Source organism: Pelagicoccus albus, from assembly GCF_014230145.1.
Lineage (GTDB): Bacteria > Verrucomicrobiota > Verrucomicrobiia > Opitutales > Opitutaceae > Pelagicoccus > Pelagicoccus albus.
This window is the reverse complement of the sequence record NZ_JACHVC010000005.1, coordinates 238,040-353,382: the sequence shown is the minus strand read 5'-3', so window position 1 is coordinate 353,382 and position 115,343 is coordinate 238,040. Positions and strand designations below refer to the sequence as shown.

The window sequence follows — 115,343 nt, the reverse complement described above, 5'->3', positions numbered from 1 at the left end:
TGTAACAGCCGACGTGGAAGAACTGGTCAACAAGATGAAAACGGAAGGCGTAGAGGGCATCGTGCTGGACCTCCGTCGCAATGGTGGTGGTTTGCTTGATGAAGCTATCAGAATGACAGGCCTTTTCATACGCAGAGGTCCAGTAGTTCAAGTGCGAGAAAAGAGCGGTTACGTCCAATCCCATATGGATCGCGACCCCAAAGTCGCCTACAGCGGCCCCCTCGCAGTTCTGACATCTCGCTACAGCGCTTCCGCTTCCGAGATTCTAGCCGGAGCGTTACAGAATTACGGACGCTCCATCACGATCGGCAATTCTTCCACGCACGGGAAGGGCACCGTGCAACAGGTATTCTCCCTCGACCAATACGTCTTAAGAAAAGATATCGCTAACGACAGGGCTGGAGCAGCCAAACTAACAATCCGCAAGTTCTATCTGCCCAACGGATTTTCTACGCAACGCAAAGGGGTCGTACCAGATATCCAACTCCACTCGATCGAGGAGATCACTGCCGTGGGAGAGGCCGATCTGCCAAATGCTCTCTCTTGGGACTACATCAAGCCGGTTACTCGCTTCGTGGAGATGACCCTCAAGAGCAATCTTCTTGAGCAACTCACCTCCAGCAGCGAAGAGAGAATGAGCTCCTTGGAGGAATTTGAATTTCTGCAGAAGCGTTTGGATTGGTACTCCGAGAGGGAAGAAAAGAAAAAGATTTCCCTCAACCTCGAGCAACGCAAAGTCATGATGGAGGAGGACGAAGCCTTTCTCGATTCCATAAAGGACGAACAGCGCTCGCTAGCGGAAAAGAACTACGAGTTCACGGAAGTGAAACTCGACAGCGTCATCCGTGAGGAAGCGCAACGAGAGAAAGAGGAAGCCGAATTCGAAAACACTTTGGCAGCGGAGGAAGAAACGGCACCAACCGCAGAAGAAACCGAGGAGGAAACCTCTACTGAGCTAGCGTCAGACGAATCCGAAAACTCCGCATCAGAAGAAGAGGAGGAGGAAGAAGATCTCCCAGATTTCGACATCCAGCTGAGAGAAACCCTCCGCATTATGACTGAAGCGATTGAAATCTCCCCTAACCCCACAGACTGGAGTCAGCCAGCTCTTCCGATCGCCTCAAAGTCTAGGTTCGAACGCTTGATGAACTAGATTAAACACATCTAACGAACTAATAATTTAAATAGAAACAAAGCCGCCCGTCTCAAAAAGACGGGCGGCTTTTGCGTTAAACGAATGAACCTACGGACTTCGAACTCCGCGGGTGAAGACTTCAAAACGAAGGCTATTCCGGCTTAAGCTCCCAATTGCTGGTAAGAGCAAAAACGATCGCAGCATAGCGATTCTCGATGCCCAACTTCCGGAAAATGCTTTCGCAATGCTTCTCGACCGTGCGTGGGCTGATTTCAAGAATTCTGCCGATATCGCCGTTGGTTTTTCCCTCAACGATCCAGAAAAGCACCTGCTTCTCACGCTTGGTCAGCCGTTCGAGCTGTTCTTTGCCAGGTGCGGATTTCGATCCGTTCTCGGTTGTTTGGTTTGGTTTCACTAGGTTGGATTCCGATTTGAGGCCTCATCTGACTCTCAAACAAATGCATGTCAACGGCTTGCAGGTTAAGACAACCCTACTTGCTCGGATGAACCTCTGAATGAAGGCAGTAGTGAAGCCCAAAGCAGGAAGAGATTTCCCTCTGTAGGCACGCTTCAAGCTCTGGATTAATATGGATTAGCTAGGATCTTACTACTAACTTACAGTCACCCCTTAGTCAATAGCGGAAAATTTACACTGAAAACCCATAGGGTTTTCTTGATTTTTTCCCTACAGGAAACCTGCATACCAATCAACCCTGAGTTAAGTATCCTCGTCTGTAACTGGCTTTACGCAGTCCGAACAGACAGCCTCGCCTTCCCTATTGTATCGGAACTCGCGTTCTGGATGCGAAATGTCAGTGGCTCCACAGAGAGTACAGGTGTGAAAAGGTTCCGCCGCAAACTTCTCCTTTTCGACTTTGAGCGAACGTAACTTCTTCTTTGAACGGAGACTCGAGATGATATCGCGACCGAAGAAGATTGGGAAGTTGATCAACGAACCAGCGATCAAAGCCTTCTCGAAAAGGCCTACCTGGAAAAAGCGAGCAAGCGTAACTGCTGCGATAAATACCGCGATCCACTTAACTTTCACCGGCAATATGAAATAAATCCGCAACTCGTAGTTTGGATTGAGATAGGCGAAGCCAAAGGTGATCGAAAGTCCGATGTAAAAGTTAGAAACCGGATAATACGGGGCAACCAGACCTGCAAGCAACGCTCCCACAGCAGCGGTCAATACGAACAGGTTGTAGCGAAAAGCTCCCCAGTGCGACTCCAAGAAGGTGCCCATCATGTAGAAAACCATCCAAGCAAAAACCAGCCATATCCAATGGCTTTGCCCAGGTATGAGCATGAAAGTCGCGATTCGCCAAAACTCTCCAGAGAGAAAGCGATCCCAGGTGAAAACAAGGGAGGAGAGTACGCCAATCCGGTTGGGACTTAGCGAAGACAGGCCAAACATGGCCACCTGCCCAATGATCAGGTACAATGTCAGGTTATTGAAGGCGAGAAAACCAAGTTTTCTCTCTAGCTTATCAAGCAAGGACATTATGGTCGGACCTAGGCTCTAGGATACTCGGCAACAGACTCGATGGTGATTCCTCCCCTCGCCTTTTGAACGGTTGTTACTACACAACGCTTTGGCGAGATATCTTGAACTACTCGGTCGCAAATTACAGCGGCTATCTTCTCAGAGAACATAGCCTTCTTCTGAAACCCCCAAAGGTAGAGTTTTAGACTCTTACTCTCGATGCACAACTGGTTGGGCACGTATTCGATCGAAACAGTGTAGTAGTCTGGCTGCCCAGTGATAGGGCAAGAGCTCGTGAGCTCGTCAGATGTCATTTTTACGATCGATACTCCATCTGGAGCTTCGAATGTGTCGAGATCGTCAATGGGTTGGCGGACTGTTTTTCCTAGATATTTGGAATCCATAGGTGAATTGGCGTTGGCGAAACTATCGAAGCGACCAACAGTGACATCAAGCTTTGCGTTTAACTCTCTGCCTGCCCCACAATAGAAGAATCTCGCCCCAGAAGGGCTTGCGACTCGGTTGCAGCTTATTTGTTCTAACGATTATGCACTCAAAATTGCTGACGAAGTGTACCCCCATTTTCTTTTTTCTATTTTTGGCAAATCTTGGTTTCTCGGCCTCTAGCCTCCAAGAAGCTCACCAAGACGACAATGTCGAATGGAGAGAATGGACCCCTGGGATCGCCGAGCATGCGAAAAGCGAAGGCAAACCAATCTTCTTTTTCGTTTCCCAATCCGGAGAGAGTCTGGGCCGGGCGATGCTAAACGAAACATTCAAAAACAACACGATCGCTCATCTACTAAACGAGGCCTTTGTCCCAGTCTTGGTTGACGCCAACGAATCACCAGAGCTTGCGGCTTTCATCGGGAAATTAGCGGTGGATCATTTCGAGGCTGCCGAGTTGCCTCATTGCCTCTGGACCGATGAAGAATTAGCGCCGTTGAACGGTGGGGGGTACTTCCCGCCAACTGATGATTGGGGAGGACAAGGGTTTCTCACTGTCGCAAGAAACGTAAGTGAACAGTGGAATTCCGCACCGGACGACTATCGATCAATGGCCAGAGAGAAACTCGCCGAATCAACCAAAACGGAATCCTACGCGTCAAAAGATCGGACTGCAAAACTGCAAATTCTTAGCACCTCCACACTTCCAGAGGAGCAAACTTCGCCTCAACTGAGACCATTGTATTTTCTGAATCTAGCCAAATCGTCCAAAATTCTACCGGTACCGCAGGCTCAAAAAAGTTTAAAAGAGTTCGAAAGTGGTTTGGAAAAAATCGTCATCTCTGCCGGATTCGACAGTTTGGAGGGTGGTTTTTTCCGCGGTGCGAACGATGAATCATGGAGACTGCCCTTCTTCCAAAAGGCCACCCGAGACCAAGCTCTTATGCTCTCTGCTCTTGCAAAACGGATCTCGGACGACCCCAAGCAAGGATACATCGACCTGATTAGATTAACAGTCGGATTCATAGAATCAGCACTGGCGAAACCCAACGGACTAAAGGTCCATTTTCTGGACGGATTTTCTGAGAATGATGATCCAGATGGAGCAGAAGGACTACACTATGTGGTGGTGAAATCAGAGCTAGAGAAGCTTTCCGGAAAGTCCATTAAAACTTGGAATTTGAGCCAAAACGGCAACCTAGATCCAGAAATCGACTTCCTAGGATTCTATGTCGAGAGCAACATCCCCTTTATCGAAAGCTACGATATTCTCACCGCTGCTTACGACTCGCTTCGAGCGGAATTGGCCTCAATCAGATCTTCGAAAAGTCCCCTCCTGTCCGAGCCCATTGGATACACGAAGGACAACGCCCTTCTAATCAAAGCTCTCGCTCAATCCGCCGTAGCCACTGGCCTCGATCAGTACATGGACTTAGCCCAATCAATTGAAACAGCCCTGCTGAAAGAAAATTTCGAGCTAGAATCGCACACGCTTTACCAAAGCGATTCGAAAACCAAAACCGCATCCAGCTTGGACTATGCACTGATGATAGCGGCCGAGCTAGAGCTCTTTACACAAACAAACGACATCACATATTTGAATAAAGCAGAATCCTTGCAAAACGCATGGAATAACGACTCGCGTTTCAACCCCTCAGATCCAACGAGATTAGAGTCGGGGGTAGAAAATTTGGATTTCAGATCCGTTCGCGACAGAAGCTACCCTTCGGTCGTATCCACTTTCCTAGAGAATGCACAAACATTCAGCGAAAATGGATCCGAGTGCATTTCCTCGGAAATAGTCGAAAATGTCCTTACGAACCTTCCTGCAGATTTGGAAACTCGCCCTGAACTATATCAATCCCTCATCCTGACACTCCAAAATGGAGACTAGACAGGATTCCCGATCATCGACCTCAGAATTACCCCAATCATAGAGAAGGGAACTCACGACTCCCTTGGAGAACTTTGTTTTTAAAGGCTGAGGAATGTCTGGCCGTAAGCTTGTGAGCAATTAACTCACATGAAAAAAGCACATTCCACCTCTACTCTTAAGCTAATCGGCCTTTTCGCCGCGATCGCCTTCCCGTTCGCAGCGAATGCAGCATCGGTTCCGACTCCTAAGAAGACAGTCGCGCCGAAAATCGAAGATGCCTCTGGGCTCGTTCGCGTGTTGGTTGACATCAACCAATACGGTTTCGTAACGGATGCCGCAATCGAGGAGTCTTCCAATGCCGAACTTAACGATGCCACTTTGGCTGCGATTCGCCAGTGGACATTCAATCCTGCAGAGGAAGACGGAATAGCAGTCTCCTCGAAGGCCGTTCAACCTTTCTCCTTCAATCACGGAGCTATTGTATACAAGGAAAAGAAGCTAGCCGAGGACAGCCTTCCCTCCGCGAAGAAGCGAGTCGCACCCACTCTATCCAATGAACTCCGCAGCATCACTGGACAAGTCGTCCTCCAAGCTGAGTTGAACGAAGAGGGACGCGTCATTGACGTAGCAGTTAAGAGCTCTACCCACGAGGAACTGGAAAGTACTGCAAGCGACGCCTTAAAGAAATGGACGTTCAAGCCCGCCATCGAATCAGGTAAGTCGATCGCCTCCAGCGTAATCATTCCGTTCCATTTCAAAGGAATAGAGGCCGCAGCAGCAGTCGAGCTCGCTTCTCACAACCAAAACGTGGACAAGGCTCCAAAAGCAATCCGCAAGACCATCCCCGAACTTCCGAGCTCCGTGAGCGACCAACGCGGCGAAGCAAAGCTGAAGCTCACCGTCGATCAACATGGTTTCGTCGCAGCGGCAGACATACTTGAATCAAGCAACCCCGCCCTCTCGGCCGCAGCTCAAGAAGCCGCCCTAGAGTGGAAATTCAAGCCGGCGATCAAGAATGGAGAAGCAGTGGCGGCCACAGTTATTCAACCTTTTAGCTTCAACGGCGGCCTCATCACCGACGAAGTTCCAGTTGATAGCATGCCTTCGATCAAGCGATCGGTTCAACCAGAGCTTCCGGCGGCTCTCGCCCAAGTTCAAGGCTTCGTAAAAGTCCGTCTCGAAATCGATGCTCACGGAAATGTACAAAGCGCATCCTGCACAAAAAGCTCCCACGACGAACTCGTTGCTCCGACCGTTGAAGCCGCCAAAAGCTGGTCCTTCAAACCAGCAACGAGAGCTGGGGAAAAGGTACCTTCATCTGTGGTTGTTCCCTTCGTATTCAACGAGCGCAGCTAGAGCCCAAATAAACTTTAAGACCAAAGACGTGCCTTCCTAACGAGGGCACGTTTTTTTTGCTTCTAACGAGTGGTTGTAACCACCTTTACTGTTGCCAGAGCAAAGCCCACTTTTCAAACCCCCTGCATGAAGCCAACTTTGCTTGTACTCGCCGCAGGAATGGGAAGCCGCTTCGGTGGACTGAAACAAATGGAGCCGGTTGGCCCCAAGGGAGAGTGGATCCTAGACTACTCTGTTTCGGACGCCAGCAAAGCGGGGTTTGGAAAAGTCGTCTTTGTCATTCGCCGTGAAATGGAAGCCGAGTTCAAGAGTTTGACCGAGGCGAAATACAAAGACCAGGTCGACTTGGCATTCGCATTCCAGGAAAAATTGGACCTCCCTATCGACGTTCCTAATATGGAGTTGCGTGAGAAACCATGGGGTACCGGTCACGCCGTTTACGCAGCCAGAAAACACCTCGAAGCTCCATTTGCTGTCATTAATGCAGACGACTTCTACGGAGCCGAAGCGTTCCAAGCTCTCGCAAAGTTTTTGACGGACACATCCCATCAGAAGGAAACTGAGACCTACGCATTGGTGGGATATCGCCTAGCAAACACACTTTCCGATCATGGATCCGTTTCCCGCGGCGTTTGCCAAATTGAATCAAGCGGACAACTCGTATCAATAGAGGAACACAGCGAAATACGCTACCAAAGCTCCAAAATACGTGCCAAAGACTCCGCCGGTAATGAGGTTGAGCTGAGCCCCAAAACCATCGTATCGCTGAATTGTTGGGGATTCCCCAATGGCTGGGCCCAAAAGCTGGGGACCCTTTTCGCTGATTTCCTGAAAGATAAAGGTTCCGAAGCGAAATCGGAATTCTACCTTCCCTCAGCGGTTGATGAAATGATCAAATCCGGACAAGCTCGGGCGATCGCCCTTCCCTGCGATTCGAAATGGCTAGGAGTGACTTACCGAGACGATCTGCCATCGGTACGCGCAGCCATCAAAGAACTTTATCAAAGAACTTAATTGGCGGCTTTCGAGATTCTGACCTGATCCCCTTCTTTGTAGAGGTCGAGATCTTCTACAATCACCAAATCCCCTTCCTCCAGACCACTGACAATCTCAACGTTTGTCATGCTGCCGTAGCCCTTTTCGATCTTCTTCATCTTCACAAGCCCATCTTCAACGGCGAAAACTCGGTCACCGATGATGGCGGTCCCCGGAATGATGAGAGCATTTTCACGCTCGTCCAAAGTAATGGTAGCTTCTCCAGTGAGGCCCGGGAATAGTTTTTCCATGGGTATGTCCACTACAAGATGAACTGTGTAGCGTTGCGTCAAAGGGTCCGCAACTGGAAGCGTTTTACTAACCTCCGCATCGAAAGTAGCATCTCCGTAGCCTAGGAATTTTACACGTGCGATCTGGCCAACTTCCACACCCGCGAAATTTTCCTCGCTGACCTTCACCTCTACAATCCGATCCGCCGACATCATGTAGGCGATCTCTTTACCGCTTCCGATCAAATCTCCCCGGTAGACTAAAACGTCCGTAATAACACCGTCCATAGGAGCGCGAATCGTCATCTTCTCGCGATTTCGCTCTAAAATCTTCAGCTCATTCTCGGTCTGACGCAGACGAACCTGCTTCACATTCAGCTCTGCTTCGATCGCTTGCTCCAATTCGGTCACGTCACGTTGTCTGGCATCCAGATCACTTTGGCTGATCATGCCCGCATCCAAACGTCTGCGCGCATCCTCTAACCGTTCTCTCAAAGTAACTAAATCGAACTGGCGAGTGGAGCCTTGCTCCAAGCTTAAAGTTGCTGCCTCGATCTCTGTCTTCACCTTTTCGATCATCAGCTCGAGATCACCTAGATCGAGCTGCACAAGGACATCCCCCTCCTTCACGTCCGCTCCGAGTTCTAGCATCGACTCTTTAACGCGGCCCTGCAGATCACTCCTGATAGCCATTTCCTTCTCGGCCACTACCTGCAAAGTACCAGGGACCGAACGCACCGCGATGCTGCGTTTCGCTTCAGCGACTGCGGCTACCGGCTGCATGGAGTTTATGAAATAAAATCCTCCCGCCGCTAAAAGGGCGACAACGAGGAAGAATTTAACAAAGAAACTTAGCTTCATGGAAATTTGTCTGGGGAACCGCTATTCTACTGGGAAAGCGGATCAATACCGAGTTCAGTCATGAGTTCGGAAAGAGCGAGGAGGTAAGAGCTTCGAGAGCTCTGGGCTTTGGTGGAAGCGTTCTGAAATTCTCGAGAAGCCTTATCCAAATCAGATTTTGGCACTCTCCCCGCCTCATATTCGCCCTCGAACCACTCGACTCGTCCAGTGGCCACCAAGAGAGCTCGTTCCTCTATGGCGAGGGCACGTCGTTGAATATCCAGCTTGGAGATCAAGAGCTTCCAGGAACGCAAAAGTTTTTCTTCGTACAGCTTTTTGGAATGCTCTTTCCGGTTGAGACGATTTAGACTTTCGATGACAGACCCCTTCTTGCTAAAGCCGTCAAAAATACTCCAACTAACGCTCAAACCAAAATAAGAGTAAGCCTGCTCCCTCCGAGTTCCGTCCACGTCTAGGGCGTTTGAGCTCATTCCCACTCGAGCGTCAATTTTCGGACGCAGGCTTACTTCCTCCATTCTGAGACGTTTCTGCTCTATCTCCAAATCCAACTCAAGTTTTTGCAGGCCTTCGTCATTCTGCAAACTCGAGTCAAAATACGTTTCAAGGGCCGCCACTGTTTCTTCAGAGATCACTTCAAATTGTGGAATCTCCGAAACAATCAATCCCGCCAGTGTAACCACATCTAAACCGCTCAATTGAGCTAGATCATCGAGTTTGCTTTCCCAATCGTTGAGCCGAGTCAGTTCGCTAAGTTCGCTTCTAGCCAAGGACAACTCCTGAGATTGTAATGATGACTCTCCGGCTCTTCCAGACTCGACTTGAGAAAGCATAAAGTCGTATTTCGCCTGCTGCTCTTCTCGCATTTTCTCGCTAGCCTCCAAGTTCTGTTTTACTATGACCAGATTCAGATAGGCCGACCTTATTCGACTGGCCAAGGATTCCAAAGCAATGGCAGTATTGAGCTTTTCGATACCGTAGCCCAACTCTCCTATTTGTTTCTGCGATCGTTTAGATCCCCAATGGTAGAGAGGTTGACTCAAGGTAACATTGTAAATGACCCGATCTTCAAACCCGGCTTCACCATCAGTATCGTCGTCTTTTTCCTGCCGTACCGCCACATTCGTACCTAGCGAGGGCAAGACAGCGGAGCGGGCTGACATGCGCTTACCGTAGGCCTCCCTCTCAGCAAGTTGCCTGTCGAGAACCGTGTCAGAATTTTGCAAAGCCGAATCGATCACGGTCTTCAATTCCGGGATCAAGGCTTCTGGGAGCTTTTCGTCTAATTCGTTTTGGCCAAAGCTTAAGGAGCTGGCCAAGCTCGCCACGAACAGCAGAAACGACCGCATAAGGTATTCTGTAAACTTGGAATTCTTCAAATGTAGCAACGGTGGGATGAATAACAGCATGTCCTAGAAGGACCAGAACCGAGGTGGACACCGACTAGGAGCCTCGGTTCTGAGTTAAGGGTAAAATCGTATCAACAATAAATATGGAAACAGTGCTTTCGAAGTATGGCCTCAGAAAATCTCTTAAATATAGGGTTGATTTCCCGCAAGTTGTGCTTCTTCTTCTCCGACTTTCCGAAGCTTGCCCAGGTGGCGGAATTGGCAGACGCGCTAGATTTAGGCTCTAGTACCGAGAGGTGTGGGGGTTCGACTCCCCCCCTGGGCACCACTTCGATTATCGAAGTGACGAGCATTAATCGCTGGCCAATGCGATTTCACAGACCAAGGTCACAACGCGTAACCCAAGATGTCTCCCACTCTGGCGTAAACCTCGCGCTGCTTGGGACCGAATTCGAGCAAATCATCCGTCAAACGCACGCGATCCCTCTCAAATAGCGTTATGACACAGGATCCGCCGAAAGCGAAATAGCCGAGTTCATCCCCCATCCTGATCTCTTGCCCTTCTCCGGCAGTCATGAAGATCGACCCCACACAGGTCGCACCGATCGCAAGGAAACAAACATGCCCTAAATTCGAAGTTTCAATCACCGTCAAAACTCGTTTGTTTTCCCATAGGTAACCCATCGACTTGCGAAGAGCGATCGGACTAACGCTGTAGAGCGGGCCATTGATCAAGCGCTGCTCCACGATTCTTCCGCTCACCGGAGAATGGAAACGGTGATAGTCGACTGGACACAGCCTGGAAATAACAGCCGTTCCTCGTCGGTAGTTGTCAGCCAAAGACACGCTACCCAGCAAGGCTTGGATATCGAAAAACTGCCCTTTTGCAAAAAGACCTTCGACTGCCCCGAGGTTGGGAACCCCCAGGTGGCGGGCGTCCGCCGGCAAGGCTATGGTCCCTTCTCCTTCAACCAAGGGTCTGGCTGAGTTTTGGAGCTTTCGGTAAAAGAAGTCGTTGAAACTCGAATACGCCTCAATCCCTTCTAAAAACTCCCCTTCGTCTAAGCCATATTTCTCGATAAAAGGCCTTATTTTCGCGGCTGAATCTGGCTTGCTCATACGCCAGCCATACCAATGCGAAAAGATAGCACGCTTGGCCAAAAGCCAAAGCCCTATCTTGCCCATGGTGGTTTCGTAGGTCCAACGAAGAAACTTCTCTCCGTAAACCACCTCAACCTCCTCTTCGCCAGTGTAGCGATTGTAGAATCGAATCTCGGACATGCCTAGAATTCCGCGTGTCCTGGCACTCGAGGGTATGGGATGACGTCCCGAATATTTGCGACGCCGGTGATGAACATGAGCAAACGCTCAAACCCAAGGCCAAAGCCTGCGTGCGGCACTGTTCCGTAGCGACGCAAGTCGACATACCACCAATAGTCTTTCTCGGAAATTCCATGAGCGGCCATGTTCGCCTTGAGTAGCTCGAGGCGTTCTTCTCTCTGGCTGCCGCCTACTATTTCTCCGATACCTGGTACCAATACGTCCATGGCGGCAACCGTCTTACCATCGTCGTTGGCCCGCATGTAGAAGGGCTTGAGCTCCTTAGGGTAGTCGTAGACCGTGACTGGGCACTTGAAATGCTCCTCTGTTAGATAGCGCTCGTGCTCAGACTGGAGATTGACACCCCACTCCACCTTGTTGTCGAAATCTTTGCCGCTCGCTAGCAGGATATCAACTGCCTCGGTGTAGCTTACGCGCTTGAAAGGACGCGAAATCACAAACTCCAGGCGTTCCTTGAGCTCCTTGTCTACGAAGTTGAAAAACAAAGCCAAATCGTCGGAGCAACTTTCCATCACTTGGCTGATAACTGATTTCACGAATTCTTCCGCCAAATCCATATCGGCTGCCAAGTCGCAGAACGCCATCTCAGGCTCTACCATCCAGAACTCGCTAGCATGCCGAGACGTGTGCGAATTTTCAGCACGGAAGGTGGGACCAAAAGTATAAATATTTCCCAAGGCGGTAGCGTATGTTTCGCCTTCGAGCTGACCGCTTACGGTCAAATAGGTAGATCGTCCAAAGAAATCCTCCTTGTAGTCGATGTTGCCTTCCTCATCCAAGGGCGGATTTTTAGGGTCCAAAGTTGAGACACGAAACAATTCCCCTGCTCCTTCGCAGTCGCTCGCCGTAACGATTGGCGTGTGGACGTAGAAAAATTGTTTCTCCTGAAAGAAGCTGTGGATGGCGTAAGCCAACTTGCTGCGAATCCGAAAGATCGCGCCGAACAAATTGGTGCGAGGGCGTAAATGAGCGATCTCCCGTAAATATTCGTTGGAGTGGCGTTTCTTTTGCAGCGGAAAACTCTCGTCCGCCTCGCCTACCAATTCGACAGAGTCGGCTTGGATTTCCCACATCTGCCCTTTGCCTTGGGAAGGAACGAGCCGTCCTTTGACAGATACGGAAGCTCCGGTCGTAATCGACTTCGAAGTGCCGTAACCTTCCGCCTTTTCCGTAACCACGACTTGCATGGATTTCAGGCAAGAACCGTCATTCACTTCGAGGAAGAAGAAGGTTTTTGAATCACGTCGGGTCCTCACCCAACCTTGTATCAGAACCGAGTCTAGCTCGCCCTGACTTCTCATTAGATCCGCAATCAGAAGTCGCTTCATAAAGATTCAAAAGAATCGAAACTCACCCCAGATGCAAGACTGAGCAGCAGCAGCTATCTCTTTGCAAATCGGTTGGTAACGATCTACCGCACGCGTCTGAGCAGAACGTAAGCGAGGACGATCATCAATACCATTGGGGTCCAAGCGGCGACCTCCGGAGACAATGCACCTTCTCGTCCGAGAGCGTTGAGGATGCTGGTCAAGATGTAGAACGCGAAAAAGAGACCAATCGATTTGGTAACGCCCACCGCGGGGTTAGTGCGCACGCCTGAAACCGCAAAAGGAATCGCAATTCCCGCGACAATGAGGCAACTCGCGGCACTCGCCATTAGAGCATGCAGTCTCGCTTCATAAGCTAAGACGCTGGGATTATCCTCTTGCGTGAAGTTGTCGGTGATACGTTTGAGCTGCAGAAATGAAAGGTCCTTCGGGCGCTTGCCAAAGAGAAGCATCAAGGTCGGGTCATCGGTCAGATTCTTTGCCTCCAACCTCTCGAATGGCGGCCACTGTTCCCTACCCGTATCTGGATCGTAGATACGCTCGCGACCGTCGAAAAGGGACCAATACTGCTCTTCTTCATTATACCAGCCGTATCGCGCCATCACCCTGCGGACTTCGCGGCGTTGGTCGTCCATGATGTAGACCGTTATACCGTAAGCCTCGTTCTTGTATTCGCTGTAGCGGTTGATGAACCACATCCGGCTCTCTGTCCGGTTATCGAAGGCCAAAGCTTCAATGATTCCCACTTCTTCCGTGTTTTTCGTTTTAGCCTCACTGCTGAGTCGGATATTTTTTATCAATGTATCCGACTGCTCAACCGACCAAGGGATCAGGCTGGAATTGAGATACCAAAGGCCTGCGCTAATCATCAGACTAGCGAGCCAAATAGTGCGGGTAACCCTGAATACGCTCAGCCCCGCTGCCCGCAGCGCGACGAACTCGTTGGAGCGATGCAACTGCCCCAGAGAGTACAAAATGGATACAAGCACCGAAGCCGGCAACGTTACAGTCAGGAAGCTGGGGACAAGGATCGCATAGTAGTAGAAAATCTGCCCCGTCGAGGCTCCGTAACCCACGAGCTCGGTGAAACTGTCCTGAATCTCAAACAGTATCAAAAGCCCGAACATCGAACCCAAAACGAGTACGAAGGCCTTGGCCCATTCGATGAAAACATATCTGTCGGCGACGCTGAACATTGGGAATAGACCTGTGACACTGCGAGCGGCGCGGTCGAAGTCGAGCGGCTTTTGACAACAGCTTTTGACTGGCGTTTCACAAGCGTGACTTTACAACTCGCGTGTTAATGACGTCGAAAGTCCCTAAAGAGTCTTGGAACTCCCGAATCGGAATAATCTTAGCGGTCGCTGGTAGTGCCGTCGGTATTGGAAACTTCCTCCGCTTTCCCGGTCAAGCTGCCCTCTACGGAGGTGGAGCATTCATGATCGCCTATTTCGTTGCTTTGTTAATTATCGGCCTTCCCATCTGTTGGGCGGAGTGGGCGATCGGACGACGCGGAGGACAAGCAGGACTAAACTCCAGCCCTGGCATCCTCGGGTTTATAACGGGCCAGCGTCGCTACCGCTATCTGGGCGTCATCGGGGTTACCATCCCCATCATGATCTATATGTACTATGTGTACATCGAGGCATGGTGTCTTGGATACGCAGTCAACTTCGCTCGAGGTACTATGGACTTCCATACAGTGAAGGATGCGAGCGACTTTTGGGGAGGTTTTATTGGGATCGGTGAAGACGGATCCGCCCTCGGTTTCGGTTTAACAGAGGTCGGCGGATTTCTCTTCGTGGTCTTTCTTCTGAACTTTTACCTGATCTATCGCGGTCTTTCGAAAGGCATCGAGTTTTTCTGCAAGTACGCGATGCCGGCGTTGATCATTCTGGCAATAGTCATTCTTGTTCGGGTGCTTACCCTCGGAGCTCCAAATCCTGACCATCCGGAACGGAGCATCAGCAATGGCCTCGGATTCATGTGGAATCCTTCTAAAACCATCCTGTACGAGCGTAGCGTCGACGAAGGAACAGGAGCTGAGAGTTGGGCTCCCCTCGCCGATGGCGAAGTGGTGGGTCCCCGCATGATCGCGGAGGCGGAAGCCAGAGCCGCAGCTGATCCCGATCTCGAGTTGCGTTCGATCGGCATGCTGACCCAGCTGCTCAACCCGCAGCTCTGGCTCGCGGCCGCCGGACAGATCTTTTTCACCCTGTCAGTCGGGTTCGGGGTCATCATCACCTATTCGTCCTATTTGAGCAAAAAGGATGATGTAGTGCTTTCCGGACTCGCGGCTACCAGCACGAACGAATTTTGTGAAGTCGGGATCGGGGGCCTTACTACCCTGCCCGCCGGCTACGCCTTCCTCGGAATATCTGGGGTCGCCGGCATGGGTACTTTCGGGCTCGGTTTTAACGTCCTACCAATGGTCTTTTCCGAAATGCCGGGAGGCCACTTCTTCGGCTTCGCTTTCTTCTTCCTACTATTTCTCGCAGCGGTGACGAGTTCGCTTTCGATGCTTCAACCCGGCATCGCCTTCCTCGAAGAAGCGATGAATATAAATCGTAAACAATCGGTGGCCATTCTGGGCGTGATTACCGCCTTCGGAGCTGCATTCGTTGTTTACTTCAGCGAGGGCGTCAAAGCTCTCGATACGATTGATTTCTGGGTGACGAACTTGTTGATGGTGTTACTCGCCCTCATTCAGATCATCATTTTTGGCTGGGTTATCGGCATCGACAAAGGCTTCGACATGGCCCACCAAGGCGCGTCCATCAAGATACCGAAGCTCTTCAAGTTCGTAATGAAATATCTGAGCCCAATATTCCTAATCGTAGTTTTCGTGTCTTGGTTTTACACGAGCGTCTTGGGCTTCCAATTCGGTAGTGATGAAAAGCAATACAGTTCCTATATAGTAGACCTCTTCATCGAACCAAACAGGAGCGCTTGGTTGAGCGTCGCCATGATCGTTCTGACGGGAGCCTTCCTCACCTTGCTAACTGCAGGCGGAACATTTAAGGGCAAAATAGAAAAGGAGCAGGTAAAATGACATTCGGAGGCTGGATCATAATGCTAATATCAACCCTCACTGTGACCGGAACTTTCGTCTGGTGTATCTGGAAGGTGCTCACGACCGATGGCGAAGACGAGAAGGTGCACGGTTTCGAGATGGAAACACCGGACAACAAGTAGAACGGATTTCTTACCCACCGACTTATTTCAGCCCCGCTCTATTAAGGAGCGGGGTTTTTCTATTTCTGCAGGCCCAACCTAGGCATGAGGAGTCGTACTCAAGTGTCACTTAAGCCTTTTTTACTAAAAAATGGAGGTCTCATTCTCAAGGCGGTTCTCTTTTCCTCCGATACTTTGAAAGGAGCAGATTTCCCCACACTGGAGAACCGAGTGCCCCAAACCGAAAACGTAAGACCCAAAATGTCTCTGAAAACCACAACAAACCAAGTTTCCACCAAAACGGACATTCTACTCGAAGTCGGTACAAACGAAGTCGAAGTCTTCGAGTTCAATATAGCCGGGCAGCACTACGGAGTAAACGTTGCCAAGGTAAACCAGATCATCCAACGCGACCAGCTCAAGATCACCCGTGCCGACTGTCCCCCCAATGGCGTACTCGGCAGCATCACTTTCCGTGGCAAACCCACCATGACCATCGACCTCCGGTCTATCCTTGGAATCTATGAGGAGGAACCAGATTCTAGCCGAGCCCTCATGCTCGTGACCCAGTTCAACGATCAGACCGTCGCATTCGCAATCGATGGAGCAGAGCGTATCCATCGCGTTTCTTGGGAACGGTTCGAACCAATCAGCAGCAGCTTTGCTCAAGAGAACCCATACGTTAACGGCATTATCCGCTTAGAAGACCGTTTGGTTCTCATCCTCGACCTCGAGTACATCCTAACCCTTATCAATCCTAAGTTGGGGATGGTCGTCGACAGCCAGAAGATCAACAAGATCGAGCAAGAGTTTAAGCCTCGCGACCATATCAAGATCCTCTTCGCGGAAGACTCCGCCATGATTCGCAAAATGGTCTTCAACCAGCTTAACGAAGTTGGGTTCACCAACATCGAATTGGCTACCAACGGCAAGGAAGCGCTGGACAAGGTTCGCGCAGCTCACGAGGACTCCAAAGCGACCGGAAAACCTTTCAACGAATATTACGACCTGATCCTGACCGACATCGAAATGCCTGTCATGGACGGCTTGACCTTCTGCAAAAACGTGAAGCAAGACCTCAAAGTCGACACTCCGCTTATCGTTTTCTCCTCCTTGATCAACGACCAGATGATCGCGAAATGTAAGGCAGTTGGGGCGAACGGATGGGGCACGAAGCCAAAGGTAAACCTGATCGTCGATATCATCGATCGTTTAATCGTAAACGGAGAAGAGGATATCGCGGATCTCTTGAACTGACGTTCACAAAATCACTCTAAAACGAAATCGCCCGCTCTCCTCAGCATGGAAAGCGGGCGTTTTTGTTTAACGCTAACAGGTCTCAGCGATAAAATTTAATGTCTTAGGTTTCGTCTGGCGCGAAACCGGCCAAGCTCAAACGCAACTCTACTACGTCGGAGACCTTATCCTCCATTTCGCCTTCGTTGATGCCGAAGTCGCTACGCTTTACGTCGAAGGAAGAACGTACGACCAAGATATCCCCTGGCGTACGCTGGCGATCGGCTAGCTTACCCTCGAGGTAGGAAAAAGTGATTGGCGCTTCCATCTCCTTGCTAACGCCTTTGATGGTCATGACGCCGTGAGCAGTTCCCTTCACCATGGTCCCATCCTTCTCCACATCGCTCAAGCCGGTGAGTTCGTAGCTGATCTCTGGGTATTCTTCGGCAGCGAGCCATTTGGCGCCCATCATGTGCTCGACCATCTTAGGGTTGGCAACCGAGAGAGAATCAACCGCGACCACGAGCTTACCCGAGGTGCTTTCAGGCTCTGCCAAGTCGAATGACACACTGCCGGTGATACCGGTCGCAGTGCCGTTGATAGACTCGAGCGGAGCATCGAGCAGAAATACGATGTTGTTGACGCCCTTAGGATCTTCGAGGTCAAATTCTTTGGCTTGGGTCAGGGATCCAAATCCCATCGCGGCGACGGTTAGCAATGCTAGCGTTGTTTTTTTCATAGGTTTTCTTGGTGTTGGTTTAAAGTTGTCGAGCTCCCTTTGCCTTCAGCTCCATCCACTCGCTCACAGCGAGCAGGAGCACAAATACGCCAAACCCTAGCGCCAAAGTCTCCACACCGGGCAATAGTGCGGGGACTTCTTCCGAATAGCTCAGTCCCGTAATTTCGTCTACCTTCTTTATCTGGTAGAATGTCTTGTAGAAGCCGGCCTGAGCGCCGCCATAAATCCAGGCGCCAAACGCCGCAACAAAAGCGGCAATCGCAGTGATCTTGAGTATCTGAGCGTTCATACTGAGTTGGCTAGAAGCCGAGTCACTGAAGGAACGTGGCTCGTAATAAACCGCATGCGCCCTGCTCTGCAAAAATTACTGCTTGAAGCCTTGGACTCACTCCTTAACGCATTTAGCCCCAAATTTCTTAAGCACTGATAATAAAAGAATCATGAGCGCACAAAACACCGAAAAGCACGAATTCAAAGCTGAGATCAAACAACTGTTGGATATCGTAATCCACAGCCTCTACACCGAAAAGGAGATCTTCGTTCGGGAACTCATTTCAAACGCATCCGACGCGCTTGAAAAACTGCGGCACCTCAAGATCACCGAAAAGGATGTGCACCAGGATGACCTCGAACTTGAGATCAACATCAAGACCGACGAGGAAGCCAATACCATTACGATCCAAGACTATGGTATCGGACTTACCCGCGACGAACTCGTCGAAAACCTCGGCACCATCGCCCACTCCGGCTCCAAGCAATTCCTCGAAGCCCTCAAGGCGGGCGGCGACAACAACGCCGATCTCATCGGTCAATTCGGAGTGGGTTTCTACTCCGCCTTCATGGTAGCCAAGAGCGTCAAAGTCTACACTCACTCCTGGAAAAAGGACGAGTCTGGACACATCTGGACCTCGGACGGTGTGGGATCTTACGAAATCGAAGAGTCAGACGACACGCAACGTGGAGCCCGTATCGTCATCGAACTTGGCGACGACTACAAGCAGTACGCCAAGGCCGATTCCGTTAAGGAAATCATCAAACGCTACTCTTCTTTCGTTCAGTTCCCAATCAAGCTGAACGACGAGAAAGTGAACACAGTGGAAGCTCTCTGGCTCCGTTCCAAGTCCGAGATCACCGACGAAGAATACACGGAATTCTATAAATTCCAGGCCAACGCCTTCGACGAGCCTCACTACCGCCTCCATTTCTCTGCAGATGCGCCTCTGGACATCAAGGCCCTCCTCTTCACGCCAAAAACGAACAACGAGCGTTTCGGCTACGGACGCATCGATCCAGGTGTGGCGCTGCACTGTCGCAAGGTCCTCATCGACGCAAAGCCCACGGAACTCCTTCCAGAATGGCTCCGCTTCCTGAAGGGTGTCATCGACTCCGCGGATCTTCCTTTGAACATCTCGCGTGAGACCATGCAGGACAACGGCCTCACCCAGAAATTGAGCCGCGTCATCACTAAGCGCTACCTCAAGTTCCTGAAGGAAGAAGCGAAGAAGCGCCCCGAACAGTACGCGGAGTTCTTCCAAAACTTCGGAGTATTCCTCAAGGAAGGCGTGGCCACCGATTTCACCTATCGCGACGACCTCGCCAAACTCCTCTACTTCGAGTCCTCCGTAACCGAAAAGGGCAAGACCACTAGCCTCGCCGACTACGTTTCCCGCATGAAGGACGAGCAAAAGGAGATCTACTACATTCTCGGTCAAAACCGCGAATCTATCGAATCCGGCCCTTACCTCGAAGGGCTCAAAGCTCGCGGTTTGGAAGTTCTTTTCCTCTACGAGCCGATCGACGAGTACGTCATGTCAAACCTCGGCCAGTTCGAGGAAAAGCAACTCGTCTCCGCGGACCAAGGCGACATCAATCTTGACGATGCCCCGAATCCGGAAGGTGAAGCCCTGTCAGACGACGATGCCAAGTCTCTCTGCGAGTGGCTCAAAGAGACCATCGGCGAACGCGTGAAAGAGGTCAAAGTTTCGAGCCGTTTGGTGGGCAGCCCCGTCGTTGCGCTATCGCCTGACGCCATGTCTAGCCAGATGCGACGCATGATGAAGCAGATGGGACAGAACAGCCCGATGCCGCTAGAGGTTCTTTTCGAGATCAATCCACGACACGACCTGATCAAGAACTTGAATACGCAGCGTGCGTCCAACGAAGACCTCGCTAAGCTCATCGCCCAACAAACCTTCGACAACGCTCTGGTCGCCGCCGGCCTTCTCGAAGACCCGAAGGAAATGATCACTCGCATGTATCAAATCCTCGAACAAGCCGCTACCAAGTAACGCTTAGCGAATAGAATTATATCACACATAAAGCCCGGCCCGGAGATAGCGGCCGGGCTTTTTTTGTCCTCATGCTTCACGAGTCGTGAAGCGGATCAGCTTGGGTCGTCGCCGGGCCAGCGTGTCCACCTGCAAACTGCAATTGAAAATGGGCAGTCTGCACGTGATCGCCACCTATCGAGCCGCTAAAAGATCCAAAAAATAATTACAAGAGCGAGCAGAGCTACTCCAACCGCCACCTTGTTTTTCTCGTAAATCTCCTCCGCTTGATTTCCGAAAAAGTAAACGAGAATGGCCAAACCGAAATAGCGGATGCCTCTGGACAAGGCCGAAGCGGCAAGGAAGGTAAGCAAAGAGAACTTCGTTGCACCCGCAGCAAGCATTGCGATTTGAAACGGCACAGGCGTCACTCCTACGCTGAATACAAAACCGAAGCCACCGTTGTTCATTCGATCCCTAAGAGACTCGAACTCTTCCGCCGATGAAAACAAGTTAACCACTTGCGTCCCAATGGATTCGTACAGGTAGTACCCGATCGCGTATCCAAATATCGCCCCTAACAAACAGCCTATTAGAACAGCAAGGGCGATCCAGAGGAGCTTCTCCCTACGAGACTGCATCAGGGGTATGAGAATCGTCTCCAGCGGGATAGGCACGAGAGTTGACTCTAAAAATGAAGCCAAACCAATTCCCCAAAACATATGTTTCGAGTCGACCAACTTGGAGACTTTGGCTGCCAAGCCCCTTTTTTCGCTTTCCTCCTCATCTGCCCCCGATGGGCTTAGACTATTGCATAACTCTGGCATCTCGATCCAGACCTACATTGCAGGATCGATGCCGCCAGCCGCTGCAGCTGGGCTGGGCGAATCTAGAGAAGCACTAAAAAAGGCACCCAAACAATGGGTGCCTCGTTTTGAAATATCAGCTCCGAACCTAGTCGAAGATCTTTTTAGCCTTTTCGAAAAAACCCTTCGGCTCGTCGTCGTCGCCTGCGTCACCGCAAGCCAAAGCAAACTCTTCGAGCTTCTGCTTTTGTTCCGAAGTTAAAGACTTGGGCACTTCGATTTTCACGCGAACCATCTGGTCCCCATAATAGCCGCCTCGCAAGCTCGGCATCCCCTTGCCCTTGAGACGGAAGGTAGTCCCGCTCTGTGTACCGGCTGGAATCTTCAAACTCGCCTTCCCCGTCAGAGTCGGCACTTCGATCATGCCGCCCAAAGTCGCGAGAGTAAACTTGATCGGGATCTCGCAGTAAAGGTTCTCGTCTTGGCGTTCGAAAACCTCGTGGTCTCGAACATGCAAAACGATATAGAGATCTCCCGCAGGTCCGCCATGCATACCAGCTTCACCGTTGCCGGCGGAACGTAGCTTCGAACCAGTGTCGACGCCAGGAGGTACCTTAACCTTAATCTTTGTGGTTTCGTTTACGCGACCCTCTCCACCACAACTGGAGCACGGCTTTTCCACCTTTTGTCCGCTGCCATTACAGGTCGGACAGGTTTGGCGGACGGAGAAAAACCCTTTCGAAGCGGTTACTTGACCGTGACCACCACAGGTGGGACAGGTCTTTACGCCGCTGCCGGGCTCTGCTCCGGAGCCAGAACACTTTCCGCAAGTAGTGGGCTTTCGAAAGGAAATCTCCTTTTCGACGCCTTTGGCCGCTTCTTCGAGGTCGATCTCGAGATCGTAGCGAAGGTCGGAGCCGCGAGAAGCTCCACCGCGTCCGCGACTTGCGCCGCCTCCACCGCCAAAAAATTCTTCGAAGATGCTGCCACCTCCGCCGCCGCCACCGAAAACTTCGCTGAAGATATCAAACGGATCGTGGAAAGGACCACCGGCACCGCCGCCGCCTCCACCGCCGCCCATGCCACCGTTGCTGAAGGCGGCATGACCGTAGCGATCGTAAGCGGCACGCTTCTGCTCGTCCTTCAGAACTTCATAAGCCTCGGATACCTTTTTAAAGTTCTCCTCAGCTTCGTGGTTACCCGGGTTTTTGTCCGGGTGGTACTTTACCGCCATCTTGCGGTAAGCCTTCTTCAGTTCGTCTTGGGTAGCTTGTTTGCTAACTCCGAGTAGTTCGTAGTAATCTTCTTTCACGTATTCGATTCCTCCCTAGGGCTCTTTTACGTCTAAGCCTCTTCGGATCCTGCAGGTCCTCCGCTTACCACTACGGAAGCTGGACGCAAGAGACGTCCGTTGAGTTTGAAGCCTTTACGCATCAGCGAAAGGACCTTTCCTTCCTCAATCTCGTCACTGGGTTGCGTCTGAAACGCTTCCGCAAGATTGGGGTCAAACTCGTCCCCTGCCGCGGGAGCGACTTCGGAGATGCCATTGTCTTCAAGCAGAGACTTGAACTGAGTCATTACCATTTGGATCCCTTGCACCACAACCTTGGGGTCCGAAGTCTGTTCTGCAGACATGAGTCCCAGTCCGAGGTTATCGTAAACAGGCAAGAAATCCTCGAGCAGACCCGCGATTGCGTACTGCTTGAGTTCGTCCTTTTCACGCATGACTCGGCGGCGATAGGTGTCGAGATCCGCAACGGCTCTCAGGTAATTATTGTAGTTTTCGGAAGCTTCAGCTTTGGCAGCTTCGAGTTTCTCCTCCAACGTCAGCTCCTTGGGTTCAGCCGTTTCTTCGACCGCTTCCTCTTCAGAAGCCTCCGCTGCGTCGGCGCTCGCTTCTGCCGTTTGCGCTTCTTCGTTTTCTTCTACTTCTGGTGTTTCCTTAGCGTTTTCCATAGCCAAACAGTGATTCTCTAGATCAGTTCCCCTCGGAATCAAAGAGATTTTCGACGAGGTCGAGCCCCTTTTTAGCCCAAACCACGCATTCCGAGGTTTCCGATCAGCTAAAAATAGGGGTTGGCGCCTATCGCACCGGCAAAGATCCCACTCGACGCGCTAGGTCAACGAGCGGCGAGAAGAGTTCCTGCGGATCTTCCAAATCGGTCAATTCCTGATCCAAGCGGACCGCGATGGAACTGCTCTTCGGCAACGGTAGACTGTTATCGACAAATACCAGCTCCTCGACGATCAAGCGAACTTCCTCAGCGAAAAACGGCATTGGTTCGGAGCTCCCCTTTTTCGCGAAGAGCGAATTGGCAAAGCCGTCCAAGTTAAAACGTCCTCGCTCATCTACTACAAGAGTCGCTCGGCGAACTCGCAGCTCCATGTCTTCGATCCAAATTTCGCCTCGCCCCAGGGCGGACAGGCTGGCGTGGGCAGTGAGGCTTTCAATCTCCATGAAAGGCTTGCCCCCGCCGAACTCGGCTGGATTTCCTATGATGACCTCGCGACCTTCCAATGCGAGGCCGACCGGATTCAAAGTCAGACGCTCCGCCTGAACTGGAAAACCGGTTCGCGCTTCAATTTCCTGACGCACCGCGTCAGGCATGAGAAGCATCCACCCTAGCATTCCGGCCGCGCTGCAAAATGCGAGCAGTCCAATAGCGGGCTTCACTATCCCGCCCCTTCGGGAGAAACGAGATTTGGAAAGGCGACCTGTGGCGAACATCCGAGTTCGGAGCTTATACGAAACGCTCAGTCACCAGAAATGCTGCTCCCGGTTCACCCGTGATCTCCCAAGCAGTGTCCGCAGCGAGCAACACGTTGTCTCCGCGAGAAACGGTGACTCCGTTAGCCAGAACCTTACCCTCTACCGGGCTAAGCAGGCGACCTTCGCCCGCAGGGATGCTGACAACCGCATTTTCCGCGGTCAGTTCATATTTGACTAGACGAAACTCTTTGCAGTCCGCCAATACCACTTCTGCCCCTTCGGAGCTCATGGCACTCGGTTCGAAGTCGTTCCATTCAATACTGGCAAGAGATTCCTCGATATGCAATTGGCGAGGAGATCCGTCCAAACCAACGCGGCCCCAGTCGTAAACCCGGTAGGTCGTGTCCGAGTTTTGCTGGATTTCCAAAATCAAGTTTCCGGCATCGATGGCGTGCAAACGGCCACTTTCCACCAGAATGGAATCTCCCGGTTTAACCGGAAAACGGTGGATGCACTCTTCGAGCGAGCTGTCCTTCAAACGGCGTTCGAACTCCTCGCGAGTCGCTCCATTTTTAAGTCCGACAATGAGAGAGGCGTCGTCTTTGCAGTCTGCGATATACCAGTTCTCTGTCTTGGGCTCGCCATTAAGCTGAGGCGCGACCTCCGCGGGCGGGTGAACCTGTAGGCTAAGGCGATCCGCGCAGTCTAGCCATTTTACCAAAATCGGGAAAGGTCGCTCAGGATCGTAACCTTCTCCCATTACTGCTGTCGCATTGCCCGAAATGAGCTCCCTTATCGTCAATCCGTCGAAATCGCCTCCTACTACGACCGATTGGGCCTCTGGGCGGTCGACCACTTCCCAGGCCTCGCCAATTACCTTGCCCTCTGGCAAGTCCCTTCCCAGCGCTTCGCTTAGGTTCCGGGCGCCCCAGACGCGCTCTTGATAGATCGGTTTGAAAAAAATCGGTGCTGTCATAGTAGGTTCTCTCCGCACAAGACCAAAGCCCTCCCCCTGAGTTGAAACAAGCCGTAAATTTCGATCCGCCGGACAAACGCAAGTCATCGGACGCTGGATCTCAATTCCTGAAACGCGTTTCTAATGCACGTCTAAAATTCCGAGGCTTCCAGCCGGCCCAAGCCCCAAATAGCGGCAAGGCAGGGCTCCAGCCACTCGGGACAGCCAGCGAGTTTAATAATTGCAAACCGTCCCCAAAGCCATCTTCTCACCTATCACAAAAAGGCTAGCGGAGGCCGCTCGCCCTATTTTAGATTCCCTTACCACATGGCGAAAAAGCGTAATTCGACCAAAACACCTGAATCCGACATCAAGGCCGCCAGCATGCGCAGCCGCTTTCTTTGGGCCGCCTTGTGCTTCCTAATCGCTGTCTTGCTGGGCCTGGCCCTCAGTGACTACACGCCTTACCAAGTCTCCATAGGCAGTTCGGTCGGTTCGACCAATCCGAAGGAAAACAACATGATCGGCATTCTCGGGGCCGAGTCCGCGGAATTGTTGATAGCCGCCTTCGGATACATGTCATGGTTCGTGCCACTATTCGTCGGCTGGCTGGGCGGAGCGTTTTTGGCTCGAGATCGACGCAACAAGCTAATCCTGAGCCTGGTAATTGTTGTCGCCTTAATCGCTGGCTCAGGTCTGGCGACTTCCACAGGCTGGGCGGAAGGCTCCCAACGCTATGTAACCGGAACTGGTGGAGCAGTGGGCAACCTGCTATATAACAAGTTGCTATTCGTATACCTCGGCACCGTAGGCTCAGCCGTTATTCTGGGTGCAATTTACCTGACCTGCCTCGCCTTGATCGTTTTCCCAAGCCTCCCAGAATCGACAGAGCACTTTAAGGAATCCTTTACCCGCTGGAGAGAGCGACGCGCCGCAGCTGCTGAGGAAAAACGCGAAGCGAAGCGATTGGCGAAAATTGCCGCCAAGGAGGAGAAAGAAGCTCAGAAAGCGGAACGCGAAGAGGCGAAGCGTCTGCTGAAAGAAGAGCGCGAAGCTACCAAAGCTCTGATGCGAGAAGGTCGCGGAAAAAAATCGCCCGAGCCCGAGGAAAAATCGGAACCTGTCATCAAAGTTAACTTACCGGCTAGGAAACCAGCTCGAGCGGTCGAGGAGCCAGAGGAAGAGCCCAAGAAAAAGACTTTGGGCGAAGTCCTGAAAATCGTAGCTCCCGAGAAAACCAAAAAAGCGCGGGCCAAACTCCCCGTTTCCGTGGGCGACTACACATTCCCGACATTAGACCTGCTGGCCGAGCTGGAAGCCCCCGAAGGAGCAAACTCCGAAGAGGAGCACACAGAAAACGCGGAAAGGCTCCGTCAGACATTGAAGGAGTTTGGCGTCGAAGTCACTATGGGCGAAATCCACATCGGCCCAGTCATCACGCGTTACGAAGTTTACCCGGCACCTGGTGTACGAGTGGAGAAAATTTCGAATCTGGACAAGAACATCGCCCTCGGCATGCGGGCCGTTTCAGTTCGTATCCTAGCTCCGGTTCCGGGAAAAGGCTGCGTTGGCATCGAGGTGCCAAACCAAGTCTCCATGCCAGTCGGCATTCGCGAGATCCTCGAATCGGAGGATTGGGTAAAATCGAAAGCTGAAATTCCGATCGCTCTGGGACGCGATGTGTCAGGCAAGCCAATCATTTCGGACCTAACCAAGATGCCTCACCTCCTGATCGCGGGAGCCACCGGCGCAGGTAAGACGGTTTGTATCAATTCGATTATTACTTCCCTGCTCTTCCACTCCGGACCTGATAATCTGAGATTCATCATGGTCGACCCGAAGATAGTGGAAATGAAGGTTTTCAACTCCCTCCCGCACATGCTTATCCCAGTGGTCACCGACCCGAAGAAAGTGCCGGGAGCCCTCAAGTGGCTGCTGAACGAGATGGAATCTCGCTACGAAATGTTCGCCAAGGTAGGCGTGCGAAACATAGCGGGCTTCAACGGCCGCAAAAAGCCTGAGAAAGAGAAGACCGAGGAGGAAAAGTTCGAGGAGCAGATTCAGGAAGAGCTGGAAATCAAAGTACCTCGAGACGAGGGAGTATTGGAAGAGACTCCGGAAAAGCTTCCATATATCGTTTGTATCGTGGACGAGTTGGCCGACTTGATGATGGTCGCTCCGGCAGACATCGAAACCGGTATCGCCCGTCTCGCCCAGCTAGCTCGTGCCGCAGGCATCCACTTGGTATTGGCGACACAACGTCCGTCGGTCAACGTCATCACTGGCGTGATCAAGGCCAACTTGCCGTGCCGCATCTCCTTCCAAGTCTCTTCAAAAATCGACTCGCGCACCATTCTGGACGGCGGCGGAGCTGAGCAGCTCATCGGCCGAGGCGACATGCTATTCTCCCCACCTGGCTCCTCTCGACTCATCCGATCGCAAGGCGCTTTTGTTTCCGACGAAGAGATCGCGGATATCGTCGAATACCTCAAAGCCAATGGTCCTCCAAAGTTCGCCGAAGATGTGCAGAAGCAGATCGAAGCGGGCGAGGAACTGGACCTCACAGGCGGTGGAGACGACGGCGACGGTGGCGACGAGCTATTCTCCAAAGCGATCGATGTACTCCGTTCCACAAAGCGAGCATCGACGTCGATGCTGCAGCGTAGATTGCGAATCGGCTACAATCGAGCCGCGAACCTAATGGATCAACTCGAAGACCGCGGTATCGTCGGCCCCGAAAATGGTTCTAGCCCGCGCGAGATCTTGGTAGATCTGGATTCAATGTAAGGATTAGCCGAAGGGCCAAATTGAGTCCGAGCCTTCTCCAGCCCGAAGCTTGATTCGCCAGCAAATCGCTTTCGAGTGATGTAGGTCCTAAGCTAAACTGGTCCGAGAAAGGACGAATTCTGGGCTCTCCTCACTTTGGAGGCTTGTTTTACAAAAAATTCCGTTTAAACACGACAATCGATGCAGAGTATTGGCGAAAAACTGGAAGAAGCACGCAAACGCAAGGGAGTCACTATCCGCGAAGCGGCCGAAGCGACAAAAATCCGCGGCGACTACCTGAACAGTTTCGAGAACAACAACTTCACCATCAACGTGCCGGAAATCTACGTGCGCGGATTCCTTCGCTCGTACTGCAATTTCCTGAAGGTAAATAGCGAAAAGGTCATAACCGACTACAACGCTGCCCTACTGGGTGAAGCCAAAGCAGCCAAGCGTGAGCATCGGGAATTTTTCGGACGTATGGAGCTGCAGCAGACTCCTCTCGTCAACGAGGAGTCCAACTCCAAGCCACAAACGATCGACGACGAGAAGCTTCGAAGAGAAGAAGAAGTGGTCGAAAAGGTCGGTTTGCTGGAAAAAGTCCGGGAGAAGATCGATTCTATCGATAAGGAAACCGCCATCAAAGTAGGCATCGTAGCAGGGATCGCCCTGCTTATCTTACTGGTTATCATTTGGATTTTCCGGGCTCTAACGAGCGGTGGCATTGACGACGCAAATCAAGGCCAAGCAAACCCAACTGGCCTGGTCCCCGCTCAATCTCAGCAAGCGAGCCCTCAGCCAGCCGCCTCAACCGCTGAACAGGAAACGATCATCCTAATCGCCGTAGGCGACGTCCGCGTCTCTGTAACGGAACGCAATTCAGGACGAGTGCTACTGGACGCCCATCCCATGGTGGCAGGTCAGAGAGAAGCCATTTCCAAAGTAGGTCCGGTAAAGATTGATTACACCGCAGGTGAAAACCTACAGGTCGAAATCAAAGGGACTGCCTACGGAACCGGAAAGACCGGGGTCGGCTATTCGACTATTCCTTGATCTCGAAACTGATCGGCAATTGCAGCATCTGCACCGCGGGATAACCATCCACGATCGCCGGCAGGAACTGCCAATTTGTGACAGCTTCCTTTGCTACGGTTGCCTCGGGGGAATCGTCGTCCTTAGCGAGTCGGACTTGATCCACGCGTCCTAATTCATCGACACGAACCTCCAGTACGACCTTGCGCTTTTTGGACGAAACTGCAGCAGGCACGGGGGCATAGACTACCATCGCGTCCCTGTCCTCTATTCTTGGATACGGAATAGTTTCTAGAGCTTCGGAAAAAGGAGCAAACTCGTTGAAGAAATAGGAGCGTCTTACGGTTGCCACGATAGGCTTTCCTCGAAACAAGCCAGGGCGGTAAATGGTGCCCAAGACGGATTTCATAACCTCTGGAGCATAGGCCGGATGATCCACTTTAAGATCCAAAAGCTCAAAAACCCTCCCCTTTTCATCCAAAGAGAATACAGCCGTCGCGTATCCACCATTCCCAGTACCTAGTAAAGACTTGGGATAATCCAGCAGCTCTTCGTCCACGACCTCGACCGGCTCACCTACCCCGCGGTTTCGCTCAACTGGAGCAGCTCGAGATTCGGCTCTCTCAGACGAGGGAGCATCACGTTGTCCGATTTCGGTCAACATGACCGGGTCCTCAGGCTCTCGCCGAAAAACCTCTTCCCCTCGCGAAAAAATCTTATAGCCGAAAGTGCCTCCTCCGAAGCCCGGATTAACCGGCAAGGTCATTGCGATCTGTTGCGTTCCCCGCGAATCAATGTCGCGGATCTCATGCACGACGTAAGTCGGATCGCCATCCGCCGGAGCAATCACGAAAACGATAAAGCAATCTTCAAAATCCCGTTCCGCCTGCACGAGAGCTCGGAATTGGAAAAAGAAAAGACCGCTGGCTGAACCGTAGTCCTGACCGAGAACGGCATCCCTCTTGAGCACATCAAGAGCGCCATCAGTGAAGCGCTCAGCATCCTCGAACTTGAGTTCTCCTGCCTCTACCCTTTGAGGTCCTGCAGACGTCTGGATCATGGGAACGTTTCCATCCATGGACACTACAGTATGGGTTTCACCATTCGCAGTGATTACCAACCTGGACTGCCCCCACGCCCCAGAGCGAGTCGCAAGCAAAACGAGCAATGCAATTCCAAGCCCAAGCCAATTTATACGACCACCGTTCGACACCTTCATGAGAAATCCAATCGCTAGAACCCTATCACTCGCAGTCCATGCGAGCAAGCAATCGAAAGATAAAGTACGCAGCATTCCACATGCCCTAACAAAGCTACGAATCCTCGGCCTTTTTGTGTTTGAACAGTTCCTCGCCGCTGCCTAAACAGCGCTCAACATGAGCAAACTCACCGTCGCAATCGGCTCCGACCACGCGGGCTACGTCTACAAGCAGGCCATCATTGCCCACCTCGAGGGCCAAGGTTACTCGGTCAAGGACTACGGAACTGATTCCGCCGAATCCTGCGACTATCCAGACTTTATCCGTCCAGTGGCGGAAGCCGTAGCGGCAGGCAAATACGACCGCGGTATCGTATTGGGTGGTTCGGGCAACGGCGAAGCGATCGTAGCCAATCGCGTGAAAGGTATCCGCTGCGGCCTTTGCTGGAACAAGCAAGTCGCCATCTGGAATCGCTCCCACAACGACGGCAACGTGCTCTCCATCGGCGAGCGCACCGTAAGCGAAACAGAAGCTCTCGAAATCGTCGACACTTGGCTGACCACCGATTTCGAGGGAGGACGCCACCAGCCTCGCATCGACAAGATCGACAATCCATCCCTCTAGCGCTTCGAACGCTAATCGGAATTTCGCTTAGGCGTTCAAAAGCCCTAGTTTCCCCTTGCTTCCTCGCGGGTGGGAAGCGTCGCTTAGTGGAACAAAAAGCCTGTAGATCAGGACTCCTCAGCTAGTACCATGATCCATAAACGCCAAAGGTTCGACGCAGTTACGGGATCCTCGCTGAGGAGAAAAACAAGAGTTGCCGCGTTGTCGGCAATTCTGGTCTGCGTTCAAGTCCTGTTGGCCTCGTGTTACGTGCCTCCTGGTCAAACCAACCTCCCTTTTCGAGACGAAGCCGTGCCGATCAGAGAAACCATAAAAGTCCAAACGCCCAACCCGACTTGGTCCATAAAAACCGAGTCGGTTTACAGGGTCGGAGAAAACGAATACATCTGCCTGCACCGACTTAGCCGCCCGAAGGATGCTATGGCCGCCCAAGTCATATCGGAGGCGGCCGCCCCTGTGAGCTTTGTTCACCTTGGAAAGGGAGAAGCCCAAACTCGCCACTATGTGGTCGGCAAGACTTGGAACTGGGACAACAACCCCGAAATCAATTTCATCGAATCCGCCGAGGAGTTAAAAGATGCCCTTGCCGAGGCCCAAAGCGTAGCTTTCACTACCGCAACTGAAGTCGAAGCAAACTCCGCAGAATAGCAAATGACTCAATCTTCATCCGAAACCCTTTCCAAGGAAGCCCACTACCCAGAGACGCCTGAGATATTGCTGCAGCGTGATATACGTCTCGGATCCGACCAAATTCCCACGGACGAAGACTTGCTGCTTACCTACCGCTGGATGGCCTACTCCCGTTTCGCGGATATGCGGATACTGGAACTCTTTCGACAGGGCCGCATGAAAGGCACCGTCACTTGCTCAGACGGAAACGAAGGACTTGTTGCTCCCATGGCTCTGATGATGGACAAGTCCATCGACTGCGTTTCCTGGACGCATCGTGGATTGCCCGGTCATTTGATTTGGTCCGGACATCTCGGAGAGCACATTAGCCAATATCTAGGTAATTCCGGCTCTCCCACCAAAGGTCGCGAGGGGAACGCCCACCACGGCGACCCAGCAAATCGGAGCTACCCGATGATCAGCCACCTCGGTAAAATGTCTTCCAACGTGATGGGCGGTACCGATTCGCAGCGACGAAAAGGTCTCAAATCCGTGGGTGTCACCTTCTTTGGCGACGGTGGTTCTTCCACAGGCGAAATCCACGAGGCCATGAACATGGCCAGCGTGCTCAACATGCCTATCATCTTCGTGGTCGAAAACAACAAGTACGCCTACTCCACTCCCGTGAGTGAACAATACTCGGGAAAATTGGTGGATCGGGCTATCGGCTACGGCATGAAGGGAATCGCCCTCGATGTGGCCAACATCGAAGACAACATGAAAGTATTCTGGCAGGCCATCGAAGAAACCCGCCAGAGCTCACGCCCCATGCTAATTGAAATGCATAGCCTCCGCCTGAGAGGACATGCTGGCTACGACACTTGCGACTACATCGATCCTGCCCAAACCGAAGAGTGGATTAAACAGGACGCCCTGCCCCACCTCAGAAATCGATTGGTCGAGAAAGGCTACCAAGCGAGACTTGATGAAGAGGACGCGACTCTGAAGGAATTCGTCAATGCGACCGTCGCGAAAGCATTCGAAAACCCTCCTTGCAATCCAGAAGGCTTGATCAAAGACGTCTACTCTCCCACCGAAACAAAAGTGGAGTGGAAAACGGAGGACCGCGAAAAGGCTCCTACCTTGACCTATGCCCAAGCGATTAACGCCGCCTTGGACAAGATCATGGCTGAGTCACCCGAGTCTCTGGTAATGGGCCAAGACATTGCCGACTATGGTGGCCCATTCAAGGTAACCGAAGGTCTATTGGAAAAGTATGGCCGTAACCGGATCGTCAATACACCGATCTGCGAATCTGCAACAGTGGGATACGCGACCGGGTTGGCCGTAAACGGGCACCGTCCCATCGTCGAATTCCAATTCGCGGATTTCGCGACCGATGCTACGACGCAAATCACGCTCAACGCAGCGACTTACCACTTCCGCTCCGGAGCGAAAGTTCCTCTCGTATTGCGCTTTCCTTGCGGAGGCGGCCTGACTTTTGGGTCCTTCCATTCCCAGGACCTCGAAGTACTTTATACACACATTCCGGGGCTGAAGCTCATCTATCCAAGCACTCCACAAGATGCCTACAACGCCCTGCTCGCAGCTTACGAAGACGACAATCCAGTCTGCTTGTTTGAGCACAAGAATCTCTACCGTCTGCTCAAGAGCCCCGTATCCTTTGACCCGAACTACAAATCAGTCTGGCAACCGGCTTTAAGACGATCTGGGGACTATGCTACGGTAGTGACCTATGGTGAGATGACCTTACACGCCAGTGAGGCGTGCAAGTACTTGGAAAGCGAATACGACCTGAGTTTCGACCTTTTCGACCTACGTTGCTTGGCTCCGCTGAAGCTGGACGCCATACAAGCCTCCGTGGCTAAAACCGGCCGCCTCGTGGTCATAACCGAAAGTCGCGGCAATGTCGGTTTCTCGGCTGAGCTCGTGAGCAGCATCACGGAAAAGAATTTCTTCAATATGGAAGCGCCGCCACTTCGTATCACTTCGAAAAACATGCCCGTGCCGTTCGCAACCGAACTGGAGGCGGACTACCGCCCCGGCAAAGATACCATCCTAAACCAGATGATCGATTGGATCGAAGCCGAGTAGTCTCTCGTTTTTGCTAAACCCGAATCATAAGATGTCCGCACAAGCCCACACACTTGATTGGTCCGCCGTAAAAGTTTTCGCCATGGACGTTGATGGTATCCTCACGGACGGTACCATCTACACGCATTCGGATGGCACTGAAGCCAAGCGCTTTTCCGTACTCGACGGCCTCGGGCTCGCCCGTCTAAGAGACTCGGGCATCGTACTGGCTTGGATATCGGGACGTCATTCCGATTCCACCACCGTTCGAGCCAAGGAGCTAAAAATCCCGCACTTGGTTCAGGGAAAAATCGATAAGATTAGCGGTCTGAAAGAGCTGCTGGCTGAGTTGAAAGTCGACCCAGCGCATGCAGTCTACATGGGTGACGACGTCATCGATGTAGACGCGATAAAATACGCTGGCATCGGTGTTAGCGTTCCCGACGCTCAAGAAGAGGCCCTCGAAGCTGCCGACTACATCACCACTCGAAGAGGCGGAGACGGAGCAGTGAGGGAAGTTTGCAATCATATCTACAAAGCCATTACCTCCTGAAACATGCTAAGCGTATCCAAATTCCGAATAGCCGCGGCGGGCTCAATAATCTCGGCTATTGCAGTCTACGGTCAGCTTCGGCCGGATACGGCTATCGAAGGATTCCGCCTGCCCTTATTCGACGACTCCGGATATCGAATTTGGCAATTGAGGGGCGATCTCGCCACCTACCGTAGCGAAACGCAAATCCAGATCGATGGCATGAAAGTCAGCCAGTTTATCGGCGACGACGAAAACCGAGAGATCGCGGAGCTAACCAGTCCAGAGGCTGTATTCCACTTCGACACCACCACAGCCTACGGCCCCGGCGAACTTCATGTGAAAACCGGAGCCTTCGAAGTGACTGGTTATGATTGGCTTTGGCTGGGCGAACAGAAGCAGATAAACTTCAATCGCGACGTGAAGGTCACACTGTATGAGCAAATCGGAGACATTTTGAAATGAAAACAAACAAGCCCCTATCCTTCATCGCTGCCGCTCTACTGCTGACGGCCTGGTCTTTCGGACAAAAAGCGGAAAAGCCTCAAGTAGCGACCCAGATCGAATCCGTTAAGCTCCAAGTCCAAAACGACGGTGACAAGGCATACTTTCACTTTAGCGAAGGCGTAAAGTTGACCGCTACCAATATGCTTGTGGAGTGTGATAGCTTGGAAGTTTTCGCCACCCGCGAAGCCGAAGAGCAAAGCCAGATCGGCAAGTTCAGCGCCATCAAAGAAATCATAGCTTCTGGTAATGTCCGCATTATCCAAGAAGAGCGAACCGCGACCTGTCAAAAGGCTGTCGTTCAACCAAACGAAGAACGCATCGTACTAACCGGAAACCCCGTAGTCGTGCAGCCAAGCGGACGTCTAGTCACCTACAATCCAGACGACAAGATCTTGCTCGACCGTGGAAACGGACGCATCTCCATTATCACAGATGGGCCTCGCAAATTGAAGCTGACTGGTTCCGCCATCAGCGACCTCGGCTTCGAAAACCAGGGTCCGATCCCAACTTCCGGCGAGGACACTGTCGAACAGGAAGACGGCGAGGCCACAGAAGCAACGGCAGAGGAGACGTCTGAAAATTCAGAAGAGAATGACTCTGTAGAAGAGCAAACGAGCCCAGATGCGGATTCTGCAGCAGACGCAGAAACCGCGGAGCCAGAAACGCCCAAAACAAAAAAGAAGTGATGAGTGATTCCGTAGCTCCAGTAGAACCCGAAGAAAAGACCGAGGAGAAACCAAGCCGCGCCCCAAAGAGCATTAAGGCGATCGGACTGGTCAAATCTTACGGAACCAAGACCGTAGTCAAAGGCATCGACCTCGAGGTCCAAACCGGTGAAGTAGTCGGACTGCTCGGGCCCAATGGAGCTGGTAAGACCACGACTTTCTACATGATCGCTGGCTTGGTTGAGGCGACCAAGGGGCAAGTATTGTTAGACGGTCGCGACATAGCGTATTTAAAGATCCACCGCCGTGCCCGTCTGGGAATAGGCTACCTCTCTCAGGAGCCCAGCGTATTCAAAAAGTTAACCGTCTGGCAAAACGTTCAAGCGGTCGCCGAAACCATCCCCTTCAACCGCAAAGAGCGCAAAGAGGTCATCGAACGCCAGCTCAACGACCTCGGTTTGCTTTCACTCGCCAAGCAAAAAGCCTACACCTTGTCCGGTGGAGAAAGACGCCGGTTGGAAATTGCCCGCTGTCTTGTCACCCAACCAGACTTTTTGCTGATGGACGAACCTTTCGCCGGCGTGGATCCGATCAACGTGTCCGAAGTGCAACGCATCGTGCTCGGCCTGAAAGACCGCGGCATCGGAATTCTCATTACGGACCACAACGTTCGCGACACCTTGTCGATTACCGACCGAGCCTACATCGTGAACAAAGGCGAAATCCTTGCATCAGGCGATAGACACTTCCTCGTAAACGACCCCAAAAGCCGAAAAATCTATCTCGGCGAAAATTTCAATATGTGATTGTCTCGACAGAACATTACAGGTCGCGATCGAAATCGCGCCTGCTGTGCGCTCTCCGTAGACCTCACCTCCAGCCCACACAATCATGCCGCTCCCCAAACCCGTAAAGCGAATCGATGGCATATCGGTGCGCGACTTCGTAGATAAACATCGAGAACTACTGAAGCTGGAGGTCGTAGCGGGACAAAGAGGGCTAAGACGCATAATCAAGGAGGGAAGCGTCAATCGCCCTTCCCTCGCCCTAACGGGCTTCTACAAGTATTTCGCCAACAAGCGACTTCAGGTACTCGGAGCAGCGGAGATGACCTATCTTCGAAGCCTCAGCCAAGAAGTTCAGAAAGAGCGCATAAACGCTATGGTGAGCAAAGGCATCCCCTGCCTAATCATTTCTAGGAATTACAACCCTCTTCCGATCATGGTGGAGATCGCCGAGAAACGCAGTCTCCCGATTCTGCGTACCTCCATGATCACCATGAACTTCATCAACTCCGCCACTTTGGCAATAGATGGAGAATTCGCTCCCACCACGACCGAGCACGGCACCATGATGGACATAAAGGGTATCGGCACCCTGATCCGAGGCTCGAGCGGAGTGGGCAAGAGCGAGTGCGCCCTCGCCTTGATTGAGCGCGGCCACTCCATCGTAGCGGACGATATGACTCGCATTAAGCTCATCGATGAACGAGAGCTGACCGCGTCAGCCATGGAGCTAAACCGCGGCCACATGGAGTGTCGCGGCATCGGGATCATAAATGTGGGCGAAATGTTCGGGGTAAGAAGCGTGCGTCTCGAAAAACGTATCGACCTCGTGGTGACACTGATCGAAGCCGGCGTTTCAACCGAGGAAGATCGAACCGGACTCGAACAGCACTTTTTCCCGATCCTTGGCATGGAAGTGCCCCACATCGAATTATACGTGCGCCCAGGACGCGATATGGCTCGACTTGTGGAAGTTTCCGCCATGGTCCAAGCCTTGAAGATGCTCGGACACGATCCCGCTAAGGAATTCAATGATCGCCTCATCGAATTTATGTCCAAGAACGCCTGATTGTTGGACTTATCAGCTGAGCTAAAAAAAAATTACGCCAAGGTTACGAAATTGGCCCGGATTCGGCCCAATTTCGGCTATAAACCGAGCTCCTTTCTGACTTTCAGGCTCTAAAACTCGGGCTTCTTCTCGATTTCCCGAAAGCAGGAAAAAGCAACTAAAAGTTATCCTCAATCCAGTGTTAACAACTTGTCGAAAACTAGAGCTTGAGAAAGCGGATCCAGTTTACGTTACTGTGACGCTCACGAAAATGAGCCCTACCCGCTAGGGAATCCAATCTGTTCCAAACACCAAAAATTCAGCCACCTCTAAGATCATTCAGCCCAAGTCTCTGATAACCAAATATTTAGCAAACACCCTTGAGCCTTCCCAATCCGCGAAGGCTCAAAATTTTAAAAACCTGTTAAATACCCGGCAGAATTTACGTTAGAACCAGATCCGATCCCCACCTCCACCGCAATCCTGTGAATAACCGCCTTCTTTAACGTAAACCCATGCGACAGCTCACCGAGCAGACTCAACTCTGGGAAAAGGTTAGATCCGAACTTTCCCAAGTCCTACCTTCCGATATCTACCAAAGCTGGTTCACAGATTTAGTGTGCCTAGAAGCCAACGGCGAAAATATCGTGCTTGGCGTACAAAACGCCTTCACAGCGTACTGGATCAACGACAACTACCTCGATCTGCTTGCCAAGTCGTTTCAAGCAGAGCTCGGGCACCCCGTCACCGTAAAGATTTCCAACGACTTTCCGACCGAGTCAGAAGAAGCTCCGAAGGAAGAGCCTTCGGTAGCTCCGGTCCGCGAGCGTCTCGTCACAGAAACGCCACGCCCCAAGGCTTCCTCAGCCAAAAAATCAGGCGAAGCGAACCTCAATCCTCGCAACACCTTCGAGAATTTCGTCATCGGTTCGAACTCTCAGTTGGCTCACGCCGCTTCTATCGCAGTAGCCCACTCGCCCGCCGGAGCCTACAATCCTCTCTTTCTATACGGAGAAACCGGTCTCGGCAAAACGCACCTCATGCATGCGGTGGGACACCATATCCTGCAAAACCGCCCAGATGCCCGTGTCGTTTATCTTTCCTCCGAGAAGTTCACCAACGAGTTCATCTCCGCGATCCAGGAAAACACCCTCACCAAATTCCGCCAGCGCTACCGCAATGTTGACGTATTGCTCATTGACGACGTCCAATTCCTAAGCGGCAAAGAGCGTATCCAAGAAGAGTTTTTCCACACTTTCAACGATCTGTTCGAATCCCAGAAGCAGATTTTCCTCTCCAGCGATCGCCCTGCCAACGAAATCGCTAAATTGGAAAGCCGTCTTGTTTCCCGATTCCAATGGGGACTCGTCACCGACATCCAAGCTCCCGATTTCGAAACCCGTGCGGCGATCCTTCGCAAGAAGGCCCTTCAGCACAACTACGACATCAGCGACGAAGTGCTCCACTTCATTGCCAAGCACATCGTAAAGAACATCCGCCGACTCGAGGGCGCATTGATAAAGGTTTGCAGCTACTCGTCTTTGACCGGCAAGCCACTCAATATCGCAACCTGCGAACAACTCCTTTCGGACGTATTGATGGAAGCCGCTAAACAGCAGCTTAATATCGACACCATCCAGAAAAAGGTCGCCGAGTACTTTGAGCTTCGCCATTCCGACATGCTTTCCCGTCGCCGCCCTGCTCATATCGCAGTACCCCGCCAGATCGCCATGTACCTAAGCCGCGAGCTGACAAAACACTCTTTGCAAGAAGTGGGAGAAGCCTTTGGCGGACGCGACCATGGTACTGTGATCCATGCCTGCAAGCAGGTGGACAACTTGGTGGAGCAAGACGACTCCGTACGCCACAGCGTCGAATACCTGAAGAGCATTCTCTCAAAGTAAGATACCTTTCTTTCCAAAAACTACCTGATTATTACGAAGCCGCTGCCTAACCGCAGTGGCTTCGTCAGTTTCGAGAAGAGGCCATTTCTTACTTCCACTCGACCCAGATCCCTATTTCCCTGCTCGAAACCGATTTTTTAAACCATGTCACTAAGCAACGAGCAAAAATCCCAAGTCGCGCAAAATTTGGCCGATGGAGCCAGCATCGCAGACATCCAGCGCCTAATCGTCGACGAATTTAAGATCCCAATGACTTACATGGAAGTTCGCTTCCTCATGGACGATCTCAATCTCGATCTTGCTCCTCCGCCAGAACCTGAGCCCGAAGAAGAGGCCACAGCAGAGCAAGATGCGCTACCAGCTGAGGCGGAACTGGTAGGAGGCGGAGCGGTTTCAGTGGATATCGATAAGATTAAGCGCCCCGGCGCGGCATTGAGCGGAAGCGTGGTCTTTTCCGATGGGGTGAAAGCTCAATGGAGTGTAGACCCCTATGGCCGACTCGGACTCGACACCGAGCAGGAGGGTTATCAGCCAAGCCCCGAAGATATCGAAGCCTTCCAAATCGAGCTGCAAAATAAGATGCAAGGCCCGGGCGGATACTAGATCCAATTCCTTGATACACTTCGAACTACAGCTGACTCGCTGTAGTTCTTTTGCTTAGACATATTTAATTGGTCGCCACACCGATTGGACTCATTAAGTTACCATCCGAGAGAGCAAACCCTAAGTTTGTCTCCGGAAAACGGAAACGATGGAATCCGAGAAATCCTCCAAACCAAGAAGATTTAGACTCCCTCTTCTGAAATTCCTGAAAGGATATCGGAAACAGGACCTGCTCGCGGATGGAAAAGCGGGAGCCAACGTCGCCTTGCTGGATTTCCCCCAAGGTATGGCCTATGCCATGATAGCGGGCTTGCCCGTTAATTTTGGCATCTATTCGAGCGCTATCGGCTCTCTCACTGGCCCTTTGCTCGGCAGCTCGCGTTTTCTGATGCTCGGCCCCACCAATGCAAGCGCTGTGCTTTTGCTTAGCGGTTTCTTGGCATTGGATTGGCCGGCGGAAAGTCGCATCGCGGCCATGCCTCTTCTCCTGCTCATGATTGGAGCCTTCATGGTCGCGGGTGCGCTGGTCCGGGCGGATATCGTTATTCGCTATGTATCTCGCAGCGTAGTAACTGGCTACGTTAGTGCCGCTGCCTTGCTGATCATCGTCAATCAACTGAAGCCGGCCCTCGGTATCGAGGCCCCTCGAGCGGCGACCTTTCTGGAGTCACTGATTGTCACCGCTCAGCACATAGGCAGCTTCTCACCTGCCGCACTGGCCTTGTCAGCAAGCACCATCCTTGTAGCGGTCGCTCTGAAACGTTGGCTCAAGGCGATTCCCTATGTCGCCGTTTCCCTAGCCTTCGCCGCAGCAATCGCTTGGTTCGCACCCCGGTATGGAGTCTCCTTCGCCTCGCTGGATGCAGTGCCTGTAGGAAGCTGGCCATTGAGCATGCCGACTTTCGACCTGCAGCAAATGCACGACCTGCTCGGAGTCGCTTTTGCAATCGCCTTTCTTTCGCTCCTGGAGAGCGCGTCCATCGCCAAAGCGCTTGCTTCACAAGCGGGTGATACAGTGGATATACGCCAGCAAATGATCAGTATGGGAGTGGCGGATACAGTGAATGCCTTTGGCTCAGGTATGCCCGTTTCGGGATCACTTACCCGGTCGACTCTCAACTTTGCCAGTGGAGCTCGCAGCCCCGTTTCAAGCATGGTAAGCGGAGCGATCCTAGTTATCGGCGCCTTGCTGCTCGGTCCAATTATCGGATTCGTTCCGAAATCAGCTTTGGCGGCCCTAGTCATACTCGTAGGAATCTCCCTGATCAGACCCTCGACCATAAAGGCCTTGGTCAAGGCCACCAAGTCCGATGCCGCAACATTCTGCATCACGTTCGGAGCAGGCCTCGTTTTTCCATTGGACACCGCAATCTACGCTGGAGTGGCCACTTCTGTTCTTCTCTTTCTGAAAAAAGCCTCCATCCCAGACATGGTTGAGTACGGCTTCAACGAACAAGGAGAATTGACCGAAAAAGAGGTCAGCCCGGACCAGCGAAATGCGGCCATCTCGATCATGCACGTGGAGGGAGATCTTTTCTTCGGTTCAACAGATGTGTTTGAAGAGCAATTACGACACCTCGTCGATGCACCCGAAATCAAGGCTATCATCCTGCGGCTTAAAAATGCTCGCCATCTGGACGCCACAGGTGCCCTCGCTATTGGAGACTTCGCCAAACAAGCGAAAAAGCGCGGAGTGTCCGTGGTAGTCAGCGGAGCGATGCCCGAGATTATGCGAGTCCTTACCAATACCGGAGTGATCTCGATCTTGGGCCAGGAAAACGTGTTCGAACACACGCCAGATAACCTGACTCTCAGTACCCGGAGCGCTCTGATTCGGGCTCAATCCGTCCTCGGCGTCAAAACCGCCGATATCATGCTCTTCGGTAAAAAGCGGCGTGAGGATGGAGAAGAGAGCTAGTACCTCCTACCCGTTTGCTCAACAGGCTCCTTCGCAGCATTTAGTGGTCGGAACACACGCAATGCTGGTATCGAGATCCTCGAGACGCTTGGAATCCTCCACAAACTCGCCTCGGGCAAACTCGCTCTCAAGCTCCCGCAAATTGGTGGATAGTAGCGATGACGCAACCTCAGGAATTTCGTAAATTGTCCAATTGTTGAAGCGCCGCGACTCGAGCAGGCCATGCTTTTTGAGGTAGGCTAGCTGCTTGGAAATTTTTGGCTGCGGCAGCTGAAGCGCCTCTTGCACGTGGCAAACACACAGCGGGCCGCGACGTAGCAGGTTGAGTATGCGGAGCCGGGACTCGTCTGCGAGGCACTTGAAGATCGAGACACACTTCATTCAGCAAACATTCACCAAGAGGAATATTCGGTCAATCTTCAACTACTCGCACATGGCCAGCAATCCGGCTTCGTCGATGACGGCGATCCCCAAGGACTCCGCCTTGCTCAATTTCGAGCCAGCTGATTCTCCCGCCACCAGAAAATCCGTTTTCTTGCTGACGCTGCCTGCCACTTTACCGCCCTTGCTCTCCACCAAAGCTTTGGCTTCGTTTCGCTTCAAGGTGGGCAAAGTACCCGTTATGACGAAAGTTTTGCCCGCCAGAGTAGCCGCATCGCCACTAACGACTTCCGGAGCCTGAGCGTCCATTCCGGACTGGAGGAGAGCCTCTAAAATCGATGCGTTCTGAGCATCTGTGAAATAGGCAATGATTCCGCTAGCCGTTTTTTCTCCAATCCCATCCACTTCGGTCAATTGCTCCAGCGTCGCGGACGCCAGTTCCTTCACGCCTCCATAGGCTTTGGCTAAGTCCTTGGCGGCGGCAGCTCCCACTTGAGGAATACCTAGCCCGTGAATCAAACGCCATAGCTCCACCTTCTTGCTGCTTTCGATAGCGGCGATAAGATTTCGAGCCGACTTGTCAGCGAATTTATCGAGTGAGAGCACATCGTCGTAACTCAGCGAGTAGATATCCGCGATGTTGGATAGATATCCTTTGCTCACAAGCTGGTCGACCACTGCTTCTCCCAAGCCTTCGATGTCCAAGCACTGGCGGGAGGCAAAGTGCTCCAAACGGCCTCTCACTTGATCGGGACATTCGATATTGAGGCAACGTACCGCCACCTCTCCTTCGATCTTGCTTACCGGAGTTCCGCAACCGGGACACTCAGAGGGAAAAACGAAGGCTTGGCTATCCCCGGGCCGCTTTTCAAGGACGACCCTCACCACTGCGGGAATGATCTCGCCTGCCTTTTCGATGACTACCGTATCCCCTACTCTGACATCTTTGCGCGACATTTCCTCCTGGTTATGCAAAGTCGCTCGCGAAACAGTGGTCCCCGCCAGCTGCACCGGAGCGAGCTCCGCCACAGGAGTCAGGGCACCCGTTCTACCAACTTGGATTGTGATTCGCTCTAATTGCGTTTCCGCCTGCTCCGCGGCGAATTTAACCGCTATCGCCCAACGGGGGGCCTTGGAAGTCGCTCCTAGCCTATCCTGCTCCGCGAAACTGTCGACTTTGACCACCGCACCATCGGTCGGAAAGTCGAAGCCAAGACGTATTTCGTCCAGTTCCTCAACTGCAGCCCAAGCGGACTCAGCCCCCTCCACTTGCCAGAAGCGATCCACGATCGGCAGGCCCCATTTGATAAGCTGTTCTCGGTAAGCTGATTGGGAATTTACCACCGCGGGACGGCATTCGCCCAACCCGTAGAGCACGATGTCGAGCTTCCGACGAGCGACTTCCGCCCGGTCCAAGAGCTTGACGGTCCCTGCAGCCAGATTTCGAGGATTCTTAAACGGCTCTAAGCCTACCTCAGCCCTGAGAGAGTTGAGGCGCTCGAACTCCTCCACTTGCATAAATATCTCACCGCGAATCTCCACAATCTCCGGGATGTTCTCGCCTTCGAGTTTCTCGGGTAGCCTCTCGATGTAGCGGGCATTCGCCGTCACATCATCTCCCTCGATCCCATTACCACGCGTCACCGCCCTCGCCAGCTTTCCGTTTTCGTAGGTCAGGCTCACTGCGACACCGTCGATTTTCGGTTCTACCGTGAAGGCTGGCCTTTCGCTTTCCAATCCCTTCTCCACGCGACTCACAAACGAGAAGAATTCATCTTTCGAGTAGGTATTGTCCAAACTCTGCATGGGAAGGAGATGACGGTAGGAGGCAAATCCCTCTGTACGGTCATCCCCAACCGCTTGGCTCGGAGAATTGGCCAGCGGCAGCTCTGGATTCGCGTCTTCCAGATCGCTGAGCTCTCTTTTGAGGGCGTCGTACTCGAAATCACTGATTTCTGGCTCAGCCTTGCGGTAATAAAGTTCGTCGTAACGACGAATGGTAGCTCGCAATTGTTCGATCTTCTTGAGGTCGGAAGCTTGGCTCATCGCTCGGAATTAGATTGGGCAAAACTCGCGTTGGCAAGTCGAGCGATTGCGAGCGGAATCTTTTCGCCGGATTCCCTACAGATCTCCCGTCAAATTCCGTTTGATCAATGTTTAGACAGAAGCCCCGAGAACTCATTTTCCCATCCTTCCTAAAATGAAAGTACTTGTAGTCGACGACAGCGCTACCATTCGAAAGAGAATCCGTAGGGAACTAGAATCCCAGCATTACGAGGTCTTTGAGGCCAGCGACGGGGCGTCTGCCATAGCCCAGCTCGACACTGTCCGACCTAATATAGTGACCTTGGATGTCGACATGCCAGGCATAGACGGCTACCAGACTTGCCACCAAATTCGGACCGGAAAAGGCACATCGCTCACCCAAGTGCCGATTATCTTCATCACAGCGAACGATACCGTTAAATCGCGCCAGCGGGGATATCAGGCAGGTGGAAACGACTACGTCGCAAAACCTTTCCTCCCCGGGGAACTGAGCCTCTCCATCGAGCGGGCGATGAAAGCCCAAAACAAGCTGAAAGGCCGAACTGTGTTGGTAGTCGAAGACAGCAGTGCCATCCGAATGCTCATTATCACTGGTTTGAGAGCAATTGGCCTACGGGTACTTGGTGCTCCCGATGGCGAAAAAGCCTTGGAAGTCTTCCAAGAGAACTCGCAAAGCATAGACCTAGTCATCACCGACTACATCATGCCCAAACTCAACGGCGACGAGCTTTGCCGAAAAATCCGCAACGAGCTGGGCTTCCGAGAACTCCCCATCATCTTCCTTTCCAGCATTACCGAAAAAGACATAGTCTTGAAGATGTTCCGCTCAGGGGCATCCGACTTTATTACCAAACCATTTTGCCTGGACGAGGTACAAGCACGGGCATCCGTTCACCTAGAATCCAAGATCCAAGCTGACCAGCTTCGGAGCAACGTGAGTGAATTCAAGGAGGCGTACTCGATGAAGGAGAAATTTCTGTCCATCTGTTCGCATGACCTCCGAGCACCCCTCTCTGGCATCGACGGACTCACTCAGTTGCTACTTCTCGACGAAACTCTATCGGAAGAAAACCGCGAATACCTTGGCCTGATAAAGTCGTCTTCAGACTTCCTGTTTTCCATTATCGAGGACCTGTTGGATCTGAGTAAAATACAGGCGGAAAGCACAAATCTGGAAATGGCTCCCGTGAATATGAAGCGGAAAATCGATTCCTGCGTAGCCAATTTGATTCACCTCGCCTCGCCAAAAAACATCGAGCTCGTCACCCAAATCAACCCAGAGGATGAAAAAGATGGCATCATACTCGGCGACAAGAATGCGGTGAAACGAATCTTCAACAACCTAATTTCCAACGCCATCAAGTTCAGCCATCCAAACGACAAGGTCACAATCACCATGACCAAGGACACGGCCCACCGAGCCCTTACCGTATCCGTTACCGATAATGGTATCGGCATCCCCGCTGAGAAAATCCCTCTCCTATTCAAACCCGGCAAGGACACCTCTCAGCTCGGAACCTCTGGGGAACAGAGTTTCGGACTTGGCATGGTAATCGTAAAACAGCTGGTCGATCAGCAAGATGGGATTATCAAGGTGAAAAGCGAACAAAACAAGGGTACCACCATCTCAGTGACCTTCCCTCTCGCCGCTGCTACGTCTACCCCAGAGCCTCAGCTCCAAGAGCCAGCGGTACCAAGCAAGCTGGCGGTATAATCCGATCGCGAGCAAGGCTCCGCTCCAATCCGCCATCCAATCGTAAGGATCGAAGCTACGCTCCGGATTGAAATACTGTAGGAACTCGTCGCATAGCGAGTAGCTGAACACGCCTAAAAAGGCGAAAATCCATCTTCGGTGATCTTTCAAAGCGAACCGGAGGGGGCGAAAAAAGAGCGTACCCAGAAGGCCGAAGACAAAAAAGTGGGCAATTTTGTCGAAGCCCTCAATATCTGGCCCCGCTGGCGGTCCTGAAAAATGGGAACTGATCAGGAGAGTGAGCATGACTGAAAGCGGGGGCCAACTCAACCTGAGTCGGCTGTATTGCAGGTCTGGCCCTAAAAGTGCTTTCATCGACGGAGACAAAAAAGCGGCCCTTCCCTGTCAGCCAACACAAATCTCCCCTTGAGATTAGATTCGCTCCCGGGGAACTAATGGTAACGCTTCCTGTACCTTCTAAGCTTCGAGCATCCACTGCCCGAGGACTTATCAGATCCAAGCACTTTCATGAACCGATACCGAGCCTTTCTCTACGCGCTACTTGCCTTCGCTGCCGCCCTCGCCCCCTTCGCTTTCGAAGGAGGTGATTTGCCTGAAAACGCTTGGCTTGACTTTTTGGCCAGCTTCCACCCAGTGGTCCTACACCTGCCAATCGGAATATTTGCGGCTTCGGCTATCCTGGAAATATTAGGCTTAGCCGGCAAGAAGACAGATCTTGGTACCCGAAACCTACTGTGGCTCGCAATCTCTCTCAGCGCTTCCCTCTCGTTCGCGACTGGCTATGTTCTCGGCGAGGAAGGCGGATATCCTGAAGCCCTGCTCCACGACCATCTTTGGGCAGCGAGCTTTTTCACCGCGATTTCCTGGCTGAGCCTCGCTCTAAATACTCTGATCGTTGATCGAGTCCTACGCTCTGTATCCATGCTAGCCATGGCAGGTACACTTTTGGCCGCCAGCCATCCGGGAGGCCTGATGGTCCATGGAGATCCTCTCCAAAACGCTCCTTGGGTAGCAAAAACAACTCCCGAGCAAAGCTCTGAGCTGGGCGATATCATCAACCCATATCAGGATCTTGTTCACCCAATTCTCGAGGCAAAGTGCATCGACTGCCACGGAGCAGAGAAGAAAAAAGGGAAACTCCGCCTAGACACTTTCGACTACATTATGTTGGGCGGAGACTTCGGACCCTGCGTTACGCCGGGAGACGTAAGCGACAGCCTTCTCGTGGAACTCATGGAATTGCCCGAGGATGACGAGGATCGGATGCCTCCCGAAGACGAACCTCAACTGAGTCGCTACGAGATCGATTTAATCAAATGGTGGATCGAATCCGGGGCATCACCCGATCAGGAATTTGCCCGTAAGGACGCTCCAGAACGCGTCAAGGTCTACCTCGCCACCCGCGATATCTGATCTCATCGATCCTCAACTTGCTGAACCTAAAGATAGTGTAAGGCAAGTTTAGCGAACATATCCTCCAGAGTAAATCGTGAGTCAACATAGTGGTAGACTCGCACCTTTCTGTCCGTCTTTTCGTGGATGTAGTACATGTCGGAACTGATGCGAGGTCTCGGCAGCATTTTATACCCATACTCGTGCTCATCTAGTAGGAGACTAATGCACGGGGAGTCTCCCAGCGACCACATCTCACCCTTGGGCCACTCCGGATACTTCATGCTATTGTTGAAATCGCATAACTGCTCCACAAGGTAGGCACCAACCTTACCACAGGGCCGCACCTTATGAATGAGCTCAGCGATACTGATTCGTATCGTGGAATATACCCCACGAGGCACTTGCCAGAGCTCGACACCAGAAGCAAAAACTACGTTAGCCGCATGTATGTCGTTGAACAGGTTATACTCCCAGCCTCCATTCGGATAGTCCTCGCCACCAATCCACACCACCGTCACCCGTTCCGCGACACGAGGTTCTCTGAGCAACGCTATCGCCATATTCGTCAACGGCCCCATGAAAACCGCAAAAAGCGGTTTCTCCCCCTCTTTCATAGCTTCTTCCACGATAAGATCCGCTCCAGGTGATTCAGGAGCAGACCTCAGACTCTCCAAAGGCTTCAATGCTCCTTCGATTGCAGGAGCTTCCTTGGCAAATCCGGTCAAGCTAAGCAGCTTTTCGATTTCATCGTAGCTCTGCCTCATCGTGTCGCGACGCTCCATCATGGAGCCAGTGTTCTCGAACTGGGCAGCGACAATGCCTAGGATATCGAACCGAGGAGTCAAAAGTCCATGAACAATAGCAAATTGATCATCCGCTTCGTTTTTAGCGTCAGTATCGATAATGACGCGAATTTTCCGCCATTCCGGTATATCAAAAGCCAATCTTCGCCCACTCATTTCGTATCCCTTCCATTAATACGTACAATTGCTACATCGTAGGCTCCTAACAGTATCGTATTCTCTTCCAGAGTATGACCCAACAAGCTTTCACCACTGGGAACTTCCACCGATACCGCTTCTTCACGATGATTAATCAAAAAGCAAAACTCCTGCGTACCGTTGTAACGCTTGATGCGTTCGACGCCTTTGGGATCGGTCAAAACATCTGGCAGATCACCTACCTCAGCGAGGTAATTAACGATACGAGGCATAGTCGTATCAGTAAAATAGGTACCAACATAATAGACCTTACCTTTTCCTACCGACCTGCAGGTAACAGCTGCTTGCCCGGCCAAATGGCGACTCTGCCAAGTGCCCACTACATCTGTTCCTTCATCTGGTGATAAAGCTTCATACCAAAGATCGCTGACCCAAGACTCATTCCCGAGAGATAACTCTAAAGGTCGCTTCTCTGGCATATTCTGCCGGCCATACTCCTCAACTGTAACGCCAGCCAGACTTCGCAACACTCCCGGCAGGGTATCCGGTACCACATTATTGTTCCTGTCCTTAGATGCTGTTCGAGCTCCGATAACCAATGTCCCTCCCTTTTCCACAAAAGTGCTCAAACGCTCGCACCAAAGAGGATCGAACAACGATAGATGGGCCACAAGCAAGACATCGAGTCCACTCAAGTCATCCTCCGGATGTACTACCCCGACATCATATCCCCGTTCGTAAAAAGCTTGATGCACAAGTTTCCCCATATCCCGCGGATCCGGCAAACCAAGAGTCATAGCATCGTGCCCATTCTCAGCTATGAAATCGCAGCAAGCTATCCCTATATTTTGATGAACGGATGTACCCAATAATTGGGGACCTAACTCAGCGATCTCCTTACCTAATATAGCAGCCTCACGATAACGGCGGCGTGGTACATTATCATGGTCAAGCACTCCGCACCAGTACTCCTCCGCTCCAAAACGACAACACCGCTCGCGGAAAAGAAGCATGCCATCCGCTCCATGGGCGATCGCCATCCAGGCCATCTTTCGCATCTCGCCCGGCTCCGGATTATCGTGAAAATAACCACCTTGCCCTCCGGGACCAGACTGGTGTTCCAGAACGAGAAAATTCCCCGAAAACGACCGCACCATGTCCAGCCAATACGCCGCCCGCGCGGGACGTTCGTCGGGATCGTAAAAGAAATGAGGATACATATCAAACCCGAGAAAATCTAAGTCCTTAGTGAACTGACCTCGGAAGTCGATATTGTAGAAACAGCCGTTATGGGTGACGAACCAAAGAGGGTTGGCTTCTCTTAAAATATCGACCTGCTCTTTCTGAAAACGAGTCACTCCCCAATCTAAAAAACGGCGATAATCTAGCTCTTGAGCAGGATTCGAATAAGTAGGTCGCATTCGTTTCGGTGTCGGAACTTGCTCGAAACGAGTGTAGGTCTGCGCCCAGAATGCGGTTCCCCAGGTAGTGTTCAGCTTCTGGATATCTCCCTCGAACCTCTCCGAGAGAAATTCGTGCCATGCCCTTTGAGCGGAAGCTGAGTGATCTTCCGAAAAGTGACAGTGAAACTCGTTGTCTGTCTGCCATCCTACTACATTAGGGTTATCCGCGTAGTGCTTAGCCATCGCCGCTGTGATCCGGCGGCTGTGCTCGCGGAACACGGGGCTGAAATGGCTAGCATGCTGACGCGACCCGTGCTCCATCTTAATACCCTTGTCGTCCACGCGAAGGATTTCAGGATGGGCTTCAGTCAGCCAAATAGGGGGTGTCGCCGTGGGAGTGCACAAAATCGTTTTGATCCCAACTTCTCCGAAACGCTCGATTGTCTCGTCGAACAGAGAGAAATCGAACTCGCCGTACTTGGGTTCAATACGATCCCAAGCGAACTCCGCCATGCGAATTACATTCCAACCGGCAGCGGCCAATAGCTCCGGGTCCTTAACTCGCACCTCTTCATCCCAATGCTCCGGATAGTAAGGTGAACCATAATAAAACGTATTCAGGTTTGTGTGACGCAAGTGCGAGAGTTTCGAACGATCTTCCATTGATTATTTAGTTTTGAGTACCTGAGGGCAGAGGCTTAAAAAAAAATCGAGCTATATTTACTGCCGATAGATAAAGGTGTTGAACGAATGGGGCTTGAGCGTTGCTCGTAGTTCTCCGGCAGAATCGACTGCAACCTTGAGCTCACGCTCGGCTTGCGAGGTATTGCACGCGAGAAGCACGATCTCGCCTCCAGGGTTTTTAAACGCTATCAGGTCGTCTTCCTCTCGTAGATTCGCGATTCGAACAGCGCCTAATTTGACAAATCGACTAAGATGCTGAATCAGGTAAAATTCTGGGTTATATCGAATTTCACCACTTCGCTGATCAACGGTAATCAACGCATTCTGCTTCCATTTCCATGTGCTGAAACCTGTTTCATCGAGTACCATATTCCACATCTGATAGGAACAAACACCGTTGAGTAGGTATCGCTTCAGCAATTCCCAAGTATGCTCAGCAGCATCCCAGTCGTTACTTCCGACGCCGCATTCCGTCTCGGTCTGCATCAACGGTAAAGTGGGCAACATCTGATGCACTGAGGTAATCGCCTCTTTTCCAGCCCACTGGAAACCAATCCCTTTCACATACTCCGCGCAATTAGAATCCGCCAGACATGCGAAGGCGTAGGCAGGGTCAGCCACATTCAAAGTACCGTACCAAATCTCGGTCGACCGCCCATCTCGGTAGAAAGCTGGACCTAGATAGTTTCCGATAAAAAGAGCCAAATCCTCTGCTCTCCAAATACAGCTGGGAAACACCTGAGCCGCTACTGGTTCATTTTGTACGTGAACAGCGGATACTTGGATTCCCTCCTTTTCATAAGCATCTAGGTATTTGCCAAAGTAACATGCATAGGCTTCCAGCGTTCCATTGTGCATCCTAAAACTCGTAGTCCCGATAGCTGGCTGAGCATCCTTATCCAATCCACTTTCCATCCCTCCAAATCCAGAACGACAAGCATAATGGCCATTCGTCTTCATCCAACTGGGAGGGCACCAAGGCGATGCCCAAATACGCAAGTTGGGATTCACTGCCTGAGCTGCTTTTATGTAAGGAATCAATTTTTCTCGATCTCGATCTATCGAAAATCGATCCATCCGATAGTCTCCCTCACACTCATTCAGGGAATAAAAATCTAAAGCGAAGTCGCTCGCTCCGATGGGAGTCCTGCAGTATTCGAATGCAGCTCCTTCTTCCGAGAAGAGAGCAAGCATTATTTCGTCACGTTTCGGCTGAGGCAATACCCCCATCGCCTTCCAACCCAACTCATTGAAACAGCCTCCAAATCCAAGCATCTTCTGATGCTCGCAGTTGCGGTCTACGCGCAAGCACTCCTCCGATGTCGAGCCTTCGCTCAACACGTGACTGCGTATCCGCATCGGAAGTCCCGATACAGTTTCTATCCAATCAATCAACATTACTCACGGGGTTAACTAGGAAAGAAAGGCTTCAGCTCCTCTTCAGAATTAATGCAATGGGATAGGTCGACTGGACTTTTTCCAGCAAAAGGTACCTTACCAACCAGAGCTTTCACAGCTGCTTCCTGACAACTTGCTACTGGCGAGTAAGCGTTTATGTAAACCGGGCAGGTAGGAACTTCGCGTATGTGGTAAGGGTTGCCAAAAGAGATAAAAACACTGGGCACCTCGTGCCAAAAACGATCCATCATTCTGAACACATTTTTGTGCAATTCCAGCCATGGTACCGGAATAGTCTGTCTCATATAAAAGCCTTCCTCTCCGACTGCATAGATTATCAAATCAAAATAATCCGCATGAGGCTCACTGACTGATGTGAACAATTCAACGCTGAACCCTTCTTTTTCCAATAGCCCTTTAACACCCAGCGTAGGCAAGGGTCCGAGAGTATTCCTGCGCTTGTCTTGCTGTATGAGGAGGACTCGACGATGAGTCTTCGAGCTGATTGGCAATAGATTTTCCGAATCCTTTAAAAGCGTTACTGATTTTTGGGCACAGTTCTTTGACCAACGCTGATTTTCAGATCGCTTTGCCTTACTTAGGGTTCGCCCAAGACCTCTACCCTTTTTGTCTAAACCTATCGAAGCCTTTAAGGCTAGGACCCTTGTAACAGATTCATCAATACGTGATTCCGACAAGTCGCCTGAATCCACCGAACGTTTAAGATAATCGATTTCAAGTTCGACGTCTTCGGGGAACAAGACGACATCGCACCCATTTTTGACCATGGTCGGAACGAGATTTTCCCTTTTGCCTTGCGAAGACACACCGGCCATCACGCTGGCATCAGATACAATAAGGCCTTTGAACTTGAGCTCCTTTCTCAGTAATTTCTCGTTGAGTTCATACGATAAAGATGCGGGCTTGTATCCAGCTCCTGGATAAGCAGGCAATGAAATGTGGGCACTCATGATACTCAACACTCCATTTCGTATCATCGATCGATAAACACGGCCAAAGGAATCCTTCCAATCTTTTAAGTCCAGGCTGTTAACCGAAGTAACCAAGTGTTGATCCCTATCATCGATTCCATCACCGGGCCAATGCTTAGCGCAGGCTATCATACCTTCTGCTTGCATGGCTCGAACATACGCGACACCCAACTTCGACACACAATTTGCATCATCTCCAAATGCGCGAGTATTGACCAAAGCATTGAATTGGTTTCGGTTTAAATCGACCAGAGGGGTGAGCGACCAATTAAAGCCGGCAGCCAATCCTTCCCTGGCCGCCACTCGTGCCATCCGTTCCGCGTGAAGAGTATCCCCAGTTGCTCCCACTGTCATCTGATTCGGATAATTTGTCCCCACATCCGTACCAATTTGGTGGGTCTCATTAAACTCCAAATCTCCAGCCATCAGAAGTGGGATATCGCTTTTCTCTTGTACCAAGAGAGCTTCGCTTCGGAGGGCTTCAAGACTTCCGCCCGGGAGGCGAAACAGTCCCCCTACTCCCAGCTCACATAAGCTTTCCAACACGGAATCGCTGCGGTCCGTTACGAGTGGAACCATGAGTTGCGCAAGCTTTCCCCGCAAACTGAGCCCCCTTAGACGTTCTTTAACCCAATCGACTTGATCAGGGCTAAGGTTAAATGGGCGACTCCTGAGCGATGAAAAAGTCATCATTAACTAGTAGCCTTCTCCCGGCGTCTCTCAAGTTCCATTCGCATTTGCTCAGCCATCTCCTCGTCGAGATTGTAGAGTTCCATAAATCCTAATATAATAAGGTATCCAACAGCAGGCACAATGCTAGCCATTATTACTATCCCACGTACGGTTTCTTCACTCTGATCACTACCCGCGACATAGCCGAAATAGGTCAACAGCAACCCTGTCAAAGCCCCCCCGAGCCCCATGCCGACCTTGCCAACCAATGCAGAGGCCGAGAAAATGATGCCCGTAGAACGACGTTTAAACTTCCAATCAGCGTAGTCCGCCGAATCACCTAACATAGAGAAGATCAAAGGAGCCATGATATAAATGGAGACCGAGGCAAAGGCATTTAGCCCATGTAGTAGCCAGAAGCTGTCTGCTGGTACGAAATAGAAGGCTGCAAGAGACAAGACTCCAAACGCTGCCCCGAGCTGGAACGTACGTTTTTTTCCGATACGCTTGGAGATTGGAGCCGAGAGAAGCGCGCCGGGTATCGCTGCGATGCTTGCAAGAGTGAAAAACAGCGTAGCCTGCGACTCGTCACCTACGTAATAGTTGAAATAATACATGACGACCGCCATTCGAACCGAGAAAAAGATAAACAAGATAGCGCCTGAGACAGAGATAACCACCCAAGGCCTATTCTTGATAAGCATCAGGAGGTCTGCTTTCAGGTTATTCTCTTGGTCAGCAGGCACCTCAATCCTCTCGCGTGTTCCAAAAAATGTAATCAAGAAAAGAGCCGTGGCGATTGAGCCGAACAAAATCATAGTCATTTGGTAGCCGTGAGCGCGATCCCCACTATCACCGCTGAAGTAGGCGATTAGTGGCAAAGTGCCACCCGCAACTATCAGACCACCTATCTGAGCAAAAACCATGCGAACCCCTGATAGAGAAGTTCGCTCGTGCAGATCGGTCGTCATCACCGCTGACAAGGCTCCATAGGGTACATTGATCGCCGAATACGCCACCATCAGGATCGAATATGTCACCCAGGCATAAACGATTTTCGAATTCTCTGTCCAATCAGGAGTCGTAAACGTAAGCACCGCAGCCACACCGAAAGGCACGGCGAACCACAGCAACCAAGGCCTAAACTTTCCCCAGCGAGTATGCGTCCGGTCTGCGATGACTCCCACCGACACATCGATGAAGGCATCGCCCACCCGAACAAACAAAAGCAAGGTCCCAACAGCCGCTGCCGATATACCGAAGATATCCGTATAGAAGTAGGGCAGGAAATTGAGCATCGTCATAAAGACCAAATTGCTGGCCGTATCTCCCGCTCCAAACGCTAGTTTTTCCCTAAATGCTAGTTTCATAATCTAAAAAAGGTGATCTATGATCGAACTGGCAGCACGCCACTCCAGCTTCCTGTAATTCCATTCTCTTTGTATCCATTAAATGCGATGCTCCCCTTGCACCCTTCCGGTAGTTCGAGAGCCAGTTGTAGGCTGCCGCCTCTGTAGTCCCAATTCACTGAGATTTCTCCCAAAGGCGTATCCACTTTTCCCTTAACCTTCTCACAATGGGGATTCGGAGAAAACGTGATCCCTGTCCAACCTGGAGCTGTCTGCCGAATACCGAGTGAAGAACTGGCTAAAAACTGAATAGGATGTGCTGTCCAAGCATGACATAAGCTCCCTAGCCCAGCAACTGCATCCCAAGCCTCTTCTGTCGCCACAAGCCCTCTGTCTATCATATCTCCCCACCAGCGTTCGATACAGTCCAGTACCAGTCCGGTTCGCCCTAGTTTTTCCAGAGCTTTGAACACAAACTGCATAAAATATGGAGTCGGAGCAGAGCGATCTGGGTTCGCCGCGTGGTCGGTTTCTGCGTAAATTGCATCTCCTTTGGGCCTAGGGCCTAGGACAAAAGGTACAAGGTCCTCATTCAGCCACTTCCCGTGATACTCTGGCCAGAGGTCAGCCAAGATACAAAATACACGTACATGTAAGGAACAAGACGCGACGGCTTCGCCGTTGTGGGTAATACCGTCATAAGGAACCTCTCTCTCTTTGTCCCAAAACGTTTCTAAAATCGAGTTCTTCAGATCGTCTCGACGTTGTATGTAAATCTCTAACTGAGAGTCATCGACCTCTTTCATCAGATCGACCACACTACACAGTGTCATGTAATACTGTATACAGTACAGAGAAGGAACACCTTCCCGATAAACTTCCGCCCAGTCAAGAAACAGCCAGTAGCGCCTGTCCCAAGGCAATAGTCCGTCTTTGTTCAGTTCCGAATGAAAGTACTCTAGGGCAGCTAAAGCGACCTCTCGTTGCTCACGAAAAAGTGTAGCACTTCCACTAAACCACCAATGTTGATGCAGAGTCTGTATCCAAGCCAGGGTGAAGTCTGGCAAAACGCATTCGTGAGCCTTTGTGGGTGCATGCGAGTAAGTAAGACCATTGGGCGTGGTCTGCCTGCCGATCAAGCGAATTCCCCTCTCAAAGATGCGGTCGTCTGCCCCCAGTATCTTGGAGTTATCAAAATGACAATGGGCATCTCCCCACCACATCGCCTGCTCACGCCCCGGGCAGTCCACAAACGTATCGCTCATACACAAAAGTTGCGTGTGAACGCACATGGCATGTATTTCGTTAAGCCGTTCATTACTCGACTTGTAACTTCCTCGGATACTTAAGGGGTATTCACGATGTCGACACGCGACTTTAAAACGTCCTCCACTTCCTGCCAAGCCTCGTACCGCAACAACAAGGTAACGATACCCCCAAGGCTGAAAACTCTCGTGCCTCCCATTACCACCGGAGCAAGTGTAACGGAAACCAAATTGGACCTGACATCCTTCCTCAGGAAAAAACATGGGATCTGTACCATCAAGACCTTCGGTGACACAAACATCGAAGTGTGCTCCTTCTGCAATACCTTCAAATTCAAGCAATGTCGTCGCAAAAACTTCCCGCTCGAGATCTAGCAGGTAGAAGGCATCTTCTTTCCCTTCGGGCAAAGGGATCCATTCCGCAAGGTCGAACTCACATGGTCGCCACGCAACTTTCGATTCGAGAAGGTCCAGTACAACATTCGAGGACTTCGTCCGACAAGGGTTCACGGCAAGCTCCCCGCTTGCCACTAAGCGGCGAGGCAAGATCACAGCTTCTCTCAAAAGAGGGATATCGCGCTTAGACAGACGATGCCATGGCGGAGAACCTGCAGGTCGGGCTGAGTGGAATGAAGGTTTCGGCCAGTGAGAAGCGTCATAATCTTCAGACAGCCAATCTCCATCTTCCGCGGTCGCATCGTAAAACTCCTGCCAACCGGTTTGAATGCTCGTTCGCGTCTGGTTCCGCAAATACACGGGACTATGCCGCATCTGCCAACTAGAGTCAGTGAAGAGCTCGCCGACTTCCCAAGTGCCCCATAAGAAAAAACCGGCGAACCCTTCATGAATGTAGGAGTGATGACCAATGCCTGGGTTGCGGGCGACTGCGCCTATGACATTGTTTCCACTCTTTAAATACTGTGCTATTTCAACCTCGTCATAGAACCAATCTTCCTGGAAGCCGCGGGCCGGGCCGTCTAAAACGCGCTGCCCATTTACGTACAGACGATAGTACTGGTCGGCAGTAACTCGTACCTTTAAGCTTTTCGGTAGATCGTTTAGGACAAAAACCTTCCGAAATTGGGCCCAACTGTCCAACAGATCTCCACCAGGATAGCTCGGCCATATCCAACAGGCTGGCCACTCTCGAAGCTCAGGTAGTTGCATTGTAAGTGCGTCTTCCATTCGCTATAGATAACAGCCTAATCTTGATTCGCAACCGACACCCAGCGTTCAATCTGAGCCTCATCTATGCGCCCCCCAGAGAGCCCTATCATTTTCCGAAGCGGCATATCGTTTAACATAGCCATGAAAAAATCGATACTATGGCGGGGCTCTTCTCCTGCCAAAGAATCCGTCACTTCCTCCTTTTGCTCGAGGCCAAAGGATTTTAGACACAGGTCCAACATTTCGAGATAGACTTCAGTGCCGCCTGCATGCTTGGCGAACTCCTTCAACATAGAGTTTCTACTCAGTTTCAATCGGCTACGCGGAGACTCCATGGCAACGATATCCCCCGACAGAGGCAAACAGTTGGAACTCCCTCCTACCAACAACTTGTAGTTGCCGGGCATGACAACCCAAGAGTTGCATCGCGTATCCCAGCTAGCGAAATCCCGCCTTCTCAGAACGAAACGTACGGACTCGACTTTGCCGGGCTCGATTCGGACCTTCGCGAAGCCCTTGAGCTCCTTGACCGGCCGACGCTTCTCATTCGCCAAGTCAGAGACATAAAGCTGCACAATTTCCGATCCAACTACTTCTCCTACATTGGCGACTTTAGCCACCACTTCGACCGTTTCCCCATCCGCGATAGTAGGTTTCGATATTTCTATGCCCCTATATTCGAAATTTGTGTAGCTTAATCCGAATCCGAATGGATAAAGCGGAGCAGCGTTTACAGTATCGAAATGACGATACCCTACGAACATCCGCTCTCCGTAGAAAGACTTGCCCCCACGTCCGGGAAAATTGATATAAGAGGAGGTGTCCTCAAGTCGGACCGGAAGCGTTTCGGACAACTTTCCACTCGGATTCACTTTTCCTAACAAAATATCCGCGATAGCCTCGCCACCAGCCTGGCCGCCGAGCCAGGACTCCAAAAGAAATGAAACATCCGATATCCATGGCATCGATACTGACGATCCATTCATAAGAACCACTCCGAGTTTACTTTGGGCGTCGGCCACGGCCGCTACAAGAGCGTTGTGCCCCTCAGGCAAATCCATATGGCTTCTGTCAAATCCCTCCGACTCATAATCGTTCGGCAACCCTACGAATACGATTGCGAGGTCACAAGACTTCGCCAACTTAGAAGCCTCTTCCAGCATCGCAGGGCTTGTGTTACCTTTGGCATCGTATCCACTAGCAAATACAAATTCCAGACTACCAGGAGCACCATTTTTCAGCGAATCAAAGGCATTGGTGACTCTAGTTGGATTAACCAAAGAACTGCCCGCCCCCTGATACCGCGGGCTGCGTGCAAAATCACCAATCACCGCAACCCTCAATTCCTGCTTGAGAGGCAATATCGCATCATTTTTTAGCAACACAGCCCCTTCTGCAGCGGCTCTGCGGGCTAGCTGGTGATGGGCATCAAAGTCCACATTTGTTTCAGGCTTCCTTGAGTCGTATCCGCAAAGTATGACAGATAGAGCATCCACTAACACCTCATCGAGTCTTGCCTCCTCTAAAGCGCCACTTTGGACCGCAGATACGACCTCTCGGTCCGTCACTCCTTGAGAATAAGGCATTTCAAGATGCAGCCCTGCGTGAACTCCCTCTGGACGTTCGTTAACTGCTCCCCAATCAGAAACCACGAATCCTTCGAACCCCCACTCCTTCTTCAATATTCCGTTGAGTAGAGCCTCGTTTTCTGCCGCATACACACCGTTGACCAAGTTATAGGCACACATAACAGTCCAGGGTTGAGACTCAGCGACTGCGATCTCAAATGCCGGAAGGTAATACTCACGTAGAGTTTGATCGTCTACAATCGAGTCATTGCTCATGCGCTCGAACTCTTGGTTATTGGCGGCAAAGTGCTTCAAGGAAGTACCCACACCCTCGCTTTGCACCCCATCGATAAACGAGGCGGCCAACTTTCCAGACAAAACAGGGTCTTCCGAGAAATACTCGAAGTTTCTGCCACCCAGAGGCGAACGCTTCATGTTTACTCCCGGGCCCAACAATATCTGTACATCGGCAGCTTGACACTCTTTTCCTAAGGCAACACCTACCTCTCTAGCCAGCTCCTGATTCCACGACGAGGCAAGGCACGAAGCTGTTGGGAAACAAGTTGCGGGCGAGCTACGGGTAACATCCATATCATCACTTTTCCTTAGCCCATGAGGGCCATCGGTCATCGTTATGGATGGTACGCCTAAGCGTTCGATTTCCTTTGTATCCCAAAATCCCTTACCAGAAGTGAGCGACCCTTTTTCTTCCAGGGTCATCTGAGCAACCAACGCTGCCGCCTTTTTCCTAAAATCCTTAGGCTTCTTCATAGCATCAACAAAAAATTACAAGCGGACGGGGCACATGCACGCGACAAGACGTCTACAATGCCCCATCCAAATTTGGATCGTTTACGAACCTAGATTTCCTATGACCAATCGCAGGCTTTTAGAAGCGAGCGCCTACCTTGAAACCGTAAGTAAGAGGTGGTGACAACACAGCCATAATGCCGTTCGCATTGCCGCCGCTTGAGGACATCACAATGTCGTCCTCTAGGTTTTTCACGTAGATCGAATAGTAGTGACGACGATCTGGTGAATCATAGGTTGCAACTATGTCAGTGCTCGTGAACGCAGGCTGCCAAGTATCGACTGGATTTGGTGCGAGCGGAAAGTTATCATAGGACAGGTAGTATCCGCTGTTGTAGCGCGAATTCAGCCTCAGCGTTATCGTCCCATTGTTCTCCAATTCGAATAACTTGGAATAAGAGGCCTGGAAAGTCCAATCAGAGGCTTTCGCTAAGTGATTTCCTGCTAAATCGCGTTCGATATAGGTACCGCTTAGGTCAGTCGCTCCAAGCGAAAAAACATCAAACTTGGCGTCTAGATAAGTCGCGTTGAACGTAAGACGGTCGTTTCGATTAATTTGGTATGTTGTTTCAAGCTCAACGCCACGGACCGGAATCTTTTCTGCATTTCGAGTTACGGTTCCCAGCTCGCCTGTTACAGCGTTTTGCTCCACATTTGTTACCTGAAAATTTGTGTAATCGTAATCAAATATGGATACGTTACACTGGAAACGATTTTCGAAGAAACGGTTTTTGAAACCAATCTCTCTCGCTTCGATTTCTTCGGGCTCGTAATAGACATCCCCCGTACCATCGTAGAACCCCCCAGCTTTGAAGCCGGTCGAAAGCGTTGCATAAAACATAGAATCCTCGCTGACATCATATTCAAGCCCTATCTTGTAGTCAAACGAGTCCCACTCTCGATCTGCCTCGTTAGCAGAGAGCTGAGTTCCCAAACTGCCATCTTCGGCTATCAAATACTGACCACCAGTACGTGCTTTGTGATCGTTGGTCACACGTAGTCCTGCAACTACCCGAAACTGTTCGCTTAGCTCAAAGGTTGCCTGACCAAAAGCAGCTTTCGATTTGCTCAACATCTCGGGTTGGGCAAACGCCAAGCCCCAGCTCGGAAGCAACAAAGTTACATCGTTATTTTCCTCAAAGAGATAAAGCCCCCCTACCCATTCCAAACGATTAGGATTCGCAGAAGAAAATCTCAGCTCATGGCTGGTTAGTGTTTGTCGATTCCAATTAGGTCCGGATACAACAAATGGGTTAGGAAGTGGAGACAATGGTGCTGCGATGATAGTGTCGAAAGCCAGCTTGTTATAAGCCCCCAGATAGCTCATATTCACATCTCCCATTCGTTTACTTATCTCAGTACTCAAAGTGAAATGTGTCTCTCCCTGTTCATTGGTGTAGTTCACCCCCTCCAGTGGCAGAACCGGTTCACCTGTATCCACATCACGCATGACAAATGGATTCCAGGTACCTGCAACCTTTGCCCCATGCACGGTAAATAGCGCGGAGAAGTCGTCGTTTGGCTCGTATTGCAAATGCAAACGCGCCGCTTTCTTATCAGACCAGCCGATATCCTTCAACACTCCACCCGCTTCGTTCCGACCACTGTAATAGCCGTCATTGGATTGGGCAAAAAATGCGGAGCGCATCGCCCAAGCATCATTTAGTGGGATATTGACCATTCCATCGAAACTGAAGCTGTTGTAGTTTCCGTATCCGATGTTGATCGCGCCTTCCGCGATATCCTTGGGTTTGTTTGTGATTACATTTAAGCTACCCGCTATTGTGTTCCTTCCATAGAGTGTACCTTGCGGACCTCGCAAGACTTCCACCCGCTGCACATCATAGAAGGCCGCAGAGGCAGATTCTGGACGGGCGTAGCCTATACCATCGATCGTGAAGCCAGCAGCAGGATCACCGACCTCCGAATTATTTGTGCTACTGATACCACGAATAGCAATTTCCACAGCACTCGTGCTGCGGGCAATGTGGATATTAGGCACATAATTACCTAAGCTGACCGCATCAGTGATACCATTCACCTGCAGCTCCTTCGTGCCGACCACGCTTATGGCGATTGGAGTTTTTTGCACAGGTTTCTCGACAGTTTTCTCTGCTGAAACCATCACAGCATCTAGCGTGAATATTTCTCCCTCAAGCTCGTCTTCTTGGAAATCTTGCGCATTCAATAGTTGGATACCTGCGAACAAGCTCGCAACAGAGCATCCAAAAGCCACTATTCTATTGGGGTAATTTCTTTTCATTTGTTGTCTGCCAGCGACAGAGTTCAGTCGCCTATATCGATTTAGTCTGGGTTGCCATCCACACCGCATCGAAAACGTCAGACACGCCGACTGCCAACAAATGCACAGTTCACCAAGGCAACGAGGGAACCTGATAAAAGCAGCAAAAACGATTGGGGTGGATATTTAGGGTTTGATTTGGGGCACAAACAGAAAGCTTGGAGGCTCATCGAAGCTGGCAGGCCCCCTACTAAAACCGAAACGACAACCTCGACAACATACCCCCTAAGTCGCTGCCTTGCTGAATGTTTCAGTTTGTTCAAGAACCTGCCAAGTTTCGGAACCACCCTGAATCCTGGTGATGTGACGCATACTACCAACTATCTGATTCTTCCTCTACCCCCTATTTGAACCAAGCTTCACTTATTGACCAAATCAGCAAAATTTATAAAATCAGTTACTCGAAACCTCATCCAATTAGATTGACTTTCAGTCCTGCGCCTCCACTCGTCAGACTTAGGGTGCGATAGCTCATCGCCCCTTCGATCGCAGTGTAGCTGCTCCCCTTAGGCTACGTATACACCCACCATATCCTCTATTTTTAGAGACTTAGCCTAACCCCAATCGCGCCGTAGAAACGGATACCCTGGGTCAAACCAGGTCGTAAGCCGTGTCCAAATCGCGAATACAATTTAAGCAATACTCCAAATGCCGTATAAGAGCCGAATAAAGATAGAAACCACAGCAACCAGCCAAATCGTTTCACCAGAGCTACACGGCCAATTCATTGAACACTTGGGGGGTTGCATACAGGGTGGCATTTGGGTAGGGAGTGATTCCGAAATCGACAATAAAGAGGGCCTAAGAACCGCACTACTAAACGCTTTTTCCGACCTCGAGCCTCCCGTACTCCGTTGGCCTGGTGGATGTTTTGCCGACACGTATCACTGGCGCGATGGGATAGGCGATCCTAATCGAAGACCGACGACCTACAACGCAACCTTTGGCACCAACCAACCAGAGAATAACGAATTCGGAACACATGAGTTCATAGATTTTTGCCGCCGCATAAATGCCGAGCCATGGATCAACACCAATCTACTATCCGGTTCTGTCGAGGAAATGGTATCATGGGCGGAATATTGTAACCGACCTTCGGATACATACTTAGCGAAAGAACGCGCAACGAACGGTTCGAGCACTCCTTTCAACGTTACCTACTGGGGCATTGGAAACGAAGCGTGGGCCGGTGGCGGGACGTTTACAGCAGAAGGATACGCAGATACTTACCGCCGTTATGCATCCGCATTTCCACGTTTTCCGATAGAGCCCGCACAAAATCAGCTCTTCCCGGAGACCCTCCCTATAAAGCTAGTAGCCGTAGGCCCCGACGGAAACAAGCCACAGGAACGGGTCGAGTGGACGAGACGTTTTTTCGATGCTCTTGGCGAATTTAGAGCGCCGCCCATCCACGGTTACGACCTGCACTTCTACAATTGGAACCTCCAAGGAGAAGCGGGTACGATTACAGATTTCAACGAAGACCAATGGAATTATCTTCTCGACGGAGCCTTGGAGCTGGAAGAAGTCATTGAAGAGCAACACGCCCTCATTGAGAAGCATCTTCCCCAAGCGGGAAACGATCCCTTCGCTTATCAGCCCAATGTCGACCTTATCGTAGGCGAATGGGGTAACTGGCATCCTTTCGACACCAGCAAAACCGCGCTCTGGCAACAGAACACAGTCAGAGACATGGTTTGCTACGCCCTGACCCTGGATATTTTCCACCGCCATTGCGACAAGGTCAAGATGGCCTGCCTCGCCCAATCGGTTAACGTATTGGGAGCCCTAGCAATAACGGACGGTCCACACACAATCCTCACCCCCACCTACCATCTCTTCCAACTTTATAAAGCGCACCGAGGCGCTCAGAAACTGGAAACCTCTTGCCGTTCCACTACCCTATTCGAACGAACCAGCACTCTCAAGGCCGTACACAGCTTCGCATCCCTCAAAGATGGTGTAGTAACGATAAACATAGTCAACGCGAGCATGAGCCAGCCAAACGAAGTTTCCCTCGTAATCGACACGAAAGGAAATTGGGAAGAATGCAAGCAGCTCGCATCAGATCAGCCATGGCATTTCAACGATGCAAAGCACCCGGATAGAGTCAGCCCACGCGATTGCTCCAGGCCTAGTCGCAGTGCAAACAACGCCTGGCTTTTCCTAGCGCCCCCAGCTTCAGTCAGTGTCTTGCGGTATCGCATATCACCCTAAGCCATTCACCTACGCGAAGAACAGAGCCCTCGAGCCGGCCAAAAGGTTGTCCATCGCTTGCGACATATTCAAATTCAACTCAACCTATTCCGGCAGGGAGTTCTCCCTACCCTGAAAAGTCATACCCCAATATGGTTTCACAAGCCCCCCACCAAGAATTCGTTGAGCACGAAGAGAATCTGCCCTTTCGCACTTTTCTTCACAGTGTACGGTCGTGCGCGCCCCATTCCCATAAAGATTGCGAGTTCCTCCTCACCCTCAAAGGAGACGTTCAAGTGCAATCAGGAGAGGGAGAATTTATCATGCGCGAAGGTGACCTCTGCTTCATTCCGAGCGGGCAAATTCACATGACTGAGGGCATTACAAAAAACAACATCCTGGTTGTACTTCAAATCGATACAAACTTGGCAAGACATGGAGACCCCGATTTCGCCCAACGTCACTTCAAGTTCAACAAGATGCCACAAGCCCTACGCAAGGAGGCCCTCGAAAACTTACGCGCCTTGATAGCCGAAATCAGCTGGGAGATGCGCATGAGGCAAACTGGGTACCGCCTACATTGCGAAGCTTTGGCCATGACACTCTTATCGACGCTGGTCAGACAAGTCCCTTCTATTCTTGGCGCCAACGACGACACTGAAGGTTCAGAGGATTCAGAGCTAGGCGATCGTTTGAGCCGCATTGTAAGCTATATGGAAGCACATAGCTCTGAAGAAATTTCGAGCGGACAGATCGCAGAACAGGAAAACGTATCGGCGAGCTACCTCGCACGCCTATTCAAAAGTCGCTTAGCCTGTACTTTCAGCGACTACCTCAATATGCTTAGAGCGAAAAAATCACTGGCGCTTCTAGCGAAAGCAGAATACTCGATTTTGGACGTAGCCATGGAGTCAGGCTTCCCTAATATCAAAAGTTTCAATACAGTTTTTAAACGGACTTTTGAAATGACACCCAGCGAATGGCGACGAGACAATAAAGGAGCGAACATTCCAGGCATAGGAGAATCAGCCTATGGTCGCTTCGATAAGGGCTACGCTTACAGTCTCCTAAAACGCTACTTGCCCGCTCGACTCAAACAGTCTCTTTAGCATTTTGTATCGTTTTTTTGATACGCGATCAGATACCCTGCAATAGGCTTCGTCTAGTACATTTTAGAAAGCGGAAATTCCGCCACCGCTAAATTTCGTGGTACTGGATCATGAAACTTCGTGTTCATTGAGATATCGCTTCTGTCAAGCAGCACACCCATTTCCGTTTCTCATTGTGCAGCAGCCACTTACACAATTTCAGAACAGATTGGCACAATCCCTGTTAAAGGGAACGCACACCCACCGGTGCGACTCTTCCCAAACAGAAACCCAACCATAACCAATCTGAAACATGAGCGAAAAACCTGCCTCTGAATCTGTATCCGAAAAGGACCTCATCGAATCTGCGATTCAATTTGCCTACCAGCTAACCCGCAACCGCAACGACTCTGAAGACCTCGCCCAACAGGCATGGATGAAGGTTCAACGAAAGTATGGGTCCGTGCCCAATCGCAGCCTCCTCTTTGTGGCCGTCCGAAATACATATTACGATCAGCTTAGAAGGAACCGAGTCGTAAGCTTCAGTTCACTAGAGCACGCTCCCGAACCTTCGCGCTGGGATAAGCCTGGTTACGGAATCGACCTTGAAGTCGCCCTAGCAGCACTCTCCCAAACCGAGAGACTCACACTCAAGTTAAACCTCCTAGAAGGAAGAACAGCCAACGAAATCGGAGAACGACTTGGGATGCCAAGAGGAACCGTCCTTAGCCAAATTTCTCGGGCCAGAAAAAAGCTGCGAAAATCACTCGGAGAAGAAATGGGATTTTCAGAGCGCGACGTAGCCTGAAAAAGAGAGCTGTCCGAGAGGACTCATCACTTACACAGGATGGAACCTCAAAGCACTAAATTTTTGAATACAGATCAATCAACATCCCAAGGCCGATTCCGAGTGCGGAGCTCGATCCTCAACTTCTTCATACGAGAGGCTAAGGTGCTGGGCTTCAAATTCAGAAGAGCTGCGGCGCCATCTTCTCCATAGACACGACCTTCCGTCTTCCGTAACGCCTTGAGAATATTGACCCGTTGAAACTCAACCATCTGCTCCTCGCTCAATATTTCGTCACCAAAACTCTGGCTTTGAGGTTCCTGCGACAGGGACTCCGCTCTAGGAATTTCAAACTTCAGGTTTCGACCTCGACTGGTAATCAAGGATCGCTCAACCTGATTCTGTAACTCTCTCACATTCCCCGGCCAATCATATCGGCAAAGCACTTGTATTTGCGATTTGCTTACAACTGGCGTTTTCATCCCATGCCTCTTCGCCAGGTGCTCTACGAAATGGGCAACGAGAGCCGATATGTCTTCCTTCCGATCTCGCAAAGGCGGTGCCTCTATCGGGAATACGTTTAATCGATAAAATAGATCTTCACGAAATCTATTCTCACGCACTTCCTCCTTCAGGTCTCGATTCGTCGCGGCAACGATTCGCACGTCTACGTTTCGCGTCCGATCCTCCCCCACTCGCTCGTACTGTCCTTCTTGCAGGACGCGTAGCAACTTGGCTTGCAAATCGATCGGCATCTCACCGATTTCATCCAAAAACAGCGTCCCTCCTGCTGCCGCTTCGAAACGGCCTGGCCGATCCCTCAAAGCCCCTGTGAACGCACCTTTGGCGTGACCAAAGAGTTCGCTTTCAAATAAACTAGCGGGGATACCCGCGCAGTTAACACGAATCATGGGCATATCTTTGCGTAGGCTGCGCCTGTGGATCTCGCGAGCTATCAATTCCTTTCCGGTTCCCGACTCCCCAGTGATCAGAACACTCGCTCCAGTTTCAGCAACCAATTCGACTTTGGTAACAATCTGCTGCACGGGACCGCTACGGCCAACGATTTCACCAAAACTCCGACTTTCCTCTACTTCGGTGCGTAGGTATTCATTTTCCAACTCCAAGCGATCCTGCAATTCTCGGATCTCCTCGAAGGCCTCCGCATTCGCAATAGCCATCGCCAAATGATCCGCTACCATCCTTTGAAACCGAGCGAGATCTCGATCGATTTCACGTCGAACGAAAATCCCGAGTACACCCAAAATTTTTCCACGAAATAATAAAGGCTGGGCATTAATTCCCCTGATGCCCTCATCAATCGCCCACTTCGGATCAACGACCCAACTGCGGTCTTCGCTAAGGTTAACTGTGACCGATTGCCCCGTTTGAGCCACATGCCCAACTTTCCGAACGCCTAAAGGAAACCGAGCGAATCGACCGTCCAATCTGTTCCATACTTCGCCAGAATTCGCTAGAGATCGACCACAGCTCGCCACCAAATGCATGCACTTGACCTTTTGGGAGCATTCCAACGAAAGAGAGCAGCGGTCGCAGATATCACCTTCTCTCAATTGCCAGATACGAACAAGAGCAACATCATCCCAAGCTGAAATCTCCTGTACCGCCAAATCCAGAAGCCGGTGACAACGATGCTCTAAAGGCAGTTTCAGCAATAAGTCCGCGAGGGCTTCTACACCCTTAGAAACCGAAGATTCCATAGTTCATTTCGATACCGACTTCGAAGGGGTTTTAGATTTGCACGATCTTCAACTTAGCTCGCGGTTCAAGCGCAGAACACCAGCACTCTATGTTCGCGATCGAGGCAGCCGCTCCACTACAAACGTATCCAAAAACCTCTTCCACTTGAGAGGAAGCTTCGTTCAGTGCACTGCGTGATTTCGAAACAAACTCTTCGACAGTAATAACCTCTCCGCTTTTGAAGTACTGTCGGGCGATTGACGTAGGAGAGTAGCAACTACGGATCGACTCATCCGGCAACTCTACAGTAAAAGCATTGAATCGTTCAGTAACCATCATTGTCGATGTTGGATTGTTTAAGCCGAGAGTAAGGCTCTATTCGTTTTGAAGCCGGAACAAAAAGCACGGGAGCTCTCCCCTCCTCAAAAGGCTCCCGCGCATATTAGCTTCCTAGGCCGACTCAGAAAAGTCTGCCAATACAATATTGTCCGCAAAACTTTGATACGCTTTGTCAAACTGCTTCGCCATCTCATCCGGGAAGAGATGAAAAGTCCCCGAAGCAAGGGCTTCCACGATGCCATCAGCTACCACGGAAGGTTCAGGCGATCCATCGAATCCTGCCTCCGAGCCCATATCCGTCTGGATGGGACCCGGGTGAACGCTCAAAACGGCAATTCCCTTTGTCGCGAGCTTTTCTCGAAGACCTTGGGTTAGCGAATAGGCAGCCGCTTTGGAGGCAGAATAGGTAGACAAATCCGCAAAATTTTTGATCGAGGCGATGGAGTTCATCTGAACCAAAGCCCCACCTCCATTGGCCTCCAGAATAGGAGCAAAGGTGTTTGCCACGCGTAGCAGGCCAAAGACGTTCACCTCCAACTCTTTGCTCAGAGCATCCTCAACCCCCTCGGCTATCGGCGAACTGGGGATCAAGATGCCCGCGTTGTTTACGACAATTTCTGCATCCGACGCCTGCTCAGCTAAACGCCCAATGGACACTCGATCCGCAAGGTCCGCGACAAGCGTCTCGACTGCCTCTCCGTACCTCTTTTCCAAAACCACGGCGGTTTCGGGATTACGAACCACCAAATAGACCTTGCGAGCCCCTTCCCGCAAGAAGGCCTCCACGATCGCTTTGCCAATTCCTCGATTGGCTCCAGTTACCAAGGCAACCTTATCTTTAACTGATATTCCCATCTTAGTTTTCCTTTCTACGACCCAGTCACGTTGAAGCTGGGGATACTACTTTTCGGGTGACTATGTCAGCCACCAACTTGAATGCTCATTCAAGTTGTCGACGCCAACATCGCCTGTCAATATTTACTTGAATGTTTGTTCAAGTTATGCATAAAAGAAGATCTTTGAAGACTGCTGAGCGGTTGGACCTATTTCTATGACAAGAGCTCAATTCGACAGAACCGAAATTATCGAGAGGTCTATCGACCTATTCTGGCAAAATGGATACACGGCCACATCGATGCAGAAGTTGGTGAAAGCCACTGGGCTAAAGCCGGGCTCGCTATACCTAGCCTTCGGGAACAAAGAGGGGCTCTATCGTGAATCGCTGGCAGTTTACGCCGAAACGAATCTTCAACGCATACGAGAGACTATCCATTCCGCTCCCTCCATCGAAGCAGGCTTAATCGAACTGCTCAGGCGCATCGTCGAGGAGACGAAGAGAAAGGACTACTGCAGCTGCTTTCTTCTGAAGACCCAGCTGGAGTTGGCGGCAGAGGGCAATGAGCTCTATCAGCTCGCCGAGGTGAAAGTGGCCGAGATAGAAGACTACCTTCAAAGCGAGCTCGAGGAGATCTACCCTCAGGAAACTGCCATGCGACGAGCCAGCAGCTTGATGCTCCAAATACTCGGAGTCCGCATCTACGGCTATCGAAGCGGCTCTGCGCAACGGATGTGGTTTGGCCTAAAAGAAGCCCTTCCCTGGCTACCGTGGCCATGTGAACTCTCATAGGATAGTTAGCGCTCCCCAATACACGAAAGCCTCCCCCAACCGGGACAAACTCCCAATCCGGTTAGCTAAACGCCGGACAATCGTTTAGACCACTTACAACTTCAACAAATGGTCGGGCTAGCGGGATTCGAACCCACGACCTCTTGTCCCCCAGACAAGCGCGCTACCAGGCTGCGCCATAGCCCGTTTCAAAAACGAGCGGCCAATTTGCGCAGTCGCTCGTCGAGAAGCAATGAAAAGTTACACGAATTTCGACTAGCAAACCAAGGAGTCGAAATCCGAGAAATCGGCAATAAATCCGCCGGGCACTCCCTTGCAAATCACAGAAACAGCATCATGCGAGTGCAGCGACTCTAGGTGCGAGCACGCCACCTGAAAGTCCGCAATTCTCGAATCGCTCGCAAGCTGTTCGTAGACCAATCGCGCCGCGTCTTCGACGAACTTGATGTAGGCGCCGTTGAGCTCGGCAAAGGCCTGCTCGTCCTCACGCTTGACCATAACCTGCGTCTCGGTCTTCAGCGCTTCAGCTAGATGCTTCTGCAAATCTTCGATAGAGAGGCTCTCGCCTTCCGCTAACTTGACAAAAACCCGAGCCTTGCTGCGCTGGGAGTGTGGAATCGAATACGCTTCCCTCAAGTCGCGGGCATGCTCGGCGAGTTCCGCCGAACACGGACAGGCTGATGAATAAACGAAGTCGAAGTGGATCAGGCGCTCGAAGACGCCAGATTTGGACAATCTCCCTTCAAAAGCGCACTTGTAGTATTGGTAGCCTTCAAGCCCGCTGCGCAGGCTGGGCTGCATGATCGGGTAATTGAAGCGGATGATGATACGAGCGTCGAAGCTCTCTACCTTTTCTCGGAAAAGGTCCAAAACGGTGCGAACCGTATCGATCGTAAATACCTCCTCTTTCAGCTCGTAGAAGGAGCGCATGATACGCGACATATTGATGCCCTTAAGATTCGCTTCCAATGAAACGGACCCCGTGATGCTCGCCTCCAAGGTCAGCAGTTTTCCATCAACAGCCTGCACTGTAAGCGGCAATCGGAAGTTTGAAACTCCGACCTGCTGAATCGGGACTGCGGAGCCTTGCTCCGAATCGACCGCATCCATGATGTCCGGCATGGACTCCCGATAATCCTCGGAAGGCTTGAAGTCGGCATCGTACGACCGCTTGACCGGAGCCGCTTCCGCGGGATCGGTTTTGTGCAGGTACATCTTTGGTTTGTTCTTTATCGACATCGGAAAAATAGCTTTCGGCAGACCACTGATCGTGTGATCGCCCGACTCCCTAGAGAAAATCGAGCCGCCAGTAGACTTTTAAGGAGAAAAAAAGCAAGAAAACAAGGTCAACGTAGCCGCTCTAGCTTAGGCTGCGCCCCACCCGAAAGTCGACCGAGCGTCAGCAGAGCTAATAAGAATCAGTATTAGTTGAGATAAACCACAAGCTGGGTCAGACTGTTCCTAGAAGAGATAGCTCACTCGATTTCTACAATTCGAGACCTATTCTATACATAGAACTCTACAATTGTCGCATTCATGAATCGATCAGAGAATATCGGGTACAGATAGGAAAACTATCGAAGTGCCAAATACTCCACCCGTTTCGGGCTTTCGGACCCCCCGACGCCACCGGCTTCCCCTGCCGAAGAAACGATGGAGCCCCCCTGTACTAGTGCTACTGCTAGAAAAATTACCCTAAACAAAACTAAGAATACCCCAGAGATTATACCCCGATCAGGCCGAACGAGCCCACTCGTGACCGCGTGCCTCCGTGCCTCCGTGGTTTCAAAAATTTTCTTTAACCCTACCCAAAACCTACAACCAAAACTAGCTAGATATATGCAAAAATATCCCAACCTATCCAAAATTCCGCAAAACCAGCGATCCCTTCGGACCGCTTTGGTTCTCGGTCTTCTTGGATGCGCTCCCTTTGCTTATCCGCAAGACGACGCGCCATCGGACGAGGAAGAAATATTCGAACTCAGTCCATTCGAAGTGACAGCTGAAGAAGACGAGGGCTACCGTGCCACTTCCTCGCTCGCAGGAACTCGTATCCGCACCGAGCTCAAAGACGTCGGATCCGCTATTTCAGTCTACACCGAGCAATTTCTGGATGACGTAGGAGCGACCGACTCAGGCACGCTTCTCCAATACGCCACCAACGCCGAAGTCGGCGGCACCAAGGGTACCTTTGCCGGCCTCGGCAACGGAGCAACGCTCGACGAGTCTTCCACCCTCATCAATCCAAATTCGAACAATCGCGTTCGCGGACTTAGCGCTGCGGAAAACACCAGAAACTTCTTCGTTTCAGATATTCCTTGGGATGGATACAATGTCGACCGTATCGACGTACAACGCGGTCCAAACTCCATCCTATTCGGACTCGGCAAACCTGCAGGTATCATCAACGCCACCCTCGCCGACGCGAGCATGGCGGATGAAAACGAGATCTCTCTTAAATTCGGTTCCTACGGTAGCACGCGCTTGAGCGGTTCTTTCAATAAGGTCCTTATCGAAGACGAACTCGCAGTTCACATCGCTGTCCTTTCCGACAACGAAAAGTTCCAGCAAGACCCGGCTTTCGAAGACGATCAACGTATCTACGGAGCCGTTCGCTGGCAGCCAAACATCGGAACCGACTCCATGCGTACTACCGTGAAGGCAAACTTCGAGCACGGCGAAATAGACGCAAACCGCCCTCGTACCATCACTCCGGTCGACTCTGTATCCCAGTGGTTCGACGACACGGATATGGTCACCGTCGAAAATCCTTATGTCGCCTTTTCCGACTACTTGTCATCTGGCGGAGCCTCCTACGAGCCATGGTTGACGAGTGCCAACATCAACGCCCAGCAACCGGTTTACCTGATAGATGGAACAACGGGATCTTTGTACGGAGCCCGTGCTGGCTATATCAATAACGGCGCCCTCGGAACCGACGGAACTCCACTCGGATCCGCCAATGGCCTCGAAGGCAAGCTCTTCTCCATCGCCATGATGGGATTGGGCACCTTGGATTCGACCGCGACAAACCTCGGACTCGACTACGCAGACTCCGGACAATACCGCCGTGAGTCGCTGCAAGATTCCTCTGTATTCGACTACTACAACACTCTCATCGATGGGGACAACAAGTCCGAATTCTCCGACTGGAATGCAGTAAACTTCGACGTCGCCCAAACTTGGCTCAACGATCGCGTCGGACTCAACCTCTCCTACGATAGCCAATCCTTCGAGCGTGGAGGCGAGTCCCTACTAGGCTGGAGCCCGGCTATCACTGTAGACGTGTTAGAAAGCTTCGACGACGGTACAGCGAATCCAAACGTTGGCCGTCCTTACGTTACCACTACAGGTGGCGGAACTGGCCAATCCTACGCTAGCGAACGCGAATTCCTCAGAGCATCCCTCTTTGCCGAGCTCCGTTCAGCTGACTTCATGGATGAGGACAGCTTCCTCGGAAAGCTAATCGGACGTAATGTATTCAATGCTGTATTGAGCGAAGAGGACTACGAAACCGAGCAATACGCATGGTACAACCAAACCGGAAGCGAAGACTGGTACAACTACTGGACACAAGGCTCCGCTAGCAGCACTGCATTCTACGAACGCATGCCAACTGGATTCCTCTATCTCGGAGACTCCCTGTCTGGTATGTCATCGGCCTCAGGAGCGAACATTCCCGGCCTCGGAAGCAGTATCAGCCTTACCGATACAGCGGTAACTGTGTTTGACTCGACTTGGAATGCCACTGGAGTTGACCCAAGCGCGGCTTGGACTATCCCAGCGAATCTGGCCTACATCTTCGATGAGGATGAATTGCCACTATACCAAAACTCGAATCCCGACAATTACGTTGGCTGGACAACGCAAAGCCTCGCTCTCCGCAACCACGCTGACGGAGCTGGCCTCTACACTTCGGCTGACCTCCAAAAACGCGAAACCTCCTCCAAGGCGATCACTTGGCAAGGTTTCCTCTGGAACGGAGCTATCGTACCAACCCTCGGCTGGCGCGAAGACGAAGTTAAAAGCCGTGGAGCTCTGGGTATCGCAGACGGAACAAACAGCAACTTCCTGGACCTGTCCTCTTCCGCCTACGTTCTACCAAGCTCCTTCGATGCAGACAGCATCGCGTCAAACCAGACTGCTAACATCGAGAAGGCCGATTCTACTAGTGGCGGCATCGTCGTTCACCTTAACAAGTTCCTCTCCAAGGACAACCTACCTCTCAACGTCAGCTTGTCTTACAACAAGTCTAGCAACTTTGAAGTCGGTCTCGTCCGTAAGGATCTTTACGGAAACAATATCGCCAACCCAAGCGGCGAAACCAAGGACTACGGCATTCTTCTTTCCACCAAGGACAACCGCTACTCTTTCCGTGCGGTCAAGTACGAGTCGGTGGTTATGAACAGCACTGTAGACCTTCCGTCCTCCGGACTCGGAAGCACGATCGCCAACGGATTGAATTGGCGTAATGTCTTCTTGTACGATCTCGCTGGATACGACTGGTCGACAGCCGCTACCGATAGCTATCGCAACAAGGCTTCCACCGCATATCCTGAGCTCTTCGAAGAAGGGTCAGCAGCAGAAGCGGCTTGGGAAGACGCTGCGATCTCCCAGTGGAATGAGATTCAAGCATGGTTGACCGACAAGGGCTTTTTCGAAGCGTGGGGCTTCACTCCACAAAGCGTAGACTCCCTAACCGACCGCTCGACGTACGCAGCGGACCCAACTACCTGGGCACCGAATACCACCGACAACGTCTACCTTTATCGTGCGACTGCTCCGCAAAACTTTGCAGTAACAGCCGACACGTACTCCGAAGGTTACGAATTCGAACTCACTGCAAACCCAACTCCAAACTGGCGCATCTCTATGAACGCGTCCAAGTCTGAGGCCTACTACGACAACGTCGGCGGTGAAACGATTGACGAATTCGTTGCATACATGGATTCCATGCTGATCGGAACAGAGGCAGGGGCACTACCACGTTGGGGTAACCCAGGTGGAGCCATCTACAGCTCCATCTACTCTCCTTGGAGAGCCAACTACGTACTCATGAAGCTCCAAGAAGGCAGCAATGTTCCAGAACTTCGTAAGTGGCGCTACAACATCATTACCAATTACGCGTTCTCCGATGGAAAGCTAAAGGGAGTGAATATAGGTGGTAGCTACCGTTGGCAGGACAAGGTCGCAATCGGCTACCCAATCAGCCAAGGAACCGATGGCGTATACAACTTCGACTTCGCAAACCCATACTACGGACCTAGCGAAGATGCCATCGACCTCTGGGCCAGCTACTCTCGCCCGCTAAACGACAAGGTGGACTGGAAGGTTCAACTTAATATCAGGAACGCATTCGCGGACGACGATCTGATCCCCATATCAGTTCAACCGGATGGCTCTTGGGCTGGCGTGAGAATAGCGCCGACCGAAGAGTGGTACATAACCAATACCTTTAGTTTCTAGCAGAAACCAAACGCCATTCTAAACAAAGCCTCCCGTTTTCGCGGGAGGCTTTTTTCGTTCAAAGACTTGTCGGAGTTCGAAAGAATAACGGCTAATAACCGACTTCGAAATAGCCTTCCTTATCCGGAAGAGCTACATCGGTTACTGATGCATCCGGCCAGATCACAGAGACTTTCGTATCCACAAACTGTTCACGTTTAATCGTAAAGAAAAAGGTCGAAGACGATTGGCTGGCATACCCTCCTCCCGCATGCATTTCCTGAGACTGCGACCCATGAGATAAGCTCTCCAAAAGTAGACGAGCTCCAATTCCATCGGGATTCCCTTGGGGCCCATTTAGCTTCAAAGCATAGCAAATCCTGCCAGTTCCATCGTTACCTGTATTCAGCACAGCCATACTCTCTTGATCATTCCGAGTCGCTAACAGATCAGGAAGAGCATCGAGATTGAAATCGCCTATGCTTAAAGCCTTAGCATTACCCGGAATTTGCCAGCCACTGCGAACGGTAGACATCTCTTCAAACCCACCCGCCCCATCGCCCAATAGGACGGAACCAAGCCCGCTGTCGAATCTACCTTGAGCAGGAAGTGAAGAATAGTCGTTGTGAACGAGCGCTATATCGCAGTGACCGTCTCCATTAAAATCGCTCGCCACGATGCCTTGTACTGGTGAAATCTGAGCGAGCATAGGAAGCGGAGAAAACAGATATGTTCCTTTCGCCTGCGAGAGGAAAACACCGCTACGCATCTCGCCGGCCTCATAAACATCCGCCTTCGCTAGCGCTGCTTCTCCAAAGATCTCCTCCATACTGGCAGCCGCAAACCGGTCATTCGACGGAAACTTCCTGCGTACCTCGGGAATCTTCGAAGCCAGCTCTCCGCGGCTTGCCACCGGGCTGAGGAAACCATCAACGTTGTAGGAGAGGACCAATTGGGGTTCACCGCTCCCGGCAAAATCGTAGACAAAGAGCTTCATCGGATGCTCTTTCGTACCAGAGTAAAGCGTATTCAAACCTTGGTTTCCAACCGCATAGTCCATGATGCCGTCCTCGTTAAAATCACCGCCTGCGATGCTGGTCCAAAGCCCAGATCCCGCTTCGCTGAATCCCCAGTCACGTGACGCGTCTCTAAAGGTTTGTCCCTCCTCGTTTCGAAAAGCCTTCACCCCTCCCCATTCTAGAGAAACGAGTAAATCGATCCATCCGTCCTGATCGACATCGCTCGCCAAAGCGGAGGTAACAAGCCCAACCTCTGCCAAGACCGAACCCATGGAAAAACTACGATCTTGGAATCCAGATTCTCTTTGCAGCAATAAAGCGCTACCGGCCGCTTCTGGATAATAACCGGGGTATAAGCGCCCCCCAATGAACACGTCTAGTCGGCCATCCCTATCGAAGTCCGCGGCAACCGCGGCCCCAGCGCTGATAGGCAGAGAGGGCAAATAGCCTTCAGGCGCTTTCGAAAATTTTAGGCCACCTTGATTCAACCAAAGTTCAGGCTCGTACTCAGGTTCTTCGGCAGGCAACGCAGCGCCGCCTCCAGTCAAAAACACATCGTTTAAGCCGTCTCCATTGGCATCGAAGATCAAGCTCGGACCCTGGTTTATCAAGGGACTCGCACTCAATCCTCCTGTATTCACAAGACGGAACGTATCACCCTCTTTTTGAAACAACTTCACTCCATCTACGGCTGTCGCGCCAAACAAGACCTCATCGATCGCGTCCCCATCAAGATCGCCGATGGCCAGACTCGGACCTCTCCGATTAAAACGCTTATGCAACAAGGGTTGCGAAACAGTTCCTTCCAGCTTCTCCTCCTTTTGACGCACCGCAAGCCCCAGAGCAACTGAAGCATCCCGGAACAATGGCACATCTGTAGTTGTATTATCCTGACGGAACTCTTCCTCTAAATGAGAGAATTCAGTAACAAGGTATTTTTTATCGACCTCGATACCCGAGAATTCCTGCACATTTCCACTGGGCCAAACGACTGTCATCTTTTCAATCTCCTCGCCTGACGGCACACCAAAATGGACCACGGGCTCGCTAGTTGAAAGGTAGCCTCTGGCCGATATAAGCTGCCGAGTCTGCTTCCCAGTGGAGGTAACAATTTCAACTTTAGCCCCGATCCCAAAGCGGTTGGAAATCACTCCGCGAAGCTCAACGATCAGGTTATGCCCTTGCACACCATCATTACGCAAAACGGTTGGTCCTTCCTTAAAGTTACCAAACACGATGTCTAGATCCCCATCTCCATCGAGGTCACCTAAAGCGGATCCAAAGCTCACTCCCATTTTATCCAAGCCCCATTCGCCACCGACCTCATCGAATTGAAGGTTTCCTCGGTTCGCAAAAGCCAGATTTTCCTGCTCGAGAACCGACATCATCTTAGTAATTCGGATACGCCCTGAGATATTGGTAGCCCTCAACTTCTTGGTAATGAAGTCTAGGTTGTTGTGCTCTCGATCCATGCCGTTGGTTATAAACAGATCCAGACGTCCATCACTGTTCAGGTCCTCAAACCTCGGAGACCAAGTCCAATCCGTCCCTTCCAAACCAGCCAGATGGGCTGCCTCTAAACTACGGTCGGTACCTGTATTCAACGAGAAGGCATTGTAGTGAATCTGGACCGAAACATCGCGAAGCTCATTTTGATCACTACGCAACATAGCGCGCGTATCGGTGATTCCCCTTTGGCTAAACTCGTGTTTCAAGCCTGCCATGTCCGCTACAAAAAAATCAATGAGCCCGTCATTGTCTACATCGCCTAAATCCGCTCCCATGGCGGAAAACGGCATATGAGGCAGGGCCTGATCAATCACATTGGTAAAAGTTCCATCCCCACTATTCCGATACAAAAAATCCGGGACCGCGAAGTCATTTGCGACATAAAGGTCAAGCCAGCCATCATTGTTTTGATCCCACCAAGTAGCAGAGTGGCCTTGGGTCGGTTGAGCTAAGATACCTGCTTCATCACTTACTTCCTCAAAAGTACCGTCTCCTCGATTTCGGTACAGACGATCCCTTTGCCCTTCGACACTCTGCATCGCATCCAGCAAATTTGTCTGCACAAATACATCTAGCCAACCATCGCGATCGTAGTCTGCGAAACAACCCATTCCCGATGAGTCTATCAGAGCCAAACCGCGGGCTGCAGCCTCCTCCCGGAAAGTGCCGTCGCCCTGGTTCATGAAAAGCTGATTCGGCACTCCAAAACGGCAGAGGTAAAGATCCAGCCAACCGTCGTTGTCGACATCTACGAAGGAACTCCCCTGTTTCCACTCGCCGCTTTCATCCAACAATCCAGCCGCTTCCGTTACGTCTTCGAATTTCCAGTCGCCAAGATTTCTGAATAGCCGGCTAGGCTCGATCTTGCTGACCACAAAAATATCGGGTCGCCCATCAGCGTCATAATCTCCAATCGCCACGCCTGTTCCGATGGCTCCTACGTTGTACTCGCTATGTAAGTCTCCCCACATGCGCGGATCATCGTAGTTATTCGTAATCAAAATCCCAGTACGCAGCTCCGAAAGCTCTGTAAAAAGCGTCTCTCCGCCATTCTCTACACGCTCAATCAAAGCGGTTGATTCGATGGTGCCTGAGGCATTGAAACACCCAATTCCGCCGAGGAAAACAACGGCTAAGTACGCCTTTTTTTTGAGATAATTCTGCACATTCAGGCTCGCGTTCGCCCCCTCTCTGTCTAGTCCTTTCATCAGCATAACACAGCCTAAAAATGATCTTCTGCGGAAGGACTTAGTCAAGGGCAACAGAGCCCGCTATCCAGCAAAGATCACTCCCCGCAAGCTCCTCGAAAAAATGTCTGCGCCCGATACCCCGGCACCTACCAAACCACCCCTTTTCATCCGTCATATCTGGTGGGCTACTCTAATCTTCGCCCTGCTGACACATTGGTTTTCCACTGCGAATCGAATCGATCAAATAACAAGTCTGAGCGCTATAGAAAACTGGTCTGTGGAAACGCCAGCTCGCGACAACGACAGTCCGACTGGATACGAATTGGGCCAGCGGAATTTGATCATTCCGGGCCACCACAATCCAAGCTACTGGTGGATCACCGAGGCGCAATTGTCTGCCGAACAAGGCTCATTCAGACTCCGCCATATCGAGTACGATAGCGCCCCTGAAGGACGCGAAGCGTTTCGAACTTCACCTTATCGTATTTGGTTGACGGCGACAGGCTGGCTCTACGGGACAATAAAAAACGAACCACTTGGCTATTCGATCGAACGAGCAGCTCTGTTTTCCGACCCCCTCTTATTTGGAATCTTTTTAGCATTAGGGACCCTCTATACCGCATTGTTTATTGGAAGGATTTCGGCAGCCCTCTTTCCCCTTACTTGCCTTTGGATTTTCCCATTAAACGCTAGCTTTCAGGCAGGAGCGCCTGACCCCCATTCCTTGTCATGGGTCCTAGCCTTGGGAAGCTTGCTACCACTATTCTCAAACGCCAAAAACGCGAGGTGGCACTTCGCCGCCGCAGGGGTATTCGGAGGTTTAGGGCTTTGGAACGATGCTGATTTTCAACTTCCGGTTCTACTAATGACCTTGATCGCCGGTATAGTTGGCGAACTTTTTTCGCCGAAGAACGAAGATAGATCCGGTCCGTGGTTTAACTGGGGTGTTTCGTCCGCGACTATCGTTTTGGCAAGCAGCCTGTTCGAGCTTGGCTCAGAATCCTTCAGCCTAAACCTAGATACAGTAAATCCACTCCAAGCCTTATTCTACCTAGGAGCCGGCGGACTCCTGAGTAGTTTATCACGATTCAAGAGAACAGGCTGGGCTGAATTCAAAACCAGTCATCGTGCTGTTCTGATTGCGAGCTTGGTACTGCTCCTACTGTGGCCGATTGCTTCAATGATAAGCGAAACCGGCTCTCTTTTGGCCAATGATTTTTACGCTCGCCAGATAGCGAATCATCCCAGCGGAGGAATAGCCGAGAGCTTCGGCGCGTGGCTGCAGAAATCGGATGGAGCCATGAAATTCGCCGTGCTCGCCCCAGTCGCTGCACTCTTCTACGCTCTGGCTCTTCTCGTCATGGGAAAGGTAGGCAGCGAGATCCGCAGCAGAGCGCTCTTCGCTTTCTCGGCCGCTTTCCTGGCTTTTGTCATATCCATGATTCAAATACGATGGTGGAGTCTTTTCGATCTCTACATCGTTTGCCTCATCGCCGTGCTTTGCTCTAAGGTAGATAGCACCTCGATCTTGGACATCCTGAAAAAAATTGCCGTCGCGGCGATCTCGCTTCCGGGCTTACTAGTTTCTTTGACACAAGACGGATACGCAACGGACATTGCCCAACTCAATACTCTGCAAAAGCAAAGTTTCGTAGAAAGGGACTTCGCCCACTGGCTTAACAAACGCAGCTCCGATCAAGAGATGGTACTTTTCTCGACTCCCATGTTTTCGAGCGGAGCCGCATACTACGGGGGCTTTGACGTAATCGTATCCGCTGACGAGGCCAATAAAACCGGTTACGATAAAGCGATCCGTCTAGCGAGTTCTGACTCGCAGCAGGAAACCACCATCCTCTTGGAATCGAACAAAATCACTCATGTGGTTCTCCCCATGTGGGATCCCATGTTCGAGCAATTCGTACGCATCGGCACAGGGAAGCCCCGAGGAGAGGAACTTCCCCAAAACGCCTTCGTCGTCGCCTTGAAAGACTGGGATATACCGCTATGGATGCAGGCCCTCAACTACTCCCTACCCCAAGGTTCCGGACTCGAAAGCTTCGAGCTAAACGCCTTCGCCCTTCAGGCTGAACAAGACCCCGAAATGGCTCTGAGTCGCCTCGCAGACCTTTTTGTCGAGCGAGGAAAGCTATGGGAAGCCAAGTCGATTCGTGAAGCCTTGACGCAGTATCCGCGCGATGTGAACGCCCTCGCAGCAATCGCAAATATTGACTACGCCACTAGAGAAAAGGCCAAGCTAGAGGAATCCATGGAGGCTGTGATCCCCTACCTTTCCCGCCGTTCCGCTCGCAACTTGCCCCTAGATCGAAGGGTCAATTTGGCAGCCCTATTTGCTCGTACCCAAAAACTGGATTTGGCGAAAACTCAAATCCGGGCAGGTATGGATAATCTGGATGCGGAGCAGTTGAAACGCCTGTCACCTGCAGCCACGGGAGCCTTGCTCGCTCTCAGCAAAGCCCTGAAAATCCCGTTCCCAGACGACGAGCTCGAACAGACCGCCCTCGAGCTGGTAGCCACCGAAGTGCGGCAGAAATTCGAGAACTAAGGTCCGGGAAATCGGGCCCACATCGACGGAAGCAACTTTAGCCGGCGAACAGCTAACGCCAATCCATCAGGTCCGAAAGAAAGGCGCTGAGCTCTGCGGCGTTAACTTTGGATTGGGCCTGATTCGGGTGATAATCCGCCCCATAGCCCAGTTCGCCTTGAGCGCTGAGCTCGATAAAATTGACTCTATCCGGCTCGCTCTCCTGCAGCGTAGCAACCACCCGCTGAAGAGCTGCCTTTAGCTCCTCGCTATTGTTCATGGGGCCTAGGATGACCACCAGCTGCGCTTCTGGGTATCGGTCCAAAGCCTTGGAGGCAAAGGCCACGTAGTCGTTCACATACGTTTCCACGTTTACGCCGCCGACACTGAAATCATTGGTTCCTAGATTGATGCAGACAACGTCGGGCGTGTAGCGGCTGAAGTCCCAAGTATACTCCTCGTTTTCATAAAAAGTATTTGGATAATTATCCGGCATGTCGCCTTCGCTTCCTTCGAAGGGGCCGTCATAGTTACGCGTCATTCCGATTCCGGAACGAGCCACCACCAGAAAATCAGCTCCCAATTCGCGGGCCGCCAGATGGGAGTAGTTAAGGCTGAAATTTTCAGAGCTCGGCTCAAAAGAAAGCAAGGGATCGTCTACTTCGACTCCATAGCCGCATGTGATCGAATCGCCGATAAATTCTATCCTTCTGTCTTCCAAATCTCCCCAAGGAAGGACTCGAGCGCCTTCGCCAGCGATTTCGAACCCCTGAAAATTCACCAACCCTAGGAAACACTCGGTGAGTCGCATAACTTCCAAAGTGTGTACCCCTTCACCAAGTGAATTCGCCAAGCGGTAAACTCCTTTCGCAGAGTCCAATTGGAACTTCTCCAGCGGCTCGCCATCCAGCCACGCTTTGAGGAAGTTTTGATCCGTATCGCTGGTTGCCCGCAACGTTATAGCATCTCCCTCAAATCGCATTCGAACCCGCGCTCCGCTGTAGCCAACGGAAACTTGCCCCGGCGCGGTCACCTCGTGACGTCCGCTGTAAGCCAATGCCTCATCGTCCGCAGAAACGTGGGTCACCGGCAACGTCCTTGCCTCGAAACTAGCGCAACTGGTCAAGGCCAGCATGATAGCGATTAGGCCAAGCCCGAATATCGACTTGGAGAAGGTAGAAGAGTGATTTCTCATTGTTTCAAAAGGATCACGCTAAAGCGAAGGGCTGTGGAAATAAACCGCAAGCGCAGCTCTTACTTAAAAGCAGACTTAAGAACGGTGGCAGCCCTCTCGAAAGCTTCGATTCTCTGGAAGCCATCGTAGTTAACACCCCACCAATCGTCCTGCCAAACCTTGACATTCGACCCGGCTTTACGGGCCGATTTCACAAAAACAAGAGCTTGGTCCTGATGCTCTCGAGGCGACCACTTTCCGTAGCAAACGAAGGTATAGCGAGGGAACTCCTTGAATCCACTGGCCATCTGAAAGGTCAGAACTTCATTCTTCGGCATGCCGCTCCAGCTGCTGGCAAAATTCAATTCGACCCCTGCTTTCGCATTGTAGCCTGACTTCTCGTCGATAGCCGCCTCCAAATCATAAAGGCCATTGATACAAAGCGCCGCTTGATAGCGGTCCGGGTAACTCTTTGCCAGGTAAGCCGCCGCCCAAGCTCCCGCGCCTTCCCCGCCGACCGCAACCTTGTCCGCTCTGACAAGCTCAGCTTCCACCAGAGCCCGTCTGACGTCATCTAAATCTTCAAAGGTCGCCCTAATCCCGGACGCCTTGCTCAAGTCCGCGCTCAAATCGCCAAGAAACCCCTCGCTCCCGCGGTAGTTCACACGAGCGACAGCGAAGCCATTGGCGGCAAAAAAGTTAGCTTCAGGCGACCACTCGACTCGATCCAATCCGTTCCAAACGCCTTGGCGAATCCAGATGACGAGCGGCACCTCGCCGCCCTCGTACCCAACAGGCATCGTCAATACGACCGGCAAAGAATGTCCGTGACGATTTGGGACTGTGACCAACTTAGTGGCTCCCACTTCATTTGGCAGGACGCGACCTCCTCCGTGGACCAGGATGTGATTCTCCCCTGACTCAATATTCATTAGACATATCTGTCTAGGAAGCATAGGGTAAATTCTCTCCACCAGAGCGCTGTTTGTAGATTCGCAGTAGCTGATGATACGATTGACCGAACCGGCAAGGGCTTGATCGATACGCCCTTGGGCCGCCTTGTAGCGAGGATCCAACCAAAAGCTCCGCAGCTCTACCCCAACTAGCGTAAAGCCAGCCACCTTGTGGCTACTGGAGTCGAATACGATTTCTCCCAACTTATCGAGAGAGAAACTAGCGTGGGTCGTCAGGACCTGGGCTACTTTGTCCGACTCGATATCGTAAGTCGCGATAGAGGTCCCATTTCCGCCTAAGTAACCTCCAGCCAGCACCTTCGAGCTTGAGCCATGAAAACCATAGACGCGCGTCCAAGGACTGAGATTGATAAGTTTCACTTCCGAACCATCCGCGTCGATTCGATACCAGGCCGGATTGCCTGCCCCCGATTCTTCCGGCTTTTTCACCAGACGAACCTGTCCCTTACTATCGCTATGCACCTCGATTTCCTTGGAAGGGGCCTCATACAAAAGTCGGGCTGAAAACTCTCCGCCGACTTCGCTATATTCGTATACTTTGCTCCAATCGTTCGAGTCGTCCGAAGTTTGCATAACCGAGAATCGATTGGTTCCCGGAACGACACTCAGTAGCTTACGATTCCCTTCCCTCTCCAGACGGACAGGGCTCCGATCCCCCAATTTGAAAACGTATAAACCGTTTCCTTCATCCAAGGTAGCAACGACAACGAGGTGCTCGGAATCCAGCCAGCGTAGGTCTGTTACCTCGGCTTTGCCACCTTTGCCATCGCTGGCATGGGTCACATCTGAATCGTAATTCTGTGTATCGGCGATAGTAATGATCGAGCCTCCCTCGGGAGACTTTTCGATCATGGCAACATGCTCTCCGTCAGGGGCGAGCGATACGAAATCGGCTGTATTGAGCAACAGGTACTTGGCGAATTCGCCGGCGTGAACAGAAAAAGCCGCGAGTACGGCCAAAGAGATAAGAGAGAGCGTCTTGGGTATCATTAGATGAGGGAGTTAAACTACCCCACTCTTACCAATCGCCGAACTAAACTAGAAAGGTTTGTATATTCCCTAGTTCAATTCCGGACAGACATCTGAATATGGGGCTAGCTAGGTGTAACCCACAAATCATCTTCCCCCTTCCAAAATCCGCCACGAAACTGCGGCCCGAGACGGTCAGTCTACCTCGACTTCAAAAGGGGAAGCTGGAAGTCCCACCGCATTATAGAGATTGGCCTCGTCAGGATTGTTTGCCCATGCGTACCGTACCCACTTAGGAGACTTCACCTTCTTGTTCCAAACCTTAACCTTCCCGTCCTCGATGCGGGCCTTGGCCCAGACGAAATCTCTATCTTCACCTGCGATCGCAAAGCCTGCGAGTTCGCCACTTCGGGAAACCAAACCTTCTCCTACAAAATCAAAGCTCAAGGATACGACCTTCCCCTTTCGTTGCGCAGAGCGAATCAATGGCCCGGAGCTAACAAGATCAGATTCCCCGTAAGCTACGCGTCGAGCCTCCAAAGCGAGCCGATCCGCTACTGTCTTCTTGTCGAGCGGGTGGATGTCGTTCCACTCGCCGGCATCGATTGCCACCGCCATGCCAGATTTCTCGAGTTCCAAAGCCAGACGTTGTTCGTCTCTCAAACGCGCCCAGTTGCTCTCCACCGGCTCCGTTTCAGTTTCCATATAGTTAGGAAGTTGAGCCCAGATCACCGGCAATTTCTTTTGCCATTCCGATCGCCAGCCGGTTACTAGCGTTTCCAAAAGCTCCCGGTATCCTTCTGGTTCTGCGGCATTGGACTCGCCTTGGTACCAGAGGACACCTTTCAGTTCCAACGGCAACAGCGGAGCGATCATCGCATTGTACAAGCCCATCGGTTTCCAACGGATAAAAACAGTACCCGGACGCTCATACAAAACCGCTCCAACCTTGTACTTCCACTCTCCTCTCAAATCGAGGGAAGTATCGCCCGAGACGAGATCGAATGGCTTGTCCTTAGTGAAGGATCCTCGCCCAGACTGGCTAAAAGCGCGAATCGTAATCACATTCTCGCCCGCCTTCAACAAACCTTCAGGCACCTCGTAACGCCGGGGTGGATACCGGTATGTGATATTCCCAACCTTTACGCCGTTGAGGTAGGTTTCGTCTGCATCAACAATCGTCCCCAGATAAAGCATGGCCGATTTTCCTTCCAACTCCGCGGGCACAGAAAAGGTTTTGCGAAACCAAACCACCCCATTCATGGGCTCCAATCCACCTTCATCCCAAAAGGTGGGCAAAGTCATCGTCGCCCAATCTTCGTCATTCAAAGCTGGTTCGTACCATGGCATTTCGCCATGCAGGCCAAGGTCTTCGGATTGAGCGCGTCCATCCCAGTCCGAATAGATTTTAGCATTCGATTCCTCAGTCTGTTTAATCAGATCGTCATCTCTCCAAAGTCGCCCCTCAGCCAGGGCCTCTGGATAGTCAGCCAACATTTCCTCGCTCAGCCAACACTGTATTCGCGAACCGCCTACACTAGAATTTATGATGCCAACTGGCACTCCCTTTTCTGCCTCGATCGCCTTGGCGAAAAAGTACCCGATAGCGCTAAAATCGAGAATGGATCCGGGCTCTGCCTCAATCCAAGCGCCACCCTGCAGGTCTTCTTGAGGTGCTTTGAAATCATAGGTGGTTGGGACTTTATAGTAGCGAAGCATAGGATTCGCCGAGTTTGCAATCTCATCGGGAAATCGCTCCTTCACTCGTTCCATGGTGATCTCCATGTTCGATTGCCCCGAAGTTAGCCAAACATCGCCTACAAGCACATCGCCCAAAACGATCTGGTTGTCTCCCTCGACTTTTAGCTCAAACGGTCCACCTGGCTCCTTGGGATCAATCTCAACAGTCCATCGTCCTTCGTCATCCGCAGTTGCTTCGTAGATCTCCCCGCGAAACGTCACCTTTACCGCCTCTTTTTCATCGGCCCAACCCCAGATCGAGGCGGACTCTCCGCGCTGGATTACCATCCCGTCGCTCAAGATTCTTGGTAAGCGAACCTCAGCTTGAAGAGGGGCTACACTGACTCCTAACGCTGATAGGATGAGAAAGCAAATCCGGGCCCACGGGGCTTTGAAGTTGGTGAAGGTTTTCATTAATAAAATCTGTTTTTAGTTCGAGGAAGCCTCGATAGCTTCAGTATTCACAGTTAGGATATCCGACTGCAGCCCGGGAGAAGTCACGCGGATCTCAATTTCACCAGGTTGTTCCGAAAAGCTTCTCACAATGCCAAGCCCCAAGCCATTAAACGCATTTCGTTGGGGAGACTTGAAAGAGACAAGGCTCGTGGAGTCGCCATTGTCCGTAGCGACCAATTCCCCCGCTCCACTCACCTCGAAACTTAGGGGAACATCAGAGTCGGGAACCCAAAGGCCTTCCGAGTCCAATACGCGAACCGTGATAAACGAAAGATCGTATCCATCAGCCGAAATCTCCGTCCGGTCGGCTTCGATGCTTAAGCGAGTAGCTTCGCCCGTGGTCTCAACCTCGCTTCGAGCCCATTCCTTACCATTCTCGTATGCAATAACCTCAAGTTTACCCGCTTCAAATACAACGTCATCCCAACGAATCCTGTATTCAAAATCGCCTTTCTTTTTTCGGCCCAGAGACTTGCCGTTCAAGAATAGCTCCGCTTCATCGCCCGAAGTAAAAACATGCACTGGCGTCACTTCCCCTTCCCTCTCCTTCCAATTCCAATGAGGCAAAATATGGACCATCGGTAGATCTGGCCTCCAATGAGCTTGGTAAAGGTAGAAGCGATCTTTTTTGAAACCGGCCAGATCGATAACGCCAAAATAGGAACTGCGAGCCGAGTAGTAGGGAGTTGGCTCGCCCAGATAATCCCAACCGCTCCAGACGAATCCGCCTCCCACATACGGATGACGTTCGAGAGAGCCTAGCACCTTGTCTGCCGAAGATCCAAACGGAGCTGTGTACAACTCGTAGGAACTTACTTGAGCGCTCGACGGATCCCCTCCTGCGCCATCGGCAACTGGTGCACTGATTCCATCTACAACGGGAAACAAGTACTCGCCCCGCGAGCTCACTGCAGCCGCATTCTCGCTACTGATTATCAACTTCTCGGGATAGGCGTCATGAAACTTAGGATACAAGGGAGGCGTATTAATTCCCTTCAAGTGGGCGTAGGCTGGCGCATTACGAATACCTTCTCCTTGATAGTTCAGACTGATCGTATCGGTCACAGCCGTGATAGGCATGTCCGGCTTCGCGTAGTTAAATGACGCAGCCGTCGGACGAGTGGAATCTTCCGACTTCACGATGTTCTGAAGGCGTTGAGCTACCGCAGCTCCTGCTTCGTCAGTGTACTGCTCCCCTACTTCATTGCCGATGCTCCACATAATGACAGATGGGTGATTCCGGTCCCTCCGCAAAAACGCCCGCATGTCTGGCTCACTCCACTCCGGAAAAATAAGGTGAAAGTCCAATGGGGTCTTTTTCCGCTCCCAGCAGTCGAAAATCTCGTCGACCACCAAAAAGCCCATGCGGTCCGTCAGCTCCAGAAGTTCAGAAGCGGGCGGGTTGTGGGCTATCCGGATCGCGTTGCAGCCCATCTCCCGCAACATCTCAAGTTGGCGTTCCGCTGCTCTCAAATTAAATGCGGCCCCGAGAGCTCCGAGATCGTGGTGCTGATTTACTCCCTGTAGATAGATCCGTTCCCCATTCACGAAGAGTCCTTCTCTCGCATCGAACCGCAAATCGCGGATGCCGAATTTCGTCTCGTACACATCCACTGACTTTTCACCAAGGAGCAAACTCGTCCGGGCTAGGTAGCGATGCGGCGTCTGGGAGGGAGCCGGCCCCCACAACTTGGGATTCTCCAACTCGAGGGTTGACGAAATTTTCGAGACGCCACCCGCCTCAACCTCGACCTCTCTTTTCTCGAAACTCGCTACAGCTTCCCCCTGGACATCTCCGTTTTCATCCAATTCATAAAGTTCCGTCGCGACTGTGATCTTTTCGGAGCTTTCTGAAGCGTTCTCTATCTCCACATCTAAAACCACCTGGGCGGACTCTTTCGTCACCTTTGGGGTCGTGACAAAGGTGCCCCACTGTCGCACACGAACCGCTTGAGTGGTGCTAAGCCAGACATTTCGGTAGAGGCCTCCACCTGGATACCAGCGCGAAGAATACGGCGGATTGTCGACGCGGATAGATATTTGGTTTGCTCCCCCGAACTCGAGATAATCCGTCAAATCGAGTCGCCAGGAAGCGTAGCCATACGGCCAGCCACCGACCAGGGTACCGTTGCACCAAACCATGGCATAGGACATGGCTCCGTCAATTTCGAGGAAGACCGACTTCCCCTCGTCCTCAGTAGGGATGTCCAAGCTTTTCCGATACCAAGCAACTCCAGGGCTGGGCAGTCTGCCCATTCCGCCTCCCACAGCAGCATCTTTGCCCTCCATAAAAGGTCCTTCAATCGCCCAATCGTGAGGCAACCGCACCTCTTCCCAGCCGCTGTCGTCAAAATCGAGCTGATTGAATGGGAATTCCGCCCCGGGACTCTGTCCCTCGGGTCTTGCATGGCGATCCGCAGGGTCGGCAATGAAGGCGTTGGCGGTCGGCAAAACCCAAGGATTCAAGACCGTTCTGTCTACTTTTACTGCTACTGCCTCGGTCGGCTTTGCATCCGCTGCCTTCCCATCCTCGCCGTCCAAAACTTCAGGCCTTACGTCGTAGATCAGATCATCCGCGAGTTCCGCCGACTCGTACTTCATAAATTTCCAGCCCTCGTTCAGAAGCACCCTAGTGCGACCTTCATTCCGGTCGGAAGCCGGCCAAGCGGCGAGGCAAAAAGATGCGGCAAGGGCAAGAGCCACCGACAGGCGGAGCATGACAGGATATGACTTGTTCACGGGGCGTGGGGTTGAGGGTTGGAGAAGCGAATACAAACGACCAGCTCGCTTAAAGTGAGCCTCTATCACGGCCCATGGCAACCCATTTGCCGAAGCGAGTAAGCTTGTTCATTCCAACGATAGAATAGGCGGTCCGCTAACCACCTTGCTGCGGAGGCCTACTGCTGCCGCGTAGTGGGGCCATCTACCCAAACCGCCGGAATGGTGGTAGTGGAGGCAAATTCCGGGACCCCGTAATCGTTGCGGTGCAACTGCCCGACCAATAGCTCCGTCGCTCGGCTGCCAATAGTTCTCGGACACAAATCCAAGCCACTAACAGGCTCCTCGCTCATGTGCGTATTGAGACAACAAAAGCCAACCTGCTCCGGAATATTCAGTCCCATGTTCTCCATCCAGTGGAAAACCCTCATCTTGTGACAAAGCACCACGTCCGGCTTTTCGCGAGCGTACCACTTCCTGAAACCTTCTTCGTTCAAATCATTAGTCACGTAAGGAGCTGGAGCCTGCGTGCCGGAGTCCTTGAGACAGTGCATCCGGAAGGCGGCCTCCCAGCGACAAAGGAGACGCTCGTCGTGCAGTGAGTCGAGCACGAAGCCGGGACGCTTGTAGCCGAGCTCCTTGAGCTTATTGAGAGCTACCACCATAGAGCGGAAGTGATCGGAACAGACCGTGTCCAACGCAGGGCGTTGAATGATATAGTCGGTATAAATTCCAGCGAATTTCTCCCAACCCAGGTTGCTGATGTCAGGCTCCGTGGATGCCGGGAGCAGGATCACCCCGCGAATACCGCGTGAATTAAGAATCGTATCGAGGCGGGAAACGGTGAGCAGCTCGCTACCCATGACAAAAAGCTCTGCCTTGAAACCGAGTTCCAAAGCTTTTTCCCGGCAGCCCTCGGAAATCTGCTTGTGGTAAAGGGCTGCCGCTTTGACGCGCTTCTCGGGGCATTCAAGGTCGACAACCGCTAGAACGCCTTGGAAAACGCCCACCGAAGAGCGCCTCATCTCCGACATCAACGCGCCTGCCAGCGGGTTGTAGCGATAGCCTGCCTTTCGAGCCGCATCGAGAACTCGCTCTCGCGTCTCCTTTTTGACCTTGGGCTTGTTTCGAAGCGCGTCGGAAACAGTGGTGTGTGAAAGGCCCAACTCTCGAGCCAACTCTCTTACGGAACTCATCGGGATTTTTTAAAATTAAGGGATAGTGACTGGGGGGAAATCGCTCAGCGCAAGGGGTTCGCGTCGCTTCTTACCGTCAGAAAACTCACGAATCGCCAGTTCGGGCAAGCCATAATTACTTAAAACCACACTTTTGAGCGCGACGGAAGCCGTGCCCAAGGTCCTCCCAGACAACCCCGAAACTATTCGCCCATTGAACTCATTCCTTCCAAGCTTTGGTCAACGCATCGCTATTCTTAGAGCGATCGATTGGATGAGTTGGCGATAAGCGAGATGGCAGGTTCGAAATCAAATGCCGTAGGATTGGGGTCCTGGAACTCGAGCGACGCCACAACCGACTCCCCCTATGGGGAGCTCTGCGTGACTGGCATAATGCCAAGGGGCAAGAATAACCCCCTAAACGTCGCCCGAGCGAACAAGAGTCAACTACTCAAATAACCCCCCATTCCCAATGAACAGACGCGATTTCCTGATCAAAAGCGCTTTTGCCGCCGCAGTGCCCCTCGCCATGAGCGGGACAACTCAATCCCTCTTTGCGCGACCAGCTACCAAAAAGCCTAAAGCAGGCGAGAAAGCAATTAGTTGGCTAGATGGAGAGGCTCCCGAAGCGATGGAGGGAAGCACTTGGGGCCTGCCTTGGCCCCAAGGAGAGCTTCAGACAGAGGATGCCCTAACGCTTAAAAACGAAGCGGGCGAAGAGCTTCCGCTCCAGACCTGGACCACTGCCTACTGGCCAGACGGTTCCGTCAAATGGACAGGTCACGCCATCGCCGCCACCTCTGCGGCGAGCCAAACCCTTTTCGTAGCCAAAGGAAATCCAGTTAAGCCAGCTTCACCTACACTCGTCACCGACCGTGGAGCATACCTGACCGTGGAAACCGGACCGATCCGTTGCGTTATACCTGCACACGGCGACGTCATTTTCACTTCCATCGAACGCAACGGCAGAGCCATGGCAGAAAACGCGCGACTCATTGGCTACCGGCAAAGCAAGCCTGAGTTCGAAGCGGGCGAAGCCCACGATACTGAATCATTCCTCGGCCGAACTAAAAAAGTCGAGATCGAGCAATCCGGCCCCGTTCGAGCCGTCATCAAAGTAACCGGGACTCATCTGACTCCCGCAGGACGCGAATGGTTGCCCTTCACCCTGCGGCTTTATTTCTACGCCGGAAGCGAGTCCGTTCGCATGTCTCACACCTTCGTTTACGATACGGACGGAAAATCAGACTTCATCAAAGGCATGGGGCTTCGCTTCGATGTGCCGATGGTCGACGAGCAACACCAACGCCACGTCCGTTTCGCCGGAGAAGGCAAAGGCCTCTGGGGCGAAGCGATCCGCGGTATCACCGGACTACGCCGTGACCCCGGACAAGCAGTCCGCGAAGCGCAAATCGCCGGACTCCCCACTCCTCCTCTTGAAGAATGGGACGAGCGAGTAAGCTCGCGTATGCAATACATCCCTACATGGGGAGACTTTTCTCTTTCCCAAGAATCTGCCAACGGCTTCACCCTTCGCAAACGTACCAAGCCCGGACACGGCTGGATCGACGTCGACCAAGGCAACCGAGCCGCAGGCGTCGCCTACATTGGAGGCATTTCCGGCGGAGTTCTCTTTGGCATGCGCGACTTCTGGCAGTTGCACCCAGCAAAACTCGATATCCGAAATGCCAATACGGATCTGGCGGAAGCCACCGTTTGGATCTGGTCGCCCGATGCTCCCGCTATGGATACACGTTTCTACCACGACGGTATGGGCATGGACACTTACGAGGAGCAGTACGACGGCGGACTTGCCATCACCTACGAAGATTACGAGCCAGACCTCGGATCTGCATATGGCGTGGCACGTACTACTGACTTCACTCTTTGCGTCGTGGAAGCCACTCCTTCTCGCGAACGCACGACCGCTCTGGCCGAGTCAATCAGTATGCCAGCCATGCTGACCGCGACTCCTGAATACTACTTAGCTAGCGGGGTTTTTGGCAGCCTATGGAGCCTGCCTGATCGATCCACCGAAGCGAAAAAGGAAATCGAAGACCGTCTCGACTGGGCCGTCCAATACTACAAGAGCCAGATCGAACAAAGACACTGGTATGGATTCTGGAACTACGGGGACGTTATGCACACCTACGACCGCGATCGCCATGTCTGGCGCTACGACGTAGGCGGCTTCGCATGGGATAATTCCGAACTCTCGCCCGATCTCTGGCTTTGGTATTCATTCCTGCGCACAGGCCGCAGGGACGATTTCCGTATCGCGGAAGCTATGACTCGTCACAACCGCGACGTAGATATCTACCATGTTGGCAAATACGCCGGCCTCGGCTCCCGCCACAATGTCCAGCACTGGGGATGCTCCGCGAAACAGCTTCGTATCAGTACTTCAGCGTATCGCCGATTCCACTACTTCCTTACAGCGGACGAACGTACCGGCGACGTCTTAAACGAAGTCACCGAGGCGGATCGCCAACTCGCCAACCTCGTCCCAACCCGCAAGCTCAAAGGCCGAACCGCGACCCCGTCGGCTACTCGCATGGGCATCGGCACCGACTTCGGCTCCACCGCCGCCAACTGGTTGACTGCGTGGGAGCGCACTGGTGACCCTAAGTATGGAGGATGGCTGAAGGATGCCATGAGTAAGATCGGCGGACACCCGCTCGGATTCTTCGCCGGAGATTTCGGATACAATCCGGATACCAAAAAACTGCTTCCTCCAGAACACTCGCAACCCGGTGTATCGCATCTCAGCGCCGTATTCGGTTTGGTCGAAATTTGCGCCGAGCTGATACAACTCATCGACGATGACAGCTTCCGCGACGCTTGGCTCCAATACTGCACCTTGTACAACGCTCCAGCCGAAGAGCAGAAAGCGGTCCTTGGTACTTCCTTCCGCCCAAACCTCGTGCAAGCGCACTCGCGCCTGACGGCTTACGCCGCCCAACAAACCGACAACAAGAAACTCGCCGAGCGCGCCTGGGTCGAGTTCTCGAAAGAATGGGGCGGAAAAAAGACGATTGGCACAAACCATTTGGAAGGTCCGAACGTATTAAACCCAGTGGACGAAGCGGCTTGGGTTTCTACAAACGACTCCTCCCAGTGGGGACTTGCCGCCATTCAAAATTTAGCCTTGGCTTCCGAGGCCCAATAACCCCCTTTCCCAAACAACATCCCAATGTCGAGAACCATCCGTTTATCACTGCTAGCGATTTTCTTCGCCAGCATCTTCGCGGCTTCCAGTAACGCCGCGCTAAAACAGGAGCTGACGCTCACTCCCATGCCCGCAACCCCGGTCGAATTGACCGGCACCTTCAAGGGCAAGGTGGGCGACACTTTTGTGATCGCTGGTGGAGCAAGCACCGCTGTCTATTCGCTTGGACCCGGAGCAGACGCTTGGGAAAAGATTGGCGATCTTCCTGCCAAGCGATCAGCAGGAGCTGCGGTCTCCTTCCAAGACGCTCTCGTACTGGTAGGCGGAAAGAGCGAAGGGATCTCCCTCAAGAGCGTGACTCGAATCATACCGGAAGGTGACTCTATTCGCATCGAGGAACTCCCCGAGCTGCCAGTCTCCATGGCTTCGCCGGCTGCGGGGCTAAACGTATCGACACTCTACGTCACCGGTGAATCGAACAAACTCTACACCTTGGACCTCTCCTCTTCGGACTCGACCTGGACAGAGGCAGAAGCCCTGCCAGAAGTCGCTCGCAATGGTGCCTTTCTGGTCAAATCGGTTGAAACCATGAATGTCATCGGCGGATCCGACGCCAGCGGCATTTCCATTCCTTCCGCAGTTTCCTACCACGCCCTCTACGGCTGGAAAGCTGGGCACGACAACGCGCCTGAAGGCACAGTGACCAGTGCAGTACGCCTAGGCGACGCTCATGCGGTAGTGACTGTTCGCAATGGCGAATTCGCGGCCGCCTACCTGTATCACATGGTTGGCGACACCTGGATCGCTCTCCGTGAAGGCTACGACAAACTCGCTCCGGACACGGTTGCCATCGCCGGCAACAACGACTTCTACTTCCTCTCCAGCACGGGTTCATCTCACGCCACATTTGGAACTCCAGAAACCAACTACGGCTGGTGGGACCATCTCTCGGTAGCGCTTTACTTCGTAGTGATGCTCTGGATCGGGATGCACTTCGCGAAGCAAAGCAAGAGCTCAGAGGACTACTTCCGTGGCGGACACAAGATACCGTGGTGGGCTACAGGGATGAGCCTCTTCGCCACGGGTGCGAGCGCCATGAGCTTGATGGCCATGCCGGGAAAGGCTTACGCCGGGAACTGGGCCTTCTTCGCGATTAGTATCTACTCGATCTTGGCTCTACCAATCTCGCTATACTTCTTCGCCCCTATCGTTCGTAAGCTGAACTTCGGCACCGCCTTCGAATACTTGGAAGAACGCTTCGGTCTTTCCGTGCGCATCATCGGCAGCTCGATTTTTGCAGTTTACCAAATCCTCGGACGCATGGGTGGAGTATTGCTACTTCCGTCTTTCGCTCTGGAGGCGATCGCTGGTATTCCGATGCAGGTCAGTGTACCAATCATGGGACTGGTTACCATCGCTTACACCTTCCTCGGTGGTCTTTCCGCTGTTATCTGGACCGACACCATTCAAGGCTTCGTCATGGTCGCGGCAGTCGCCGGCTGTCTGCTGATGGTATTCCTGAAGATCGAAATCCCGATGTCCGATGTTTGGACCATCCTCTCCGATAACGACAAACTCCATGTCTTCGACTGGGGCTTCAACTTGACGGAAGAAAATGTCTTCACCGTCTTCGTGGGAATCATCGCGGTCACCATGCTAGGTATCGGCGACCAAAACTACGTGCAACGCGTCCAGTGCGGGCCTTCGCTCAAGTCTACCAAGAAGGCGATCGTTACGCAGATGGGCGTCGCGGTCCCGATCAACATTCTCCTCTTCGCCTTGGGCACCGCGCTTTTCATTTTCTACAAGCAGTCCCCTTCCGACCTAAACCCGGTCATGCGCAACGATGGCATCTACCCATTCTTCGCCGCTCAACAGTTGCCTCCTGGTGCGTCTGGCCTAGTCATCGCCGCTCTTCTTGCCGCGACCATGTCCACAATTTCCAGCAGCATCTGTAGTGTTTCAAACCTCGCGGTGGACGACTTCTACAAGCGTTTCTCCAAGGCGCCAACCGAAGCCCAAGCAGTAAAAGTGGGTCGTATCGTTACGGTTCTCGTTGGCCTTTTCGGTATCGCTTCCGCCTTCTATCTAAACTCTTTCGATACTCCTTCGATTTGGGACCTCGCACTCCGCGTAGTAAGTATCGTAACCGCAACTACAGTGGGTATCTACGCTCTGGGTCTCTTCTCAGACAAGGCTAACGAAATCGGCGTGCTCGTCGGTATCGCTTTCGGTATGGCTGCCACCTATTGGATTTCAGCCGAAGGACTCTTGATCTTCTGGCTCTACCCTGTAGCCGGCTCCGTGATCACCTATGTGGTTGGACTCGCGGTCAGCATCGCAACAGGCGGCAACCAGAAGGATATCGACGGTCTGACCTTGGCCACGCTGAAGAATCGAAAAGGCGGTTTGGATGACTAATTTCGTTCATCTATTCGCTTACTTCACTCACAACGGCCAACACGGCATGCGGCTCGCCTCGAGCCGCGACGGCCTGACTTGGGAGGACATTCCCGGGACAGGCTACGTGATCGTTCCAGAAGAGGGTCTCATGCGAGACCCTTTTTTACTCCGAGCAATCGACAAAACCTACCACTTGATCTGGACCACAGACTGGGAGTCGAAGGACATAGGCTACGCCTCTTCGAAAGATCTCGTCAATTGGAGCCCACAACGACGAATCCCCGTCATGGCGAAGCATCCAAGTGTCCGGAACTGTTGGGCGCCGGAAATGGTATTCGACCCCAAAATCAAAAAGTACCGCATCTATTGGGCCTCCACTGTTCCAGCCCTTTACCCGGAAGACTCAAGCAGTTCAGAAAGCGGATACAATCACCGTATGTGGTCCGTCACTACCACGGATTTTGAGAACATATCCGAGCCAGAGGTTTTTTTCGACCCGGGCTTCAACGTAATAGACATCACGCTTCACCAAACACCAGACGGCCAAATCCGTCTCATAGGAAAAGACGAACGCTTGGATCCTGAGAAAAAGGATTTGTTTTTCTGCGAAGCCAAATCACACGGCGGTCCCTTCTCTCCTCCCTCGGATCCATTCACCGATTCATGGGTGGAGGGCCCTGCCTGTCTGCAAATCGGAGAATGGACTCACGTCTACTACGATGTGTATCGCGAGAAAAGGTACGAAGCGAAGCGGACCAAGAACTTCAAAAGATGGGAAGACATCTCTGATCGGCTGAGCTTCCCGAAAGGCGCTCGTCACGGAAGCATGCTAACCCTCTCAAAAACTGAATTCGACCATCTATTCCCCAAGGAAAAATGAGAAAAACGACTCTCGCCCTCTCCTCCCTGCTAATTGCATCGGCTTGCTACGGATCTTCTAGCCTCTCGCTTGATTTCGGAACAGACTCCCCCCAGACAGGATTCGAACAAATCGCCTCCACCGAGAGCTTGGAAGTGCTTTTCAGCGATCAGGCCAGCATGAAAGCCGACTGTCTCGAAATATCGGGACAATTCATCATGGCTCTGCCTGTGGAGGAGGGAAACTACAACGTGACGCTGCACCTCAAGCCAACGGCGGAATCCGAGATCTTTAGCCTCAAGGCCGAGTCCCGCCGACTTCTGCTCAACCAAGCTCCGCAGAGTTCGACTCAAGATTTCCAATACACCGTCACGCTTAACACGCACCGCACAAGTTTGAAGTCAGGCGGGGAAGTTCAGCTTAAAAGCCGCGAAGTGGATACTTGGCTCTGGAATGATAAACTGGAATTGGAATTCACCAGCGAACACCTACTACTCGACGCCATCGAGATAACGCCTGCTCCCCTCGTTCCGACCCTCCACATTATCGGCGACTCCACAGTGGCCGACCAAAGCAGCGAACCTTGGACAGGCTGGGGCCAGATTTTTCCCGTATTCCTCAAACCGGGCATCGCGGTGGTCAACCACTCTTCCTCCGGCTTCGCATTCAGCTCCTTTAAGGGAATGCAACGTTTCGAAAAGGTACTCGATACCCTACACCCAGGAGACGTCGTTATCATCCAATTCGGCCATAACGACCAGAAGGAAAAAGGCGAGGGCATCGGACCCTGGGAATCCTATACCAACTACATTCACGAATTTGTTTCAGCCATTAGAGCAAAAGGAGGAAGGCCCGTCCTCGTTACCTCCATGAAGCGACGAAATTTCGATTCGGAAGGCAGGTTAACCGAGACCTTGGGAGACTACCCGAAGGCGGTTCGCCAAGCGGCCAAGTATCTGCAAGTCCCGCTCATTGACCTCAACTACATGAGCGGAGCGTTTTATTCGGCCCTAGGACCCAAGGATTCCAAAAACGCGTTCGTGCACTACCCTGCCGGGAGCTACCCGGAACAAGAGAAGGACCTCGCGGACAACACGCACTTCAACCCCTATGGCGGACACCAGCTTGCCCGCTGCATCGTGGAGGGCTTGAAGCTAGCCGCTCCCGAACTGGACTCCTTTTGGGTCGAAGGCTTAGGCGAATACGATCCGGGCTCTCCAGATTCCTTCGACTCGGTTCAAATCCCAGCTAGCCCAATTTCAACCGCCACAAAGCCGTACGGCAACTGAGGCAAGCATGAGGCGTGGCTTGCTGGCCACGCCGCTTGAAAGGTTAATCCTTAAAAGTCACGTCCCAGACGCGACTGTAGGTCGACTCCTCTTGGCCATCACTAACGGTAAGGGTCACCACGAAATAACCCGCCTCTTCATAAACGTGAGTCGGGTTTTGCTCACTGGATGTAGTTCCGTCTCCAAAATCCCAGGACCAGCTCTCAACGTCACCAATTGATTGGTCTGCAAAACGTGCCTCGCGCTTTTCGTGATCCAAGCTGGCAACCTCCCATTTCGCTTTCAGATCGGGCAACAACTCCCCCTCAATCGGCATTAAGCGAAAGGCAACCAACTCCGAAGCCTGACCATACATGGTGTGGCTTCGCGAGAGATTCCAAAAGCCATTGTTGCGAGTGCTCTCTTGGTCATCGTAGTCGATGATCGCCCAAGCCAGACCGATGAGCTTGTCCTCTCGCAAAATGCTCGGTACCGCTCGCTCCGGACCTTCGGCTCCCGCGTAGTCAAACGGGGTTATCCAAAACTCTAGCTTCAGCTTCCCGCCCTCTCCGGGCTCAAAATCGTAGGTGTAGGCGTAATTCGAATACGGCAGAGCCTTCAGCCATTGGGCGGGTCCCCAGTACATGCACCAGTCCTTGTCGCGGGCAGGGGTGAAGATGTGATAGTTCTGGGCGTGAGCTCCGTGCATGGCCATCCAGGCATCCCCTTCGCTCATTACTTCCTCGTTTTCGCGGAAGCGATCGATCAAGGGACCGCCGGACAAGTCTGCGTCCACCACGATTTCAAAGGTATCGTTCTTCAATCCGGGCAGAGCGAAATCCCAATAGTCGTCGTAGGCTTCATAGAGAAAATAGAGCCGGTTCATTCCTTCTACCCAGCCAACTTTCACGCTGATATCTAAGCTCTCTGGAAGGTGGCCTTCATGCTTGCCCGAATCTTCCCAAAGCTCCTCCGTTCCCACGACATAACTTTCCGGAACGAGGTCCCAATCCGATGCATCCCCATCGATGCGAGGAATCTCGTCGGCTGGAAATTGAAAGACTTTGAATTCCACCCCTTCCCGCTCCAGACCGAAGGCCTGCGAAACGAGGGCGACGCTTAACGCGAATCCCGCGACCTTCATTGCTCAGCCTTTCCGCCAACGCGTTTCTCAACCTTGAAATCATCTATTTCCAAGTGACTCCAAACCGTGCGGAATCCGAACCAACCCTTTTTCAAAGGCTCCGGATCTTCGTATTCGAAAACCAATTCGCCGTCGCGATAGTAGCGAGCTCCGTCCTCGTCGGCGATCAATTCGATCTCGTACTTGTGGTCGCTCTTGAGAAGATGCTCTTCATCCCGTAAGTCATAGCCTTCCAACAGCGGTTTTTCTCCCTTACCGAGATAGCGGCGGAAACGGGTGGTCCCATTGTGATTTCCTCCGTAGCCCACGTAATAGAGACGCAAATCGTCGTACTGGGCGAAGGCGCCTTCGCGGCCGTGACCTTCTTTGAAGAGATCCTCGGGATGGTCGGGATCGCTAGCCATCCAAAAGCAATTCATGTCGGAAACGCGTTCTTTGGAGGTAACCGTAACCGAATAAGTGATACGCAACGGCCCCTCGAGCTCGTTAACGTACCAGACGCTGCAACCCTTTTTGTCCGCAATCACCAGTTTTCCATCTTCCAGATACACGGAACCGCCGGGCTGTTGTTCAATACGCCAGTTCGAGAGATCGCCGGAAAAGTCGTCCGACGCGATAGTCTCGTAGGCTACGTCTTCATTCGCTTCGCTCATGGTAGTAACTGTGAGGATAAAAGGTAGGGTTAAGAGTGCCGAGAAAAGCCGCTTGGTAAACATACGTTGACCAGCCTCGCACCTCCCAGAATACGGTCAAGCCCTACAGCGACCTTACCGTCTGACCGCATCCAAGCCTTAATCCAAATACCTAACCCATCTTGGTGATCCACTCGAGCTCGACCAACTGCTCCGAACCGTCTAGCTTGGTAACTTACCCAACCCCAGATCTGACAGTAAGCAAAAAGCTAGATCTTCAATCGATTCTCATCGATTGCCTAAGCGACGAATTCTGAAGTAAATCCATCCTTTTCGAATCGCCACTCCAACTCGATTTAACCCCTTCAGATAAACAAATGGATAACACATCACTCACCACAGGCGGCTTCACCCTACCCGGCGAAGCAGGTTACGAAACCCTCACGCTCGAGCTCGCTAAGAAATGGGGAGCCGACGTCATTCGCGACTCGGACGGCACCCAGCTTTCTTCCGAAATCACCGAGTCGGACTACGACATCTACTCGACTCTCTGCCTCGTACGGGCTGACAACGAGTGGGCCAAGGCAAATCCGACCAAGCTCCAGCAATGCTGCGTCATGAGCGAGCCTGTTACCGCCGACGGCGAAACCGTGACCGTCGATCTCCTGAAAGGCTACTTCAAGGAGCAGTTGGTCATCAATTCCGACGATGACCCCAAAGAGTGGTGGCAAGTTTTCGACCGCACTAGCGGCGAAGAAGTATCCACCGACTGCTGGTCCTTCGACAAGGAAAAGGGTTCTGTCACCATCGAGTCCGCCATCAAGTGGCACCGCTACACGGTCAACTTCTTCTGCTATCGTATTTGGGAAGAGATCTCCATGTACAACCACGTCACCAATGACTGGGGCGACAAGGAGCACCTCATGCCGATCGATCCGATCCACCCGGAAGCCCGCGACCAGATCCGCGAATACCTTGCCAAATGGCTTGCTGATCATCCGAACACCAAGGTGGTCCGCCTGACCTCCATGTTCTACAACTTCTGGTGGTTCTGGGGCGATCCTGCCAAGCAACGCTTCATCGTAAACGACTGGGGCTCCTACGAATTCTCCGTTTCCACCGAAGCGATCCGCCAGTTCGAAAAGCAGTTCGGCTACCGTCCAAAGAGTGAAGACTTCATCAACGCGGGCCTCTACAACAATTCCTACAAAGTCCCCTCCAAGCTCTACCGCGACTGGATGGACTTCATCAACCAGCTCGTCGTCTCCTTCGGCAAGGAGTGCGTCGACCGTATCCACGAAGCGGGCAAGCTGGCCTTCGTTTTCTATAATGACCACTGGATCGGCATCGAGCCCTACAACGAACGCTTCAAGGACTTCGGCTTCGACGGAATCATCGACGGCATTTTCAATGGCTTCGAAACCCGCAAGGTAGCCGAATGTCCCGCGGTCAATGTGCGCGAGCTTCGCATGCACCCCTACCTTTTCCCAACCGGCGTCAACGGGGAACCTTCCTTCTTGCCGGGTGGCAAGCCAACCGAAGAGTGCAAGCGCTACTGGACCGACATTCGTCGCGCCCTCCTTCGCAAGGGCTGCGATCGTATCGGCTTCGGCGGCTACCTCCACCTCGTTGAAAACCATCCGGACTTCGTCGACTACATCGAGGAGCTGGGCAATGAGTTCCGCCAACTTCGCGGCCTCCACCAAGCCGGAGCTCCGGAAGAGCTTCCGCTCAAGGTCGCCATCCTGTCCGCTTGGGGCAACACTCGAGCTTGGGCCTGCTGCGGACACTTCAACCATGGCAACTACTACAATGAAGCCATGGAATCCGTTTCGGGACTCGCGGCGGAGACCGTCTTTATCTCCTTCGACGACATCCTCGAAAAGGGCATCGATCCATCTATCGACGTTATCATAAACGCCGGCATCGTGGATGACTCTTGGTCAGGCGGCGAATACTGGAAAAACCCAAGCATCGTGGAAGCCCTTTCCGCCTTCATCGGCGAAGGCGGCGGATTCATCGGTATCGGCGAGCCGAGCTCGCAACGTCATGGATCCCAGTACTTCCAGCTAGCTCACATCATGGGCGTCGATCGCGAGATCGGCCTGACCAGCGCCTTCAACCGCCCTGGCTTCGAAGTCGTTTCCGATCACTTCATCACGGCGGATACAGACGCTTCCTTGGACTTAGGCAAGACTGTCGATAGTATTTATCTGACCGATACATCCGCCAAAGTGCTGGCCGCGAAAGGAAATTCTCCAACCATCGCGGTCAACGAATTCGCCAAAGGCCGCTGCGTGTATCTTGCAGGCCATACCTACGAAGCGAAAAACCTCCGCGTTCTGCTTCGTGCCCTCTTCTGGGCAGCGGGCAAGGAATCGCTAGTCGAGAAGGGCTTCAGCTCCAACCTCTATTGCGAGTGCGCCTACTATCCGAAATCCGGAAAGCTGGTCGTCATCAACAACTCTAGCGAGCCGCAGACGACTTCGATCTCCACCGCAAGTGGCGCGATCGAAATCAGTCTAGAGCCCAACGCGTCTAAGATTATCGACCAGCCAAGTCCGGTTTAAAAAAATCCTTTGCCTACCCCCCGAAACCATGCCCCACCTAAAAAGCGTTCTATTTTCACTCAGCCTCATTCTTCCCGCCCTGCCCTCGCAAGCGCAGGTACCAGATTTGAAGGAGGCTACGAGTGAGAATAAACCATGGACGCGTTGGTGGTGGCATGGCTCGGCGGTTAACAAAGAGGAAATCACCCGGGAGTTGGAAAGCTTCGCCCAAATCGGAATCGGGGGAGTCGAAATCACTCCCATCTACGGAGTCGAAGGGAAAGAGGAGCTCGAGACGGAATTCCTTTCGGATAAATGGCTGGAGCTCATGCGCCACGCGGGCCTGGAGGCAAAACGCCTTGGTATGCAGATGGACGTGGTACCGGGCACTGGATGGCGACTTGGACACGAACTGGTTCCGGATAACGAGCGAGCTGTAGAACTGGAGCTCCATCGCCACACCAACGCTGAAGGCGAAACCAAGGCATACGAGATCACAGCGGAACTAAGCGGAGAACGCGTCAAACGCCCCGCGCCAGGAGGATCTGGATACACGATCGACATGCTTGATCAGGATGCGGTCGCCAACTACATCGACCGCTTCAATCGGACCTTTTTCAATGCGGTTTCACCAGACCTAGTGAGAGCGGTTTTCCACGATTCGTGGGAATACGAAACGAATTGGTCTCACGATTTCCAAAACGAGTTGATCTACCGTAATCGCTTCAACTCGCCCGAGATGTATTCGATTTTCGATCCGGAAAACGAATCAGTTTCAGAGGAGCTTAAAGAGCGCTTCCGCTACGATTATCGCGTCACCATGGAAGAGCTTTTGCTGGAAAACTTCAGCGATACCTGGAACCAGAAGACGCACGCCTTCGGCTTGATTACCCGAAATCAAGCCCACGGTTCACCGGCCAACCTCCTCGACGTCTACGCCAAAACCGATATCCCAGAGACGGAGATTTTCGGCGACGAAGAACACTTTGTTATCCATAAGTTCTCTTCCTCCGCTGCCCACGTTACCAAAAAACGCTTGGTATCATCCGAGAGCTTTACCTGGCTTTCGGAACATTGGACCAGCGATCTGGCCAAGATCAAACGGGCCACCGACTACCTCTTCCTCTGCGGAGTCAACCACCTCTTCTATCACGGTACCGCCTACTCGCCGCAAGATGCCACTTGGCCGGGCTGGGTCTTCTACGCGTCTACTCAGGTCAACGACCGCAACCCGATTTGGAACCATCTGCCAGCTCTCAACGACTACATCGCTCGCTGCCAGATGATCCTGCAAGCGGGCCAGCCCTACTCGGACATCTACCTCTATTACCCGGCCGCCGATCCCTACTCCGAAGTTGGCGGCACCAAACTTCGCCAAAACATCGATGGCAAAAACTGGCTTCTGGGAACCGACCTAGACGCGACAGCCGAAGAGCTCTGGGACGCTGGTGTGCATTTCGACTTTATCTCCGACCGGCAACTCGCAGACTTGGCAGCTTCCGTAGAAACTTCGCCTACCATCGTTCTGCCGATCTTCGAACGCATCCCCCTCAAGACTGTCGAGTCGCTCATAAAGCTAGCCCAAGACGGCGTATCCGTCATTTCTCTACAGGACCCAAAAAACTGGAAAGTTCCCGGTTTCGCCAATTGGGAGTCACGGCAAGCCGAGCTCGATAAACTGGTCGAACAGGCTCTTGAATCAAACTACATCCAAATCGGCACTGTTGCATCCATCGAAGAAATGAGCCCGGACACTTGGCAAGACTCCGACGGATTCCGGACCATTCGCCGAACCTTGCGCGACGGCACGCCTAGCTACTTCATCGTAAACCGGAGTGACGAGACAAAGACCGTCGAGCTGACTTCCCTTTCAGAGGCCGGCACCTGCACCCGTTTCGATCCTTGGACAGGGCAAGCCGGATACGTCAAATCAAGCGGAGGAAGCCTAGAGCTCACCCTCAATCCCTTCGAATCCACGTTTATCTTCGCAGGCAAGCCGTCCTCAGAGAAGACACCTTTCCTCAGCGACTCCGACTTAAAAATAGCTAAGGCATCAATTAAACTCGCCGGAAAATGGAGCCTTTCTTTCCTCAAGGGAGGTCCAGAACTTCCCGCAACGAAGACGCTGGATGAGCTCGCACCTATCAGCGAACTGGGCTACCCAAGCCTCGAAGCTTTCGCCGGCCTACTTGCCTACGAAAACACTTTCGAACTCTCGGCAAAGGAACTGAGTTCAGACCTGCTTCTCGATCTCGGATCCCTTTCCAGCAGCGCTCAAGTATTCGTAAACGACGAACTCGTCAGTACCCTAATTCGCAGCCCGTATACCAGCAGAATCCCTGCTGAGTTTTTGCAAAAAGGGACTAACACGCTCCGCATCGAAATCGCGACCCTAGCTGACAACCGTATCCGCGATCTGGATCGCCGCGAAGTCCCATGGCGAATTTTCAAAGATATCAATTTCGTCAACATCGACTACCGCGCTTTTGACGCATCGGACTGGGAAGTCTCACCCTACGGCTTGTTCGGTCCCGTCTCCGTTACCCCTGTTCATTAATCGCCCCAAAAAATGAAGAAACGCACCGTTTCCCTGATCGCTGCCGCCGCCCTGCTGAATCTCGCTTCAGCCACGCCTAAACTGGAAAAGCTAGACCGTGGTTTGGTTGGAATCCATCAGGCCGACGGTTCCGTGGCCCTATCATGGCGACTGTTTGGCAATGAAGCTCCAGACACCGCGTTCAACGTGTATCGCGAGGTCATACAAGAGGCGGATCATACCGACTGGGGAGATTATGCTTCCCGAAAACCGAAAGAGAAAGCGGTCGAAAAACTTAACGCCCAGCCACTGAGCGGCCCAACCTTCCTATTGGACAGCGAAGCGGCTCTGCATCAGAAAACTCGATACATCGTCAAGCCTCTTGTTGATGGCGAAGAAAAAGGAGTCGTCGGGACCTTTACCTTCGATGCGATGCCTCCGGTTCAGCCTTACCTTAGCATCCCCTTGCAGACTCCAGAAGGTTACACGCCCAACGACGCCTCCGCCGCTGATCTGGACGGAGACGGCGACTACGAGATTATCCTAAAGCAGGAAAACAGGGCTCAAGACAACTCCCGTCGCGGCATTACGGATCCTGTATTCATCCAAGCATACAATTTGGAGGGAGACATGCTTTGGCAGATCGATCTGGGCAAAAACATCCGGGCCGGAGCGCACTACACCCAGTTCATGGTTTACGATTTCGACGGCGACGGAAAAGCGGAACTAGTCTGCAAGACCGCCGATGGCACAGTCGATGGATTGGGCAAGGTGATCGGCGACTCGGATGCGGATTGGCGTAACGACAACGGCTACATCATCACCGGCCCTGAGTTCCTCACCGTCTTCGATGGTGAAACCGGGGAGGCTCTCGCCACCACGGATTATCTCCCCTCTCGTCACCCAACCATCGCAAATCCGAGCTCTGAGGAAATGAAAGCGGTATGGGGAGACGGGTACGGCAATCGCATGGACCGCTTCCTCGCCGGAGTGGCCTACCTCGATGGGGAAACGCCATCCATAATCATGTGCCGCGGCTACTACACTCGCTCGGTTATCGTAGCTTGGGACTGGAAGGACGGAGAACTGAGCGAACGCTGGCTCTTCGATTCCGATGCCTCCGAGGAGAACCGTCCCTTCCGCGGACAAGGCAATCACAGCCTCTCAATCGCGGACATTGACGAGGATGGCAAAGACGAGATCATATACGGAGCCATGGTGCTCGACCACGACGGAACGGGCCTCTACAGCAAGGGTTGGGGCCACGGAGACGCCCTGCACGTTACCGATCTTGTTCCCTCTAACCCAGGTCAGGAGATCTTCGACATCCAAGAGCGTTTCGACGATCAGGGCATGAGCATGCGCGACGCCGCGTCGGGCGACGTTATCTTCACCATTCCCTCCATAAAGGCCGCCGAATCAGGAGGCGACAAAGGCGAAGGTCCAGGCCGCGGCATCGCTGTCAACATGGACCCCCGCTATCCAGGAGCCGAGAGTTGGGCAGCCGGAGCGGGCATGACCAAGGTCTTCAGTTCTACTGGAGAGTATATTTACGACAAGCCTGAGGGTATCCCTACCAACTTCGCGATTTGGTGGGATGGCGATCTGCAACGGGAGTTGCTAGATCAAAATTTCATTCTCAAGTTCAATCCGGATACCGAAGAACTGGATACACTGCTAACCGCTCACGCAAGCACCTCCAATAATGGCACCAAAGCGACTCCCGCCCTTTCGGCCGACTTATTTGGCGACTGGCGGGAAGAAGTCGTATGGCGAAGCCGCGACAATTCGGAACTTCGCATCTACACCAGCACCATCCCAACCGAACACCGTATGGCCACTCTCATGCACGACGCTCAATACCGCGTGGCGATAGCGTGGCAAAACGTTGCCTACAACCAACCGCCACACCCAAGTTTTTATTTGGGAGACGAAGCCCCCTTGCCAGAAAGGGAGTCAGTCTCCGTCGTCGGCGAATAAGGAGTTCGCCAGCTTCAAGCAGAATTACAACTATCAATTCTCATGCCTCTCATAGATAAACCGCTTCCCGAACTGGAAACTTATCTCGGCCGAAATCCACGCCCTGCGGATTTCGACGACTATTGGCAAAAGGCCCTCGCGGAGCTCAACCAAGTTAAGCCCGAGTACACCTTGACGCCGAGCTCTAAAATCGTGGCTAGCTATGCAGAATGCTTCGACCTCGTCTTCAAGGGCGTGGGTGGAGCCGACATCTACGCTCAATACCTGCGACCCAAGGGGGCCGAAAACGCCCCGATTCTCCTTCAATTCCACGGCTATTCCGCTAACGCGGGAGACTGGTACGAAAAGCTTGGATACGTGGCCGAAGGATTCTGCGTGGCTTCTATGGACTGCCGCGGACAAGGCGGACTCTCCACCGACCCGGGTGGAGTGAGCGGAACAACACTAAATGGCCACATAGTCCGCGGACTAGAAGACCCCGACCCCAAAAAGCTGCTCTTCCGTTCCATATTTTTGGATACCGTGCAGCTGGCCCGCACCATCATCAGCTTTGAGGAAACGGATGAAAATAGGCTAGCCGTTACGGGTGGTTCGCAAGGCGGTGCGCTCACTTTGGCCTGTGCCGCGCTCGAACCACGCGTCAAGTACGCCGCCGCCATGTTCCCCTTCCTCTGCGATTATCAACGCGTCTGGGAAATGGACCTCGCCAAAAAGGCCTACGAGGAGCTTTCCTACTATCTACGCCGTCGCGATCCACAGCATGAAAATGTGCAAGCTATGTTCGAGAAGCTCGGCTACATCGATATCCAGCACTTGGCTCCGCGCATCCAAGCCACCACTCTCTTCGGCACTGGACTGATGGATGACGTCTGTCCCCCCTCTACTCAATTCGCAGCCTACAACCGGATCTCTGCTCCCAAGAGCATGGAGATATTTCCCGATTTCGGGCATGAAGCGCTACCGGGATTTCAAGACAAAGTATTCAACTTTCTGATGCAAGTACGTTAGATAATTCAGAAAAGGTCCCCCGGCCTTAAACAAAACATCGCACCAAACGCCCCATGTTAAAATTTATAAGCCTCGCGGCTACTCTCTCACTGCTACTCTCAATGTCCACTAGCTGTCACGCCTCCACTACAAGCTTTCCAAATCCTCTGATCGAGCAACGGGCTGATCCTTGGATCTACAAGCACGACGACGGATTCTACTACTTCATCGCGTCCGTTCCTGCCTATGATCGCATCGAATTGCGACGTTCCGAAACGCTCGTCGGACTAGCCGGGGCGGAGCCGACCACAGTTTGGCACAAGAAGGACGAGGGTCCGATGGGAGCCCACATCTGGGCTCCAGAGCTGCACCGCATCGATGGAAAATGGTATATCTACTTTGCCGCAGGAGACGCAGAGAACATCTGGAATATCCGTGTGTATGTCTTGGAGACAGCAGACTCAAATCCCCTGGAAGCGAACTGGACGGAAAAAGGAAAAATCGAGACCGAGTGGGAAAGCTTCGCCTTGGATGCGACCACCTTCGAACACAAGGGAGAGCTGTACATGATCTGGGCCCAATACGATCAGGAAAAGCCCAGCAGCTCGAACCTCTATATTTCGAAAATGGAGAACCCATGGACACTGAAAGGTGAGCAAACCTTGATCACTACTCCAGAGTACGATTGGGAACTGCAAACCTACCGAGTAAACGAAGGACCCGCGGTACTAAAGCGAAACGGAAAGATCTTCGTCTCCTACTCTGCCAGCGCCACCGATCACAGCTACGCCATGGGCTTGCTGCATGCCAGCGAGGAAGCAGACCTTCTCGATGCCGACAGCTGGGAAAAGAGTCCCGAACCGGTATTTCAAACCAATGTAGAGAACTCGATCTATGGCCCGGGGCACAACAGCTTTACCACCGACGAAGACGGTAAAGACGTGCTTGTGTACCACGCTAGGAACTACAAGGAGCTCATCGGAAATCCTTTAGTCGACCCCAACCGCCATACTCGACTGAAATATTTCACTTGGACCGACGAAGGCATGCCAGACTTCGGAACTCCGCAGCCGGACAGCCCAGCGAAAGTCGCCGACAAGCCGCTCTTTCGCGATCCGGTTTTCGACGGCACGGCGGATCCAGTTGTCCTTTGGAATCCCGAAAGAGCCCGCTACTGGATGTTCTACACCAACCGTCGGGCCAAGGCAGACGGCCTATCCGGAGTGGCTTGGGTTCACGGAACACACATTGGTATCGCCGAATCCACCGATGGCGGAGCGAGCTGGAAACACTACGGGACCGCGAACATCAACCTGCCCGCCTCGATCGATATCGAGGAGGAAACGCATTGGGCTCCCGAGGTTATTACCGCCCCAGATGGCACGCATCACATGTACCTCACATTTGTGCCCGGCGTATTCGAAGATTGGAGGCATCCTCGCGACATCATGCACCTCACGAGCGACGACTTGGAGAACTGGAACTACCAATCCACCCTCAAGCTTGCCACCGATCGCGTGATCGACGCCTGCGTGTACCTGCTCGAAGACGGAACCTGGCGCATGTGGTACAACAATGAACGCGACGGCAAGTCGATCTACTACGCCGACAGTCCGGACCTTTACACTTGGACCGACAAGACCAAGGTCATCGGAGACAAGTCGGGCGAAGGTCCTAAGGTTTTCCGTTGGAAAGACAGCTACTGGATGGTTACCGATGTCTGGCAAGGCCTGGCAGTCTACCGCTCCGACGACGCCCTGAGCTGGACTCGCCAAGGAGGCGACAATCTTCTCGAATTCCCTGGTAAAGGCGAAGACGACCGCGTCAAAGGCGGACACCCGGATGTAGTGGTGCAAAATGACAGAGCCTACCTCTTCTACTTTACCCATCCAGGCAAGACCAGCCCTGACCTGCCAGACGGCTACGAAACCCGCCGCTCCTCACTTCAAGTCGTAGAGCTAAAGTACGAGGATGGAATCATCTCTGCGGACCGCGACGAACCGACTTACATTAAGCTGGATCCTCGCTTCCTTCCTTGGCATTGATCCTTCTACCGTATCCCCCAAATCAACCCCCAAAAAAACCTGAATGTCCGAATCAACGAACTCCGAAACCTCGGAGTACGAGCGCGAGCCCGTACCTGAAAAAGCCCGCCTTGGCTTCAAGAGCTTTATAGGCCAATACGCTGGAGAGCACACAGCCGGTACCGAACTAATGATCGGTCCGCTCTTCGTCGCTGGTGGCGTCGGCATGGGCGACCTGATCTGGGGCCTTCTGCTCGGCAATCTTCTTGCCGTGTTGAGCTGGACCCTCATGACCGCCCCTATCGCCACCCGCGTGCGACTGACTCTCTACTATCAATTAGAGAAAATCTGCGGGGTGAGGCTCGTCACCTTCTACAATATTCTGAACGGGGTGATGTTCTGTTTCCTGGCGGGCTCTATGATCACCGTGTCTGCCACTGCCCTCGGCGTCTGGTTTAACTTCCCGATGCCCGGTTTGACGGACGTGTATCCAAATAGCTTTGCGTGGGTCGTCGCCACGCTTGGCATGGGCATTTGTGTGGCTTTCATAGCGGCAACTGGATACAAATTCGTATCAAGCTTCGCGAATATCGCCGCCCCCTGGATGGTGCTGGTTTTCATCGCCTTCGGTGTAATCGGTCTCCGAGACTTCATCAACGAAACTGGCACCACGGTAAATGGTATCGGCGATGTCATTACACTAGCCAAGACCACCATTTGGAGCGGTGGAGAGCCGCTCGCCGGCCAAGCGAAGATGACTTTCTGGCACGTGCTCTTTTTCGCCTGGTTTGCCAATATGGCTATGCACGTAGGTATGTCGGACCTTTCGGTTTTCCGTTTCGCCAAAAAGAGCTGGTACGGAATCGCCAGCGGCACGGGTATGTATCTAGGTCACTTCCTAGCTTGGATCGCAGCTTCTATCCTCTACGCCCTACAGCTCCATCGCGATCCAAGTAACACCGACGTACTGCCTGGCCCGATGACCGCGCAGGCCTGTGGGGCGGTAGGACTCATTTGCGTGGTGATCGCTGGTTGGACAACGGCCAATCCAACTATTTACCGAGCCGGGCTCGCCTTCCAATCAATCGTACCGAAAGCGAGCCGCTTCAAGGTTACCTTCGCCACCGGAATTCTAGCCGCCGTGGCCGGAACATTCCCCGGTATCGCCATGCAGCTTTTAGGATTCGTAGCCCTTTATGGACTGTTACTGATGCCCATGGGAGCTATAATATTCTGCGACTTTTGGCTTCTGCCAAAACTCGGCCTGCGCTCGAACTTCGCAGAGTTCAAGCAACTAAAAGTGAACTGGGCCGCAGCGGTTGCCTGGATCCTCACTTTAGCGATCTGCGTGGGACTCGTCCTTAACGGCAGCATAGACATATTCTTCGTTAGCCTGCCGGGTTGGTTCTTAGCCGCCGCCCTTTACATTGTAATTAGTAAAGTCCTACAAAACAAAGCAGCCAGCCAAGCTTAACATGAAAATTTCACTACAAATAACCTCCTTCTTGGCCCTGACCGCATTCTTCCTGGCGAGCGGCGCGTACCTATTCGGTTCGCTAGAGAAGGATTTGTTGAAGCAAATCCTGATGACCAGCACTATCGCTTGGTTCTTGACTGCCCCTTTCTGGATAAACCAAAAAAACTGAACTAGCTAAGTTTTTTTGCCTACTCTTAGGGTCTTTCGGCGTGTATCCAATTTACGGTACACGCCTTTTTATTTGCGATTTTAGCGAAACGGGATACTCTTTTACCTACCTTATCACCCCAAAAGACAGTCATTCTCTGATTATCCCCAGGAAAGTCTTACTGTAAGATATTAGCTTCATTGGAAATTCATTCTTTTGAGCTACCAATAAAGCTTTCACCCGCTCCATACCCATAAACCAATCAATCTACCCACCCTTTTGATCTAAGTCGTCACTACCCTCGACTGGATCTTCTGCCCCCTAGAATCGCTACAGCGGCGCGTTAGCTATGCCTAGTCGCTGCTGTGTACCCAAATATCTTTGCATCAAAACTACTACTCAAAGATGAAACAAACGAATAAGAACCCAATACCCCGGTTCCGCCACGCCCTAGCCTTGTCGCTATTGCTCGGAGCCTGCAGCGTCGGTTACGCTCAAGAATCCGACCTGGACCTCGAAGATGAAGAAGTATTCGAACTCTCCCCGTTCGAAGTAAACTCCTCAAACGACACCGGCTATTACGCGGAAAACACCCTTGCGGGCAGCCGTCTCAACACCAAGGTCGCCGACCTCGGAGCCTCGATCTCCGTCATCACGATGCAGCAGCTGGACGACACCGCTTCCACTGACATCAATGACGTTTTCCGTTACGAAGCCAACACGGAAGGTTCCGCCACCTACACTCCTAGCGTGCAAGCAATGCGCGGTGATGGTGTGGTCGACGTAAACGCGGGTTTCACCGCCGGTAACAACGGAGCTCCCCTCACCAATAACACCGCCAACCGTATCCGCGGTCTTGGTACTCCAAGTACAGCGACTAACAACTACGAATCCAATCCGAACGTACCGTTCGACTCGTACAACGTTCAGTCCATCGAAATCAGCCGCGGCCCGAACTCCCTCCTCTTCGGTATGGGAAGCCCAGCAGGTGTGGTTAACTCCAACACCGCTTCCGCTGTTATCGGAGCTGCCACCAACAAAGTGCAGGTTCGTTTCGATGATCGTGGTTCCCATCGCGCCAGCTACTCTTTCAACCGCACATTGGTTGAGGACAAGCTCGCAGTTTTCGGGGCAATCCTCGTCGATAAGAAGAACTTCGAACGTAAGCCTTCTTTCGACACAACCGAGCGTGCTTACGGCGCCATCACTTACGAGCCATTCGAAAAGACTCGCCTACGCCTCACCTTGGAGAAGTTCTCCAATGAGCACAGCCGTCCAAATACTTTGACTCCTCGTGACGCCGTCACTCCTTGGATCGAAGGTGGATCTTGGGGCTACAATCCAGCCACAGGCATGCTGACCAATGCGGCAGGCGACACCGTAGGACCGATCGCCCAACGCTCGAGCTCGCCTCGCATGGACGAAACCCGTGCCTACATCGCCACACTAGACGGCTACGACGCTAGCTTGTGGAATGACGATCAGACCACATACAATGGCGTAGCGATCTACGGCTGGAATGCGCTCAGCAACGTGGACTCCATCATGTACACTCCGGGTATCGAGTTCGGAAATTCCTCTCGTCCCAAGATGCAAATCGCGAACGGCGATCTGTTCAGCTACAACTACTACTACGGTGGAGCGTACAGGACAGGCTTCAACATCGACCCGACTGTACGCGAGCCGCTCGTCGTAACAAGCGAGGAAATCTACGCAGATCCCGTACGTTCGGCAGCTTTCGACACTGCCTACACCCAAAGCCGGCTGAACCCAAGCTACAACCAACTCGAATCCGGTGCCTTGATCGGTAGCTACAAGTGGCCAGGTGTCACCGATACTTCGGTGTACGACTACACTTCCACCAACATTCTCTCCATGAATTTTGGTAAGGGCGACGCGAAGACTTACAACCTCGAGTTCGAACAGGAGATCCTTCCTGACTTGAACTTCAACGCAGGTTACTTCCGCCAGGACTATGATTCGACCACGAACTACACTGTTTCACAGCTGAATGTAGCAACCATCTACGTGGACACCAACACCCACTACCCAGATGGCACCGTCAATCCGTACTACGGAAAAACTTACGTCTATGACTTCGACCCTGACCAATTCGTCAACAACAGCCGTAACGAAAGTACACGCGCTATGTTGGCCTACACTCCGGACTTCACAAAAAATGACAACTGGACCAAGTGGTTTGGTAGCCACCAGTTGGTGGGCAACTTGACTACCAACAAGGTAACAAGCCAATTCATCCGTAAGCGCTGGTTCGTACAGGACAGTGAAGAAGGAAACGAATCTGGCGTGCAGATGTTCACTGCGAATCCGAACCCATACCTGGACGGAACGCCTACCGGCTACTCCGGTACCAACCGAAGCGTTCACCGCTTGTACTACCTCGCTGATCCTAGCGATCCGAACGCAACCGTGACCCAGGGATCCGGTGCATGGTATGCCGAAGGTTACACTGGCGACATGAGCTACTTCAACTACAGCAGCAACTCATGGGAAGGCCTCGAGTACACCACAGGATGGGTTGACACCCCTTGGGGTACTGGAAGCACCCAGCGCCAGATCGACTCCGAGAGTGTCGCTCTCACCAGCCGCCTATGGGAAGATCGCATCATCGCGACTTTCGGTTACCGTACAGACGACTACAAGGCTCGTTCTACCACCACTGCAGCGCTCCAGAACGAAGCCCTAGAAACCATTGCCGACGGCATGACTCCGCAGGAAATGTGGGTCGATGGCGTTCTCCAGACAGACACCATCCTCAATCGCTACAGCCGTTGGGATAGTCTCTCTGGTAATACCAAGACTGTGGGTGGCGTAATCCGTCCATTCAGCAACTGGGACAACATCGACAACGAGTTCCTCAGCACCCTCGGTTTCAGCTACAACAAGTCTGACAACTTCAACCCACCAAGCAGCCCAGCAGTTGACGCCTTCGGTACTCCACTGCCAAAGCCAACCGGTGAAGGTGAAGACTACAGTGTCCAGTTCTCCCTCTTCGAAGGAAAGCTCTTCGCTCGCGTTAACTGGTTCGAGTCTTCCAACGACAACGAACGCACCAGCCCTGGTGCTTCTATCAGCCGTTTGACTAACAACGTCGACACCACGCTCTTCCGTAACTGGGCTCGCACCATCGCCCTGATCAATATCGGAGAAGACCCAACAGGTGAAAACTTCGGTAGCGACTTGTCTGTTGCTCAAGAAGAAGCCCTCGAGGATGACATCGCCGCGATCTGGCAGCTTCCTTACGACTACTACGCAGACATCGGCAGCATCGGAGCAACTCGTTCCGCAGTAGCAGAAGGTATGGAACTCTCCATCACCTACAACCCTACTAAGAACTGGACCATCAAGATGACTGCTGGCGAACAGGAAACTGTTTACTCCGGAGTCCTCAAGCAGTTCGACGAATGGTACGACGTGCGTAACCCAGTCTGGCAGAGCGCAAACGCTGCCGACTACCTGCTTCCTCAATACCAGGATTTGGCTCAGTACTACACCTTCGGCGGTCGTCGCGTAGACCTGACCAATTTCTGGTCAGCAACTGGATTCAACAGCAATGTATCCGACGACAACCAGTGGGGTCTCGTGACAGTTGAAGACTACTACAACAACGTAGTGGCTCCTCAATACGCGATCTACAGCGAACTGGAAGGTCAAGCCGCTCCAGGTCAACGTAAGTACCGCTCCTCACTCGTAACCAACTACAACTTCACCGACGGTCGCTTCAAAAACTTCTCCGTTGGCGGTAGCGTACGTTGGGAAGACAAGGCTATCATCGGTTACTACGGTCGTCCAACCCCTGGATCAGGTAGCGATGACCTCACCCTGTCCGACATCAGCCGTCCAATCTACGACGATGCCAATACCTACTCTGACATCTGGTTCGGCTACAAGAAGGCCCTCAACGACAACATGAACCTCAAGGTTCAGCTCAACATCGTTAACGCCTTCGAAGATGGTCACCTTCAGGTTGTAGGCGTGAACTACGACGGATCTCCAAATGCTTACCGCATCGTTGATCCACGCCAGTTCATCCTCACCACTACTCTCGATTTCTAATCGCTTCGCTTAGAGATAAAGAGAGCTAGAGAGAGTTAGATAGTTTCAAGGCCTCCTCCGCATCGCGGAGGGGGCCTTTTTGTTTTTCGGCAAGCCCAGCCTTCTTTTAGAACGAATTTCCGCAAGAAGTGTCTGGCCAGCCCAGCAAGACCGCATAAAGAACCCCTGAGCCTCGCGGAATGGGGTTTCGAAACCAAAAGCCAACCACACACTAAATCTTCGCACGTGCGAATCGCATCAATCGTCTCTCCTCACCTAAATCTAACCAATTGGGAAATTATTCCTGGTGAAACATGGTGCGTGCTCGGCAACAATGCTTCCGGCAAATCCCAATTGGCCGCCTCCCTAGCAAAGCCCGACAATGACTCGATCGCGAACGCCCCAAGCAAGGTTTCGCTTGTTTCTTTCGAGACCGCTCAAGCGGAATACGACGCCGAAATCGAAAAAGACGATAGCGATTTCCTCGATCGTATCGACTACGGGACCACAGGAATGGGACTTCTGAAACAATCCGGAAAATCCACCGAGGAGATCCTCCCTTTCGCCACGAAGTACGGACTGGATAAACTGCTAGACCGCGGCTACAGACAATTCTCCACCGGAGAGCTACGCCGTTTGAGCCTCGCTCGCGAGGTACTGAGCGACCCGGACCTGCTCATCTTGGACGAACCTTACGAGGGCTTGGACGTACAATCTGTCCAAAAGATCTCCGAACTGATCGAAACGCTCATCCAGAGCGG

The 115,343-nt window shown here is 52.2% G+C and carries 81 protein-coding genes, 2 tRNA genes and 1 pseudogene (2 of these 84 running past the window's edge); 44 read left to right on the top strand and 40 right to left on the bottom strand.

All coding sequences use genetic code 11. The features are described from left to right. Nucleotides 1-1,153 carry the 3' portion of a carboxy terminal-processing peptidase gene (locus H5P27_RS03415; protein WP_185658963.1) on the top strand. Its footprint begins 1,163 nt before the window's first position, so only the last 1,153 of its 2,316 coding nucleotides appear in the window; the start codon falls outside the window, past its left edge; the stop codon is at nt 1,151-1,153. Between the two features lie 133 nt (nt 1,154-1,286). Here the strand turns inward: H5P27_RS03415 and H5P27_RS03410 are convergent, their stop codons facing one another. The 3 genes from H5P27_RS03410 to queF all read right to left on the bottom strand — a co-directional run bounded on the left by H5P27_RS03410 (nt 1,287) and on the right by queF (nt 3,025). Next, complete coding sequence (locus tag H5P27_RS03410) at nt 1,287-1,550, bottom strand: response regulator transcription factor (protein ID WP_339382547.1); 264 nt, start codon at nt 1,548-1,550, stop codon at nt 1,287-1,289. A gap of 303 nt (nt 1,551-1,853) precedes the next feature. Then, entirely contained in the window at nt 1,854-2,639 is a 786-nt protein-coding gene (locus H5P27_RS03405; RefSeq protein WP_185658962.1) for a hypothetical protein, read from the bottom strand. An 11-nt stretch (nt 2,640-2,650) separates the two neighbouring features. After that, the gene (queF, locus tag H5P27_RS03400) at nt 2,651-3,025 is read right to left on the bottom strand and encodes a preQ(1) synthase (protein WP_185658961.1); all 375 of its coding nucleotides are present in this window, start codon (nt 3,023-3,025) and stop codon (nt 2,651-2,653) included. Between the two features lie 143 nt (nt 3,026-3,168). Between queF and H5P27_RS03395 the strand changes: the two genes are divergently transcribed. The 3 genes from H5P27_RS03395 (at nt 3,169) to H5P27_RS03385 (ending at nt 7,314) form a co-directional block, all read left to right on the top strand. Continuing rightward, nucleotides 3,169-4,962 (top strand): DUF255 domain-containing protein, encoded by a 1,794-nt coding sequence (locus H5P27_RS03395; RefSeq protein WP_221774590.1) that lies wholly within the window; start codon nt 3,169-3,171, stop codon nt 4,960-4,962. A gap of 129 nt (nt 4,963-5,091) precedes the next feature. Then, nucleotides 5,092-6,300, top strand: coding sequence for a TonB family protein (locus H5P27_RS03390; RefSeq protein ID WP_185658959.1), 1,209 nt, complete (start codon nt 5,092-5,094; stop codon nt 6,298-6,300). A gap of 126 nt (nt 6,301-6,426) precedes the next feature. Further along, nucleotides 6,427-7,314 (top strand): nucleotidyltransferase family protein, encoded by an 888-nt coding sequence (locus tag H5P27_RS03385; RefSeq protein ID WP_185658958.1) that lies wholly within the window; start codon nt 6,427-6,429, stop codon nt 7,312-7,314. Here H5P27_RS03385 and H5P27_RS03380 read toward each other — a convergent pair. Continuing rightward, nucleotides 7,311-8,426: an efflux RND transporter periplasmic adaptor subunit gene (locus H5P27_RS03380; protein WP_185658957.1), complete on the bottom strand. Its 1,116-nt coding sequence runs from the start codon at nt 8,424-8,426 to the stop codon at nt 7,311-7,313. The genes H5P27_RS03385 and H5P27_RS03380 overlap by 4 nt on opposite strands. Before the next feature lie 26 nt (nt 8,427-8,452). Continuing rightward, a complete protein-coding gene (locus H5P27_RS03375) occupies nt 8,453-9,772 on the bottom strand; it encodes a TolC family protein (RefSeq protein WP_185658956.1) in 1,320 nt (439 codons plus the stop codon). A gap of 243 nt (nt 9,773-10,015) precedes the next feature. Here H5P27_RS03375 and H5P27_RS03370 point away from each other — a divergent pair. After that, nucleotides 10,016-10,100 (top strand) — tRNA-Leu (locus H5P27_RS03370). 59 nt (nt 10,101-10,159) lie between these two features. Here the strand turns inward: H5P27_RS03370 and asd are convergent. The 3 genes from asd to H5P27_RS03355 all read right to left on the bottom strand — a co-directional run bounded on the left by asd (nt 10,160) and on the right by H5P27_RS03355 (nt 13,637). Continuing rightward, entirely contained in the window at nt 10,160-11,053 is an 894-nt protein-coding gene (asd, locus tag H5P27_RS03365; RefSeq protein ID WP_185658955.1) for an archaetidylserine decarboxylase, read from the bottom strand. A gap of 2 nt (nt 11,054-11,055) precedes the next feature. After that, the gene (asnS, locus tag H5P27_RS03360; RefSeq protein ID WP_185658954.1) at nt 11,056-12,441 is read right to left on the bottom strand and encodes an asparagine--tRNA ligase; all 1,386 of its coding nucleotides are present in this window, start codon (nt 12,439-12,441) and stop codon (nt 11,056-11,058) included. Nucleotides 12,442-12,524: 83 nt separating this feature from the next. Then, nucleotides 12,525-13,637, bottom strand: coding sequence for an LptF/LptG family permease (locus H5P27_RS03355; RefSeq protein WP_185658953.1), 1,113 nt, complete (start codon nt 13,635-13,637; stop codon nt 12,525-12,527). A gap of 107 nt (nt 13,638-13,744) precedes the next feature. Between H5P27_RS03355 and H5P27_RS03350 the strand changes: the two genes are divergently transcribed. The 3 genes from H5P27_RS03350 to H5P27_RS03345 all read left to right on the top strand — a co-directional run bounded on the left by H5P27_RS03350 (nt 13,745) and on the right by H5P27_RS03345 (nt 16,872). After that, nucleotides 13,745-15,493 carry an SLC5/6 family protein gene (locus H5P27_RS03350; RefSeq protein WP_185658952.1) on the top strand — a complete coding sequence of 583 codons (1,749 nt, stop codon included), beginning with the start codon at nt 13,745-13,747 and terminating at the stop codon, nt 15,491-15,493. A 20-nt stretch (nt 15,494-15,513) separates the two neighbouring features. Further along, nucleotides 15,514-15,636, top strand: coding sequence for a hypothetical protein (locus H5P27_RS19905; RefSeq protein ID WP_281384124.1), 123 nt, complete (start codon nt 15,514-15,516; stop codon nt 15,634-15,636). A 240-nt stretch (nt 15,637-15,876) separates the two neighbouring features. Then, nucleotides 15,877-16,872, top strand: a complete 996-nt coding sequence (locus H5P27_RS03345; RefSeq protein ID WP_185658951.1) for a chemotaxis protein CheV — start codon at nt 15,877-15,879, stop codon at nt 16,870-16,872. Nucleotides 16,873-16,975: 103 nt separating this feature from the next. On the opposite strand, the gene H5P27_RS03340 is transcribed toward H5P27_RS03345, so the two are convergent. Continuing rightward, the gene (locus tag H5P27_RS03340) at nt 16,976-17,590 is read right to left on the bottom strand and encodes a YceI family protein (protein WP_185658950.1); all 615 of its coding nucleotides are present in this window, start codon (nt 17,588-17,590) and stop codon (nt 16,976-16,978) included. Between the two features lie 19 nt (nt 17,591-17,609). Next, nucleotides 17,610-17,879, bottom strand: a complete 270-nt coding sequence (locus H5P27_RS03335) for a flagellar basal-body rod protein FlgG (protein ID WP_185658949.1) — start codon at nt 17,877-17,879, stop codon at nt 17,610-17,612. Nucleotides 17,880-18,030: 151 nt separating this feature from the next. Here H5P27_RS03335 and htpG point away from each other — a divergent pair, with 151 nt between their 5' ends. After that, nucleotides 18,031-19,878 (top strand): molecular chaperone HtpG, encoded by a 1,848-nt coding sequence (htpG, locus tag H5P27_RS03330; RefSeq protein WP_185658948.1) that lies wholly within the window; start codon nt 18,031-18,033, stop codon nt 19,876-19,878. Nucleotides 19,879-20,063: 185 nt separating this feature from the next. Here htpG and H5P27_RS03325 read toward each other — a convergent pair whose 3' ends face one another. The 5 genes from H5P27_RS03325 to H5P27_RS03305 all read right to left on the bottom strand — a co-directional run bounded on the left by H5P27_RS03325 (nt 20,064) and on the right by H5P27_RS03305 (nt 24,349). Beyond that, nucleotides 20,064-20,684: a YqaA family protein gene (locus H5P27_RS03325; protein WP_185658947.1), complete on the bottom strand. Its 621-nt coding sequence runs from the start codon at nt 20,682-20,684 to the stop codon at nt 20,064-20,066. A 127-nt stretch (nt 20,685-20,811) separates the two neighbouring features. Beyond that, on the bottom strand, nt 20,812-21,975 hold the full coding sequence (gene dnaJ / locus H5P27_RS03320) for a molecular chaperone DnaJ (protein ID WP_185658946.1): 1,164 nt from the start codon (nt 21,973-21,975) through the stop codon (nt 20,812-20,814). Between the two features lie 32 nt (nt 21,976-22,007). Further along, on the bottom strand, nt 22,008-22,619 hold the full coding sequence (locus H5P27_RS03315; RefSeq protein WP_185658945.1) for a nucleotide exchange factor GrpE: 612 nt from the start codon (nt 22,617-22,619) through the stop codon (nt 22,008-22,010). Nucleotides 22,620-22,746: 127 nt separating this feature from the next. Then, complete coding sequence (locus tag H5P27_RS03310; protein WP_185658944.1) at nt 22,747-23,337, bottom strand: AsmA family protein; 591 nt, start codon at nt 23,335-23,337, stop codon at nt 22,747-22,749. Nucleotides 23,338-23,404: 67 nt separating this feature from the next. Continuing rightward, the gene (locus H5P27_RS03305; RefSeq protein WP_185658943.1) at nt 23,405-24,349 is read right to left on the bottom strand and encodes a type I phosphomannose isomerase catalytic subunit; all 945 of its coding nucleotides are present in this window, start codon (nt 24,347-24,349) and stop codon (nt 23,405-23,407) included. Nucleotides 24,350-24,655: 306 nt separating this feature from the next. Between H5P27_RS03305 and H5P27_RS03300 the strand changes: the two genes are divergently transcribed. Next, nucleotides 24,656-27,115, top strand: a complete 2,460-nt coding sequence (locus H5P27_RS03300) for a DNA translocase FtsK (RefSeq protein WP_185658942.1) — start codon at nt 24,656-24,658, stop codon at nt 27,113-27,115. 180 nt (nt 27,116-27,295) lie between these two features. Beyond that, nucleotides 27,296-28,147: a helix-turn-helix domain-containing protein gene (locus H5P27_RS03295; RefSeq protein WP_185658941.1), complete on the top strand. Its 852-nt coding sequence runs from the start codon at nt 27,296-27,298 to the stop codon at nt 28,145-28,147. On the opposite strand, the gene H5P27_RS03290 is transcribed toward H5P27_RS03295, so the two are convergent. Continuing rightward, on the bottom strand, nt 28,137-29,345 hold the full coding sequence (locus H5P27_RS03290) for an energy transducer TonB family protein (RefSeq protein WP_185658940.1): 1,209 nt from the start codon (nt 29,343-29,345) through the stop codon (nt 28,137-28,139). The genes H5P27_RS03295 and H5P27_RS03290 overlap by 11 nt on opposite strands. Here H5P27_RS03290 and H5P27_RS03285 point away from each other — a divergent pair. The 12 genes from H5P27_RS03285 to H5P27_RS03230 all read left to right on the top strand — a co-directional run bounded on the left by H5P27_RS03285 (nt 29,344) and on the right by H5P27_RS03230 (nt 40,614). Next, the gene (locus tag H5P27_RS03285) at nt 29,344-29,490 is read left to right on the top strand and encodes a hypothetical protein (protein ID WP_185658939.1); all 147 of its coding nucleotides are present in this window, start codon (nt 29,344-29,346) and stop codon (nt 29,488-29,490) included. The genes H5P27_RS03290 and H5P27_RS03285 overlap by 2 nt on opposite strands. A 12-nt stretch (nt 29,491-29,502) precedes the next feature. Continuing rightward, the gene (gene rpiB / locus H5P27_RS03280; protein WP_185658938.1) at nt 29,503-29,949 is read left to right on the top strand and encodes a ribose 5-phosphate isomerase B; all 447 of its coding nucleotides are present in this window, start codon (nt 29,503-29,505) and stop codon (nt 29,947-29,949) included. Nucleotides 29,950-30,240: 291 nt separating this feature from the next. Further along, nucleotides 30,241-30,597: a hypothetical protein gene (locus H5P27_RS03275; protein WP_185658937.1), complete on the top strand. Its 357-nt coding sequence runs from the start codon at nt 30,241-30,243 to the stop codon at nt 30,595-30,597. Nucleotides 30,598-30,600: 3 nt separating this feature from the next. Further along, nucleotides 30,601-32,673 carry an alpha-ketoacid dehydrogenase subunit alpha/beta gene (locus tag H5P27_RS03270; protein ID WP_185658936.1) on the top strand — a complete coding sequence of 691 codons (2,073 nt, stop codon included), beginning with the start codon at nt 30,601-30,603 and terminating at the stop codon, nt 32,671-32,673. A gap of 31 nt (nt 32,674-32,704) precedes the next feature. Continuing rightward, nucleotides 32,705-33,205 carry a KdsC family phosphatase gene (locus tag H5P27_RS03265; protein WP_185658935.1) on the top strand — a complete coding sequence of 167 codons (501 nt, stop codon included), beginning with the start codon at nt 32,705-32,707 and terminating at the stop codon, nt 33,203-33,205. Between the two features lie 3 nt (nt 33,206-33,208). Then, nucleotides 33,209-33,649, top strand: coding sequence for an LptA/OstA family protein (locus tag H5P27_RS03260; RefSeq protein WP_185658934.1), 441 nt, complete (start codon nt 33,209-33,211; stop codon nt 33,647-33,649). Beyond that, the gene (locus H5P27_RS03255; protein ID WP_185658933.1) at nt 33,646-34,377 is read left to right on the top strand and encodes an LptA/OstA family protein; all 732 of its coding nucleotides are present in this window, start codon (nt 33,646-33,648) and stop codon (nt 34,375-34,377) included. Before H5P27_RS03260 ends, H5P27_RS03255 begins: the two co-directional genes overlap by 4 nt. Further along, complete coding sequence (gene lptB, locus H5P27_RS03250) at nt 34,377-35,162, top strand: LPS export ABC transporter ATP-binding protein (protein WP_185658932.1); 786 nt, start codon at nt 34,377-34,379, stop codon at nt 35,160-35,162. Before H5P27_RS03255 ends, lptB begins: the two co-directional genes overlap by 1 nt. Before the next feature lie 85 nt (nt 35,163-35,247). Beyond that, nucleotides 35,248-36,210 (top strand): HPr(Ser) kinase/phosphatase, encoded by a 963-nt coding sequence (gene hprK / locus H5P27_RS03245; protein WP_185658931.1) that lies wholly within the window; start codon nt 35,248-35,250, stop codon nt 36,208-36,210. 494 nt (nt 36,211-36,704) lie between these two features. Next, on the top strand, nt 36,705-38,093 hold the full coding sequence (dnaA, locus tag H5P27_RS03240; RefSeq protein WP_185658930.1) for a chromosomal replication initiator protein DnaA: 1,389 nt from the start codon (nt 36,705-36,707) through the stop codon (nt 38,091-38,093). 144 nt (nt 38,094-38,237) lie between these two features. Next, nucleotides 38,238-38,696, top strand: a complete 459-nt coding sequence (locus H5P27_RS03235; RefSeq protein ID WP_185658929.1) for a hypothetical protein — start codon at nt 38,238-38,240, stop codon at nt 38,694-38,696. A 148-nt stretch (nt 38,697-38,844) separates the two neighbouring features. After that, nucleotides 38,845-40,614 carry a SulP family inorganic anion transporter gene (locus H5P27_RS03230; protein ID WP_185658928.1) on the top strand — a complete coding sequence of 590 codons (1,770 nt, stop codon included), beginning with the start codon at nt 38,845-38,847 and terminating at the stop codon, nt 40,612-40,614. 18 nt (nt 40,615-40,632) lie between these two features. Here H5P27_RS03230 and H5P27_RS03225 read toward each other — a convergent pair whose 3' ends face one another. Beyond that, entirely contained in the window at nt 40,633-40,995 is a 363-nt protein-coding gene (locus H5P27_RS03225; RefSeq protein ID WP_185658927.1) for an ArsR/SmtB family transcription factor, read from the bottom strand. Nucleotides 40,996-41,037: 42 nt separating this feature from the next. Further along, on the bottom strand, nt 41,038-43,041 hold the full coding sequence (ligA, locus tag H5P27_RS03220; RefSeq protein WP_185658926.1) for an NAD-dependent DNA ligase LigA: 2,004 nt from the start codon (nt 43,039-43,041) through the stop codon (nt 41,038-41,040). A gap of 154 nt (nt 43,042-43,195) precedes the next feature. Between ligA and H5P27_RS03215 the strand changes: the two genes are divergently transcribed. Next, nucleotides 43,196-44,755, top strand: a complete 1,560-nt coding sequence (locus H5P27_RS03215) for an ATP-binding response regulator (protein ID WP_185658925.1) — start codon at nt 43,196-43,198, stop codon at nt 44,753-44,755. On the opposite strand, the gene H5P27_RS20180 is transcribed toward H5P27_RS03215, so the two are convergent. Next, the gene (locus H5P27_RS20180; protein ID WP_425511337.1) at nt 44,669-45,040 is read right to left on the bottom strand and encodes a VanZ family protein; all 372 of its coding nucleotides are present in this window, start codon (nt 45,038-45,040) and stop codon (nt 44,669-44,671) included. The two genes, H5P27_RS03215 and H5P27_RS20180, sit on opposite strands and share 87 nt — an antisense overlap. 222 nt (nt 45,041-45,262) lie before the next feature. On the opposite strand from H5P27_RS20180, the gene H5P27_RS03205 reads away from it, so the two are divergent. After that, nucleotides 45,263-46,168 (top strand): c-type cytochrome domain-containing protein, encoded by a 906-nt coding sequence (locus tag H5P27_RS03205; protein ID WP_185658923.1) that lies wholly within the window; start codon nt 45,263-45,265, stop codon nt 46,166-46,168. A 26-nt stretch (nt 46,169-46,194) separates the two neighbouring features. Here H5P27_RS03205 and H5P27_RS03200 read toward each other — a convergent pair whose 3' ends face one another. The 8 genes from H5P27_RS03200 to H5P27_RS03165 form a co-directional block, all read right to left on the bottom strand. Further along, complete coding sequence (locus H5P27_RS03200; RefSeq protein ID WP_221774589.1) at nt 46,195-47,109, bottom strand: nucleoside hydrolase; 915 nt, start codon at nt 47,107-47,109, stop codon at nt 46,195-46,197. Further along, entirely contained in the window at nt 47,106-49,157 is a 2,052-nt protein-coding gene (locus H5P27_RS03195) for a beta-galactosidase (RefSeq protein ID WP_185658922.1), read from the bottom strand. Before H5P27_RS03195 ends, H5P27_RS03200 begins: the two co-directional genes overlap by 4 nt. A 57-nt stretch (nt 49,158-49,214) precedes the next feature. After that, a complete protein-coding gene (locus tag H5P27_RS03190) occupies nt 49,215-50,576 on the bottom strand; it encodes a glycoside hydrolase family 30 protein (protein ID WP_185658921.1) in 1,362 nt (453 codons plus the stop codon). Between the two features lie 11 nt (nt 50,577-50,587). Continuing rightward, nucleotides 50,588-52,258 carry a glycoside hydrolase family 3 protein gene (locus H5P27_RS03185; protein WP_281384129.1) on the bottom strand — a complete coding sequence of 557 codons (1,671 nt, stop codon included), beginning with the start codon at nt 52,256-52,258 and terminating at the stop codon, nt 50,588-50,590. Between the two features lie 2 nt (nt 52,259-52,260). Further along, complete coding sequence (locus H5P27_RS03180; protein WP_185658919.1) at nt 52,261-53,610, bottom strand: MFS transporter; 1,350 nt, start codon at nt 53,608-53,610, stop codon at nt 52,261-52,263. A 17-nt stretch (nt 53,611-53,627) separates the two neighbouring features. Beyond that, nucleotides 53,628-56,021 (bottom strand): alpha-L-rhamnosidase-related protein, encoded by a 2,394-nt coding sequence (locus H5P27_RS03175; protein WP_185658918.1) that lies wholly within the window; start codon nt 56,019-56,021, stop codon nt 53,628-53,630. Between the two features lie 35 nt (nt 56,022-56,056). Beyond that, nucleotides 56,057-58,360, bottom strand: a complete 2,304-nt coding sequence (locus H5P27_RS03170) for a glycoside hydrolase family 3 C-terminal domain-containing protein (protein WP_221774588.1) — start codon at nt 58,358-58,360, stop codon at nt 56,057-56,059. A gap of 118 nt (nt 58,361-58,478) precedes the next feature. Beyond that, entirely contained in the window at nt 58,479-60,662 is a 2,184-nt protein-coding gene (locus tag H5P27_RS03165) for a TonB-dependent receptor (protein ID WP_185658917.1), read from the bottom strand. Nucleotides 60,663-61,349: 687 nt separating this feature from the next. Here H5P27_RS03165 and H5P27_RS03160 point away from each other — a divergent pair. The 3 genes from H5P27_RS03160 to H5P27_RS03150 all read left to right on the top strand — a co-directional run bounded on the left by H5P27_RS03160 (nt 61,350) and on the right by H5P27_RS03150 (nt 64,793). After that, nucleotides 61,350-62,918 carry an alpha-N-arabinofuranosidase gene (locus tag H5P27_RS03160; RefSeq protein ID WP_185658916.1) on the top strand — a complete coding sequence of 523 codons (1,569 nt, stop codon included), beginning with the start codon at nt 61,350-61,352 and terminating at the stop codon, nt 62,916-62,918. A 131-nt stretch (nt 62,919-63,049) separates the two neighbouring features. Next, the gene (locus H5P27_RS03155) at nt 63,050-64,006 is read left to right on the top strand and encodes an AraC family transcriptional regulator (protein WP_185658915.1); all 957 of its coding nucleotides are present in this window, start codon (nt 63,050-63,052) and stop codon (nt 64,004-64,006) included. Nucleotides 64,007-64,298: 292 nt separating this feature from the next. Continuing rightward, on the top strand, nt 64,299-64,793 hold the full coding sequence (locus H5P27_RS03150) for an RNA polymerase sigma factor (protein WP_185658914.1): 495 nt from the start codon (nt 64,299-64,301) through the stop codon (nt 64,791-64,793). 74 nt (nt 64,794-64,867) lie between these two features. Here H5P27_RS03150 and H5P27_RS03145 read toward each other — a convergent pair whose 3' ends face one another. The 3 genes from H5P27_RS03145 to H5P27_RS03135 all read right to left on the bottom strand — a co-directional run bounded on the left by H5P27_RS03145 (nt 64,868) and on the right by H5P27_RS03135 (nt 67,667). Continuing rightward, a complete protein-coding gene (locus tag H5P27_RS03145) occupies nt 64,868-66,493 on the bottom strand; it encodes a sigma-54-dependent Fis family transcriptional regulator (protein ID WP_185658913.1) in 1,626 nt (541 codons plus the stop codon). Between the two features lie 31 nt (nt 66,494-66,524). Next, complete coding sequence (locus H5P27_RS03140) at nt 66,525-66,812, bottom strand: MSMEG_0570 family nitrogen starvation response protein (protein ID WP_221774587.1); 288 nt, start codon at nt 66,810-66,812, stop codon at nt 66,525-66,527. A 111-nt stretch (nt 66,813-66,923) separates the two neighbouring features. Then, a complete protein-coding gene (locus tag H5P27_RS03135) occupies nt 66,924-67,667 on the bottom strand; it encodes an SDR family oxidoreductase (protein ID WP_185658912.1) in 744 nt (247 codons plus the stop codon). 196 nt (nt 67,668-67,863) lie between these two features. On the opposite strand from H5P27_RS03135, the gene H5P27_RS03130 reads away from it, so the two are divergent. After that, the gene (locus tag H5P27_RS03130; RefSeq protein ID WP_185658911.1) at nt 67,864-68,439 is read left to right on the top strand and encodes a TetR/AcrR family transcriptional regulator; all 576 of its coding nucleotides are present in this window, start codon (nt 67,864-67,866) and stop codon (nt 68,437-68,439) included. 109 nt (nt 68,440-68,548) lie between these two features. Here H5P27_RS03130 and H5P27_RS03125 read toward each other — a convergent pair. After that, nucleotides 68,549-68,625: transfer RNA gene (locus H5P27_RS03125), tRNA-Pro, on the bottom strand. Between the two features lie 69 nt (nt 68,626-68,694). Beyond that, nucleotides 68,695-69,678: a GTP cyclohydrolase FolE2 gene (gene folE2, locus H5P27_RS03120; protein ID WP_185658910.1), complete on the bottom strand. Its 984-nt coding sequence runs from the start codon at nt 69,676-69,678 to the stop codon at nt 68,695-68,697. Between the two features lie 600 nt (nt 69,679-70,278). On the opposite strand from folE2, the gene H5P27_RS03115 reads away from it, so the two are divergent. Then, nucleotides 70,279-73,905, top strand: a complete 3,627-nt coding sequence (locus H5P27_RS03115; protein WP_185658909.1) for a TonB-dependent receptor plug domain-containing protein — start codon at nt 70,279-70,281, stop codon at nt 73,903-73,905. Nucleotides 73,906-73,996: 91 nt separating this feature from the next. Here H5P27_RS03115 and H5P27_RS03110 read toward each other — a convergent pair whose 3' ends face one another. Continuing rightward, nucleotides 73,997-77,626, bottom strand: coding sequence for a CRTAC1 family protein (locus H5P27_RS03110; protein WP_221774586.1), 3,630 nt, complete (start codon nt 77,624-77,626; stop codon nt 73,997-73,999). Nucleotides 77,627-77,723: 97 nt separating this feature from the next. Here H5P27_RS03110 and H5P27_RS03105 point away from each other — a divergent pair, with 97 nt between their 5' ends. Continuing rightward, nucleotides 77,724-80,165: a tetratricopeptide repeat protein gene (locus H5P27_RS03105; protein WP_185658907.1), complete on the top strand. Its 2,442-nt coding sequence runs from the start codon at nt 77,724-77,726 to the stop codon at nt 80,163-80,165. A 52-nt stretch (nt 80,166-80,217) separates the two neighbouring features. On the opposite strand, the gene H5P27_RS03100 is transcribed toward H5P27_RS03105, so the two are convergent. The 5 genes from H5P27_RS03100 to H5P27_RS03080 form a co-directional block, all read right to left on the bottom strand. Further along, nucleotides 80,218-81,339, bottom strand: coding sequence for an SGNH/GDSL hydrolase family protein (locus tag H5P27_RS03100; protein ID WP_185658906.1), 1,122 nt, complete (start codon nt 81,337-81,339; stop codon nt 80,218-80,220). A 59-nt stretch (nt 81,340-81,398) separates the two neighbouring features. Continuing rightward, a complete protein-coding gene (locus H5P27_RS03095; RefSeq protein WP_185658905.1) occupies nt 81,399-83,282 on the bottom strand; it encodes an alpha/beta hydrolase family protein in 1,884 nt (627 codons plus the stop codon). A 174-nt stretch (nt 83,283-83,456) separates the two neighbouring features. Next, nucleotides 83,457-85,415, bottom strand: coding sequence for a sialate O-acetylesterase (locus tag H5P27_RS03090; protein ID WP_185658904.1), 1,959 nt, complete (start codon nt 85,413-85,415; stop codon nt 83,457-83,459). A 15-nt stretch (nt 85,416-85,430) separates the two neighbouring features. After that, entirely contained in the window at nt 85,431-88,175 is a 2,745-nt protein-coding gene (gene galB, locus H5P27_RS03085; protein ID WP_185658984.1) for a beta-galactosidase GalB, read from the bottom strand. Nucleotides 88,176-88,354: 179 nt separating this feature from the next. Further along, the gene (locus H5P27_RS03080) at nt 88,355-89,371 is read right to left on the bottom strand and encodes a LacI family DNA-binding transcriptional regulator (RefSeq protein WP_185658903.1); all 1,017 of its coding nucleotides are present in this window, start codon (nt 89,369-89,371) and stop codon (nt 88,355-88,357) included. A gap of 451 nt (nt 89,372-89,822) precedes the next feature. Here H5P27_RS03080 and H5P27_RS03075 point away from each other — a divergent pair, with 451 nt between their 5' ends. From H5P27_RS03075 to H5P27_RS03060, 4 genes are read left to right on the top strand one after another with little or no spacing between them, the layout of a single operon-like run. Continuing rightward, nucleotides 89,823-92,519, top strand: a complete 2,697-nt coding sequence (locus H5P27_RS03075) for an exo-rhamnogalacturonan lyase family protein (RefSeq protein ID WP_185658902.1) — start codon at nt 89,823-89,825, stop codon at nt 92,517-92,519. Nucleotides 92,520-92,543: 24 nt separating this feature from the next. Beyond that, nucleotides 92,544-94,940, top strand: coding sequence for a sodium:solute symporter (locus H5P27_RS03070; RefSeq protein WP_185658901.1), 2,397 nt, complete (start codon nt 92,544-92,546; stop codon nt 94,938-94,940). Next, complete coding sequence (locus H5P27_RS03065; RefSeq protein WP_185658900.1) at nt 94,933-95,802, top strand: glycoside hydrolase family 43 protein; 870 nt, start codon at nt 94,933-94,935, stop codon at nt 95,800-95,802. The genes H5P27_RS03070 and H5P27_RS03065 overlap by 8 nt, the downstream gene beginning before the upstream one ends. Continuing rightward, nucleotides 95,799-97,070 carry a rhamnogalacturonan acetylesterase gene (locus tag H5P27_RS03060; protein WP_185658899.1) on the top strand — a complete coding sequence of 424 codons (1,272 nt, stop codon included), beginning with the start codon at nt 95,799-95,801 and terminating at the stop codon, nt 97,068-97,070. The genes H5P27_RS03065 and H5P27_RS03060 overlap by 4 nt, the downstream gene beginning before the upstream one ends. 43 nt (nt 97,071-97,113) lie before the next feature. Here H5P27_RS03060 and H5P27_RS03055 read toward each other — a convergent pair whose 3' ends face one another. After that, the gene (locus H5P27_RS03055) at nt 97,114-98,193 is read right to left on the bottom strand and encodes a PKD domain-containing protein (RefSeq protein ID WP_185658898.1); all 1,080 of its coding nucleotides are present in this window, start codon (nt 98,191-98,193) and stop codon (nt 97,114-97,116) included. Beyond that, nucleotides 98,190-98,846 (bottom strand): DUF6250 domain-containing protein, encoded by a 657-nt coding sequence (locus H5P27_RS03050; protein ID WP_185658897.1) that lies wholly within the window; start codon nt 98,844-98,846, stop codon nt 98,190-98,192. Before H5P27_RS03050 ends, H5P27_RS03055 begins: the two co-directional genes overlap by 4 nt. Before the next feature lie 356 nt (nt 98,847-99,202). Between H5P27_RS03050 and gnpA the strand changes: the two genes are divergently transcribed. The 9 genes and pseudogenes from gnpA to H5P27_RS03005 form a co-directional block, all read left to right on the top strand. Next, nucleotides 99,203-101,395 (top strand): 1,3-beta-galactosyl-N-acetylhexosamine phosphorylase, encoded by a 2,193-nt coding sequence (gnpA, locus tag H5P27_RS03045; RefSeq protein ID WP_185658896.1) that lies wholly within the window; start codon nt 99,203-99,205, stop codon nt 101,393-101,395. Nucleotides 101,396-101,423: 28 nt separating this feature from the next. Beyond that, a complete protein-coding gene (locus H5P27_RS03040; protein WP_185658895.1) occupies nt 101,424-103,931 on the top strand; it encodes a glycosyl hydrolase in 2,508 nt (835 codons plus the stop codon). Nucleotides 103,932-103,943: 12 nt separating this feature from the next. Beyond that, nucleotides 103,944-105,890 (top strand): rhamnogalacturonan lyase, encoded by a 1,947-nt coding sequence (locus H5P27_RS03035; protein ID WP_185658894.1) that lies wholly within the window; start codon nt 103,944-103,946, stop codon nt 105,888-105,890. 42 nt (nt 105,891-105,932) lie between these two features. Next, a complete protein-coding gene (locus tag H5P27_RS03030; RefSeq protein WP_185658893.1) occupies nt 105,933-106,898 on the top strand; it encodes an acetylxylan esterase in 966 nt (321 codons plus the stop codon). Nucleotides 106,899-106,999: 101 nt separating this feature from the next. Beyond that, nucleotides 107,000-107,953 (top strand): annotated as a pseudogene (locus H5P27_RS20030) (glycoside hydrolase family 43 protein); the annotation flags it as partial. A gap of 1,012 nt (nt 107,954-108,965) precedes the next feature. Next, complete coding sequence (locus tag H5P27_RS03020; RefSeq protein ID WP_185658892.1) at nt 108,966-110,375, top strand: purine-cytosine permease family protein; 1,410 nt, start codon at nt 108,966-108,968, stop codon at nt 110,373-110,375. A 1-nt stretch (nt 110,376) separates the two neighbouring features. Then, on the top strand, nt 110,377-110,547 hold the full coding sequence (locus H5P27_RS03015; RefSeq protein ID WP_185658891.1) for a hypothetical protein: 171 nt from the start codon (nt 110,377-110,379) through the stop codon (nt 110,545-110,547). A 384-nt stretch (nt 110,548-110,931) separates the two neighbouring features. After that, the gene (locus tag H5P27_RS03010) at nt 110,932-114,603 is read left to right on the top strand and encodes a TonB-dependent receptor plug domain-containing protein (RefSeq protein ID WP_185658890.1); all 3,672 of its coding nucleotides are present in this window, start codon (nt 110,932-110,934) and stop codon (nt 114,601-114,603) included. 225 nt (nt 114,604-114,828) lie between these two features. After that, nucleotides 114,829-115,343 carry the start of an ATP-binding cassette domain-containing protein gene (locus tag H5P27_RS03005; RefSeq protein WP_185658889.1) on the top strand. Its footprint extends 904 nt past the window's final position, so only the first 515 of its 1,419 coding nucleotides appear in the window; it begins with the start codon at nt 114,829-114,831; the stop codon falls past the right edge of the window.

What these genes read in the sequence shown, in the direction of transcription:
- H5P27_RS03015 (WP_185658891.1), top strand. Translation starts at nt 110,377, where the DNA reads ATGAAAATTTCACTACAAATAACCTCCTTCTTGGCCCTGACCGCATTC.
- H5P27_RS03385 (WP_185658958.1), top strand. Translation starts at nt 6,427, where the DNA reads ATGAAGCCAACTTTGCTTGTACTCGCCGCAGGAATGGGAAGCCGCTTC.
- H5P27_RS03130 (WP_185658911.1), top strand. Translation starts at nt 67,864, where the DNA reads ATGACAAGAGCTCAATTCGACAGAACCGAAATTATCGAGAGGTCTATC.
- H5P27_RS03135 (WP_185658912.1), bottom strand. Translation starts at nt 67,667, where the DNA reads ATGGGAATATCAGTTAAAGATAAGGTTGCCTTGGTAACTGGAGCCAAT.
- H5P27_RS03230 (WP_185658928.1), top strand. Translation starts at nt 38,845, where the DNA reads ATGGAATCCGAGAAATCCTCCAAACCAAGAAGATTTAGACTCCCTCTT.
- H5P27_RS03270 (WP_185658936.1), top strand. Translation starts at nt 30,601, where the DNA reads ATGACTCAATCTTCATCCGAAACCCTTTCCAAGGAAGCCCACTACCCA.
- H5P27_RS03225 (WP_185658927.1), bottom strand. Translation starts at nt 40,995, where the DNA reads ATGAAGTGTGTCTCGATCTTCAAGTGCCTCGCAGACGAGTCCCGGCTC.
- H5P27_RS03060 (WP_185658899.1), top strand. Translation starts at nt 95,799, where the DNA reads ATGAGAAAAACGACTCTCGCCCTCTCCTCCCTGCTAATTGCATCGGCT.
- H5P27_RS03340 (WP_185658950.1), bottom strand. Translation starts at nt 17,590, where the DNA reads ATGAAAAAAACAACGCTAGCATTGCTAACCGTCGCCGCGATGGGATTT.
- H5P27_RS03055 (WP_185658898.1), bottom strand. Translation starts at nt 98,193, where the DNA reads ATGAAGGTCGCGGGATTCGCGTTAAGCGTCGCCCTCGTTTCGCAGGCC.
- H5P27_RS03175 (WP_185658918.1), bottom strand. Translation starts at nt 56,021, where the DNA reads ATGCAACTACCTGAGCTTCGAGAGTGGCCAGCCTGTTGGATATGGCCG.
- H5P27_RS03095 (WP_185658905.1), bottom strand. Translation starts at nt 83,282, where the DNA reads ATGATACCCAAGACGCTCTCTCTTATCTCTTTGGCCGTACTCGCGGCT.
- htpG (WP_185658948.1), top strand. Translation starts at nt 18,031, where the DNA reads ATGAGCGCACAAAACACCGAAAAGCACGAATTCAAAGCTGAGATCAAA.
- H5P27_RS03050 (WP_185658897.1), bottom strand. Translation starts at nt 98,846, where the DNA reads ATGAGCGAAGCGAATGAAGACGTAGCCTACGAGACTATCGCGTCGGAC.
- H5P27_RS03300 (WP_185658942.1), top strand. Translation starts at nt 24,656, where the DNA reads ATGGCGAAAAAGCGTAATTCGACCAAAACACCTGAATCCGACATCAAG.
- H5P27_RS20180 (WP_425511337.1), bottom strand. Translation starts at nt 45,040, where the DNA reads ATGCTCACTCTCCTGATCAGTTCCCATTTTTCAGGACCGCCAGCGGGG.
- H5P27_RS03335 (WP_185658949.1), bottom strand. Translation starts at nt 17,879, where the DNA reads ATGAACGCTCAGATACTCAAGATCACTGCGATTGCCGCTTTTGTTGCG.
- H5P27_RS03185 (WP_281384129.1), bottom strand. Translation starts at nt 52,258, where the DNA reads ATGACTTTTTCATCGCTCAGGAGTCGCCCATTTAACCTTAGCCCTGAT.
- H5P27_RS03290 (WP_185658940.1), bottom strand. Translation starts at nt 29,345, where the DNA reads ATGAAGGTGTCGAACGGTGGTCGTATAAATTGGCTTGGGCTTGGAATT.
- H5P27_RS03105 (WP_185658907.1), top strand. Translation starts at nt 77,724, where the DNA reads ATGTCTGCGCCCGATACCCCGGCACCTACCAAACCACCCCTTTTCATC.
- folE2 (WP_185658910.1), bottom strand. Translation starts at nt 69,678, where the DNA reads ATGTCGATAAAGAACAAACCAAAGATGTACCTGCACAAAACCGATCCC.
- H5P27_RS03255 (WP_185658933.1), top strand. Translation starts at nt 33,646, where the DNA reads ATGAAAACAAACAAGCCCCTATCCTTCATCGCTGCCGCTCTACTGCTG.
- H5P27_RS03010 (WP_185658890.1), top strand. Translation starts at nt 110,932, where the DNA reads ATGAAACAAACGAATAAGAACCCAATACCCCGGTTCCGCCACGCCCTA.
- H5P27_RS03355 (WP_185658953.1), bottom strand. Translation starts at nt 13,637, where the DNA reads ATGTTCAGCGTCGCCGACAGATATGTTTTCATCGAATGGGCCAAGGCC.
- H5P27_RS03040 (WP_185658895.1), top strand. Translation starts at nt 101,424, where the DNA reads ATGCCCCACCTAAAAAGCGTTCTATTTTCACTCAGCCTCATTCTTCCC.
- H5P27_RS03315 (WP_185658945.1), bottom strand. Translation starts at nt 22,619, where the DNA reads ATGGAAAACGCTAAGGAAACACCAGAAGTAGAAGAAAACGAAGAAGCG.
- H5P27_RS03215 (WP_185658925.1), top strand. Translation starts at nt 43,196, where the DNA reads ATGAAAGTACTTGTAGTCGACGACAGCGCTACCATTCGAAAGAGAATC.
- H5P27_RS03115 (WP_185658909.1), top strand. Translation starts at nt 70,279, where the DNA reads ATGCAAAAATATCCCAACCTATCCAAAATTCCGCAAAACCAGCGATCC.
- H5P27_RS03325 (WP_185658947.1), bottom strand. Translation starts at nt 20,684, where the DNA reads ATGCCAGAGTTATGCAATAGTCTAAGCCCATCGGGGGCAGATGAGGAG.
- H5P27_RS03140 (WP_221774587.1), bottom strand. Translation starts at nt 66,812, where the DNA reads ATGATGGTTACTGAACGATTCAATGCTTTTACTGTAGAGTTGCCGGAT.
- H5P27_RS03180 (WP_185658919.1), bottom strand. Translation starts at nt 53,610, where the DNA reads ATGAAACTAGCATTTAGGGAAAAACTAGCGTTTGGAGCGGGAGATACG.
- H5P27_RS03100 (WP_185658906.1), bottom strand. Translation starts at nt 81,339, where the DNA reads ATGAGAAATCACTCTTCTACCTTCTCCAAGTCGATATTCGGGCTTGGC.
- H5P27_RS03150 (WP_185658914.1), top strand. Translation starts at nt 64,299, where the DNA reads ATGAGCGAAAAACCTGCCTCTGAATCTGTATCCGAAAAGGACCTCATC.
- hprK (WP_185658931.1), top strand. Translation starts at nt 35,248, where the DNA reads ATGCCGCTCCCCAAACCCGTAAAGCGAATCGATGGCATATCGGTGCGC.
- H5P27_RS03110 (WP_221774586.1), bottom strand. Translation starts at nt 77,626, where the DNA reads ATGCTGATGAAAGGACTAGACAGAGAGGGGGCGAACGCGAGCCTGAAT.
- H5P27_RS03200 (WP_221774589.1), bottom strand. Translation starts at nt 47,109, where the DNA reads ATGAGTGGGCGAAGATTGGCTTTTGATATACCGGAATGGCGGAAAATT.
- H5P27_RS03405 (WP_185658962.1), bottom strand. Translation starts at nt 2,639, where the DNA reads ATGTCCTTGCTTGATAAGCTAGAGAGAAAACTTGGTTTTCTCGCCTTC.
- H5P27_RS03395 (WP_221774590.1), top strand. Translation starts at nt 3,169, where the DNA reads ATGCACTCAAAATTGCTGACGAAGTGTACCCCCATTTTCTTTTTTCTA.
- H5P27_RS19905 (WP_281384124.1), top strand. Translation starts at nt 15,514, where the DNA reads ATGCTAATATCAACCCTCACTGTGACCGGAACTTTCGTCTGGTGTATC.
- galB (WP_185658984.1), bottom strand. Translation starts at nt 88,175, where the DNA reads ATGCTCCGCCTGTCGGTGGCTCTTGCCCTTGCCGCATCTTTTTGCCTC.
- H5P27_RS03380 (WP_185658957.1), bottom strand. Translation starts at nt 8,426, where the DNA reads ATGAAGCTAAGTTTCTTTGTTAAATTCTTCCTCGTTGTCGCCCTTTTA.
- H5P27_RS03190 (WP_185658921.1), bottom strand. Translation starts at nt 50,576, where the DNA reads ATGTTGATTGATTGGATAGAAACTGTATCGGGACTTCCGATGCGGATA.
- H5P27_RS03160 (WP_185658916.1), top strand. Translation starts at nt 61,350, where the DNA reads ATGCCGTATAAGAGCCGAATAAAGATAGAAACCACAGCAACCAGCCAA.
- asnS (WP_185658954.1), bottom strand. Translation starts at nt 12,441, where the DNA reads ATGAAGCGACTTCTGATTGCGGATCTAATGAGAAGTCAGGGCGAGCTA.
- lptB (WP_185658932.1), top strand. Translation starts at nt 34,377, where the DNA reads ATGAGTGATTCCGTAGCTCCAGTAGAACCCGAAGAAAAGACCGAGGAG.
- H5P27_RS03345 (WP_185658951.1), top strand. Translation starts at nt 15,877, where the DNA reads ATGTCTCTGAAAACCACAACAAACCAAGTTTCCACCAAAACGGACATT.
- H5P27_RS03285 (WP_185658939.1), top strand. Translation starts at nt 29,344, where the DNA reads ATGAGAAATCCAATCGCTAGAACCCTATCACTCGCAGTCCATGCGAGC.
- H5P27_RS03030 (WP_185658893.1), top strand. Translation starts at nt 105,933, where the DNA reads ATGCCTCTCATAGATAAACCGCTTCCCGAACTGGAAACTTATCTCGGC.
- asd (WP_185658955.1), bottom strand. Translation starts at nt 11,053, where the DNA reads ATGTCCGAGATTCGATTCTACAATCGCTACACTGGCGAAGAGGAGGTT.
- H5P27_RS03080 (WP_185658903.1), bottom strand. Translation starts at nt 89,371, where the DNA reads ATGAGTTCCGTAAGAGAGTTGGCTCGAGAGTTGGGCCTTTCACACACC.
- H5P27_RS03295 (WP_185658941.1), top strand. Translation starts at nt 27,296, where the DNA reads ATGCAGAGTATTGGCGAAAAACTGGAAGAAGCACGCAAACGCAAGGGA.
- dnaA (WP_185658930.1), top strand. Translation starts at nt 36,705, where the DNA reads ATGCGACAGCTCACCGAGCAGACTCAACTCTGGGAAAAGGTTAGATCC.
- H5P27_RS03165 (WP_185658917.1), bottom strand. Translation starts at nt 60,662, where the DNA reads ATGAAAAGAAATTACCCCAATAGAATAGTGGCTTTTGGATGCTCTGTT.
- H5P27_RS03075 (WP_185658902.1), top strand. Translation starts at nt 89,823, where the DNA reads ATGAACAGACGCGATTTCCTGATCAAAAGCGCTTTTGCCGCCGCAGTG.
- queF (WP_185658961.1), bottom strand. Translation starts at nt 3,025, where the DNA reads ATGGATTCCAAATATCTAGGAAAAACAGTCCGCCAACCCATTGACGAT.
- H5P27_RS03260 (WP_185658934.1), top strand. Translation starts at nt 33,209, where the DNA reads ATGCTAAGCGTATCCAAATTCCGAATAGCCGCGGCGGGCTCAATAATC.
- rpiB (WP_185658938.1), top strand. Translation starts at nt 29,503, where the DNA reads ATGAGCAAACTCACCGTCGCAATCGGCTCCGACCACGCGGGCTACGTC.
- H5P27_RS03070 (WP_185658901.1), top strand. Translation starts at nt 92,544, where the DNA reads ATGTCGAGAACCATCCGTTTATCACTGCTAGCGATTTTCTTCGCCAGC.
- H5P27_RS03205 (WP_185658923.1), top strand. Translation starts at nt 45,263, where the DNA reads ATGAACCGATACCGAGCCTTTCTCTACGCGCTACTTGCCTTCGCTGCC.
- H5P27_RS03235 (WP_185658929.1), top strand. Translation starts at nt 38,238, where the DNA reads ATGTCACTAAGCAACGAGCAAAAATCCCAAGTCGCGCAAAATTTGGCC.
- H5P27_RS03155 (WP_185658915.1), top strand. Translation starts at nt 63,050, where the DNA reads ATGGTTTCACAAGCCCCCCACCAAGAATTCGTTGAGCACGAAGAGAAT.
- H5P27_RS03145 (WP_185658913.1), bottom strand. Translation starts at nt 66,493, where the DNA reads ATGGAATCTTCGGTTTCTAAGGGTGTAGAAGCCCTCGCGGACTTATTG.
- gnpA (WP_185658896.1), top strand. Translation starts at nt 99,203, where the DNA reads ATGGATAACACATCACTCACCACAGGCGGCTTCACCCTACCCGGCGAA.
- H5P27_RS03390 (WP_185658959.1), top strand. Translation starts at nt 5,092, where the DNA reads ATGAAAAAAGCACATTCCACCTCTACTCTTAAGCTAATCGGCCTTTTC.
- H5P27_RS03265 (WP_185658935.1), top strand. Translation starts at nt 32,705, where the DNA reads ATGTCCGCACAAGCCCACACACTTGATTGGTCCGCCGTAAAAGTTTTC.
- H5P27_RS03375 (WP_185658956.1), bottom strand. Translation starts at nt 9,772, where the DNA reads ATGCGGTCGTTTCTGCTGTTCGTGGCGAGCTTGGCCAGCTCCTTAAGC.
- H5P27_RS03350 (WP_185658952.1), top strand. Translation starts at nt 13,745, where the DNA reads ATGACGTCGAAAGTCCCTAAAGAGTCTTGGAACTCCCGAATCGGAATA.
- H5P27_RS03065 (WP_185658900.1), top strand. Translation starts at nt 94,933, where the DNA reads ATGACTAATTTCGTTCATCTATTCGCTTACTTCACTCACAACGGCCAA.
- H5P27_RS03090 (WP_185658904.1), bottom strand. Translation starts at nt 85,415, where the DNA reads ATGAAAACCTTCACCAACTTCAAAGCCCCGTGGGCCCGGATTTGCTTT.
- H5P27_RS03020 (WP_185658892.1), top strand. Translation starts at nt 108,966, where the DNA reads ATGTCCGAATCAACGAACTCCGAAACCTCGGAGTACGAGCGCGAGCCC.
- H5P27_RS03035 (WP_185658894.1), top strand. Translation starts at nt 103,944, where the DNA reads ATGAAGAAACGCACCGTTTCCCTGATCGCTGCCGCCGCCCTGCTGAAT.
- H5P27_RS03170 (WP_221774588.1), bottom strand. Translation starts at nt 58,360, where the DNA reads ATGAAGAAGCCTAAGGATTTTAGGAAAAAGGCGGCAGCGTTGGTTGCT.
- H5P27_RS03195 (WP_185658922.1), bottom strand. Translation starts at nt 49,157, where the DNA reads ATGGAAGATCGTTCGAAACTCTCGCACTTGCGTCACACAAACCTGAAT.
- ligA (WP_185658926.1), bottom strand. Translation starts at nt 43,041, where the DNA reads ATGAGCCAAGCTTCCGACCTCAAGAAGATCGAACAATTGCGAGCTACC.
- H5P27_RS03305 (WP_185658943.1), bottom strand. Translation starts at nt 24,349, where the DNA reads ATGACAGCACCGATTTTTTTCAAACCGATCTATCAAGAGCGCGTCTGG.